General features: G+C 67.3%; 109 protein-coding genes and 1 pseudogene (1 of these 110 cut by a window edge). 46 read left to right on the top strand and 64 right to left on the bottom strand.

The window, feature by feature from the left end; all coding sequences use genetic code 11:
• Nucleotides 1–401 precede the first annotated feature (401 nt).
• The 10 genes from OB2597_RS11610 (at nt 402) to OB2597_RS11565 (ending at nt 8,529) form a co-directional block, all read left to right on the top strand.
• Complete coding sequence (locus tag OB2597_RS11610) at nt 402–1,331, top strand: ABC transporter ATP-binding protein (protein WP_009805760.1); 930 nt, start codon at nt 402–404, stop codon at nt 1,329–1,331.
• Nucleotides 1,328–2,089: an ABC transporter permease gene (locus OB2597_RS11605; RefSeq protein ID WP_009805759.1), complete on the top strand. Its 762-nt coding sequence runs from the start codon at nt 1,328–1,330 to the stop codon at nt 2,087–2,089. The genes OB2597_RS11610 and OB2597_RS11605 overlap by 4 nt, the downstream gene beginning before the upstream one ends.
• Nucleotides 2,090–2,159: 70 nt before the next feature.
• A complete protein-coding gene (locus OB2597_RS11600) occupies nt 2,160–2,957 on the top strand; it encodes a S49 family peptidase (protein WP_040609724.1) in 798 nt (265 codons plus the stop codon).
• A 1-nt stretch (nt 2,958) separates the two neighbouring features.
• Entirely contained in the window at nt 2,959–3,123 is a 165-nt protein-coding gene (locus OB2597_RS11595) for a hypothetical protein (protein ID WP_009805757.1), read from the top strand.
• Nucleotides 3,120–4,070: a calcium/sodium antiporter gene (locus tag OB2597_RS11590; protein WP_009805756.1), complete on the top strand. Its 951-nt coding sequence runs from the start codon at nt 3,120–3,122 to the stop codon at nt 4,068–4,070. Before OB2597_RS11595 ends, OB2597_RS11590 begins: the two co-directional genes overlap by 4 nt.
• A 9-nt stretch (nt 4,071–4,079) precedes the next feature.
• The gene (locus tag OB2597_RS11585; RefSeq protein ID WP_009805755.1) at nt 4,080–4,859 is read left to right on the top strand and encodes an SDR family oxidoreductase; all 780 of its coding nucleotides are present in this window, start codon (nt 4,080–4,082) and stop codon (nt 4,857–4,859) included.
• Between the two features lie 298 nt (nt 4,860–5,157).
• Nucleotides 5,158–7,023 carry an excinuclease ABC subunit UvrC gene (gene uvrC / locus OB2597_RS11580; protein ID WP_040609284.1) on the top strand — a complete coding sequence of 622 codons (1,866 nt, stop codon included), beginning with the start codon at nt 5,158–5,160 and terminating at the stop codon, nt 7,021–7,023.
• Nucleotides 7,024–7,180: 157 nt separating this feature from the next.
• The gene (pgsA, locus tag OB2597_RS11575) at nt 7,181–7,843 is read left to right on the top strand and encodes a CDP-diacylglycerol--glycerol-3-phosphate 3-phosphatidyltransferase (RefSeq protein WP_009805753.1); all 663 of its coding nucleotides are present in this window, start codon (nt 7,181–7,183) and stop codon (nt 7,841–7,843) included.
• Nucleotides 7,843–8,088 (top strand): molybdopterin converting factor subunit 1, encoded by a 246-nt coding sequence (moaD, locus tag OB2597_RS11570; RefSeq protein ID WP_009805752.1) that lies wholly within the window; start codon nt 7,843–7,845, stop codon nt 8,086–8,088. Before pgsA ends, moaD begins: the two co-directional genes overlap by 1 nt.
• Nucleotides 8,089–8,091: 3 nt before the next feature.
• Nucleotides 8,092–8,529, top strand: coding sequence for a molybdenum cofactor biosynthesis protein MoaE (locus tag OB2597_RS11565; protein WP_009805751.1), 438 nt, complete (start codon nt 8,092–8,094; stop codon nt 8,527–8,529).
• Here OB2597_RS11565 and OB2597_RS11560 read toward each other — a convergent pair whose 3' ends face one another.
• Genes OB2597_RS11560 through ubiA form a run of 3 tightly spaced genes read right to left on the bottom strand, consistent with a single transcriptional unit; the run spans nt 8,530 to nt 11,793 of the window.
• On the bottom strand, nt 8,530–8,859 hold the full coding sequence (locus OB2597_RS11560) for a hypothetical protein (RefSeq protein ID WP_009805750.1): 330 nt from the start codon (nt 8,857–8,859) through the stop codon (nt 8,530–8,532). It abuts the gene before it with no gap.
• Complete coding sequence (locus OB2597_RS11555) at nt 8,846–10,771, bottom strand: OmpA family protein (RefSeq protein WP_009805749.1); 1,926 nt, start codon at nt 10,769–10,771, stop codon at nt 8,846–8,848. Before OB2597_RS11555 ends, OB2597_RS11560 begins: the two co-directional genes overlap by 14 nt.
• Nucleotides 10,772–10,830: 59 nt before the next feature.
• Nucleotides 10,831–11,793, bottom strand: coding sequence for a 4-hydroxybenzoate octaprenyltransferase (ubiA, locus tag OB2597_RS11550; RefSeq protein WP_009805748.1), 963 nt, complete (start codon nt 11,791–11,793; stop codon nt 10,831–10,833).
• 11 nt (nt 11,794–11,804) lie between these two features.
• On the opposite strand from ubiA, the gene OB2597_RS11545 reads away from it, so the two are divergent.
• The 3 genes from OB2597_RS11545 to OB2597_RS11535 are packed head-to-tail and all read left to right on the top strand — an operon-like array spanning nt 11,805 to nt 14,487.
• On the top strand, nt 11,805–12,530 hold the full coding sequence (locus tag OB2597_RS11545; protein ID WP_009805747.1) for a 16S rRNA (uracil(1498)-N(3))-methyltransferase: 726 nt from the start codon (nt 11,805–11,807) through the stop codon (nt 12,528–12,530).
• Nucleotides 12,527–13,057 carry a hypothetical protein gene (locus OB2597_RS11540; protein WP_009805746.1) on the top strand — a complete coding sequence of 177 codons (531 nt, stop codon included), beginning with the start codon at nt 12,527–12,529 and terminating at the stop codon, nt 13,055–13,057. The genes OB2597_RS11545 and OB2597_RS11540 overlap by 4 nt, the downstream gene beginning before the upstream one ends.
• Nucleotides 13,058–13,116: 59 nt before the next feature.
• Nucleotides 13,117–14,487, top strand: coding sequence for a glutamate--cysteine ligase (locus OB2597_RS11535; protein WP_009805745.1), 1,371 nt, complete (start codon nt 13,117–13,119; stop codon nt 14,485–14,487).
• Between the two features lie 13 nt (nt 14,488–14,500).
• Here the strand turns inward: OB2597_RS11535 and OB2597_RS11530 are convergent, their stop codons facing one another.
• The 7 genes from OB2597_RS11530 to OB2597_RS11500 all read right to left on the bottom strand — a co-directional run bounded on the left by OB2597_RS11530 (nt 14,501) and on the right by OB2597_RS11500 (nt 20,134).
• On the bottom strand, nt 14,501–15,058 hold the full coding sequence (locus tag OB2597_RS11530) for a GbsR/MarR family transcriptional regulator (protein WP_040609283.1): 558 nt from the start codon (nt 15,056–15,058) through the stop codon (nt 14,501–14,503).
• Between the two features lie 84 nt (nt 15,059–15,142).
• Nucleotides 15,143–15,751 (bottom strand): glycerol-3-phosphate 1-O-acyltransferase PlsY, encoded by a 609-nt coding sequence (gene plsY / locus OB2597_RS11525; protein ID WP_009805743.1) that lies wholly within the window; start codon nt 15,749–15,751, stop codon nt 15,143–15,145.
• Complete coding sequence (gene pyrC, locus OB2597_RS11520; RefSeq protein ID WP_009805742.1) at nt 15,748–17,016, bottom strand: dihydroorotase; 1,269 nt, start codon at nt 17,014–17,016, stop codon at nt 15,748–15,750. The genes plsY and pyrC overlap by 4 nt, the downstream gene beginning before the upstream one ends.
• Nucleotides 17,013–17,564, bottom strand: coding sequence for a hypothetical protein (locus OB2597_RS20965; RefSeq protein WP_009805741.1), 552 nt, complete (start codon nt 17,562–17,564; stop codon nt 17,013–17,015). The genes pyrC and OB2597_RS20965 overlap by 4 nt, the downstream gene beginning before the upstream one ends.
• A gap of 58 nt (nt 17,565–17,622) precedes the next feature.
• Nucleotides 17,623–18,066, bottom strand: a complete 444-nt coding sequence (locus tag OB2597_RS11510) for a hypothetical protein (protein WP_009805740.1) — start codon at nt 18,064–18,066, stop codon at nt 17,623–17,625.
• Nucleotides 18,063–19,007, bottom strand: a complete 945-nt coding sequence (locus tag OB2597_RS11505; protein ID WP_009805739.1) for an aspartate carbamoyltransferase catalytic subunit — start codon at nt 19,005–19,007, stop codon at nt 18,063–18,065. Before OB2597_RS11505 ends, OB2597_RS11510 begins: the two co-directional genes overlap by 4 nt.
• A 110-nt stretch (nt 19,008–19,117) precedes the next feature.
• Nucleotides 19,118–20,134: a ribose-phosphate pyrophosphokinase gene (locus OB2597_RS11500; RefSeq protein ID WP_009805738.1), complete on the bottom strand. Its 1,017-nt coding sequence runs from the start codon at nt 20,132–20,134 to the stop codon at nt 19,118–19,120.
• Nucleotides 20,135–20,238: 104 nt separating this feature from the next.
• Between OB2597_RS11500 and OB2597_RS11495 the strand changes: the two genes are divergently transcribed.
• A complete protein-coding gene (locus tag OB2597_RS11495) occupies nt 20,239–20,841 on the top strand; it encodes a 2-hydroxychromene-2-carboxylate isomerase (RefSeq protein WP_040609721.1) in 603 nt (200 codons plus the stop codon).
• Nucleotides 20,838–21,647, top strand: coding sequence for an alpha/beta fold hydrolase (locus tag OB2597_RS11490; RefSeq protein WP_009805736.1), 810 nt, complete (start codon nt 20,838–20,840; stop codon nt 21,645–21,647). Before OB2597_RS11495 ends, OB2597_RS11490 begins: the two co-directional genes overlap by 4 nt.
• Nucleotides 21,648–21,778: 131 nt before the next feature.
• On the opposite strand, the gene OB2597_RS11485 is transcribed toward OB2597_RS11490, so the two are convergent.
• The 6 genes from OB2597_RS11485 to OB2597_RS11460 all read right to left on the bottom strand — a co-directional run bounded on the left by OB2597_RS11485 (nt 21,779) and on the right by OB2597_RS11460 (nt 26,809).
• Nucleotides 21,779–22,825: a threonine aldolase family protein gene (locus OB2597_RS11485; RefSeq protein WP_009805735.1), complete on the bottom strand. Its 1,047-nt coding sequence runs from the start codon at nt 22,823–22,825 to the stop codon at nt 21,779–21,781.
• Entirely contained in the window at nt 22,825–23,298 is a 474-nt protein-coding gene (locus tag OB2597_RS11480) for a YcgN family cysteine cluster protein (protein ID WP_009805734.1), read from the bottom strand. Before OB2597_RS11480 ends, OB2597_RS11485 begins: the two co-directional genes overlap by 1 nt.
• Complete coding sequence (locus OB2597_RS11475) at nt 23,295–24,233, bottom strand: bifunctional riboflavin kinase/FAD synthetase (protein ID WP_009805733.1); 939 nt, start codon at nt 24,231–24,233, stop codon at nt 23,295–23,297. Before OB2597_RS11475 ends, OB2597_RS11480 begins: the two co-directional genes overlap by 4 nt.
• 63 nt (nt 24,234–24,296) lie before the next feature.
• A complete protein-coding gene (locus tag OB2597_RS11470; RefSeq protein ID WP_009805732.1) occupies nt 24,297–24,740 on the bottom strand; it encodes a MaoC family dehydratase in 444 nt (147 codons plus the stop codon).
• A gap of 101 nt (nt 24,741–24,841) precedes the next feature.
• A complete protein-coding gene (locus tag OB2597_RS11465) occupies nt 24,842–25,717 on the bottom strand; it encodes a TIGR01459 family HAD-type hydrolase (RefSeq protein WP_009805731.1) in 876 nt (291 codons plus the stop codon).
• Nucleotides 25,718–25,888: 171 nt separating this feature from the next.
• A complete protein-coding gene (locus tag OB2597_RS11460; RefSeq protein WP_009805730.1) occupies nt 25,889–26,809 on the bottom strand; it encodes a manganese-dependent inorganic pyrophosphatase in 921 nt (306 codons plus the stop codon).
• A 300-nt stretch (nt 26,810–27,109) separates the two neighbouring features.
• Between OB2597_RS11460 and OB2597_RS11455 the strand changes: the two genes are divergently transcribed.
• Nucleotides 27,110–27,538: a winged helix-turn-helix transcriptional regulator gene (locus OB2597_RS11455; RefSeq protein ID WP_009805729.1), complete on the top strand. Its 429-nt coding sequence runs from the start codon at nt 27,110–27,112 to the stop codon at nt 27,536–27,538.
• A 40-nt stretch (nt 27,539–27,578) separates the two neighbouring features.
• On the top strand, nt 27,579–28,268 hold the full coding sequence (locus tag OB2597_RS11450; protein ID WP_009805728.1) for a DUF2161 domain-containing phosphodiesterase: 690 nt from the start codon (nt 27,579–27,581) through the stop codon (nt 28,266–28,268).
• A 25-nt stretch (nt 28,269–28,293) separates the two neighbouring features.
• Here OB2597_RS11450 and OB2597_RS11445 read toward each other — a convergent pair whose 3' ends face one another.
• Nucleotides 28,294–28,638, bottom strand: a complete 345-nt coding sequence (locus OB2597_RS11445) for a nuclear transport factor 2 family protein (RefSeq protein ID WP_009805727.1) — start codon at nt 28,636–28,638, stop codon at nt 28,294–28,296.
• 229 nt (nt 28,639–28,867) lie between these two features.
• Between OB2597_RS11445 and groES the strand changes: the two genes are divergently transcribed.
• The 5 genes from groES (at nt 28,868) to aspS (ending at nt 34,751) form a co-directional block, all read left to right on the top strand.
• Complete coding sequence (gene groES / locus OB2597_RS11440) at nt 28,868–29,179, top strand: co-chaperone GroES (protein WP_009805726.1); 312 nt, start codon at nt 28,868–28,870, stop codon at nt 29,177–29,179.
• Between the two features lie 45 nt (nt 29,180–29,224).
• Complete coding sequence (gene groL, locus OB2597_RS11435; RefSeq protein WP_009805725.1) at nt 29,225–30,871, top strand: chaperonin GroEL; 1,647 nt, start codon at nt 29,225–29,227, stop codon at nt 30,869–30,871.
• Nucleotides 30,872–30,990: 119 nt separating this feature from the next.
• Nucleotides 30,991–31,473, top strand: coding sequence for a GNAT family N-acetyltransferase (locus OB2597_RS11430; protein ID WP_009805724.1), 483 nt, complete (start codon nt 30,991–30,993; stop codon nt 31,471–31,473).
• A 110-nt stretch (nt 31,474–31,583) separates the two neighbouring features.
• Nucleotides 31,584–32,723 (top strand): alpha-D-ribose 1-methylphosphonate 5-triphosphate diphosphatase, encoded by a 1,140-nt coding sequence (locus tag OB2597_RS11425; protein ID WP_009805723.1) that lies wholly within the window; start codon nt 31,584–31,586, stop codon nt 32,721–32,723.
• A gap of 117 nt (nt 32,724–32,840) precedes the next feature.
• Complete coding sequence (aspS, locus tag OB2597_RS11420; RefSeq protein WP_009805722.1) at nt 32,841–34,751, top strand: aspartate--tRNA ligase; 1,911 nt, start codon at nt 32,841–32,843, stop codon at nt 34,749–34,751.
• Between the two features lie 48 nt (nt 34,752–34,799).
• Here aspS and OB2597_RS11415 read toward each other — a convergent pair whose 3' ends face one another.
• Complete coding sequence (locus OB2597_RS11415) at nt 34,800–35,351, bottom strand: CHAP domain-containing protein (protein ID WP_040609282.1); 552 nt, start codon at nt 35,349–35,351, stop codon at nt 34,800–34,802.
• A 172-nt stretch (nt 35,352–35,523) separates the two neighbouring features.
• Here OB2597_RS11415 and OB2597_RS11410 point away from each other — a divergent pair, with 172 nt between their 5' ends.
• Nucleotides 35,524–36,297, top strand: a complete 774-nt coding sequence (locus OB2597_RS11410) for a BglII/BstYI family type II restriction endonuclease (protein ID WP_009805720.1) — start codon at nt 35,524–35,526, stop codon at nt 36,295–36,297.
• 52 nt (nt 36,298–36,349) lie between these two features.
• On the opposite strand, the gene OB2597_RS11405 is transcribed toward OB2597_RS11410, so the two are convergent.
• Nucleotides 36,350–36,982, bottom strand: a complete 633-nt coding sequence (locus tag OB2597_RS11405) for an MT-A70 family methyltransferase (protein WP_050759275.1) — start codon at nt 36,980–36,982, stop codon at nt 36,350–36,352.
• 115 nt (nt 36,983–37,097) lie between these two features.
• Between OB2597_RS11405 and OB2597_RS11400 the strand changes: the two genes are divergently transcribed.
• Nucleotides 37,098–37,673 (top strand): hypothetical protein, encoded by a 576-nt coding sequence (locus OB2597_RS11400; protein WP_009805718.1) that lies wholly within the window; start codon nt 37,098–37,100, stop codon nt 37,671–37,673.
• Between the two features lie 18 nt (nt 37,674–37,691).
• On the opposite strand, the gene OB2597_RS11395 is transcribed toward OB2597_RS11400, so the two are convergent.
• On the bottom strand, nt 37,692–38,168 hold the full coding sequence (locus OB2597_RS11395; protein WP_009805717.1) for a hemerythrin domain-containing protein: 477 nt from the start codon (nt 38,166–38,168) through the stop codon (nt 37,692–37,694).
• Between the two features lie 202 nt (nt 38,169–38,370).
• Here OB2597_RS11395 and OB2597_RS11390 point away from each other — a divergent pair, with 202 nt between their 5' ends.
• The gene (locus tag OB2597_RS11390; RefSeq protein ID WP_009805716.1) at nt 38,371–39,087 is read left to right on the top strand and encodes a GNAT family N-acetyltransferase; all 717 of its coding nucleotides are present in this window, start codon (nt 38,371–38,373) and stop codon (nt 39,085–39,087) included.
• On the opposite strand, the pseudogene OB2597_RS11385 reads toward OB2597_RS11390, so the two are convergent.
• The 4 genes and pseudogenes from OB2597_RS11385 to trpS all read right to left on the bottom strand — a co-directional run bounded on the left by OB2597_RS11385 (nt 39,084) and on the right by trpS (nt 42,766).
• A pseudogene (locus tag OB2597_RS11385) lies at nt 39,084–39,957 on the bottom strand (branched-chain amino acid aminotransferase). The gene OB2597_RS11390 and the pseudogene OB2597_RS11385 sit on opposite strands and share 4 nt — an antisense overlap.
• 234 nt (nt 39,958–40,191) lie before the next feature.
• The gene (locus tag OB2597_RS11380) at nt 40,192–40,677 is read right to left on the bottom strand and encodes a VOC family protein (RefSeq protein WP_009805712.1); all 486 of its coding nucleotides are present in this window, start codon (nt 40,675–40,677) and stop codon (nt 40,192–40,194) included.
• Between the two features lie 214 nt (nt 40,678–40,891).
• Entirely contained in the window at nt 40,892–41,428 is a 537-nt protein-coding gene (locus OB2597_RS11375; RefSeq protein ID WP_009805711.1) for a VPLPA-CTERM sorting domain-containing protein, read from the bottom strand.
• A gap of 288 nt (nt 41,429–41,716) precedes the next feature.
• Nucleotides 41,717–42,766, bottom strand: coding sequence for a tryptophan--tRNA ligase (gene trpS / locus OB2597_RS11370; RefSeq protein ID WP_009805710.1), 1,050 nt, complete (start codon nt 42,764–42,766; stop codon nt 41,717–41,719).
• Between the two features lie 93 nt (nt 42,767–42,859).
• On the opposite strand from trpS, the gene OB2597_RS11365 reads away from it, so the two are divergent.
• Nucleotides 42,860–43,549, top strand: a complete 690-nt coding sequence (locus OB2597_RS11365) for a rhomboid family intramembrane serine protease (protein WP_009805709.1) — start codon at nt 42,860–42,862, stop codon at nt 43,547–43,549.
• Nucleotides 43,550–43,559: 10 nt separating this feature from the next.
• Here OB2597_RS11365 and OB2597_RS11360 read toward each other — a convergent pair whose 3' ends face one another.
• The 4 genes from OB2597_RS11360 to OB2597_RS11345 all read right to left on the bottom strand — a co-directional run bounded on the left by OB2597_RS11360 (nt 43,560) and on the right by OB2597_RS11345 (nt 50,752).
• On the bottom strand, nt 43,560–45,104 hold the full coding sequence (locus OB2597_RS11360) for a phospholipase D-like domain-containing protein (protein ID WP_238529717.1): 1,545 nt from the start codon (nt 45,102–45,104) through the stop codon (nt 43,560–43,562).
• 73 nt (nt 45,105–45,177) lie between these two features.
• Nucleotides 45,178–46,713 carry a murein biosynthesis integral membrane protein MurJ gene (gene murJ / locus OB2597_RS11355; RefSeq protein WP_009805707.1) on the bottom strand — a complete coding sequence of 512 codons (1,536 nt, stop codon included), beginning with the start codon at nt 46,711–46,713 and terminating at the stop codon, nt 45,178–45,180.
• A complete protein-coding gene (locus OB2597_RS11350) occupies nt 46,710–49,469 on the bottom strand; it encodes a [protein-PII] uridylyltransferase (RefSeq protein WP_009805706.1) in 2,760 nt (919 codons plus the stop codon). Before OB2597_RS11350 ends, murJ begins: the two co-directional genes overlap by 4 nt.
• Nucleotides 49,470–49,576: 107 nt before the next feature.
• Nucleotides 49,577–50,752 carry a penicillin-binding protein activator gene (locus tag OB2597_RS11345; RefSeq protein ID WP_009805705.1) on the bottom strand — a complete coding sequence of 392 codons (1,176 nt, stop codon included), beginning with the start codon at nt 50,750–50,752 and terminating at the stop codon, nt 49,577–49,579.
• A 95-nt stretch (nt 50,753–50,847) separates the two neighbouring features.
• On the opposite strand from OB2597_RS11345, the gene rsmI reads away from it, so the two are divergent.
• The 3 genes from rsmI (at nt 50,848) to gshB (ending at nt 53,227) form a co-directional block, all read left to right on the top strand.
• Complete coding sequence (gene rsmI / locus OB2597_RS11340; protein WP_009805704.1) at nt 50,848–51,714, top strand: 16S rRNA (cytidine(1402)-2'-O)-methyltransferase; 867 nt, start codon at nt 50,848–50,850, stop codon at nt 51,712–51,714.
• Between the two features lie 47 nt (nt 51,715–51,761).
• On the top strand, nt 51,762–52,184 hold the full coding sequence (locus tag OB2597_RS11335; RefSeq protein WP_009805703.1) for a YraN family protein: 423 nt from the start codon (nt 51,762–51,764) through the stop codon (nt 52,182–52,184).
• Nucleotides 52,185–52,249: 65 nt separating this feature from the next.
• Nucleotides 52,250–53,227, top strand: coding sequence for a glutathione synthase (gshB, locus tag OB2597_RS11330; RefSeq protein ID WP_009805702.1), 978 nt, complete (start codon nt 52,250–52,252; stop codon nt 53,225–53,227).
• On the opposite strand, the gene OB2597_RS11325 is transcribed toward gshB, so the two are convergent.
• From OB2597_RS11325 to cobU, 4 genes are all read right to left on the bottom strand, one after another.
• Nucleotides 53,185–54,711 (bottom strand): YifB family Mg chelatase-like AAA ATPase, encoded by a 1,527-nt coding sequence (locus tag OB2597_RS11325; RefSeq protein WP_009805701.1) that lies wholly within the window; start codon nt 54,709–54,711, stop codon nt 53,185–53,187. The genes gshB and OB2597_RS11325 overlap by 43 nt on opposite strands.
• A 48-nt stretch (nt 54,712–54,759) precedes the next feature.
• Nucleotides 54,760–55,656, bottom strand: coding sequence for a glutathione S-transferase (locus OB2597_RS11320; RefSeq protein ID WP_009805700.1), 897 nt, complete (start codon nt 55,654–55,656; stop codon nt 54,760–54,762).
• 79 nt (nt 55,657–55,735) lie between these two features.
• Nucleotides 55,736–56,314: a histidine phosphatase family protein gene (locus OB2597_RS11315; protein WP_009805699.1), complete on the bottom strand. Its 579-nt coding sequence runs from the start codon at nt 56,312–56,314 to the stop codon at nt 55,736–55,738.
• Nucleotides 56,311–56,832, bottom strand: coding sequence for a bifunctional adenosylcobinamide kinase/adenosylcobinamide-phosphate guanylyltransferase (cobU, locus tag OB2597_RS11310; RefSeq protein ID WP_009805698.1), 522 nt, complete (start codon nt 56,830–56,832; stop codon nt 56,311–56,313). Before cobU ends, OB2597_RS11315 begins: the two co-directional genes overlap by 4 nt.
• A gap of 125 nt (nt 56,833–56,957) precedes the next feature.
• Between cobU and OB2597_RS11305 the strand changes: the two genes are divergently transcribed.
• From OB2597_RS11305 to OB2597_RS11285, 5 genes are all read left to right on the top strand, one after another.
• On the top strand, nt 56,958–57,836 hold the full coding sequence (locus tag OB2597_RS11305; RefSeq protein ID WP_009805697.1) for an RNA polymerase factor sigma-32: 879 nt from the start codon (nt 56,958–56,960) through the stop codon (nt 57,834–57,836).
• Between the two features lie 74 nt (nt 57,837–57,910).
• A complete protein-coding gene (gene coaBC, locus OB2597_RS11300) occupies nt 57,911–59,110 on the top strand; it encodes a bifunctional phosphopantothenoylcysteine decarboxylase/phosphopantothenate--cysteine ligase CoaBC (protein WP_009805696.1) in 1,200 nt (399 codons plus the stop codon).
• A 26-nt stretch (nt 59,111–59,136) separates the two neighbouring features.
• Nucleotides 59,137–59,598, top strand: a complete 462-nt coding sequence (gene dut, locus OB2597_RS11295) for a dUTP diphosphatase (RefSeq protein ID WP_009805695.1) — start codon at nt 59,137–59,139, stop codon at nt 59,596–59,598.
• Complete coding sequence (locus OB2597_RS11290; protein ID WP_009805694.1) at nt 59,598–60,665, top strand: HesA/MoeB/ThiF family protein; 1,068 nt, start codon at nt 59,598–59,600, stop codon at nt 60,663–60,665. The genes dut and OB2597_RS11290 overlap by 1 nt, the downstream gene beginning before the upstream one ends.
• A gap of 26 nt (nt 60,666–60,691) precedes the next feature.
• Nucleotides 60,692–62,713 carry a M3 family metallopeptidase gene (locus OB2597_RS11285; RefSeq protein ID WP_009805693.1) on the top strand — a complete coding sequence of 674 codons (2,022 nt, stop codon included), beginning with the start codon at nt 60,692–60,694 and terminating at the stop codon, nt 62,711–62,713.
• Nucleotides 62,714–62,764: 51 nt separating this feature from the next.
• On the opposite strand, the gene OB2597_RS11280 is transcribed toward OB2597_RS11285, so the two are convergent.
• The 5 genes from OB2597_RS11280 to OB2597_RS11260 are packed head-to-tail and all read right to left on the bottom strand — an operon-like array spanning nt 62,765 to nt 66,805.
• Nucleotides 62,765–63,457 (bottom strand): N-acetylmuramoyl-L-alanine amidase, encoded by a 693-nt coding sequence (locus tag OB2597_RS11280; protein WP_009805692.1) that lies wholly within the window; start codon nt 63,455–63,457, stop codon nt 62,765–62,767.
• A gap of 55 nt (nt 63,458–63,512) precedes the next feature.
• Nucleotides 63,513–64,271, bottom strand: coding sequence for a hypothetical protein (locus tag OB2597_RS11275; RefSeq protein WP_238529715.1), 759 nt, complete (start codon nt 64,269–64,271; stop codon nt 63,513–63,515).
• A gap of 53 nt (nt 64,272–64,324) precedes the next feature.
• Nucleotides 64,325–65,794: an Asp-tRNA(Asn)/Glu-tRNA(Gln) amidotransferase subunit GatA gene (gatA, locus tag OB2597_RS11270; RefSeq protein WP_040609714.1), complete on the bottom strand. Its 1,470-nt coding sequence runs from the start codon at nt 65,792–65,794 to the stop codon at nt 64,325–64,327.
• 31 nt (nt 65,795–65,825) lie between these two features.
• Complete coding sequence (gatC, locus tag OB2597_RS11265; RefSeq protein ID WP_009805689.1) at nt 65,826–66,113, bottom strand: Asp-tRNA(Asn)/Glu-tRNA(Gln) amidotransferase subunit GatC; 288 nt, start codon at nt 66,111–66,113, stop codon at nt 65,826–65,828.
• 38 nt (nt 66,114–66,151) lie between these two features.
• Nucleotides 66,152–66,805: a ceramidase domain-containing protein gene (locus OB2597_RS11260; protein WP_009805688.1), complete on the bottom strand. Its 654-nt coding sequence runs from the start codon at nt 66,803–66,805 to the stop codon at nt 66,152–66,154.
• 61 nt (nt 66,806–66,866) lie between these two features.
• On the opposite strand from OB2597_RS11260, the gene OB2597_RS11255 reads away from it, so the two are divergent.
• Nucleotides 66,867–67,550: a metal-dependent hydrolase gene (locus OB2597_RS11255; RefSeq protein ID WP_009805687.1), complete on the top strand. Its 684-nt coding sequence runs from the start codon at nt 66,867–66,869 to the stop codon at nt 67,548–67,550.
• Between the two features lie 18 nt (nt 67,551–67,568).
• Here the strand turns inward: OB2597_RS11255 and OB2597_RS11250 are convergent, their stop codons facing one another.
• From OB2597_RS11250 to OB2597_RS11225, 6 genes are read right to left on the bottom strand one after another with little or no spacing between them, the layout of a single operon-like run.
• Nucleotides 67,569–68,501, bottom strand: a complete 933-nt coding sequence (locus tag OB2597_RS11250) for a 2-hydroxyacid dehydrogenase (protein ID WP_009805686.1) — start codon at nt 68,499–68,501, stop codon at nt 67,569–67,571.
• Nucleotides 68,501–69,640, bottom strand: a complete 1,140-nt coding sequence (gene rodA, locus OB2597_RS11245; RefSeq protein WP_009805685.1) for a rod shape-determining protein RodA — start codon at nt 69,638–69,640, stop codon at nt 68,501–68,503. Before rodA ends, OB2597_RS11250 begins: the two co-directional genes overlap by 1 nt.
• Nucleotides 69,637–71,580, bottom strand: coding sequence for a penicillin-binding protein 2 (gene mrdA / locus OB2597_RS11240; protein ID WP_009805684.1), 1,944 nt, complete (start codon nt 71,578–71,580; stop codon nt 69,637–69,639). The genes rodA and mrdA overlap by 4 nt, the downstream gene beginning before the upstream one ends.
• Nucleotides 71,577–72,125 carry a hypothetical protein gene (locus tag OB2597_RS11235; protein ID WP_009805683.1) on the bottom strand — a complete coding sequence of 183 codons (549 nt, stop codon included), beginning with the start codon at nt 72,123–72,125 and terminating at the stop codon, nt 71,577–71,579. The genes mrdA and OB2597_RS11235 overlap by 4 nt, the downstream gene beginning before the upstream one ends.
• Nucleotides 72,118–73,035: a rod shape-determining protein MreC gene (mreC, locus tag OB2597_RS11230; RefSeq protein WP_009805682.1), complete on the bottom strand. Its 918-nt coding sequence runs from the start codon at nt 73,033–73,035 to the stop codon at nt 72,118–72,120. The genes OB2597_RS11235 and mreC overlap by 8 nt, the downstream gene beginning before the upstream one ends.
• Before the next feature lie 32 nt (nt 73,036–73,067).
• Entirely contained in the window at nt 73,068–74,114 is a 1,047-nt protein-coding gene (locus OB2597_RS11225; protein ID WP_040609277.1) for a rod shape-determining protein, read from the bottom strand.
• A 176-nt stretch (nt 74,115–74,290) separates the two neighbouring features.
• Here OB2597_RS11225 and OB2597_RS11220 point away from each other — a divergent pair, with 176 nt between their 5' ends.
• Nucleotides 74,291–75,064, top strand: a complete 774-nt coding sequence (locus OB2597_RS11220) for a 23S rRNA (adenine(2030)-N(6))-methyltransferase RlmJ (protein WP_009805680.1) — start codon at nt 74,291–74,293, stop codon at nt 75,062–75,064.
• 58 nt (nt 75,065–75,122) lie between these two features.
• Here OB2597_RS11220 and OB2597_RS11215 read toward each other — a convergent pair whose 3' ends face one another.
• The 6 genes from OB2597_RS11215 to OB2597_RS11190 form a co-directional block, all read right to left on the bottom strand.
• On the bottom strand, nt 75,123–76,694 hold the full coding sequence (locus OB2597_RS11215) for a 2-isopropylmalate synthase (RefSeq protein WP_009805679.1): 1,572 nt from the start codon (nt 76,692–76,694) through the stop codon (nt 75,123–75,125).
• Nucleotides 76,695–77,025: 331 nt separating this feature from the next.
• Nucleotides 77,026–77,727 carry a CDP-alcohol phosphatidyltransferase family protein gene (locus OB2597_RS11210; RefSeq protein ID WP_009805678.1) on the bottom strand — a complete coding sequence of 234 codons (702 nt, stop codon included), beginning with the start codon at nt 77,725–77,727 and terminating at the stop codon, nt 77,026–77,028.
• Between the two features lie 580 nt (nt 77,728–78,307).
• A complete protein-coding gene (locus OB2597_RS11205; protein ID WP_009805677.1) occupies nt 78,308–78,514 on the bottom strand; it encodes a cold-shock protein in 207 nt (68 codons plus the stop codon).
• Nucleotides 78,515–78,677: 163 nt separating this feature from the next.
• Nucleotides 78,678–79,745, bottom strand: coding sequence for a 5-(carboxyamino)imidazole ribonucleotide synthase (locus tag OB2597_RS11200; RefSeq protein WP_009805676.1), 1,068 nt, complete (start codon nt 79,743–79,745; stop codon nt 78,678–78,680).
• On the bottom strand, nt 79,738–80,226 hold the full coding sequence (purE, locus tag OB2597_RS11195) for a 5-(carboxyamino)imidazole ribonucleotide mutase (RefSeq protein WP_009805675.1): 489 nt from the start codon (nt 80,224–80,226) through the stop codon (nt 79,738–79,740). Before purE ends, OB2597_RS11200 begins: the two co-directional genes overlap by 8 nt.
• A 128-nt stretch (nt 80,227–80,354) precedes the next feature.
• Nucleotides 80,355–80,579 carry a YdcH family protein gene (locus OB2597_RS11190; RefSeq protein ID WP_009805674.1) on the bottom strand — a complete coding sequence of 75 codons (225 nt, stop codon included), beginning with the start codon at nt 80,577–80,579 and terminating at the stop codon, nt 80,355–80,357.
• Between the two features lie 155 nt (nt 80,580–80,734).
• Between OB2597_RS11190 and OB2597_RS11185 the strand changes: the two genes are divergently transcribed.
• From OB2597_RS11185 to OB2597_RS11170, 4 genes are all read left to right on the top strand, one after another.
• Entirely contained in the window at nt 80,735–81,154 is a 420-nt protein-coding gene (locus OB2597_RS11185) for an Hsp20 family protein (RefSeq protein ID WP_009805673.1), read from the top strand.
• On the top strand, nt 81,151–81,375 hold the full coding sequence (locus OB2597_RS11180; RefSeq protein WP_009805672.1) for a DUF1150 family protein: 225 nt from the start codon (nt 81,151–81,153) through the stop codon (nt 81,373–81,375). Before OB2597_RS11185 ends, OB2597_RS11180 begins: the two co-directional genes overlap by 4 nt.
• A 105-nt stretch (nt 81,376–81,480) precedes the next feature.
• A complete protein-coding gene (locus OB2597_RS11175; protein WP_040609713.1) occupies nt 81,481–82,521 on the top strand; it encodes a succinylglutamate desuccinylase/aspartoacylase family protein in 1,041 nt (346 codons plus the stop codon).
• Nucleotides 82,522–82,620: 99 nt separating this feature from the next.
• Nucleotides 82,621–83,865 (top strand): cation:proton antiporter, encoded by a 1,245-nt coding sequence (locus OB2597_RS11170; RefSeq protein ID WP_009805670.1) that lies wholly within the window; start codon nt 82,621–82,623, stop codon nt 83,863–83,865.
• Nucleotides 83,866–83,919: 54 nt separating this feature from the next.
• Here OB2597_RS11170 and OB2597_RS11165 read toward each other — a convergent pair whose 3' ends face one another.
• The 3 genes from OB2597_RS11165 to trxB all read right to left on the bottom strand — a co-directional run bounded on the left by OB2597_RS11165 (nt 83,920) and on the right by trxB (nt 88,684).
• On the bottom strand, nt 83,920–85,635 hold the full coding sequence (locus tag OB2597_RS11165) for a bifunctional sulfate adenylyltransferase/adenylylsulfate kinase (protein WP_009805669.1): 1,716 nt from the start codon (nt 85,633–85,635) through the stop codon (nt 83,920–83,922).
• Between the two features lie 243 nt (nt 85,636–85,878).
• The gene (locus OB2597_RS11160; RefSeq protein ID WP_148234720.1) at nt 85,879–87,630 is read right to left on the bottom strand and encodes a hypothetical protein; all 1,752 of its coding nucleotides are present in this window, start codon (nt 87,628–87,630) and stop codon (nt 85,879–85,881) included.
• 49 nt (nt 87,631–87,679) lie between these two features.
• A complete protein-coding gene (gene trxB / locus OB2597_RS11155) occupies nt 87,680–88,684 on the bottom strand; it encodes a thioredoxin-disulfide reductase (RefSeq protein ID WP_009805667.1) in 1,005 nt (334 codons plus the stop codon).
• Between the two features lie 169 nt (nt 88,685–88,853).
• On the opposite strand from trxB, the gene OB2597_RS11150 reads away from it, so the two are divergent.
• Nucleotides 88,854–89,354: an Lrp/AsnC family transcriptional regulator gene (locus tag OB2597_RS11150; protein ID WP_009805666.1), complete on the top strand. Its 501-nt coding sequence runs from the start codon at nt 88,854–88,856 to the stop codon at nt 89,352–89,354.
• A 2-nt stretch (nt 89,355–89,356) separates the two neighbouring features.
• Here the strand turns inward: OB2597_RS11150 and OB2597_RS11145 are convergent, their stop codons facing one another.
• The 5 genes from OB2597_RS11145 to lgt all read right to left on the bottom strand — a co-directional run bounded on the left by OB2597_RS11145 (nt 89,357) and on the right by lgt (nt 93,484).
• Nucleotides 89,357–90,094, bottom strand: a complete 738-nt coding sequence (locus OB2597_RS11145; RefSeq protein WP_040609711.1) for a Hint domain-containing protein — start codon at nt 90,092–90,094, stop codon at nt 89,357–89,359.
• A 343-nt stretch (nt 90,095–90,437) separates the two neighbouring features.
• Nucleotides 90,438–90,575: a hypothetical protein gene (locus OB2597_RS11140; protein ID WP_161601043.1), complete on the bottom strand. Its 138-nt coding sequence runs from the start codon at nt 90,573–90,575 to the stop codon at nt 90,438–90,440.
• A 196-nt stretch (nt 90,576–90,771) separates the two neighbouring features.
• Nucleotides 90,772–91,527 carry a peptidoglycan editing factor PgeF gene (gene pgeF / locus OB2597_RS11135; RefSeq protein WP_040609709.1) on the bottom strand — a complete coding sequence of 252 codons (756 nt, stop codon included), beginning with the start codon at nt 91,525–91,527 and terminating at the stop codon, nt 90,772–90,774.
• The gene (locus OB2597_RS11130) at nt 91,524–92,612 is read right to left on the bottom strand and encodes a class I SAM-dependent methyltransferase (protein ID WP_009805662.1); all 1,089 of its coding nucleotides are present in this window, start codon (nt 92,610–92,612) and stop codon (nt 91,524–91,526) included. The genes pgeF and OB2597_RS11130 overlap by 4 nt, the downstream gene beginning before the upstream one ends.
• Nucleotides 92,603–93,484 carry a prolipoprotein diacylglyceryl transferase gene (lgt, locus tag OB2597_RS11125; protein WP_009805661.1) on the bottom strand — a complete coding sequence of 294 codons (882 nt, stop codon included), beginning with the start codon at nt 93,482–93,484 and terminating at the stop codon, nt 92,603–92,605. The genes OB2597_RS11130 and lgt overlap by 10 nt, the downstream gene beginning before the upstream one ends.
• A gap of 94 nt (nt 93,485–93,578) precedes the next feature.
• Here lgt and OB2597_RS11120 point away from each other — a divergent pair, with 94 nt between their 5' ends.
• From OB2597_RS11120 to OB2597_RS11100, 5 genes are all read left to right on the top strand, one after another.
• On the top strand, nt 93,579–93,824 hold the full coding sequence (locus tag OB2597_RS11120; protein ID WP_009805660.1) for an accessory factor UbiK family protein: 246 nt from the start codon (nt 93,579–93,581) through the stop codon (nt 93,822–93,824).
• 456 nt (nt 93,825–94,280) lie between these two features.
• Entirely contained in the window at nt 94,281–94,781 is a 501-nt protein-coding gene (locus tag OB2597_RS11115) for a type III secretion system chaperone family protein (RefSeq protein ID WP_009805659.1), read from the top strand.
• Nucleotides 94,782–94,835: 54 nt separating this feature from the next.
• Complete coding sequence (gene proC, locus OB2597_RS11110) at nt 94,836–95,651, top strand: pyrroline-5-carboxylate reductase (protein WP_009805658.1); 816 nt, start codon at nt 94,836–94,838, stop codon at nt 95,649–95,651.
• Nucleotides 95,641–95,982: a tRNA-binding protein gene (locus OB2597_RS11105; RefSeq protein ID WP_009805657.1), complete on the top strand. Its 342-nt coding sequence runs from the start codon at nt 95,641–95,643 to the stop codon at nt 95,980–95,982. Before proC ends, OB2597_RS11105 begins: the two co-directional genes overlap by 11 nt.
• Nucleotides 95,979–96,932 carry a 2-hydroxyacid dehydrogenase gene (locus OB2597_RS11100; RefSeq protein ID WP_040609274.1) on the top strand — a complete coding sequence of 318 codons (954 nt, stop codon included), beginning with the start codon at nt 95,979–95,981 and terminating at the stop codon, nt 96,930–96,932. Before OB2597_RS11105 ends, OB2597_RS11100 begins: the two co-directional genes overlap by 4 nt.
• A 9-nt stretch (nt 96,933–96,941) precedes the next feature.
• On the opposite strand, the gene OB2597_RS11095 is transcribed toward OB2597_RS11100, so the two are convergent.
• From OB2597_RS11095 to carB, 7 genes are all read right to left on the bottom strand, one after another.
• A complete protein-coding gene (locus OB2597_RS11095; RefSeq protein ID WP_040609708.1) occupies nt 96,942–97,823 on the bottom strand; it encodes a transglutaminase family protein in 882 nt (293 codons plus the stop codon).
• 5 nt (nt 97,824–97,828) lie between these two features.
• Entirely contained in the window at nt 97,829–100,240 is a 2,412-nt protein-coding gene (locus OB2597_RS11090) for a circularly permuted type 2 ATP-grasp protein (protein WP_009805654.1), read from the bottom strand.
• A gap of 19 nt (nt 100,241–100,259) precedes the next feature.
• Nucleotides 100,260–103,697, bottom strand: coding sequence for a transglutaminase family protein (locus tag OB2597_RS11085; RefSeq protein ID WP_009805653.1), 3,438 nt, complete (start codon nt 103,695–103,697; stop codon nt 100,260–100,262).
• Between the two features lie 153 nt (nt 103,698–103,850).
• The gene (locus OB2597_RS11080) at nt 103,851–104,813 is read right to left on the bottom strand and encodes a zinc-binding metallopeptidase family protein (protein ID WP_009805652.1); all 963 of its coding nucleotides are present in this window, start codon (nt 104,811–104,813) and stop codon (nt 103,851–103,853) included.
• A 75-nt stretch (nt 104,814–104,888) separates the two neighbouring features.
• Entirely contained in the window at nt 104,889–105,488 is a 600-nt protein-coding gene (locus tag OB2597_RS11075; RefSeq protein ID WP_009805651.1) for a thymidine kinase, read from the bottom strand.
• 164 nt (nt 105,489–105,652) lie between these two features.
• Complete coding sequence (locus tag OB2597_RS11070) at nt 105,653–106,432, bottom strand: VPLPA-CTERM sorting domain-containing protein (protein WP_009805650.1); 780 nt, start codon at nt 106,430–106,432, stop codon at nt 105,653–105,655.
• Between the two features lie 156 nt (nt 106,433–106,588).
• On the bottom strand, nt 106,589–108,561 hold the 3' portion of the coding sequence (carB, locus tag OB2597_RS11065; protein ID WP_009805649.1) for a carbamoyl-phosphate synthase large subunit. It continues 1,306 nt past the right edge of the window; 1,973 of the gene's 3,279 nt are visible here — the last part of the coding sequence; its start codon lies off the right edge, out of view; its stop codon occupies nt 106,589–106,591.

Here is a 108,561-nt window from a genome sequence, read left to right as displayed (position 1 = left end):
TATTTGCTAGCCGGAAGGCGAGATGTTCTTTCGTGGGAATGAGGCCTCCTCCGTGCCGACGTGCCATACCGGAAGCGGGTTGTGCATTGCCGAGAGAAAAAGCGGTCTGATCGGCACGTGTTCGTCACTCGGCCGAGCACTCGGAACGCTTATCCCAAAGAGAAACCGGGGCAGGAAACCGAGGCTCGCTGAAGCGCTCGGCGCTACCCCATTCCGTCACCGCGTCGCGCAACCGGCCCAGAAGACTGCGCCAGCGCGTTCCGATGCTGCGGTCCCAAGGATTTCAAGCCGCAGCCCCGAGCCGCCCCTTGTGCGTTTTTGCAAAGTGAACCGTCCGGTTTAACTCTATGCAGCCGGAGGAGACGGGGGTAGGGTCCGGCCCCGAACAGGAGGAGCGGGCGATGGCACCGATCTTGCGGATCAGCAATCTGAAAAAGACATACAAGGGCGGGTTCGAAGCGCTGAAGGGCGTCGATCTCGACATCCGCGAAGGAGAGATCCTCGCCCTGCTGGGACCGAACGGGGCGGGCAAGACGACCCTGATCTCCACGATCTGCGGGATCACCGTCCCGACGAGCGGGAGTGTGACGGTGAACGGGTTCGACACGCTGACGCAGTATCGGCAGGCGCGGGCGATGATCGGGCTGGTGCCGCAGGAAATAAACCTTGAACCGTTCGAGAAGGTGATCAACACGGTGGCCCTGACACGGGGCCTGTTCGGCAAGCGCCGGGACGACGCGCTGCTCGAGCGGATCCTGCGGCGGCTGTCGCTCTGGGACAAGAAGGACAGCCGGATCCGGGAATTGTCGGGCGGCATGAAGCGCCGGGTCCTGATCGCCAAGGCGCTCAGCCACGAGCCCAGGGTTCTCTTTCTCGACGAACCGACCGCCGGGGTCGACGTCGATCTGCGCAAGGACATGTGGAACATCGTCTCCGAACTGAAGGCCGAAGGCGTCACCGTGATCCTGACGACGCATTACATCGAAGAGGCCGAGGCGATTTCGGACCGGGTCGGCGTCATCAGCGAGGGGCGCCTTCTGCTGGTCGAGGAAAAGAACGCGCTGATGGCCCGGATGGGGCGCAAGCAACTGACCATCGAGCTGCGCGAGAAGATCGCGGCGGTGCCGCCCGGGCTGACCGACCTCGACCTGGAGCTGGCCGGAGACGGGATGTCTCTGGTCTATACATACGACACCCAGAAAGAGCGCACGGGGATCACGGCCCTTCTGGCCGCCCTGTCGCGCGAGGGGATCACCCTGCGCGACCTGTCGACGCGGCAATCCTCGCTGGAAGAAATATTCGTGGGCTTGGTGAAGGAGGGCGCGGCATGACGCTCCGGGCAATCTGGGCGATCTACCGGTACGAGATGACGCGGTTCTTCCGCACGCTGCTGCAAAGCTTCGTGTCGCCGGTGATCTCGACCTCGCTTTACTTCGTGGTCTTCGGCACGGCGATCGGCAGCCGGATCCAGCAGGTCGAGGGGGTGAGCTACGGCGCCTTCATCGTTCCGGGGCTGATCATGCTGTCTGTGATCATGCAGTCGATCTCCAACGCGTCCTTCGGGATCTACTTTCCCAAGTTCATCGGAACGGTCTACGAACTTCTGTCCGCCCCGGTCAGCTTTCTCGAGATCGTGGCGGGGTATGTCGGGGCGGCGGCGACCAAGGCGCTGTTCATCGGGGTGGTGATCCTGGGGACGGCTTCGCTCTTCGTCGATCTCACCATCGCGCATCCCTTCGCCATGGTGGCGTTCCTCGTGCTGACCTGCATCTCGTTTTCGCTGTTGGGGTTCATCATCGGGCTCTGGGCGGGCAATTTCGAACAGTTGCAGCTTGTGCCGCTGCTGATCGTGACGCCGCTCGTCTTCCTGGGCGGGTCGTTCTATTCGATCTCGATGCTTCCGGAAATCTGGCAGAAGATCACGTTGTTCAATCCGGTGGTCTACCTCATTTCGGGCTTCAGATGGGCGTTCTTCGACATGGCGGATGTTCCCGTCGGGATCAGCCTGGTGGCGATCGCCGGGTTCACCGCGCTGTGCCTTGCGATCGTGTGGTGGATCTTCAGGACCGGCTGGCGTCTGCGGGACTGAGGGCCGGTTTATGGCGGTGACGGAACGTTACCGCCTTGTCGGCGCGGCCCGCCGCCTCTACATCGGCGGCATGCAGATCCTTGACCGTGTCATGAAACGCCCGCCCCTCGTCGCCGTCATCCGGCTGCAGGGGATGATTTCCTCCGGCCCGAGGGGGCCGCTCAGCGACGAGGCGATGGCGCCGGTGATCGAACGCGCCTTCCGGCGGGGCAAGCCGGCGGCGGTCGCACTGGCGATCAACTCTCCGGGCGGGTCGCCTGTGCAGTCCTCGCTGATCGCCGCGCGGATCCGGCGCCTGTCGGAAGAGAAATCGGTGCCGGTCTATGCCTTCGTCGAAGATGCCGCGGCCTCGGGCGGTTACTGGCTGGCCTGCGCCGCCGAGGAGATCCATGCCGACCGGAGCTCGGTCGTGGGGTCCATCGGCGTGATCGCGGCAAGTTTCGGGGCGCATGTGCTGCTGGCGCGGCAGGGCGTGGAGCGGCGCGTGCATACGTCGGGAAAGTCCAAGTCGATGCTCGATCCCTTTCAGCCGGAGAAAGAGGAAGATGTCGCAAGACTCAAGAGCTTGCTGACCGACATTCACGCGGCCTTCATCGATCATGTCAAAACGCATCGTGGCGGAAAATTGAAAGAGTCCGAGGATCTCTTTACCGGTGAATTCTGGCTGGCCGAAAAGGCGAAGGAGCTGGGCCTGATCGATCATGTCGGTCATCTGGTCCCGGTGATGAAGGAAAAGTTCGGCGACAAGGTCCGGTTCCGCAAATACGGCCCGCGCCGCGGCTGGCTCTCCCGGTTCGGGGCGACGCTGGCGACCGACGCCCTCGCGGCGATCGAAGAGCGGGCGGCCTATTCACGGTTCGGTCTCTGACGTGATCCTCAAGATCGTCATTCTGTTTCTCGTGGCCATGGGCGTCATGGCGATGTTCGGCAAGCTGAAGCTGCCGGGGCGGGACAAGCTCGGCCGCAAATGTCCGTCCTGTGGCCGCTACAGGATCGGGAAGGGCCCGTGCCCCTGCGGACGGGGGCGCGGATGAGCGCCTGGTTGCTGTCGGGAGCGGGCCTGGCCGTGCTGCTTGTTGCGGGGGACCTGCTGGTGCGGGGGGCCGTGAACCTGAGCCTGAGGGTCGGCATTCCCGCCCTGATCGTCAGCCTGACCATCGTTGCCTTCGGCACCTCGGCGCCGGAACTGCTGATCGGGATCAGTGCGGTTCAGGAGGGCAAACCGGGCCTGGCGCTGGGAAACGTGGTGGGGTCGAACACGGCGAACGTGCTGCTTGTCCTCGGGCTGCCGGCGCTGGTCTCGCGCATGCACACGAGCCGTCTGGATACCCGCCGCAGCTATCTGGTGATGATCGTGGCCTCGGTCGCCTTCGTGGCCCTGTGTTTCCTGGGGCCGCTGACCTGGAGCTCGGGCCTGGTTCTTCTGGCCGCGCTGGCGGCGGTGTTGTGGGACCAGGTGCGGGTCGCGCGGCGGCACATGGCGGCGGATCGGACGGAAGACGAGATCGCCGATCTCGAGGGGGCCGATCCGGACATGCCGTGGTGGCGGATCGCGCTGTTTCTCGCGCTCGGGCTGGCGGGGCTGCCGATCGGGGCGGATCTGCTGGTCGACAATGCCTCGATCATCGCCAGCGACTTCGGGGTGTCTGACGCGGTGATCGGCCTGACGCTCGTCGCCCTCGGCACCTCGCTTCCGGAACTGGCCACGACCGTGATGGCGGGGCTGCGGGGGCAGGCCGATGTGGCGATGGGCAACGCGATCGGATCGAACCTCTTCAACCTGCTGGGGATCATCGGGGCGACGACGCTGTTCGGGGCCATCCCGGTCGAGCAGGAGTTCCTGCAATTCGATCTTTGGGTGATGCTGGCGGCGTCGCTGCTGCTGGCGCCCTTCGCGCTGCTGCGCGTCGACCTGGGTCGGCGCTGGGGCGGTCTGTTGACTATGCTCTATCTGCTCTATGTGACCGTCGTACTCAGCTGAGAGGTTCCCATGCCACGCGCTCTCGTCACCGGCGCGGCCAAGCGGATCGGCCGTGCCATCGCCATCGAACTGGCCGAACAGGGCTATGACGTCGCGGTGCACTACGGCGGCTCCGAGGCCGAAGCGCAGGAGGTGGTGGCCCGCATCCGCGACATGGGACGAGAGGCCCATGCGGTCCAGGCAGACCTGGCGCGCGAGGCGGAGGTGCAGGAACTGGTCCCCGCGGCAAGCGCGGCGCTGGGCGGACCGCTGACCTGCCTGGTCAACAACGCATCGGTCTTCGAACACGACACGGTCGAAACCGCCACCCGTGACAGCTGGGACCGTCATGTGGAATGCAATCTCAGGGCGCCATTCGTGCTGACCCAGTCCTTTGCCGCCCAATGTCCGCGGGCCCGGGCCGATACCTCGGGAGAGGCCGTGGCGCAGGGCTGCGTCGTCAATCTGGTGGATCAGAGGGTGCGTAAGCTCACGCCCGAGTTCATGACCTACACGCTGACCCGCGCGGCGCTCTGGACGCTGACGCAGACCACAGCGCAGGCTCTGGCACCGCATGTCCGCGTGAACGCCATCGGCCCGGGACCGACGCTGCAGGCCGAGTCGCAGGATGACGACCAGTTCGCGCGGCAAAGGGCGGCGACCGTGCTCGAACGCGGCTCCAGCCCCGAGGATATCTGCCAGGCGCTTCGCTACATCCTGAACGCGCGGGCCCTGACGGGGCAGCTTCTCTGCATCGACGGAGGCCAGCACCTCGGCTGGCAGACGCCGGATGTCATGGGTGTCGAGTGAGGAACAGGATGCCGCCGGGGAAGTTTTGCACCGCTGCGTGGCAGCGTCACGGAAACGTTACCAAAACTTTAATGTTTTCAGATGTTTGACACGGACAAGAAAAAATAACCAGCAATTACAGATGTTTATCTGAGCGCCTAAATTTTGGGCAGTTCATTTAATGTGCCGACAAACAAGAGTATTTTCTTAAGGGAAAAGATTAGTACCCAGACTTATCCACAGAAACCGTGGAAAGCTTGGGCCTTTACCAGTTGGTCGAAAATTTGCAGCCATGGCCGGGAATCGGAAGCCGGGACAGATGAACCAGGACGAGACACAGAAAGCGACGGGACACGCGCTGATCCAGTCCCTCCTGCCGACGCTCGATTCGTCGCCGGGGGTCTATCGCATGCTCGATGCCGACAGCCGGGTCCTCTATGTCGGCAAGGCGCGCAACCTCAGGGCGCGGGTGTCGAACTATGCCCGGCCCTCGGGGCACTCGGGCCGCATCACCCGGATGATCCGCGAGACCGCTTCGATGATGTTCCTGACCACGCGCACGGAAACCGAGGCGCTGCTGCTGGAGCAGAACCTGATCAAGCAGCTCAAGCCGCGCTACAACGTGCTCCTGCGCGACGACAAGAGCTTTCCGAACATCCTCGTCACCAAGGATCACGATTTTGCCCAGATCGTGAAGCATCGCGGGGCGAAGAAGAGGAAGGGGTCGTACTACGGGCCCTTCGCCGGGGCGGGGGCGGTCAACCGGACCCTGAACCAGCTGCAGAAGGTTTTTCTGCTGCGCAACTGTTCGGATTCGATGTTCGCCGGCCGCACGCGGCCCTGCCTGCTCTACCAGATCAAGCGATGCTCGGCGCCCTGCACGGGCGAGATCAGCAAGGCCGATTACGCGGCCTCGGTCGCCGATGCGGAGCGATTCCTGCAGGGCCGGTCGACCCAGGTGCAGGAGACACTGGGCGCCGAGATGGCGGCGGCCTCGGAGGCGATGGAATTCGAACGCGCGGCGGCGCTGCGCGACCGGATCCGGGCGCTGACGCAGGTGCAGTCGGCGCAGGGCGTGAACCCCCGAACGACGCCCGAGGCCGATGTGATCGCGCTGCACATGGAAGGGGGGCAGGCCTGCGTGCAGGTCTTCTTCATCCGTGCGAACCAGAACTGGGGCAACCGCGACTTCTATCCGCGGGCGGGGGCCGAGGTCAGCGAGGCCGAGGTGCTCGAGGCCTTTCTCGGGCAGTTCTACGACACCAAGGACCCGGCGCGGCTGATCCTGCTGTCGCATCCGATCGAGAATGCCGACCTGATGGAGCAGGCGCTGGGCGACAAGCTGGGGCGCAAGGTCGAGGTGGCGGTGCCGCAGCGGGGCGAAAAGGCCGAACTGGTCGAGAACGCCGCGCGCAACGCCCGCGAAAGCCTGGGCCGGAAGATGTCGGAAAGCGCGACCCAGGCGCGGTTGCTGGCGGGCGTGCAGGAGGCCTTCGGCCTCGAGCGCGTGCCGCAGCGGATCGAGGTCTACGACAATTCGCACATCATGGGGACGAACGCGGTCGGCGCCATGATCGTGGCGGGGCCGGACGGTTTCATGAAGTCGCAGTACCGCAAATTCAACATCAAGGGCGACGATCTGACCCCCGGCGACGATTTCGGCATGATGAAGGAGGTCCTGACCCGGCGCCTGACCCGGCTGCTCAAGGAGGACCCGGACGGGACGAACGGGCTCTGGCCCGATCTGCTGCTGATCGACGGGGGGGCCGGGCAGGTCTCGGCGGTGCAGTCCATCCTCGAGGAGATGGGGGTCGGGGATCTGCCAATGGCGGGGGTGGCCAAGGGTGTCGACCGCGATCACGGCAAGGAGGAGTTCCACCGGCCGGGCCGGTCGCCCTTCGCGCTGCGGATGAACGATCCGGTGCTGTATTTCATCCAGCGTCTGCGCGACGAGGCGCACCGGTTCGCCATCGGCACGCATCGCGCGAAACGTGCCAAGGCGGTCTCGGCCACGCCGCTGGACGAGATCCCCGGCGTCGGGGCGACGCGAAAGCGGGCGCTTCTCGCGCATTTCGGCTCGGCCAAGGCGGTGAGCCGGGCGGGGCTGTCCGACCTGAAGGCCGTCGACGGCATCTCGGACGCGATGGCCGAGACGATCTATGCCCATTTTCACGAGACCGGGTGAGCTGCGATCCGGATGCGCGCCTGCGGCGCACGCGATCCGAGGCTTTCATCCGATGGATGAAAGCGGGGCCTCCGGCGGGGATATTTTCCCGACCAAAGAAGAGGGGGGCTGGCGGCGACGGCTTTCCTCGGGTCGAGGGGCGGGCTAGATAGCGGGTATGAAGATGACCCTGCCGAACCTGCTCACCCTTTTCCGCCTGCTGGCCGCCCCCGGCGTCGTGCTGGTGTTCCTGCTGGTGCCGCGTCCCGTCGCGGACTGGCTGGCCTGCGCGCTCTTCGTGGGGGCGGCGGCGACGGATTATGTCGACGGCTACCTGGCGCGGCGCATGGGGCAGGTCAGCCGCATCGGCACGATGCTCGATCCGATCGCGGACAAGGCCATGGTGGCGCTGGCGCTGCTGGCGCTGGCCGTCTGGTCGCCGCTGTCGCATGCGATCGTCCTGCCGGGCGCGGTGATCCTGTTCCGCGAGGTCTTCGTTTCGGGACTGCGCGAGTTTCTGGGTGACGTGGCCGGGCGGCTGCAGGTCACGAAGCTGGCCAAGTGGAAGACGGCGGTGCAGATGGTGGCGATCGCGCTGCTGCTGGCACAGGGCGGGGTGAACGCGCGTCTGGGCATGGCGGTCTTCGGGATGGACGGGACGATGGTGTCGGCCATCCTGGCGGGCGAGGAGGCGGACCCGCTGGGGATACGCGGGATGCTGATCCGTGCGGAATGGGGCGGATATATCGGGATCGCGCTGATCTGGCTGGCGGCGCTGCTGACGGCCATCACCGGCTGGGACTATTTCCGCAAGGCGCGGGCGCATCTGGGAGAGGACTGATGGAGGTACTCTATTTCGCCTGGGTCCGGGAACGGATCGGCCTGCCGAGGGAACGGGTCGAGACCCGGGCCGCGACGGTCTCGGACCTCGTGGCGGAGCTGACGGCGCGGGAAGAGCGCTATGCGGCGGCGTTTGCCGATCTCTCGGCGCTGCGGGTCGCGCTGGACCAGGAGCTGGCGGAGTTCGACGCGCCCCTGGACGGGGTGCGCGAGGTCGCCTTCTTCCCGCCGATGACCGGGGGCTGAGCCATGAAGGTCGCGGTGCAGGAGGCGGCGTTCGATCTGGGCGCGGAGGCCAATGCCTTTGCCGCGGGGCATCGCGAGATGGGGGCGGTGGTGACCTTTTCCGGCCTCGTGCGCGCCGATGGCGGGCTGGCCGCGCTCGAGATCGAGCATTACCCGGGGATGACCGAGAAGGCGATCCGCACCATCGCGGAGGAGGCGCGGGATCGTTGGTCGCTGGGCGATGTGCTGGTGATCCACCGCCACGGGCGGCTGGAACCGGGCGAGGCGATCATGATGGTGGCGACGGCCGCGCCGCACCGCCGGGACGCCTTCGAGGCGGCCGAGTTCCTGATGGATTACCTCAAGAGCCGCGCGCCCTTCTGGAAGAAGGAGATCGGCGCCGAGGGGACGGCCTGGGTCGCGGCGAAAGACGAGGACGAGGCCGCGCTGGGGCGCTGGTGATCAGGGCCGGGCGTCGGCCCGGTCGAGATAGGCGCGCAGTTCCTCGGCTTCGTGCCGGGCCTCGCGCAGGCCTTCCATCGCGGCGGAGAGCTCGGCCTCGGTCTGGGACAGCTGGTTGGTCAGTTCGGCCTCGCGCTGCTGCAGGTAGGTGATCGCCTGGTCGCGCATCTCCTCGGCCTCGTGCAGTTCCTGGGCCATGCGCTCCAGTTCGCCCATGTCGGATTTCGAGACGCGGGTGAAGCGGTGGATCAGCCAGTAGGTGAACCACCCCAGGCCGAACGCGATAAACAGGATGATCGCCGTGGCGATCACGAATTCAGTTCTGTTCATCCTCCGAAGGCTCCTCCGCAGCATCGTCCCCGGCCTCGCCGGTGGCTTCTTCTGTGCCGGAATCCGCGGTGGATTCAAGGACTGAATCGGTTTCCGCCGGCGCGGCGGCCGCGATCAGGCTGAACTCGATCCGGCGGTTCTCCTCGCGGCCTTCCTCGGTGTCGTTGTCGGCGATGGGCTGGGTCTCGCCATAGCCGGTCGCGACGAAGCCGGCGGTCTTGACGCGCCGCTGCCGCAGTTCGGCGAGCACGGTGTCGGCGCGATCCTGCGAGAGCTGTTCGTTCATGATCTCGCGGCCCTGGCTGTCGGTGTGTCCGCCGATCTCGAGGTCGACCGGGCCGCAGAATTTCAGCACCTCGGCGATGTCGTCGAGGATCGCGCGGCTGTCGCCGGTCACCGTGGCCGAGCCGGGTTCGAAGTTGATCTTGCGGCTTTCCTGGATCGACTTGACGTCGGCGATGCATTCCTCGGGCGTGGGGAGGGCGGCCTCGGGGTCGAGCTTTTCGTCGTAGGTGACCTCGATCGTGAAATCCTCGCCGTCTCCCAGCCGATCCGAGAGGATGCGCGCAATGTCGGCATTGGCATCGGCATTGCCGGTGACGCCGCGCACCGTCACCGCCGTCTCGGTCACGGTCACCGCGCCGTTGGCCAGTTCCGACAGGGCCTGCAGACCGGCGAGGACACGCAGGGACCAGCCTTCGGGCACGCTGTCGTCGAGGCGTGCGGCGAAATAGACATCGTCGCTGCCGAAGCGCGACCTGGCGTAGCTGTCGGCGGATTGGCGCGACAACTCGTCATGGACGCGGCCGCGCAGCTGGACCTGGCCCTCGGGCGAGAGGGTGGCGGAGAATTCGGCCGGGCCGCGGGGGGCGCCCTCGTCGGTCTCGGGAAAGACGGCGTGCAGGGCGAAGACGTCGGGCAGCGTGTTCTCGAGCTCGCCGACGACGCGGTCGAAGGTGGCGCGGTCGGCGCTTTCGGCGGCGATCAGCGTGACATCGGCATCCGAGAAGGTGACCGAGCCCCGGCCGATCCGGCCGAGGGCGAGAATGGCCGAACTCGTCGCCTCGGCCCATTCCGGGGACGGCACGCCGAGGCCGAGCACGCAGCGGGCCTCGCCCTCGAGCCCGGTGCCCCGGGCGGCGGTGAGGATGCGCCTGCGGGTTTCCTCGGTGTCGGCGGAACAGGCGTCGAAGCGCGCGCCCTGTTCGTCGATCAGGTAGCGCAGCGTGAACGGCGTGATCACCGGGCGCGGCGCGGAAATGTCGAGCGTGAGGTCGATGGGCCCGGGCGCACGACGTTGCAGGTCGGTCTCGAGCTTGCGCTGCTTCTCGACGCTCGAGGTCATCGCCGTCACCGTCACCTCTCCGGCCGAGAGCGAGATCTTGGACCGCGGCAACTCGCGCAGCGCGGCGACGGCATAGTCGAGGGTCAGGGGCCAGGATTCGGGCACCCGGTGATCGGCGGTCTCGAGCAGGTCGACAACGTTCTCGACCCCGGGAAGGCCGGACAGCCGCTCGACCAGGGCGTCGCGATCGGTGGCGGCGGGGATCAGCCCGATCAGGTTGAGCTGGCCGTCGTTGCGCAGCAGCTCGATGGAAAAGCGGGGCGGGGCGATCCCCTTGCTGGCGGTGACGTCCATGTCGTCGATCACACGGCTGGCATCGACGACCTGACCAGCCACGGTGATGGCGCGGAACCTTTCGGCCTCGCTCGGGGCGGTACCGGACAGCATGATCTGCAGGCCGTTGGCCGCGACATCGGTCCAGTTCATCGCCTCGGTGTCGAGCGCGAGGCGGACCCCGTCGGCAGAACTGCGTTCCACCGCGAGGGCGGCGAAGAAGGCGGTTGTGGCTGATAGCGCGGCGGCGGCAACGAAGGTGCCCCCGAGGATCGAGACGGTGGACAGGCGCATGGACCGATCGGAGTTATTGGCGTTGGACCGGGTTTATTGGTCTTTCACGGTCTCCGCAATCACACCGCGAGGGCGACGGCGAAAAACGGCAGAGCGAGAAGCCCGGCATCCCGGTTTGAGCGGAAGAGCATCAGCAGGCGGTCGTGGTCTTCGGTGTCCAGCCGTCGCAACTGCCAGGCGAGGTGCCAGCCGAAGGCCCAGGGACCGGCGAGGGCGAGCACGAGGGAAAGGGGATTGGCCCCGGGCAGCATCGCGCCCAGCACCGCGACGCCCATCAGCGAGACGGACAGGATCAGGAACCGGCGCAGCCAGACCGGCGTGCGGTCCTCGAAGAGGCGCGCGGTGGATTTCACCCCGATGAGCGCGTCGTCCTCCTTGTCCTGGTGGGCATAGATCGTGTCGTAGAACAGCGTCCAGGCGATGCCCGCCAGATACAGGACCACCGGAGGCCAGCCGAGGCTGCCGGTATGGGCGGTCCAGGCCAGCAGCGCCCCCCAGTTGAAGGCCAGGCCCAGGAAGACCTGCGGCCACCAGGTGAACCTCTTGGCGAAGGGGTAGATCGCCACCGGTCCGAGCGAAAGGATGCCCAGCAGGATGGCGTTCGGGTGGAAGGTCAGCAGGATGGCGAAGGCGACAAGCGACTGGATCGCCATCCAGACCGCCGCCTGCCGCGCCGTCACCTGGCCCGAGGGGATGGGGCGCGACCGGGTGCGCGCGACGCCGGCGTCGATCCGGCGGTCGGTGATGTCGTTCCAGGTGCATCCCGCCCCCCGCATCAGCCAGGCGCCGAGGCCGCAGCCGATGCCGATCCAGAGGTCCGACAGGCCGGCGCGGCCGTCATGCAGCATCGCCAGCGCAAGGCCCCACCAGCAGGGCAGCAGAAGCAGCCAGGTGCCGATCGGCCGGTCCGCCCGGCTGAGCCGCAGGTAGGGGCGCGACCAGGCCGGGGCGTGACGGTCCACCCAGTTGCCCCTGACGGCGTCCGAGACCTGCCCCTCTGGCGTCGGCTTTGCGGTGGTCATATGTAGGCCTCATGGAACGTGCGAAAGTCAGGCTCTATGTAGATCATGCCCTGGGGGAGGGGCAAACCGTTCCGCTTGCGCGGGATCAGGCGCATTACCTCTTCGGCGTGATGCGGATGGGCGTGGGCGATGCCGTGGCGCTCTTCAACGGGCGCGCGGGCGAGTGGCGGGCCGAGGTGGTCGAGGCGGGCAAGCGGGCCGGCACGCTCGAATGCGTCGGACAGAGCGCACCGCAGATGGACCCGCCCGACCTCTGGCTCGCCTTCGCGCCGATCAAGAAGGCGCGGACCGATTTCATCGTCGAGAAGGCGACCGAGATGGGGGCGCGTCGGATCCTGCCCGTGCAGACGGATTTCACCAATTCCGAACGTGTCCGCATCGACCGGTTGCAGGCGCACTGCGTCGAGGCGGCCGAGCAGTGCGGCGGCACATTCGTGCCCGAGGTGGCCGAGCCGGTGAAACTCGGCACGCTCCTGTCCGGCTGGCCGGAGGGACGGCAGCTGATGTTCTGCGACGAGGCACTGGCCGGCGGTCCGGCCGCCCTCCCAACCCGCTCCGATGCCCCGTGGGCGATCCTCATCGGGCCCGAGGGCGGGTTCTCCGAGGCCGAGCGGGCCCGTCTGCGCGGCATGGACCAGGCGCATCCCGTGGCGCTCGGTCCCCGTGTTCTGCGGGCGGATACGGCGGCGGTGGCCGCGCTGACGCTCTGGCAGGACCGCCTGGGCGACTGGTCGTGAGCGCGGCCGCGATCCGCCCCGAGGTGATCGCCTGGGCCCGCCGCTGGCGCGAGGCGCTGATCGGCGGGGCCGTCGGGCTGCTCGGGCTCTACTGGGCGCTGACCAGTTTCGGCATCCTGTCGTGGATCGGCTGGGGGCTGCTGGTGATCGCGGCGCCCGCGCTGATCGTTTCGGGTCTGCAGAGGGGCCGGTTCCGCGCCGGCGGCGGCGGGCCGGGGGTGGTTTCGGTCGACGAGGGGCAGGTCGCCTATTTCGGGCCGCTGACCGGCGGGGCCGTGGCGCTGAGCGAGGTGCATCGCCTGTCGCTGGATTCGCGGTCCGATCCGCCGGTCTGGATCCTGGAGCAGTCCGGGCAGCCGGAACTGGCGGTCCCCCTGACGGCCGAAGGCGCAGACGCCCTCTTCGACATATTCGCGGCCTTGCCGGGGATCCGCACCGACCGGATGCTGGAAGAAATGCGCGCGGCGCGTCGCCCGCACCGCGTCCTGATCTGGGAGAGACCCGCGACACATCTGCGGTTGCATTGACACCATTTGCATTTCCGCCCATCCCTGACGAAAGAGAAGAAGATCGGAGGCTCGGCCCCATGTCCATTCCCCAGTCCGGAGGCGGCCCGATCGAGCGGCCCGAGCAGTTGGCCGAGTATCTCGAGAGCGGATGCAAGCCGAAGGAAGACTGGCGGATCGGCACCGAGCACGAGAAGTTCGGCTATTGCCGCGACACGCTGCAACCGATTCCCTACGACGGCGAGCGATCGGTCCTGACGGTTCTGGAGGGGCTGCGCGACGGCCATGGCTGGGCGCCGCTGGAAGAGGGCGGCAAGCTGATCGGCCTGACCAAGGACGGCGCGAACATCTCGCTCGAACCGGGCGGGCAGCTTGAACTCTCGGGCGCGCCGCTGGAGACGATCCACCAGACCTGCGACGAGGTGAACGAGCATCTGGCCGACGTGAAGGACATCGCCGACAAGGTCGGTGTCGGGTTCATCGGGCTCGGCGCCGCGCCGACCTGGAGCCACGAGGACATGCCCCTGATGCCCAAGGGGCGCTACAAGCTGATGGACGCCTACATGGAACGTGTCGGCACGGCCGGGCGTGTCATGATGCGACGCACCTGCACCGTGCAGGTCAATCTCGATTTCGCGTCCGAGGCGGACATGGTGCGAAAGATGCGCGTGGCCATTGCCCTGCAACCCGTGGCCAACGCGCTCTTTGCCAATTCGCCGTTCTTCGAGGGCCGGCCGAACGGGGTGAAGAGCTATCGGAACTATGTCTGGCGCAATCTCGATCCGGCGCGGACCGGCATGGTCCCCTTCGTCTTCGACGAGGGGTTCGGTTTCGAAAGATGGGTGCAGTACGCGCTCGATGTGCCGATGTACTTCGTCTATCGCGACGGCGAATACATCGATGCGCTCGGCCAGTCGTTTCGGGATTTCCTGAAGGGCGAACTGCCGGCCCTGCCGGGCGAGGTACCGACGCTGTCGGACTGGGCGGATCACCTGACGACGCTGTTCCCCGAGGCGCGGGTGAAGAAGTTCATCGAGATGCGCGGGGCGGATGGCGGCCCCTGGCGGCGGCTCTGCGCCCTGCCGGCGCTCTGGGTCGGGCTGACCTACGACCAGGGGGCGCTCGATGCCGCCTGGGATCTGGTCAAGGACTGGACGGACGCGCAGCGGGCGGCGCTGCATGTCGCGGCCGGGGAACATGGGCTGCAGGCGCAGGTCGAGGGGATCGACATGCACGATCTGGCCCGCGAGGTCCTCGCCATCGCCGAAGCGGGTCTGAGGGCCCGGGCGCGCCCCGGCGCCGGCGGGCTTGTTCCGGACGAGACGCATTTTCTGAATGCTCTGAAAGAAAGCGTCGAGACGGGGCAGGTGCCCGCGGACGAACTGCTGGCGGCTTATCACGGGGACTGGCAGGGCGACCTGACGCGGGTCTTCCCCGAGTATTCCTACTGACCGGCGCCCCCGGTCAGGATTTCTTCTTTTTCTTCTTCGGCTTCGAGGCGCTGCCGGACAGCAGCGCGCCGAGCTTCGAGCCGACCTTGAGAAGGCTCATCTGCGACGACCGCGGCAGTTGCGCGATATCGCTGTACCAGTCGTCGAGCATCTGCATCGTCTCGTAGGTCTCGGCGATGCGCGCCCGCACCTCGGGCGGCGTGTCATCCTGTTCGGCGCGCCCCTGGATCTCGCGCAGCGCGTTGAGCGTCGGCTCGTACTCGCGCTCTCGCCGGACCTCGATCACCGTCTGGATCAGGTCGAACATGTCGCCGATCGCGGTGAAATAGTCGCGCCGGTCCCCCAGTTGCCGGGTCGTCCGGACAAGGCGCCAGGCCTGCAACTCCTTGAGCCCCGTCGAGATGTTCGACCGGGCGAGGTTGAGCGTCGCGGCCAGTTCCTCGGCCGTGAGCGGATCGGGAGAGATGTGCAGCAGCGCGTGGATCTGGGCGACCGACCGGTTCAGCCCCCATTTCGAGCCCATTTCGCCCCAATGAAGGATGAAGTCCTGCATGGAAGGGGAGAGTTGCATCACGCGCTCCTCCTTTCTGACAATTCAGAAGTACCGAGTTACCGCGTAATAAGCAACGAATTGTGGTGAACGTATGTCAAAGGTTCACTTTTTTCCGATTTTCGGCTCTTCGCCTTTCAGCAGCCGTTCGATATTGCCGCGGTGGCGGATGAATATCAGCGTGGCGAGTGCCAGAAGCATCAGGACCGCGTGACCGAGGCCGAAGAGCGCGGCGAAGACGGGCGCCAGGCAGGCCGCGATCAGCGCCGAGAGCGACGAGAACCTCAGCGTCGCCGCGACGACGAGCCAGGTGGCGCAGGCGGCGAGGCCGAGGGGCCAGGCATAGGCCAGCAGCAGGCCGAGAAAGGTCGCCACGCCCTTGCCGCCCCGAAAGCCCAGCCAGACGGGAAAGCAGTGCCCCAGAAAGGCGGCGAGGCCGGCGATCTGCACGGCATCCTCGGCGGCCAGGGTCCGGGCGATCAGCACCGCCGCAGCCCCTTTGCCCCCGTCCAGGATCAGGGTCAGGGCGGCCGCCGTCCTGTTTCCCGTCCGCAGCACGTTGGTCGCGCCGATATTGCCCGACCCGATGCTGCGCAGGTCGCCCAGCCCGAAGACGCGCGACAGGATGACCCCGAAGGGCACCGAGCCGAGCAGGTAGCCTGCAAGGGCCCAGAGGGCGAGCATGCCGGGCGGTGTCGCGAGATCGGGGATCATGTCAGCTCTCCAAAGACCTGCCGTCCGCCGACCCAGGTGGCCCGGACGACACCCTGCATCCGGGCCTCGTCGAAGGGCGTGTTGCGGGACTTGGACAGCAGCTTGAACCGGTCGAGGGTGAAGGGCGCGTCCGGGTCGAACAGGACGAGGTCGCCCGGCGCGCCGACCGCCAGACGCCCCGAGGGCAGACCGAGCCGGTCCGACGGGTTGAGAGACAGGGCGCGCCAGAGCTGAGCGAGCGTCAGGTCGCCGGCATGAACCAGACGCATCGCGGCGGGAAGAAGGGTCTGCAACCCCACGGCGCCGCTGGCGGCGGCTTCGAAGGGCAGGCGCTTGCTCTCCTCGTCCTGCGGCGTGTGCATCGAGCAGATGACATCGATCAGGCCCGATGCGATGGCCGCGACGACCGCCTGGCGGTCGTCCTCGCTGCGCAGGGGCGGCTTGACCTTGAAGAAGGTGCGATAGTTCGAGACGTCGAATTCGTTCAGCGTCAAGTGATGGATCGACACGCCCGCGGTAATGTCCAGCCCGTTGGCCTTGGCCCGTTCCAGCGCGGGCAGGGCCCGGGCGGTGGTGATCTGGTCGACGTGATAGGCGACGCCGGTCATTTCCAGCAGCGCGATGTCGCGGTCCAGCCCCATGCGTTCGGCCATGGCCGATACCGAGGGCAGCCCCCGGAGCGAGGCGAATTTTCCCGAGGTGGCAGCGGCCCCGGCCGACAGCCCGGGCTCCTGCACGTGGCCGATGACCAGCGCCCCCCTCGACCGGGCATAGGTCAGCGCGCGGGTCAGCACCTTGGTGTCCGCGATGACCCTGTCGCCGTCGCTGAAGGCCACGGCGCCGGCATCCATCAGGAATCCGATCTCGGTCATCTCGTGGCCTGCGCGTCCCTTTGTCAGCGCGGCCATCGGCAGCACGCGGACCGGCGCGGCCTCTCGCGCGCGGCGGGCGACGAATTCCAGCGTCTCGGGGCTGTCGATGGCCGGCGTCGTGTCGGGGCGGGTCACGATGGTGGTCACCCCGCCGGCCGCCGCCGCGAGACCTGCGGAGCGGAAGCTTTCCTTGTGCCGTTCGCCCGGCTCGCAGACCTTCACGCCGATATCGACAATGCCCGGAGCCAGGCAGAGCCCGCCGCAGTCGATCCCCGGGCCCGATCCGTCGTGCAGGGCGGTGATGACGCCGTCCTCGACCGTGAGGCCGCCGGGACGTTCCTCGCCGGTCTCGGGGTCGATCAGTCGGGCATTCGTCAGGGCGAGGGTGGTCATGCCAGCAGTCCGAAGACCAGTCCGGCCAGGATCACCAGCCCCATGCCGATCAGCAGCCACAGCGACCACCGGTTCCGCTTGCCCCGGACCTCGGGCGTCGCGGCCGGCGCCGGTTCAGTCCGGCCCTCGGCGGTCGGGCTGCTCAGCTGCTCCATGGTCGAGGGGGCGGCGGTGAGGCGCCACGTGCCCACATGTGCCAGGGGAGGCTGCGGCTCAAGCGGCACATGCGCCCCGTCGAAGGCCGATCCCTTGACGATGACGACCGAACCGCTCACCGCGTCGATCCGAGCGCGATCCCGGGCGATGGCGGCCTCGTCGACGCCGATCCCCTCGATCAGGAAACCCGAGAGGCCGATGCCTTCGAGATCCTCGGCCACGGCGCCCTCGATCTGCGTCTCGTCCAGCGTCTCGACGCCGAGCGCCTCGCGCAGGGGCAGTCTGCCGGTGTCCGGGTCGGAGGTGACGAAGGTCCAGAGCTGGTCCTCGGGCAGGGCGACCGAGAACAGGTGCACGGTGTCGCGATCTCCGGACAAAAGCGTTTCGGTCATCGTCTCTCCTGACTGGCGGGGCCGTATCCTTGAATGGCCGGGGGTGTCGGGGCTGGGATCACGTCGCGCATATGCCGGTCTCCGGGACGCCGCCGGCCCGGCACCGGTTGATCCGCGTGGCAAGCCACGCGGGCCGGAGCAGCCCGGCGATCCGGTATTGCCGCGCCTCGCGATCCTCGACCGTCAGCGAATGCGCGCCGATCCGGCAGCGCGCCACCGCGTCCAGCGGCAGTTGCCGGCCCGTGCCGAGGATCAGACGCCGCGTGGTCAGGCAATAGCTCAGCTTGCGCCGCACCGTCGCCTGCGCCGCGAGCGCGGCGACGAGGGCGAGCGCCGAGGCGGGAACGAGGCTTTGCCGGATGTTCCAGCCGATGACCTGGGCGGTCAGCCATTCCGCGGCAAAGGCCACCGTCCCGGTCAGCAGCGCGACGGCCAGGAACAGGCCCAGCCCGGTCGGCCGCCGGGCCACGATGCGTTCGCCGGGGAAGAGCGACGGGCTCATGCCGCGGCCCTCCTGTCCCGCAGGTTGCGCGCCAGCAGGTCCATCGCGGCCATGCGCACGGCCACGCCCATCTCGACCTGCTCCTGGATGACCGAGCGGTTGATGTCGTCGGCCAGCGTGCCGTCGATCTCGACGCCGCGGTTCATCGGCCCGGGATGCATCACGATGGCGTCGGGGCTGGCATGGGACAGCTTGTCCGCATCGAGCCCGTAGAGGTGATGGTACTCGCGCTCCGAGGGGATGAAGCCACCGTCCATCCGTTCCTTCTGGAGGCGCAGCATCATGACGACATCCACGTCGCGCAGCCCCTCGGCCATGTCCTCGTAGACCTCGCAGCCCAGTTCGTTGATCCCGGCGGGCATCAGCGTGGGCGGGCCGACCAGCCGCAAGCGGTTCTCCATCTTGCCCAGAAGGATCAGGTTCGAACGCGCCACGCGGCTGTGCGCGATGTCGCCGCAGATGGCGATCGACAGGCGGTGCAGCCGGCCCTTCTTGCGCCGGATGGTCAACGCGTCGAGCAGCGCCTGGGTCGGGTGTTCATGCCGCCCGTCGCCGGCGTTCAGGACGGCACAGTTGACCTTCTGCGCCAGCAGGTCGACCGCGCCGGAATGCGGATGACGCACCACCAGCAGGTCGGGCTGCATGGCGTTCAGGGTCATCGCCGTGTCGATCAGCGTCTCGCCCTTTTTGATCGATGAGGCTGCGAGCCCCATGTTCATTACATCCGCGCCGAGCCGCTTGCCGGCCAGTTCGAAACTGGCCTGGGTGCGGGTCGAGTTCTCGAAGAACATGTTGATCTGCGTCAGCCCCCGCAGCGTTTCGACATGTTTGTCGGGGCTGCGCGACAGGGCGACGTAATCGTCCGCCAGGTCGAGGATGGAGGTGATTTCGTCCGGCGCGAGGGGTTCGATCCCCAAGAGGTGGTCCTGACGAAAGGTCATCTGGAGACTCCGCTTGTCGTGAGGCGGTTATAGGAACGTGTCCCGATGGCGGCAAGGGCGGCAGGGCAGTGCCGCCGTCCTGCGGGGAGGTGTCACCGGGCGGGGCGGGCTCAGCTCCGGAACACGCCCTCGTAGATCGGCTCCATAGTGCGGGTCTCGAAGAGCGACGAGACAGAGGTGCCGTTCCAGATGTTCAGGATCGCCTGTGCGAACAGGGGCGCCGTCGGCAGGACGCGGATCTGCGCGCAGTCCGTCACCATCTGCGGAGCGGCGATGGTGTCGGTGATCACCAGGTTCTTGAGAACCGAGGCGCCGATGCGTTCGATCGCCGGGCCGGACAGCACCCCGTGGGTCACATAGGCGTGGACCTCCTTCGCGCCGTATTCGATCAGCAGTTCCGCGGCCTTGCACAGGGTGCCGGCGGTGTCGCACATGTCGTCGATCATGATCGCGACCTTGTCCTTCACATCGCCGATCACGGTCATCTCGGCCACTTCGCCGGGCGTTTCGCGCCGCTTGTCGACGATCGAGAGCGGGGCGTTGATCCGCTTGGCCAGTTCGCGGGCACGGGCCACGCCGCCGACGTCCGGAGAGACCACCATGATCTCGTCCATCCGGTCCCTGAACTTCTCCTTGATGTCGAGGGCGAAGATCGGGCTGGCATAGAGGTTGTCCACGGGAATGTCGAAGAAGCCCTGGATCTGGGCCGCGTGCAGGTCCATCGTCAGCACCCGCGCGATGCCTGCCTCGACCAGCATGTTCGAGACGAGCTTGGCGGTGATGGGGGTGCGCGGCTTGGTGCGGCGGTCCTGCCGGGCATAGCCGAAATAGGGAATGACGGCGGTGACCCGCTGCGCCGACGACCGGCGGAGCGCGTCGGCCATGATCAGCAGCTCCATCAGGTTGTCGTTGGCCGGATTCGAGGTCGACTGGATGATGAACATGTCCTCGCCGCGGACGTTCTCGAACACCTCGACGAAGATTTCGCCGTCGTTGAACCGTTCGACGCGGGCATCCACGAGATCGAGGTGGACGCCGCGATGGATCGACATGCGCCGGGTGATCGCCGATGCGAGCGGCAGGTTGGCATTTCCGGCGATGAGCTTGGGTTCGACAACGTTTGGCATGGCAGATCCGGGGCGGTTGACAGGAGGGGAGAGTGACAGATTCGTGACGTTGAACCCCGCTTACCACCCCGCTAGGGTCTTGCCAAACCAGCGGGGAGGTGAAGGTGCCGCATATCGATTATTATTTCGTGACGATCTCGCCGTGGACCTATCTGGCGGGTCTGCGTCTCGAGGAGATCGCCGGGAAACACGGCGCGACGATCACCTACAAGCCTTGCGATATCAATCGCGTGTTCGCCTCGACCGGCGGGCTTCCACTGGCCGAGCGGCCAAAGGCACGGCGCGACTACCGGGTTCAGGAACTGCGGCGCTGGCGCGCGGCGCTCGGGATGGAACTCGTGCTCGAGCCGGCCTTCTTCCCGACCAATCCCGCGCCCTCGGGCTATGCGATCATCGCCGCCCAGGGGGCCGGCGGCGGCGACCTGGGCAAGCTCACGCATTCCATCCTGCGGGCCTGCTGGGCCGAGGAACGCGATGTCGCCGACGAGGCGGTCATCCGGTCGTGTCTGGAAGGGGCGGGCTTCGACCCGGGCCTGGCCAACAGCGGACTGCTGACCGGTGCCATGACCTACGAGGCCAATGCCGACGAGGCGATCAACGCGGGCGTCTTCGGCGCGCCGTTCTACATCGTCGACGGCAAGGAAATGTTCTGGGGGCAGGATCGCCTGGAGATGCTCGACCGGTATCTGTCGGGGGAACTTGCGTGACGACACGGACCTACGCGGGCCATGCCACGGCGCTGCGTCACTGGCCCGGCGGACCGGGGCGGGCGCTTCTGGTGCATTGTTCGCTGGCCCATTCCGGAGCCTGGAAGGGCGTGGCCGCCCATCTGGCCGAAACCCACGACTGCCGCGCCTTCGATCTGCCCGGCCACGGCCGCAGCGGCCCCTGGGACAGGCGCGGCGTCTATCAGGACACGGTCTGCGCCCAGATGCGCGAGATGATCGCGGAGTGGGAGGCGCCGGTCGATCTCATCGGGCATTCCTTCGGCGCGACGGCCGCGCTCCGGGTCGCCGCCACCGCGCCCGAACTGGTGCGGCGGCTCGTCCTGATCGAACCTGTCTTCTTCACCGTCGCCTACCAGGCCGACCCCGCCTTCCGGGAGGCGCAGATGCAGGAGACGTCCGAGGTCGAGGAGGGATTCCGGACCGGGGACTACCGCCGGGCGGCGATCGCCTTTCTGAGCGACTGGGGTGGCGGCCAGCCGTGGGAGAGCCTGACCGCCGAGCAGCAGGAGGGGTTCACCGAACAGATGAAGCTGGTCGAGGCGGTCTTCGTGACGAACAACGGCGATCCGGACGGGATGCTCGCCGGGGGGCTGGTCGCGCGGCTGCAGGCGCCGACACTGCTGATTGACGGCGGCGCCAGCCCGGAGGCGAGCCACCGGATCGTGGCGGCGCTCGATGCGCTGATCCCCGATACGCACCTCGTGACCGTGCCGGGGGCGGGCCACATGGTGCCCATCACCCATGCCGATACGGTCGGCCCGCTGGTGACGGATTTCCTGACATAGTCGCCGGCGGCGGGGTCATCCTCGGGCGCGACCCCGGGGTCTCCCGCCATCAGCGGTGCGGCGGCTGGCCGGAGATCCTCGGCGCGCGCCCGGGAAATGACGCGGCCTTGGTGGGGGGGCGGCCGGTCCGCTCAGTCGCGGACGAGGTCCAGGAACCGGTCGATCTCGGTTTCGGGGAGAGACCAGTCGCTGACCAGACGGATGGTGAGCGGTGTGTCGGGATCCTCGCCCTCAACATCGCCGTCCCAGACGTTGAAGGCCGCGCCGGCCTCAAGAAGCCTGCGGACCGTTGCGCGGGGCAGGTCGGCGAAGGCGATGTTTGCCACCGGCTCGTAGCGCAGGCGCACCGTGTTCCGCTCCCTCAGCCCCGCCACGAGCCGGGCCATGTTGGCATTGGCGCGGCGGGCGCTCTGGCGCCAGAGGTCGTCGCGCAGGTAGGCGGCCATCTGCGCCGACAGGTAGCGGTGCTTTGAGAACAGATGCGCGCCGCGCTTGCGCCGGAGCTCGAATTCCCAGGCTTTCGCCGGATCGAAGAGAATGACCGCCTCGACCCCCATGCAGCCGTTCTTGGTGCCGCCGAACGAGAGGACGTCGATCCCGGCGCGCCAGGTCATCTCGGCCGGCGTGCAGTCCAGCGCGACCAGCGCATTGGCGAAGCGGGCCCCGTCCATCTGGACGGGCAGGTCATGGTCGCGCGCCACGGCGGACAAGGCGGCGAGTTCGTCGAGATCGTAGATCTGGCCCTTTTCCGTCGCCTGCGTGAGCGAGACGGGGCCACGCTGCGGGCCATGCACCCCGCGCGACCCTTCGGCGGCGATGGTCGCGTGCAGGACCTCGGGCGTGATCTTGTCCTCGGTTCCCACAAGGGTGAGCTTGGCGCCGCCGGTGTAGAACTCGGGCGCATTGCACTCGTCCTCGTGGATATGCGCATTGGGCGAGCAGAAGACGGTGTGCGTGGGCGGCGCGATACAGGCGAGCCCGAGGCAGTTCGCCGCGGTGCCCGTCGCGACGAGGTAGACGGCCGCCTCGGGCGCCTCGAAGATCTCGCGCAGACGGGTGCGGACCTCATCCATCAGGGGATCGTTGCCGTAGGGCGTGGCATACCCGTCGTTGGCCCGGGCCAGCGCGTCCATGATCTGCGGATGCACGGGGCCGGTGTTGTCGGAGGCGAAAAACATCAGAGCGGCTCCTCGATGATATGGTCTTCCCAGTCGTCGTCGGCGACGTCGTACTCGGAACGGGTCATCCCGCGCACCGACACCCCCGCCCGGTGCACGGTCTCGGCCGTGCCCGAAATCAGCGGGTGCCAGTTATAGAGCGGACGGCCCTCGTGGATCAGGCGATAGGCGCAGGTCTGCGGCAGCCAGTACATGTGCTGGTGGATGGTCGCAGGATCGAGGGTGATGCATTCCGGGACGTACCGGTGCCGTGTCGGGTATTTGGCACAGCGACAGGTCGCGTCGTCCAGCAGCCGGCAGGCGACGCGGGTCAGGGCGACCTCGCCGGTGTCCTCGTCCTCCAGCTTGTTCAGGCAGCACTTGCCGCAGCCGTCGCAGAGCGCCTCCCATTCGCGGTCGGTCATCTTCCCGGGCGGCGTCGTCTCCCAGTAGCGGGGGGGCAGGCCGGTTCTGTCGATCGGATCGTCGGTCATTGCGCCGCCAGGATCGCGCGGGCCCGGTCGCAATCCGCCTCCATTTGCCGGATCAGGCCGTCCAGCGAATCGAATTTCGCCTCGGGCCGCAGGTATTCGACAAGCCCGACCGAGACGGTCTCGCCATAAAGATCGCCCTGGAAATCGAACAGGTAGGTTTCGAGGTTCGGCGTCTCGCCCCCGAATTGCGGCCGCATGCCGAGAGAGGCGGCGCCGCGATAGGTGCCCCGGTGCGGTCCGGTCAGCACATCGACCAGCACCGCATAGACGCCGAACCGGGGACGATGCAGGCCGGCGATCGACATGTTGGCGGTCGGATAGCCCAGGTCGCGGCCGCGCTGATCGCCCCGGATGACGGGACCCTCGATCCGGTGCCAGTGGCCCAGCATCGCGGCGGCGTCGCGGGGGCGGCCCTCGGCCAGCGCGTCGCGAATGGCGGTCGATGACACCTCTTCGGTGCCTTCCGCGACCAGATCCGCCACGGTGACGCCGAAGCCGAGTTCCTGGCCGAAGGCGCGCAGTGTCTCGGTGGTGCCTGCGCGTTTCGCGCCGAAGTGAAAATCGGCGCCGACCACGACATGGCGCACGCCGAGCCCTTCCACCAGGACGCGCCGGACGAAGGCTTCGGGCGTCAGGCCGGCGAGGGCCGGGTTGAAGTTCAGCTCGTAGAGAATTTCGACCCCGATCTTCTCGAGCCGGTGCGCCCGGGCGGCCGGCCCGGTGAGGCGGAACGGCGGGGCGTCAGGCGCGAAGAGCTGGCGCGGGTGCGGTTCGAACGTCATCACGCCAAGCGGCGCGTGCAGCCGCCGGGCCTCGGCCCGGGCGAGGTCGATGACCGCACGGTGGCCGATGTGGACACCGTCGAAATTGCCGATGGCGACGGCGGCGCCCCGGTCGCCGGGCGTGGTGAACTGATAGTCGCGCACGATCTTCATGGCGCAGGGGTATCCCCGGCCAAACCGGGGCGCAAGGGCGGTTGCGCGCGGCGCGGCGGCGCGTCAGTCGAACTTGCGCGAGGGGGCGAGCACGGTCGCCTCGCCGACCAGGACCCGCTTGCCGTCGACCTTGCAGCGACAGTCGAGCTGCACCCGGCGCTTGGCATGGTCGATGCCGATCACCTCGACCTCGGCCAGTACCGTGTCGCCGGGCCGGACGGGGGCGAGAAACTTGAGCGTCTGGCCCATGTACACCGTGCCGTGGCCGGGAAGCTGTTCGCCGATCACCGCCGAGATCAGCCCGGCGGTCAGCATCCCGTGCGCGATCCGGCCCTCGAAGATGGTGTCCTGCGCGTAGGCCTCGTCGAGATGCACGGGGTTCCGATCGGTCGAGACCTGGGCGAACATCTCGATATCCTCGTCGGTCACCGTTTTGCGAAGATGGCGCACCATGCCCATCTCGATGTCCTCGATGCAGATCGTTCCGCGGGGGAAATTGTCCAACATGCTCTCCACCTTCCGGTCGGAGGGTAACAAAAGATTGCCGTCACCCCTTTCACGGTAACTTTATTACTTTGCTCGCGCAGAAAATCAAGGGGTGAATCGGCTCAGCGCAGGAAGCCGATCGCATAGGCCGGGGCCGATTTTTCCGATGCGAGATAGGCGGTTAGCGCCGCCTGCTCCGGTTGCTCAACAGTCTTTGTCTCGGCTGCGGCCAATCCACCGGTGATGAAAAGACAGTCGATGTCCTCGCCCATGGCCCCCAGCACGTCGGTGGCGATTCCATCGCCGATGGCCAGGATGCCCGCCGGATCGACCGTCTTGCCGAGCGAAGCGAGCCGCCTGCGGGCGAGGTCGTAGATCGGCGGATGGGGCTTGCCGAAATAAAGGCTCTCGCCGCCCATTTCGGTATACAGCTGCGCGACCGCCCCGGCGCACCATTCGCGCCGGTCGCCGCGGTCGACGACGATGTCCGGATTGGCGCAGAGCAGCTTGAGGCCCCGCGTCTTGGCGACCAGCAGCTGCGGCCGCAACTCGGCCGGGTCGGCCAAAGGATCGAAGGGGCTGGTGCAGACGATGCCCTCGGCCTCTTCCGCCGGGACGGTCTCGATGTGGATCGGGTGGTCCTGGATCCGGAGGGGGTGCAGGAAGACATCCTTTTCCTCGGGCAGGCCGATGAAGTACACCCTGTGGCCGACCGCCCCGTCGAAGGCCGCGGCCCGGGCGGCGTCGCCCGAGGTCGCGATCGTGTCCCAGGCCTCGTCGGGCACGCCGAACCCCTTCAGCTGGACCTCGAGCGCGGCGCGCGTGCGCGGCGAATTCGTCACCAGCACCACCGTGCCGCCCCCTTTGCGATAACGGATCAGCGCGTCGCAGGCGGCGGGAAAGGCGGTGACGCCGTTGTGGACGCAGCCCCAGAGGTCGACGAAAAGCGCGTCGTAACGGTCCGAGATCTCGGCGAGGGAAGAGACGATTTGGGTCATGGGGGCTCCGGGGCTTGGGGTCACGGAGACTTCTTGCCTCAAAGCCGGGCCGGGATGAAGGGCGGATCCGCCGCAGAGGGGCAGGGGGGCGCCGGTGCGCCGGCGCGGGGCGCCCCGTCGGGGCGGCGCCAACCGACGCCGCGCCCCTGTGCTCCCGGGGGAGAGGCGGTTTCAGACCGCCAGGTTCGGGATGATCTGCTTCTTGCGCGACATGATGCCGGGCAGGACGACCGTGTCGCCCGGAACCGAGGCGCCAAAGCTCTTTTCCGCCACGCCCTTGATCAGGTCGTTCGGGACCAGCAGTGTGGCTTCCTCGTTCAGGATGTCCACGACGAAAAGCAGGACCTCGTCCACGCCGTCCTCGCTGGCGACGTCGGACATCGAGGCCATCAAACTGTCCTTGCGGTCCAGCACCATCTGCGGCGCGGTGGTTTCCAGAACCGATACGCGGAACTTGGTGCCGCCGACCTCGTATTCCTTGCTGTCCATCCGGATCAGCTCGGCGTCGGAAAAGGCCGACACGTCCGACTTGGCCTCGAACATTTCCGAGGCATAGGCGGACAAGTCGATGCCGAGCTCCTTGGCCAGCGTCTCGGCCAGCTCACGATCCTGGTCGGTCGTGGTGGGCGAGCGGAACTCCAGCGTGTCCGACAGGATGCAGGACAGCATCGCCCCCTTGATCCTGTCAGGCATCTTGTCCGCGTTCGGCCCCATCAGGTTGTGCATGATGGTAGCCGTACAGGCGAGCGGCTTGATCGTGATGTCGATCGGCGCCTTGGTCTCGAGGCCGCCGGTCAGCTTGTGGTGGTCGATGATCTGGACGATGTCGGCATCGTTGATGTTCTCCGGCAATTCGGCCGGGTTGTTGGTATCGACGATGACGACCTTTTCGCCCGCTGCCAAGCCCGAGATGATCTCGGGTTTCTCGAAGCCCCATTTCTCGATGACGAAGGCGGCTTCGGTATTGGGCTCGCCGAGGAGGGCGGGCGTCGCGGGGGTGCCGCGAACCTCGGACAGATACCAGGCCCAGATGATGGGCGAGCCGGTGGAATCGGTGTCGGGTGATTTGTGGCCGAAAACCTTGATCGTCATGTGTGTCGTCCTGTCAGGGCTGAATTTCGGCGCCCTTATAGGCGGGGTTCCGCGCCTTGTCACCCGTGGCCTGCCGCCCGCGGCACAAGGCACGGCAGCAGGTGGCGACGCTGATGAATGCGGGGGGCGAAAGGTTCTGTGTCTCGCCTGCTTCGGTTCCTGACTATTCGTTCTGCATTTCGATCCGCGCCTCTCAACTGGCTGAGTTCGCAGATATTTTCACTTAAGTTGCAATTTGCAAGTTAGAGAAAGACATGATACTTGCAGAATGAAAGTCATACTTATGTGGGGAGGGATGGCGTGCCGAAGCATGGGTCGGAGACATGGTGCGGATGCCCGATCCGCTACGGGGCGACCGTGCTTGGCGATGCCTGGGCGCTGCTGATCCTGCGCGATCTTGTCTTCAAGGGAGCACGGCACTTTGGCGATTTTGTGGCGGCGGACGAGGGCATCTCGACCAACATCCTGTCCGACCGGCTTAGGATGCTGGACCGCGAGGGGATCGTCACCCGCGAGGCCGACCCGGACCGGGCGGTGCGCGTGATCTACCGCCTCACGCCGAAGGGACGGGCGCTCGTGCCGGTGTTGCTGGCCATCGTGAACTGGTCGGAGACATGGGATGTCAGGACCGAGGTGCCGGGCCCGTTCATCGAGGCCTATCGCGCCGACCCCGAGGGCTTTTCCGAGTCGCTGATCGCCGAACTCGAGGCCGGCGATGCCGCCGACTGACCGCTTGCCCGGTGCGGGGAATGGCGCCAGACTCCGGCGTATGAGCAAGCTGCGCGAGACCGACCTCTATCCGCCCGTGCGGGATTTCCTGATCGGCCAGGGCTACGACGTGAAATCCGAGGTGTCCGGGGCCGACGTCGTGGCCATGCGCGATGACGATCCCGACCCGGTGATCGTCGAGCTCAAGACCGGCATGAACCTGACGCTGGTCCAGCAGGGCGTCGCGCGGCAGGCGCTGACCGACTGGGTCTATCTTGCGGTCCCGGCCATGCGCGGCCGCAAGACGATGACCGCCCATGTCTCGCTGTGCCGCAGGCTCGGGCTGGGGCTGATGACGGTCCGGCCGCGCGACGGCTATGTCGAGGTGCATGTCGATCCCGGACCCTACACGCCTCGGCAATCCAAACCGCGACGCGGTCGGCTGCTGCGCGAGTTCCAGCGCCGTGTCGGCGATCCGAATTCGGGCGGTTCGGTCGGGGTCAAGCTGGTCACGGCCTACCGCCAGGATGCCCTGCGCTGTGCGGCCTACCTCGCGCAGCACGGCCCCGCGCGGGGGGCGGTGATCGCCAAGGCGCAGGAGGTGCCGCGCGCCACGGTGATCATGCGCGACGATCATTACGGCTGGTTCGAGCGGGTCGAGCGCGGGGTCTACGGGCTCACTCCGACAGGCCGCGCGGCGCTGGACGAATTCGGGGGCGTGCCGCCGGCCACCGCCCGCGCGGCCGAGTGAGCGCCGGACGGGCGTGGAAGCCGGCTCAGGCGTGCAGGGGGCTCTGTTGATGCTGGACGATGCGCCATCCCTCCGCCGTGTGCTGCCAGGTCGAGCTGCACAGGGCATCGTAGGGGGCATCGCCATCGCGCAGCGCATGGGCCCGATAGGCGAGGACGGTCAGGCCGTTCGTCTCGATCACCCGCTTGCCGACGAAATCCACCTCGCTCCAGCGCGGCGCATCGGCGATGGCGTCGAGGATCTCCTCGCCCTGGAGGATGCCCATGCCGGGGAAGGCCATCAGGCACGACGCCCCCAGTCTGCGGCGGTAGGCATCGGTGCCGCCGGTCCATAGCAATTTCTCGGTTTCCCAGATATCAGGCTCGGGCATGACGAACTCCTTGCGGGCGGCAGATCGGTCCTGACGAAGGAAGCGCTGGCACCCGGGAAATGTTCCGGCTAGGGGGCCAAGATTCTGCGCGCGGGCTTCTTGACAGGCACGGGCCGCCTCCTTAACTACCCCGCGTTAGCACTCGCGTGGTGTGAGTGATAACGGCCGCGAATCCGTCGAGACCGAGGGTTCCGGCCAGGGAGAAACTTTGAGCCAAGGAGACTCAGAGATGGCATTCAAACCGCTTCATGACCGGGTTCTGGTCAAGCGCGTCGAGAGCGAAGAGAAAACCGCGGGCGGGCTGATCATTCCCGACAGCGCCAAGGAAAAGCCGGCGGAAGGTGAAGTCGTGGCCGTGGGCGAGGGCGCCCGCAAGGACAACGGCGAACTGATCGAGATGGCCGTGAAAGCCGGCGACAAGGTTCTGTTCGGCAAGTGGTCCGGCACCGAAGTCACGATCGACGGTCAGGAACTCCTGATCATGAAAGAGAGCGACATCCTCGGGATCATCACCGACGGCGCGGCGGCGAAAGCTGCCTGAACGCCGGTCGTGATCGCCAACGAAGACTTTCAAGGAGAGTAAGCGATGTCTGCAAAAGACGTTAAGTTCAACACCGACGCCCGCAACAAGATGCTGAAGGGCGTCAACGTCCTCGCCGATGCGGTCAAGGTGACCCTCGGCCCGAAAGGCCGCAACGTGGTTCTGGAGAAATCCTTCGGTTCCCCGCGCATCACCAAGGACGGTGTTTCGGTCGCCAAGGAAATCGAACTGGAAGACAAGTTCGAGAACATGGGCGCCCAGATGGTGAAGGAAGTCGCTTCCCGCACCAACGACGAAGCCGGCGACGGCACCACCACCGCGACGGTTCTGGCCCAGGCCATCGTCAAGGAAGGCATGAAGGCGGTTGCCGCCGGCATGAACCCGATGGACCTCAAGCGCGGCATCGATCTCGCGACCTCGAAGGTCGTCGAGGCCATCAAGTCGGCCGCCCGTGACGTCACCGACAGCGACGAAGTCGCCCAGGTCGGCACGATCTCGGCCAACGGCGAAGCCTCGATCGGCCGCATGATCGCGGACGCGATGCAGAAGGTCGGCAACGAGGGTGTCATCACTGTCGAAGAGAACAAGGGCATGGAGACCGAAGTGGATGTCGTCGAAGGCATGCAGTTCGACCGTGGCTACCTGTCGCCCTACTTCGTGACCAACCCGGACAAGATGCTGACCGAGCTCGAGGATTGCATGATCCTCCTGCACGAGAAGAAGCTGTCCTCGCTCCAGCCGCTGGTTCCGCTGCTCGAGTCGGTCATCCAGTCGCAGAAACCGCTGCTGATCATCGCCGAAGACGTCGAGGGCGAAGCCTTGGCGACCCTCGTGGTGAACAAGCTGCGCGGCGGCCTCAAGATCGCAGCCGTCAAGGCACCGGGCTTCGGCGACCGCCGCAAGGCCATGCTGCAGGACATCGCGATCCTGACCGGCGGTCAGGTGATCTCGGAAGATCTGGGCATGAAGCTCGAGAACGTCACCATGGACATGCTCGGCACGGCCAAGAAGGTCTCCATCACCAAGGACGAGACCACCATCGTCGACGGCAATGGCGACAAGGCCGAGATCGAGGCCCGCGTTTCCCAGATCAACACCCAGATCCAGGAAACCACCTCGGACTACGACCGTGAGAAGCTTCAGGAACGTGTTGCCAAGCTGGCCGGCGGCGTTGCCGTCATCCGCGTCGGCGGCATGACCGAAACCGAGGTGAAAGAGCGCAAGGACCGCGTCGACGACGCTCTGAACGCCACCCGCGCAGCCGTGCAGGAAGGCGTGATCGTCGGCGGCGGTGTCGCCCTTGTCCAGGGTGGCAAGGCCCTCGAGGGTCTGACGGGTGCGAACCCCGATCAGGAAGCGGGTATCGCCATCGTGCGCCGCGCCCTGGAAGCGCCGCTGCGTCAGATCGCCGAGAACGCGGGCGTCGACGGTGCGGTCGTGGCCGGCAAGGTCCGCGAGAGCGACGACGTCAAGTACGGCTTCAACGCCCAGACCGAAGAATATGGCGACATGTTCAAGTTCGGCGTCATCGACCCGGCCAAGGTCGTCCGGACCGCTCTGGAAGACGCGGCCTCGATCTCCGGCCTGCTGATCACCACCGAAGCGATGGTGGCCGACAAGCCGCAGAAGGAAGGCGCAGGCGCCGCTGCCGGCGGCATGCCCGACATGGGCGGCATGGGCGGCATGATGTAATCTGCCGTTCCCGCCAAGGGACAGGGAAAGGGCGCCTCCGGGCGCCCTTTTTCTTTTGCGTGGCCTTGGGGCGGGACCGCGCTAGTCTATCCGGTATTGCTCCACCTGGATTGCTCGTGATGAACATCCGCCCGTTTGAACCGACCGATAAGACATCCGTCTCGATCCTGCTGGACACCGCGTTCGAGAGCCCGGCGGAGCTGAGGCTGGTCGAGACACTGCGGGCCGGGGGCGATCTTGCCATCGAACTCGTCGCGTTGCTCGAGGGCAGGGTGGTGGGTTACGTCGCCCTTGCGCATCTCGTCTCGCCCCGCGGCTGGCTGTCGCTGTCGCCGGTCGCCGTCTCACCCTCGCGCCAGGAAAGGGGCATCGGGAGCGGGCTGATCCGGCAGGGTCTGGACCTTGCCCGGCGCTCGGGCGCGGCAGCGGTCACGGTGCTGGGCAATCCCGAGTACTACAGCCGCTTCGGCTTTACCCTGAAAGCCGCCGAAAACCTCGTGGTGGAATACCCCAAGGAATTCTTCATGCTCTACCCGATCGCGCCGCACACCGCCGGGATCGCCGAGGACATCATCTATCCCAAAGCGTTCCGCTCGGTCTGACGGCCCGCCCGCCCCGCTCGGGGCAGAACGGGTCTTTTGCAGAAGCGGCCGAGGCACTATTCCGGCGATATGCACAGGCTCTTTCCCATCCTCTCCGCCGGTGAGGCCCGATGATCCCCTTTCACATCACCGGCGGGCTCGTCCTCGGGCCCGAGGGCCTCTCCGGGGCGCCCCTCTCGGTCGCGGAGGGGCGGATCGCCGAGGGGCGGGCAGGCAAGGCCGTCCACCTGCCGGGGTGGGAGATCCGCGCCGGCATCGTGGATGTGCATGGCGACGGGTTCGAACGGCATCTCGCCCCGCGGCGCGGCGCGCTGCGCGATCTGCCGGCGGGGCTCATGGCGCTGGACGCCGAGCTGGCGGCGAACGGGATCACCACGGCGGTGCTGGCGCAGTTCTTCAGTTGGGAAGGCGGGATGCGCAGCCCCGACTTCGCCCGCGACATGCTCGAGGCGCTCGATACCGTGCGGCCCCACCTCGTGACGGACATGCGGGCGCAGCTGCGGGTCGAGACGCACCTGATCGACCGGTTCGACGAGGTCGAGGCGCTGATCGTCCGGCACGACATCCGGTATGTCGTCTTCAACGACCATCTGCCGCATGACGCGCTGGACAAGGGGCGCCGGCCGCCGCGCCTCACCGGACAGGCGCTCAAGTCCGGCCGCAGCCCCGAGGCGCACCTCGCGCTGCTGCAGAAGCTGTACGACCGCGGGGCCGAGGTTCCGGGGGCGGTTTCGGCCCTTGCCGCGCGGCTCGCGGCCCGGGGCGTGCTGGTGGGGAGCCATGACGACGCCGATGCCACCGCCCGGCGCGCGGCGCGGGACCTGGGGCTGACGGTATCGGAATTTCCCGAAACGCAGGAGGCCGCTCTCGAGGCCGTCACGCATGGCGATCCGGTCGTTCTGGGGGCGCCGAACGTCGTGCGCGGCCGTTCGCATGCGGGCAAGGTCGCCGCGGCGGACCTGATCCGCGAGGGGCTCTGCACCGCCATCGCCTCGGATTACCACTATCCCGCCCCGGTCCAGGCGGCGGACATCCTTTCGGCCGATCTGGGACAGGACCGGGCCTGGGCCCTGGTCTCCTCGGGCCCGGCCGGGCTGCTGGGGCTGGCCGATCGCGGCGTGCTTGCGCCGGGCCGGCGGGCCGACATCGTGGCGGTGAACCCGGCGACCGGACGGCCGGGGCTGACCATCGCGGGCGGGCGCATCGCCCATGCCGATGCGCAGGCCGCGGCGGCGCTTCTTTCGGCCTGACCCCGCGAAACCCGGGGCAGGGGCAACCAGCCCCGCCCGCGCCGCTTGACTTCCGCGGCCCGAGCATGTGTATCGACCCCTGCCGGACAAGCGGCCAGAGACCAGAGGGAACGCACCATGCACGCCTATCGCAGCCACACCTGCGCAGAGTTGACAGCTGTCAACGTCGGACAGACGGTCCGCCTTTCGGGATGGGTGCACCGGATCCGGGATCACGGCGGCGTGCTCTTCATCGACCTGCGCGACCACTATGGCGTGACGCAGGTGCTCTGCGACCCCGACAGCCCGGTGTTCTCCGAGGTCGAGAAGGTGCGCTCGGAATGGTGCATCCGGATCGACGGCGAGGTGAAGGCGCGGGACGAGAGCCTCGTGAACCCCAAGATCACGACCGGCGAGATCGAGGTCTTCATCCGCGACATGGAAGTGCTGGGCGCGGCGAAGGAACTGCCGCTGATCGTCTTCGGCGACCAGGAATATCCCGAGGAAACCCGCCTGCGCTATCGCTATCTCGACCTGCGTCGCGAGGTGATGCAGCAGAACATGACCCTGCGCTCGGATGTCGTTGCGTCGATGCGCAAACGCATGTGGGACAAGGGGTTCCGGGAATACCAGACGCCGATCATCACGGCCTCTTCGCCCGAGGGCGCGCGCGATTTCCTGGTGCCGTCGCGGCTGCATCCCGGCAAGTTCTATGCGCTGCCGCAGGCGCCGCAGCAGTTCAAGCAGCTGCTGATGGTCTCGGGCTTCGACAAGTATTTCCAGATCGCGCCCTGTTTCCGCGACGAGGACCCGCGCGCCGACCGCTCGCCCACGGATTTCTACCAGCTCGACATGGAAATGTCCTTTGTCACGCAGCAGGACGTCTTCGACACGATCGCGCCGGTCATCGGTGGCGTGTTCGAGGAGTTCGGCGGCGGCCGCAAGGTCGACGCGCCTGCCGAGTGGCCGCAGATCACCTATGCCGATGCCGCGCTGAAATACGGCACCGACAAGCCCGACCTGCGCAATCCGATCGAGATGCAGGTCGTCTCCGAGCATTTCCGCGGCTCGGGCTTCGCGATCTTCGCCAAACTGCTCGAGCAGGAGGGAACCGAGATCCGCGCCATCCCCGCGCCCAAGGGCGGCTCGCGCAAGTTCTGCGACCGGATGAACGCCTTTGCCCAGAAGGAAGGGCTGCCGGGGATGGGATATATTTTCTGGCGCCGGACTGAGCTTCCGTCCGAGGCAAAGAATAACCCCGAGCACCCTTTGTTCCAAGCTCGCGAGCAAGAGTTGGTGGCGGAGTATGGCAGCGGTTACAAGCGTTATTCCGTTGAGGGCATGCCGTCGCAGGAAGATGGATCGCACATGGAAGCCGCCGGCCCCCTCGCCAAGAACATCGGCCCCGAGCGGACCGAGGCGATCCGCCAGCAGCTTGGCCTGGGCGTGGGCGACGCGGCCTTCTTCCTCGGCGGCAAGCCCAAGAGCTTCGAGGCGGTGGCGGGCCGGGCGCGCACCGTCATCGGCGATGAACTGGGCCTGACGGATACCGAGCGCTTCGCCTTTGCCTGGATCGTCGATTTCCCGATGTACGAGGCCGACGAGGAAACCGGGGCGGTGGATTTCAGCCACAATCCCTTTTCGATGCCGCAGGGCGGGCTCGACGCGCTGTCGGGCGATCCGCTCGAGGTGCTGGGCTATCAGTACGACCTGGCCTGCAACGGCTACGAGATCATCTCGGGCGCGATCCGGAACCACAAGCCCGAGATCATGTTCAAGGCGTTCGACCTGGCCGGCTATGGCGAGGACGAGGTGCGCAAGCGGTTCGGCGGGATGGTCAACGCGTTCCAGTACGGCGCGCCCCCGCATGGCGGCTGCGCGGCCGGGGTGGACCGGATCGTCATGCTTCTGGCGGACGAGGACAACCTGCGCGACGTCATGCTCTTCCCGATGAACCAGCGGGCCGAGGACCTGATGATGGGCGCGCCCTCTGAACCCGGCTCGGACCAGCTGATGGAACTGTCGCTGCGGGTCATCCCCCAGGAATGAGAAAGGCGGGGTCCTGCCCCGCCTTCGATCCCTTACCGGGGGTCCGGATCACGCGTCCGGGGCCTCCGGCAGGATGAACCCGTTGATCGGATAGACCTTGCCGTAGGCGCCGGGATAGGTCTCGACCCGCACGCGGCTCCAGTCGTTGTTGTCCGACACGTCGATGACGCCCATTCCCAGCGACACCTGGTTGCGGTGCCAGTTGGCGTGGTCGATGCGGATGGTGCGGTCGTCCACGATCTCGGACACCACCGCGACATGGCCCATCGGCATGCCGCCCGTCGCGGCGAAGGCCATGACCGAACCGACTTGGGGCGCCCGGGATCGCTCGAAGACCCCCGCCGCCTTGCCCCACCAGGTGTTGGCATTGCCGCGGATCTCGACGCCGCTGGCCATGCGGGCGAAGGGCACGCACCAGACCCGGACGCCGCGGGCGCGCTTGGCCTGGGCCTCGTGAATGGCCATCTGCCGCAACTCGAGATCCAGGACGGCCTTGTCGGCGGCCTGCTGGGGCGAATGCGCACAGGCGGCGCCCAGAAGAAGAAGTGAAATTGCGGCCAGACGGCCGCGCATGCCCGGAATGGCGTCTTTTGCGCGCATTGTTCCCTCGGATGTCCCGTTCCCCGACCTCGCTTTTCAGCGAGCCCGCCTTGCACTTTTCGCATCCCGCCGCGAAAAACAACCCACAAGCCCCTGATTGCGCGGGTTTTCGCCGGTCACGCCCCCTTGCGTTCCGGTGAGGTCCCGGCAATCTGGAGGGGAAAGGACGCAGATGTTCAGCACGCTCACCGATCAGGGGTTCGACCTCGCCACCACCAACCACGCGGCGGCGATCCTGAGGCATGATTTTGCCGGCGAGGCCGCCGCCCTGGCCGCGGCGCTGGCCGACTTCCGCGTCTCGATGGCCGAGCTGATCGGCGGGGGCGGCGGCGAGAGCGGGCAGACCCAGCGGCTGCGGCACGCGCTGCACGATGCGGGCTGGCGCAAGCATCGGTTCCACGTCCAGACGATCGTCGACGGCACGGAACGCGAGGGGATCAGCCACGAGGTCGACCACGTGCGGTTCGCCGCGCCCGGGGCGCTCGCCCTCGAGGTCGAGTGGAACAACAAGGATCCGTTCTTCGACCGGGATCTGGAAAACTTTCAGCGATTACATGCGCTTTCGGCGATTTCGGTCGGTATCATCGTCACGCGCGGCGCCTCGTTCCAGGACCAGGTGCGCGACAGGATCACCGATTGGCTGTTCCAGAACGCGCTGTCCTCCGAGGCCGATCTCGACCGTCTGGGGATCGGCGACCGGACCGCGCGGCAGAAGTCACGGGTCGCGGCGCAGGTCGCGCGCGGCACGCCCTTTCACGAGGCCTTCGCCAATGCCTTCACCGCCGACAAGTTCGGCCCCTCGACCACGCATTGGGCCAAGCTCGAGGACCGCATCCGCCGCGGCGTCGGCAATCCCTGTCCCCTGGTGCTGATCGGCCTGCCGATGGGAATCCTGACGGATTCCACCCCGGTCGCACCCCGCGACCGCGGCCTGTTCGACGCGTAACCCGCTGCTTCATCTTGCGTGAAATACTCCGGGGTCCGGGGCAGCGCCCCGATCACTCGGCCGCGACCGAGGAGTTGTAGGCGTAGGTTTTCCAGCCGGGCTTGTAATCCGCGTCGGCCTGATTGCCCCAGACGGTCCAGCCATCTCGGATGCCACGGCCGAAGAGTTCCAGGTAGGGGCCCCACGAGCAATCCTCGATCAGTTGGTACTGTTCGTCCGGCTTGCGGGAATGTTCGCGCTTGCGGGTCTGGAGCATGTTGACCTGGCGCCGGCCGGCATCCAGCGTCCGAGCATTCTTGCCGCGGGTGCCGAAGAGCAGGATCTCGGTCACGTTGCGGAAGTAGAAGCCGACACCGCGCCCGTCCGACCCGCCGTCCTTGCGGATCTTGTGCCAGATGATGTTCGACTTGTACTCGAATCCCCAGGACTGCAGCACCTGGAGCCCTTCGGGCAGCAGCGCATTCGGCACCCAGAGGTAGCAATGGGCCCGATCCTCGAGGTAATCGGCCACGGGCAGGGCGCAGATATCGTCCAGCGTCATCGTAGGATAGCGCGACAGGCGCTTGTGCTCGGGCGCGACCTTGCCGGTGCGGTTGGTGAATCGCCAGGGGGGATCCGCCATCACGGTGGCAAAGCGGTCGCCGTTCAGGAACTGCGCCAAATCTAGAGAGGGAGAGCTGCTCATGTCCAACATATTGCATGTTTCCCGAACGAGGGTCACCTAGAACATTAGTAGAACATGAGGTCTTGCTCAAGGGTTAAGGTTGACCCCGCCGACGGGGCGGGCAAAGTCTTGCCGCATGGATCACCGCGCTCCCGACAGGCCGGGGCTGACCCGGCGCCATTTCCTGTTGCTGCTGCCCTTCGCCGCGGCTGGCTGCGGCGCCGCGCCGGCACCCAGAACAGCCGCGACCTCGACCCGGTCCGAGATCGGCGCGCTGTCGTCGGCAATCGCGGCCCTCGGTCCGGGTGTGGACCCGGAAGAGGCGGCGCGGGCGGCGGATATCGCCATTACCTATCCGCTCGCGCTGCGCGCGGCCTATGGCGTGACCGACCCGCCGCTCATCCACAACACCAAGGTGAACATGGGGCTGCGGCCGCGCGGCCTGTGCTGGCACTGGGCCGAAGACATGGAGACGCGCCTCGCGACCGAGGGATTCCGCACGCTCGACCTGCACAGGGCGATCGCCAATGCCGGCCGGATCCGGATCGATCACAGTACGGTCGTCATCTCGGCGCGCGGCGGCCCGATGGAGTCGGGGATCGTTCTCGACCCCTGGCGCAACGGGGGAGAGCTTTTCTGGTCGCGCGTCCCCGAGGACCGGCGCTACGCGTGGGAACGGCGGGCCGCGGTGATGGCCCGCCGGCGGGGCTGAACCGCACAGCGGCGCCGGTCAGTCCTCCAGCGCGTCCGCGCGCTTCTTTTCGATCAGGTCGCGCTCCTGCGATTTCCGGTCGAGGAATTTCTTGCCGTAGCTGTCGTTCTCCTCGGCGCCGATCACCTGTTTCGCACGCTCGAAGACCTCGTCCTCTTCCTCGTCCATGTGGTGTTCGTAATCGTGCTTCAGGGTCTTGAAGCGAGTGAGCCAGCCCGAGGACGACATGTCCATGTCGCGCAGTTCCTCGAGGATCTCGTCCATTTCGGCATGCTCCTGGACCGAGTGGCGCGCCGCGTCCTGACCCCATGTCTTGGTCATGATCTTGGCATAGAAGGTCTCTTCCTCCGCCGCCGAGTGGCTCTTGACCTCTTCGTAGAACTCGTCCCATGCCTTGCGACGCTCGGTCGTGTCGCCTTCGGTTTCGGCAATGGTGTTCAGCAGTTCGCGGTGGCGGTCGTGATCCTTGCGGATCGCGTCGTAGATGGATGGCATGTGGCTCTCCTGTCCGAGTTGGGTTGCTGACGGAACGTCGCTGCGGGTACGGCGGTTCCGCGCCGGGGTGTCGCAGCGACAGCGGCGGGCTCGGCCGACCGTCGGTTCTTTCATCGTCGGGTGTCCGGCGGGGCGGGGGCGGCTTGGCAATCGGGTACGCTCTGCCTAATCTCGCCCGGGATACCGACCCGCAGGATGTCCGATGACCGAAGACCGCCCCGTCGGCCCGCTGATTCCCGGATGGAGAGCCCCACCGGCCCCGCCGGCCGATCTGCTCCTCGAGGGGCGGCATGTGCGCCTCGAGCCGTTGCGGGCGGACCGCCACGCCGCTCTGCTCTTTCGCGAGATCGAAGGCGAGGACTGGCTCTGGGACTACATGTCCGTCGGCCCCTTCAACAGCGCGGCGCAGTTCCATCGTTTCGTCCAGGGGACCGAGGCAGGGACTGATCCGCTCTTCCTGGCGATCCGGCCAAGGGCCGAGGACCGGGTCGTGGGGTTCGCGGCGTTCCTGAGGGTCACGCCGGCGGCGGGCTCCATCGAGGTCGGGTTCATCCTGATGTCGCCCGCCTTGCAGCGAACCCCGGCGGCAACCGAGGCGATGTTCCTCATGATGGAATGGGCCTTCGAGGCCGGTTATCGCCGCTACGAATGGAAATGCGACGCGCTCAACCGCCCGTCGCGACGCGCGGCACAGCGGCTTGGATTCTCCTACGAGGGCGTCTTCCGGCAGGCGGCGGTGGTGAAGGGACGCAACCGGGACACGGCATGGTTCGCCGTGATCGACAAGGACTGGGCCGCCCTGCGCGAGGCATTCGAATTCTGGCTATCGCCCGCGAATTTCTCGGACGACGGTCGCCAGAGGGAACGCCTCGGCGACCTGACGCGGCTGGTACGGGTGAGTTCCGACCCCGAGGCCTAGAGACGTTCCGACGTCGCGGCCCAGTCCCAGTAGAGGTCGCGGGCCTGGCGGGTGACGGGGCCGATCTGGTAATTGCGGTCCTCGAAGAAGGCGGTCACGGGCGTGACTTCTGCATGTTTCCGGTGAGGAAGACCTCGTCCGCGCCGATGAAGTCGTCGAAGCTCAGCACGGTCTCGCGGTGACGGTGTAACCCTCGGCCCTCAGGTTCGCGATGTGCCGCGCGCGGGTGATCCCGGCAAGGAACGTGCCGTTGGGGACGGGGGTCAGGATCTCGCCGTCGCGGACCATGAAGACATTGGCCGTCGCCGCCTCGGCCACGTTGCCGAGCGCGTCGGCCACGAGCGCATTCCCGAAGCCGTTCCGGCGCGCTTCGAAAATCATGCGGGCGTTGTTCGGATAGAGGCACCCCGCCTTGGCATTGACCACCGCGTCCGACATGACGGGGCGATGGAACCGCGTGCGTCCCAGCGTGGTCGAGGCGTCGCTGGGCGCCATGGGGATCTCTTCCAAGCTGATGCAGAAGCCCGTCGCGTCGGGCAGGGGATCGACGCCGAGGGGGCCGCCGTCGGTCGCCCAGTACATCGGCCGGATATAGACCGGCGTCCCCGGCGCGTAGGCGGAGAGCCCCTCGCGCACGATGTCGATCATGTCGTCGGTGGCGACGGTCGGCGTGATGCTCAGCGCCTCGGCCGAGCGGTTGACGCGGGCGCAATGCGCGCGAAGGTCGGGCACGAGACCGTTGGCCAGCCGGGCGCCGTCGAACACGGTCGAGCCGAGCCAGGAGCCGTGGTCGGCCGCCTTCATGACCGGCACGTCGCCGTCATGCCATCGTCCTTCGAAATAGGTACGGATATTGGTTCCTGTCGCCATGCCGTCACGGTCTCCCTTTCGCCGGCTCTGTATGACAGGCGGCACAGGAAAGGGGAAGGCGTGGACGGAAAAGCCCCCGGCCTTGCGAGCCGGGGGTGCGTCATGGAAAAGCTTGCTGAACTATCGCGGCCTGGGGCGCGGCGGGATGGTCCGCGGGTCCAGTCTGGGAGACGTGTGTTTCACGGATGCGACAACCTCCTGACCATTTCGCAAAGGTTTTGCAACGGCGGCGGATCAGGCGGCCTCGGCCAGCAGCGCCTCGAGGTCGAGCGGGTCGTTGATCATGGCGAGGTTGCCCTCGGTGTCCCGGGGCCATTCCGCCTCGGGACGGTCGCGATAGAGTTCGACGCCGTTCCCGTCCGGGTCCCTCAGGTAGATCGCCTCGCTCACGCCATGATCGGCGGCGCCGTCGAGCGGGATGCCCGCCTCGATCACGCGGCGCAGGGCATCGCCCAGGCTGGCCCGGTCGGGGTAGAGAAAGGCGGTGTGATAGAGCCCGGTGTGCCCCGGCGGCGGCGGGGTTCCGTTCCGGCTCTCCCAGGTGTTGAGGCCGATGTGATGGTGATAGCCGCCAGCCGACAGGAAGGCCGCCTGCGCGCCATATCTCTGCGTCAACGCGAAGCCGAGCACGCCGGCGTAGAAGGCGATGGCCCGTTCGAGATCGGCCACCTTGAGGTGGACGTGACCGATGCGGGCTTCGGGATGAACGGGGTTGGTCATGATCGGAGTTCCCTTGGTGAGCGCCCAAGGTAGGTGATCCGGCATGGCCTGACCATCGGCGCTGCTGCACGGGAGTTGTGCACCCCTGCGGGCAAGGGTCGGGCTGCAGGCGGCGATCGTCCGAAGTTTCGCGTCGGGACCGGACAAACAGAAAAGAGCCCCTGGATCAGGGGCTCTTTCGTATCTCTTGCGAGGTAACCCGGTGTTGAACGGATTACGACTTGCGGCGACGTGCGAACGCGATGCCACCCAGGCCCGACAGAAGCAGGAGACCCGCTGCGGGGACCGGAACGGCTGCGGTCGTCGACGAGAACGAAACCGTCGTGCCACCGGGCTGCGTGGAGAAGAAGAGTTCGCCGGTCACTGTGGCGGAACCGGTGTCCACGTAACCAGTGGCGGAGAAGTCCGTATCGGAGTCCAGCGTGTTGAAGTACTCTTCTGCGAAGAACGAGTAGCCCCCGACAGACCACACCATGAACGGCGTCGCCGCGTCGAAGTCGATGTCGTACAGCGTGACGGCCATGCCTTCGGAAAGGCTCGAGAAGACACCGGACGGCGCGGGGCTGTCGATGTCACCGGCGCCGATGAAGTCCACGTCGATGGAGCCAAGGTCTCCCGACTGGAAATCAGTCGTGTTGCTGACCACGCCGGTGATCGCGAGATACGAATTATAGGTGACGGCCGAAGCAGCCACGGGCGCACCAACGGCGAGAACCGCTGCCAGCGCCAGGGTTTTAAATTTCTCTAGCATATTCCCATTTCCCATGTTTCCCAGGTCGATCTGCAAAATGAGTTCACGCAGACCTTAACCTTATGTAAACAGAACCACCCCCGCAGCACAACCTGTATATCGGTTCTTGCCAGCTTTTCGCCTTGGAAATGTCGCTTTTGTGGACGTGGTGGGGACCGTTACACGCCAAGATTGTCCCCGCAGTCAAGCCAAAACCTGCCAGTGCCCCTGTTTTTGTTCCTCAACCGTCAACAAACGCCTCGGGGCGCCGTTCAACCACCATCCTCGGCCGGGGCCGATTCGCCGGTATCAGGCGCCGATCATGCCCACGATCTCGTAGGTCTTCTTCAGGACCGGCGCGGCGATGGTGCGCGCACGGTCGGCGCCGTTGCGCAGGATGGCGTCGATCTCGTCGGGGGTCTCCATCAGCCGGGCCATCTCGCTCGAGATGGGGGCGAGTTTCGCGACTGCGAGCTCCGAAAGCATCGGCTTGAATTCCGAGAACTGCTTGCCGCCGACCTCGGTCAGAACCTCGGCGATGCTCCGGTCGCTCAGGGCGGCATAGATGTTGACGAGGTTGCGCGCCTCGGGCCGCTCGGCCAGGCCCTCGGCTTCCGAGGGCAGGGCGTCGGGATCGGTTCGCGCCTTGCGGATCTTCGAGGCGATGGCGTCCGCGTCGTCGGTCATGTTGATGCGCGCCATGTCCGAGGGATCGGATTTCGACATCTTGCGGGCTCCGTCCCGCAGCGACATGACGCGGGTGGCCGCGCCCTCGATCACCGGCTCGGGGACGGGGAAGAAATCCACCCCGAAATCGTGGTTGAACTTGATCGCGATGTCGCGGGTCAACTCCACATGCTGTTTCTGATCCTCGCCCACGGGCACGTGGGTGGCGTGATAGATCAGGATGTCGGCGGCCATGAGCGCGGGATAGGCAAATAGCCCGAGAGAGGCGTTCTGCTGGTTCTTGCCGGCCTTGTCCTTCCACTGGGTCATCCGCTGCATCCAGCCCATGCGGGCGACACAGTTGAAGATCCACGCCAGCTGGGCGTGTGCGGCCACCTGTGACTGATTGAAAAGAATGGATTTATTCGGATCCAGCCCGGCGGCGATATACCCGGCGGCCAGTTCGCGGGTGTTCCGCGTCAGCGCGGCCGGATCCTGCCAGACCGTGATCGCGTGCTGATCGACCATGCAGTAGAGCGTTTCGATCCCTCTGTCCGCGTTCTCCTCCTGCATGTCGACGAAGCGGCGGATCGCGCCGAGATAGTTGCCCAGGGTCAGGCCGCCGGAGGGCTGGATGCCCGAGAAAATGCGGGGCTGGAACGTGGCGCCTTGCGCGGGGGCGGCGTCGGTCATCGGGGGCGAACCTCTGGCTGGATTTCCGTGCCGCGCTGGCTTACCCATGCCCCCGGTTCCCGTCAAGGCGGCGGGACAGGTCCCGGAGGTCCCATGTCGTTCAATTCCGAGGAACGTGCGCTCAACCCGATCCCGCCGCTGATCCTGGCGCTCTTCGTCGTCAGCATGGGCGTCGAACTCGTGTTCCAGCTGGGCGCGCGGGGGCTGGTCGGCGGGCCGCAGGCCGTGGGCTGGCGGCAGGCGGCGCTGATGGATTTCGGCTTTCAGGGGCAGTTCGCGACCTACCTTGCCGAGACGGGACAACTCCGCCCCGACTTCCTGATCCGGTTCCTGTCCTATCCCTTCGTGCATGTCTCGTTCACCCAGGCGCTGATCGCCGGGGTAATGCTGCTGGCCCTGGGCAAGTTCGTGGGCGAGATCATGGCGCCCTTTGCCGTCTTTCTGCTCTACGTGGCCAGCACCATCGGCGGCGCGCTGGCGATGTGGGCCGTGGGCGGCGAGACCGATTGGCTGTTCGGCGGTTTTCCCCCGGTCTACGGGCTGATCGGCGGGTTCACCTACCTGCTCTGGGTGCGGCTCGGAGCGATGGGGGCTTCGCAGGTGCAGGCCTTCCGCCTGATCGCGATGCTGGCGGCTTTGCAGCTGATCTTCGGCGTGCTGTTCGGCTTCACGCGCGACTGGCCGGCGGATCTCGGCGGGTTCGCGACCGGCTTCGCGGTGTCGCCGGCGCTGGCGCCCGGCGGGTTCACGGCCCTGGTCGAGCGGCTGAAGCGGCGCGGATAGCCGGGCGGGTTCAGAACATTGCGGCCGGCAGGATCGGCACGTAGCGGGCGAAGCGCCGGTTTCGCTTGACGGGGTAGGGCAGGATCATCGACCGGCGTTCTTCGGGCGGGGCGGCGGCGGCGACGCGGGCCGCCGATGTCCAAGTGGCCGCCATCTCGGGGTCCCCTGGGGCCGAGCCGAGCCACTTGCGCGCCAGGCGCTGGCGGAGGTGGCGGATGGCATCGGCCTCGCGGAAGCGCACCGAGGCCTCGGTATCCCAGAGCAGCGAGCGGCCGTTCAGATTGGCCGAGCCGACGATGCCGACGCTCTCGTCGATCAGCGTGACCTTCGAGTGCAGGTAGATCACGGCCGATCCGGCCAGGGGCATCGGCGTGCCGTCGGGGGCGGGGCGGGGCTGGACGGGCGAGACAACGGCGATCCGGTCGCCGAAGGCCTTGCGCAGATGGGCGAGACAGCGCAGCTGGAGGGCCTGCGCATGGCGCGCGTCCATGCCGTTGTCGCGGCCGAAGATCACCCGTTCCGGTTCCGTCGGCGTCACGAGGATGAGCTGGAGGTCCGGCACCTCGGCGGCGCGGCGCGCCAGGGCACGGGCCAGCGGCATGTGGCGGAAGAACTGGGTCTCGATATAGATCGAGTGTTCTGCCTGCGCGAAGGCTTCGAAATGCGCGGTCTCGTGTTCCTTCACGTCTGTGACCGGGCCGAAGCGGAAGAACTGGTCGAGATGGCTCGAGACGGTGCGCAACAGGTCGGGCGCGTCAGGATCGGTCTCTCCGGCCTCCGGGATATCAGGAAGGTCCGTTACGGTTTCGGAAAACACGGTGCCGCATTCGGCACGGGAACGGTCCCAGCAATCCGCGAAATGCCGGACGATCTGGGCGATGACGGGACCCGTGACCGCCATGCTGACGTCGTGCCAGGTATCCTCGGGGCGCTGGTCGTGATCATGGTCGTCGAACCGGCGTTCGTCGATGTCGATGCCGCCGATCACCGCGCGCTCCCGGTCGATGACGGCGAATTTCTGGTGCAGCGTGACGGGCCGGAGCCTGTAATGGCCGTCCAGCGCGCGCAGCTGCGACCGCGTCAGGTACTCGTGCGGGGCGCTGCGCAACTCGGCCAGCCGATCGTTGATCTGCGGGCTGAAGACCCGCTCCCAGATGGGGGCCGGTGCGCAGTCGTGCAGGGCGCAGATAAGTTCGGCCGAGGGATGAGCGTTGAGCCGCGCGGCAAATCGCCCGGCCGATCCCCAGGCCTCGCGGTGCAGGTCGGGCGTGAAGACCGGATCGAAGTCGGACAGGAGCAGCCGCACCCTCACGCCCCGCTCGGCGGCGTCTTCCAGCAGATCGGCCCAGGACGTCAGCCCGGCCTCCTGCGCCGCCTTGCTGCGCAGCGCGGTGCGGGCATCGAGGATACGGAAGGCCAGAAGCACCTCGGTCCTGGCCTGCAGGATCATCTCTTCGAGCGCCGGATACATCTCGGCGGCCGTTATCAGCGGCTTCAATGTCGTCGAGGCCTGCGAGGCCGGAGGTTCTGCAGGCTTCGTGGCCATGGGGGTCATGATCGGGATCCGGATATCTGCGCTCGGGGGGGCAACACCGGCCGCGGGGCGCCGGTTCCGGCTGATCTTGCGTTCATCCGCGGCGCATGGCCCCGCGCAGGTCCGAGAACCGGAAGGCGTCGAGGAGATGGCTGATGATGAAATACACCGCGCTGCCGCCGAGAACCAGGATCGCCAGGGCTAGCGGTCGACTGAGGGCGAAGACCGGCTGCAGGGCCCGGTCGCCCAGCCAGAGCGCCACGCCCAGACCCGCCGAAGCCAGCACGATCCGCCAGATGCGCCGCCGCAGGCGGTCGTCGAGGGCCACCGCCGCGCCCATGCGGCGGGACCCGGCCCAGAGCAGCACCATCATCGCCCAGCCGGCGGTGGTGGTCGCGACGGCGGCGGCGATGTAGCCGACGAAGGGCGCGAGGCCGATGGCGAGCACGGCATTCACCCCCATCGCGACGAGGGCGTAGCGGAAGGGCGCGCGGGTGTCCTCGCGGGCGTAGAACAGCGGTTGCAGCACCTTCTGTAGGACGAAGGCGGGCAGGCCCAGCCCGTAGACGGCGACGGCGAGGGCGGTGGCCCGCGCGTCCTCGGGCGTGAAGGCACCGCGCTGGAACAGGGTCGAGATCAGCGGTTCGGGGATCACGACGAGCGCGACGGCGCAGGGCAGGGTGAGGAACAGCGCGAATTCGGCGGCGCGATTGAAGCCATGGCGGCCGCCCGCCTCGTCCCCGGCACGCAGGCGGCGCGAGAGGTCGGGCAGCAGCACCACGCCGATGGCGATGGCCACGACGCCGAGGGGCAGCTGATAGAGCCGGTCGGCGAGATTGAGGTACTGGATCGACCCCTCGAAGAAGCTGGCGACCTGGCGGCCGACCAGCAGGTTCACCTGCACGACCCCTCCGGCAAGGGCGGCGGGGGCGGCGAGTATGGCCAGGCGTTTCATCTCGGGTGTCAGGCGGGGGCGGCGGATGCGCAGGGCGAACCCCGCCTGCGCCGCCGCGTACCAGACCAGCGCGAGCTGGGCGATCCCGGCCAGTGGCACGCCCCAGACCAGCGCGCGGCCGATCTCGATCCCGCTGCGGGCACCGATGACCATCGCCGCGACGAGAATGATGTTCAGCAGCACCGGCGCGGCGGCGGCCGCCGCGAACCGGCCGGTGGCGTTGAGCACACCGGAAAAGAGCGCGGCGAGCGAGATGAAGAAGATATAGGGAAATGCGATGCGGCCGTAATCGACGGCCAGATCGAACCGTTCGTCGCCGGCAAATCCCGAGGCCATGGCCATCACCAGCGCCGGCATGAAGATCGTGGCCAGCACCGACAGCAGGACCAGTGCCGTCGCCAACAGCGACATGGCCTGTTCGGCAAAGCTGCGCGCGTCCTCTCCGGCCTCGACCCGTTTCGAGAACTGCGGCACGAAGGCCATGTTGAAGGCGCCTTCGGCAAAGAAGCGGCGGAACATGTTGGGCAGGGAGAAGGCCACGACAAAGGCCTCGGCCATGGGCCCGGCGCCCAGGTAGGCGGCGAAGACGATGTCGCGGACGAAGCCCAGGATGCGGCTGGCGAGGGTCCAGACGCCGACGGTCAGAAAGCCCCGGATCAGCCGGATGGGCTTCAAGACCGGGCCCTTTCCTGACCTTCCGAAATCGCCTCGCGCAGCTTGGCCTCCAACGCCTTCTGCTTGGTTTCGCTGTAGAGTTTCAGGCCGAACATGTCCTTGACGTAGAAGGTGTCGACCACCTGTTCCCCGTAGGTGGCGATCACCGCGCTCGAGATCTGCACATTGGCGGCGGCCAGCGTGCGGGTCAGGTCGAAGAGCAGGGCGGGCCTGTCGCGGGTGTCGACCTCGATGATGGTGAAGATCTCGGACCCCTCGTTGTCGAAGCTGATCGCGGTGCTCACCCGGAAGGCGCGTTCGCGCTTCTTGATCTTGTCGCGGGACTTCATCGCCTCGCGCGGGACGACCTCGCCCTTGAGGGTCTTCAGGATCATCTGGCGCAGGCGCGGGATGCGGGCGGATTCATAGGGGTGGCCGTCGGCGTCCTGGATCCAGAAGGCGGCGGTGGCATAGCCGTCCTTGGAGGTGAATGTCCGGGCGTCGACCACGTTGGCCCCGACCAGCGCCAGCGCCCCGGCGAGGCGCGAGAAGATGCCGGGATGGTCCTCCATCGCAAAGAGCGCACGGGTCGCGTCGCGGTCCTCGTCGGGGTGCAGGTCCATGCGGATCTCGGCCTCGGGCAGGTCGCGCAGCATCTCGGCCAGGACCTTGTGCGCCGTGACGTGCAGGCCCTGCCAGTAGGTGGGGTAATGCCGCCGGATCTCGCGGTCGAGGTCGGTCTTGGACCAGTCGGGCAGGGCGGCGCGCAGCGCGCGCTTGGCCTCCTGTCCGCGGTACTGGCGGTTGAGGTCCTCGAGCCCGGTTTCCAGCGCCTTCCGGGTCTGGCGGTAGAGCGCGCGGAGCAGCGCGGCCTTCCAGTTGTTCCAGACGCCGGGGCCGACGCCCCGGATATCGCAGACCGTCAGCACGCACAGCAGGTCGAGCCGTTCGCGCGTGCGCACCGCCTTGGCAAAATCGCGGACCGTACGGGGATCGGCGATGTCGCGTTTCTGGGCCATGTCGGACATGAGCAGGTGATAGCGCACCAGCCATTCAACGGTCTCGCTCTCCGCCGGTTTCAACCCGAGGCGCGGGGCGACGGTGCGGGCGATGCGGGCGCCGACGATGGAGTGATCCTCGTCCCGCCCCTTGCCGATATCGTGCAGCATCAGCGCGACGTAGAGCACCTTGCGGTTCACCCCTTCCTTGAGGATCGTCGAGGCGACGGGCAGTTCCTCTTTCAGGTCGCCATGTTCGATCAGCGCGAGGTGGCGCAGGCACTGGATCGTGTGTTCGTCCACCGTGTAGTGATGATACATGTTGAACTGCATCATCGCGACGATCGGCTCGAATTCGGGGATGAAGGCCGCCAGCACGCCCAGCTCGTTCATCCGGCGCAGGGCGCGCTCGGGGTTGCCGTGGTTCAGCAGCGTGCCCATGAAGATCTTGGCCGCCTCGGGATCGTTGCGCATCCCCTCGTCGATCCGGTCGAGATTGGCGGTGACCATCCGCATCGCGTCGGGGTGGATCAGCATCCCGGTGCGCAGCCCCTCGTCGAAGAGCCGCAGGATGTTCAGCTTGTCGGCGAGAAACGCCTCCTCGTCCGCCACCGCCAGCCGGTTGTTGACGACCGCGTAGCCCCTGGAAACCGTCGGCCTGCGGCGGAAGACGCGGTCGAGCAGCGGTTCGCTCTTGACGTGGGCGGCCTCCATCTTGGTCAGGAAGATGCGCGTGACCTCGCCCACGATGGTGGCGTGGCGGAAATACTCCTGCATGAAGACCTCGACGGCGCGCCGCCCGGCGCGGTCGCGGTATCCCATGGCCTCGGCGACGGCGACCTGCATGTCGAAGGTCAGCTGATCCATCGGGCGGTCGGCGATCAGGTGCAGATGGCAGCGCACGGCCCAGAGGAAATCCTCGGCCTTGCGGAAACTCTGGTATTCCTCGGGCTCGAAGACGCCCAGTTCGACCAGCTGCGAGGTGTTCGAGACGCCGTGGACGTATTTCGCGATCCAGTAGAGCGACTGCAGGTCGCGCAGCCCCCCCTTGCCCTCCTTGACGTTCGGTTCGACCATGTAGCGCTGGCCGCCCTGCTTGGTGTGCCGGTCCTGGCGTTCCTGCAGCTTGGCCGCGACGAAATCGCGTTCCGTGCCGCGGAACAGGTCGTCCCAGAGCCGGTGGCTCAGTTCGTCGTGCAGCGCCCTGTCGCCTGTGAGGTGGCGGCTCTCCAGCAAGGCGGTGCGGATGGTGTAATCCTCGCCGCCCAGTTTCAGGCAATCGCGGATCGTGCGGCTGGAATGACCGACCTTGAGGCGGAGATCCCACAGGATGTAGAGCACGTTTTCGATCAGGGTCTCGAGATCGGCCGAGATCTTGGACTTGGCGAGGAACAGCAGATCGACGTCGGAATGCGGCGCCATCTCGCCCCGGCCGTAGCCCCCGACGGCGCAGAGCGCGAAACGCCCCGGGCTGGCCCCCGGCGGGATCAGATGCGTGCGCGCAAGGTGCAGCGAGGCGGTCACCAGACAGTCGGTCATCCAGCAATAGGCCCGCGTGGTGGCGGCGGCATCGCGCGGCTTGTCGGCGAAGGCGCGGGCGATCCGGTCGCGGGCGCGGTCCTGCGCCTCGAGCAGCAGGGCGATCGCGGCCTGGCGAAAGGCCTTGTCGTCCGGGTGACTGTCGCGGGCCCCGTCGATCGCCGTCTGCAGGGCCCGGGGATCGAGGATTTCGGTGGCCGGTGCGATGAGGTCGTCGGGCAGGGGAAGATCGTCGAGCATGGCGTTCTATGGATCCGGTCCGGGGACCTTGCCAAGGGGAAACGTGAAACGGGGGCGATCGCGCCCCCGTTCCTCTCTGGTTTGCCAAGGGATGATGCGCCCCGGCCTCAGAAGCCGAAGCCGCCGAAGCTGCGCGGCGCGGGGTCGATCACCACGACCTGGTTGTTCTGGATCGTCGCCACGGCGAGGCCGCGCTCGACCACGCCGCCGGGGCGGAAACGGAAGACCCCGTTCACCCCCTGGAAGCCCGCGCCCTGGGTCAGTGCGGCAGAGGACAACGCGTTCCTGTTGCCCTGTTTGACCAGCGCTCCGATCGCGGCGATGCCGTCATAGGCAAGCCCGGCCAGCGGATGCGGCGAGGTGCCGTAGGCGGCGGAATAGCGGCTGTTGAACTGCGCCGTGAGATTGGGGTCGGGCAGGGCGAACCAGCCCCCCTCGAGCCCCGGCAGGTCGAGCGTCTGGGGCGGGACGTCCCAGCGTGTCAGCCCGATGTACTGGGTCACCGCCGGGTCGACGCCGCGCTCGGGCAGGAGCTGCGCGAAGAAGGGCAGGGCCGCGTCGGTGTTCGACGTCAGGAAGACGGCATCGGCGGCGTTGGTCTCGATCGCGGATTTCACTTCGTTGACGGCGGCGATGACGCCCTGCTGGGAATAGCTGTAGGTGACGTTGCCCACCACCGAGGCACCCGAGCCGGCCGCCGCCTGGGCGATGGCCGCCCGTCCCAGTTCGCCGGCGGCGGTCTGGGCCGAGACGGTCACGATCCGGCGCTTGCCCTGGCCCGCGGCAAAGCCGGTCAGGCGGCGCGCGGTGTTGCCGAAGGTGTGGCCGAGGATGAAGACGTTGCCGCCCGCGAGCGAGCTGTTGTTGCTGAAGGCCATGACGTTGACGCCCGAGCGGGCCGCCGCGACGCCTGCCGCGTTGGCGTTGCCGCCGTAGAGCGGGCCGAGGATGATCTTGGCGCCCTCGTCTATCGCCTGGGCGGTGACGGCGGCGGTCTGGGCCTCGGTGCCGGCGGTGTCGTAGACGCGCAGGTCGATCCGGGCGCTGTTGAGGTCCGAAATGGCCAGGCGCGCGGCGTTTTCGAGCGCGGCCGAGACCACGGCGTCGCCGCTGCCGCCGCTCTTGGGGACGAGCAGGGCGACCTGGACCGGCTGGCCGGTGTCGATGGCGGGACCGCCGGCGCCGCCGAGGTTCATCGGCTCGCAGGCGGCGAGCGCGAGGGCGGCGACGGCGACCGCGATGCGGGAACCGGCCTTGCGGGTCGCGCGCAAAAGGGCAAACATGGGCTACTCCTCGATATCGGGCGCCGGGCCGGACCCTGCGCCGGTGTCATGTGTATCGGCGATAATCATAGTCGCCTCGGGATGAGGATCCAGTTATGAATCCCCAGACAGGCAAACCGGCGCCCGGCCTGACGCTGGTCTCGGTCCCGATCGGGACGGCGCGGGACATCACGTTGCGGGCGCTGGACGTGCTGCGCGAAGCCGATGTGCTGGCGGCCGAGGACACGCGCTCGCTCCGGAAACTGCTCGATATCCATGGCATCGCGCTTGGGGATCGTCCGCTCGTCGCCTATCACGATCACAACGGCGACAGGGTCCGGCCCCGGCTGTTGGCGGCGCTGGAGCAGGGGCTTTCGGTCGCCTATGCCTCGGAGGCCGGAACGCCGATGATCGCGGACCCGGGCTTCGACCTGGCGCGCGCCGCGCGCGAGGCGGGCCATGCGGTGACGGCCGCGCCGGGCGTCTCGGCGGTGGTCACGGCGCTGAGCCTCGGGGGGTTGCCGACCGACCGTTTCCTCTTTGCCGGCTTCCTGCCCAGCCAGGCCAAGGCGCGGCGCGACGGCCTGCGGGCGCTCGAGGCGGTTCCGGCAACGCTGGTCTTCTACGAATCCCCCAGGCGGCTGGGCCGGATGCTGGCGGATGCGGCCGAGGCCCTGGGCGGGGCGCGCGAGGCTGCGGTCTGCCGCGAACTGACCAAGAGGTTCGAGGAAATCCGGCGCGGTTCGCTCGAGGAGCTCGCGGCGGCCTACGCGGACCTCGCCCCCAAGGGCGAGATCGTGGTGCTGATCGGACGGAAAAAGGCGGGGGACGTTAGCGAAAAATTCGTGATTGGGAGAATAGAAGAGGAACTGTCCGCGGGTCGCACGGTCCGCGATTCGGCCACATCCGTGGCCGGCGAAACCGGCTGGCCACGGCGCAGGGTGTATCAGCTCGCGCTGGAACTGGCCAAGGGCGGGGATTGACGGGCGGGGCCCGTGCGGTCCCGGGGCTTGAACGACAGGGGGAACGAATGCGGCATTGGGATCATCGTTCGGAGCCGGTGGCGGCCATACCGGTCCCGGCGGCGCGTCGGCGTCGGGGCGAGATCGCCCATCTTTCGGGGCTGGCGGCCGAATCGGCCGTGGAACGGACCTACGAGGCGCGGGGGGCGCGGGTGCTGCACCGGCGGTGGCGCGGTCCGGGCGGCGAGATCGATCTGATCCTCGCGGAACCGGACCGGGTGGTGTTTGTCGAGGTCAAGAAGGCCGCGACACACGGCGCCGCCGCCGAGCGGGTCCGCCCGGCGCAGGTGCAGCGCATCGCGCGGTCGGCCATGGCTTTCGTCGACACTCTGCCCGGCGGGGCGCTGACGGACATCCGGCTCGACGTGGCTCTCGTCGATGGCGGCGGGGCGGTCGAGCTGCTGGAGAACGCCTTTGCGGGCTGCTGCTAGGCGGCGATTGCGCCCGGCGCCGCTTTGGGTCATCTAAGTCCCGACCATGCAGCAGGAGGCGCGGGATGAAGGTTGCAATCCAGATGGATCCGGTCGGGGCGGTCGATATCGACGCCGACAGCACGTTCCGTATCGCCGAAGAGGCGCAGGTCCGGGGCCATTCGCTGTTCTACTACACCCCGGATCACCTGTCTTACCAGGAGGGCCGGGTGATCGCCCGGGGCCAGTCGATGACGGTGCGGCGCGAGCAGGGGAACCATGCGACGCTCGGCGAGATGGAGACCGTCGATCTGGGGACGTTCGACGTGGTCTGGCTGCGGCAGGACCCGCCCTTCGACATGTTCTACATCACCACGACGCACCTGCTGCAACGGCTCGGGCCCGGGACGCTGGTGGTAAACGATCCCTTCTGGGTCCGGAACTTCCCGGAAAAGCTCCTAGTCCTCGACTTCCCCGATCTCACGCCGCCCACGGCCATCGCGCGCGACCTGGCGACGCTGAAGGAATTTCGCAGCAAGCACGGCGACGTGATCGTCAAGCCGCTCTACGGCAACGGCGGGGCGGGCGTGTTCCGGGTGACGCCGGAGGATCGCAACCTCTCGTCCCTGCACGAGATGTTCACCGGCTTCACCCGCGAGCCGCTGATCGTTCAGAAATACCTGCCCGCCGTGACCAAAGGCGACAAGCGCGTGATCCTGGTCGACGGTGAATGCGTCGGCGCGATCAACCGCGTCCCGGCCGAGGGCGAGACGCGATCCAACATGCATGTCGGCGGCCGGCCCGAGAAGGTGGGGCTGACGGATCGCGACCGCGAGATCTGCGAGCGGATCGGGCCGCTGCTGCGGGACCGCGGGCAGATCTTCGTCGGCATCGACGTGATCGGCGACTGGCTGACCGAGATCAACGTGACCTCTCCGACCGGCCTGCAGGAACTGGAGCGGTTCGACGGGGTCACCGTCACCGCGAAGATCTGGCAAGCCATCGAGGCGCGGCACGCGGATCAGGCCGCGCGGTCCGCCGGCCGCTCGACCGTCAGCCGGTAGCTCAGCGCCTCGGCGACGTGGGGGCCGGCGACCGCGTCGCTTGCGTCCAGATCGGCGATGGTGCGCGCCACGCGCAGGATGCGGTGATAGCCGCGGGCCGTCAGGCCGAAGCGCTCGGCCGCCTTGTGCAGCAGCGCGCGGCCTTCGGGGTCGGGCGTGGCGATTTCCTCGAGCAGGCGCCCCTCGGCATCGGCGTTCTGCACGGTCCCGGGATTATCGGCGAAACGGTGCGTCTGGCGGGCGCGGGCCGCGGCGACACGGCGGGCCACCTCGGCCGAACTTTCGCCCTCGGCGGGCAGGTCGAGGTCGGTGAAATCGACCGGAGGCACCTCGATCCGCAGGTCGAAGCGATCCATCATCGGGCCCGAGATGCGGCCCATGTAGTCCAGTCCGCACTGCGGCACGCGGGCGCAGGCCCGGGCGGGGTCGGGCAGGTAGCCGCAGCGGCAGGGATTGGCGGCGGCGATCAGCAGGAACCGGCAGGGATAGCGCATATGGGCGTTGGCGCGGGAGACGACGACCTCTCCGGTTTCGATGGGCTGACGCAGCGTGTCGAGCACGGTGCGGGGGAATTCGGGCAGTTCGTCGAGGAACAGGACGCCGTTGTGGGCGAGGCTGATCTCGCCGGGTTTGGAGCCGCGCCCGCCGCCCACGATGGCCGCCATCGAGGCCGTGTGATGCGGATCGCGGAACGGCCGCCTGCGCGAGATGCCGCCATCGGTCAGCAGGCCGGCGATCGAATGGATCATCGAGGTTTCGAGGGCCTCGGCGGGGGTCAGATCGGGCAGGATCGACGGCAGGCGGGCAGCCAGCATCGACTTGCCCGAGCCGGGCGTGCCGGTCATCAGCAGGTGATGGCGGCCGGCCGCGGCGATCTCGAGGCCGCGTTTGGCGCGTTCCTGCCCCTTGACGTCGCTCAGATCCTTCGGGCCGGGGTCATGGGCCACTTCGCCCGGCCGGGCGGGGGCGATCGGCGCCTGCCCGGTGAGGTGCCGGACGAGTTCGGCCAGAGAGGCCGCGGCGATGACCTGCGTCGTGTCGATCCAGGCGGCCTCGGCCCCGCAGGCGGCGGGGCAGAAGAGGGCCCGGTCCTCTTTGGCCGCCGTGACGGCGGCAGGCAGGCAACCCAGCACCGGCACCAGCGCGCCGTCGAGCGAGAGCTCTCCCAGGGCGACGGCCTCTTCCACGGTGTCGCGGGGCAGGATGTCGATGGCGGCGAGGAGAGACAGCGCGATGGCGAGGTCGAAATGGCTGCCCTCCTTCGGCAGGTCGGCCGGCGAGAGGTTCACGGTGATGCGCTTCGACGGCAGGGCGATATGCATCGAGGTGAGCGCGGTGCGGACCCGGTCGCGCGCCTCGCTCACCGCCTTGTCGGGAAGGCCCACGATGGAGAAGGCGGGCAGCCCCGGCGTCACGGCGCATTGCACCTCGACGGGGCGGGCCTCCACGCCCTCGAAGGCGACGGTATAGGCTTTGGCGATCATCCGGCATCTCCCATCCGCGAAACTTGACGGGAGATGGTTTCCGAATGGTTAACCCGGCGGTCGATCCCCGGTTCGGTCGAGCAGGGCCATGAAGGCGGGGAAGGCGGCGGGGTCGTTGACCGTCTTGTCGCGACAGCCGGGATTGCAGAAGCCGAAGACGCGGCCGTCGATTTCCAGCCGGTCCTCGACGCGCGGCCTGCCGGAATAGGGGCACTGCGTGTTCTCGGGCACGCCCTCGGTCACCGCGCGGGCGGGCAGGGGGGCGGGGCCGGGCCAGGGGTCGGTGGGAAGATCGAGGGCATAGGGCACCGGGTCGTACCCGACGGTCAGCCCCTGGGCCCGCCAGCGGCGGAAGGGGGGATCGGCCAGATGCGCCTCTACATAGGTTTGTGCCGGCGGGGCGACGGGCAGGCCGTAGCCGGCGATCCGGGCGGCGACCGGCGCAAAGAACACATCCGCGAGCGAATAGGCGCCGAAGAGCCAGGGGCCGCCACTGCCATGGCGACTGCGGGCAAGCGACCAGAGCTCCTCGATCCGTGCCAGGTCGGCCTGGGTGGCCGCAGAGGGGACGAATCCCCGGTAGCGGTGCAGCAGCTGCATCGGGCAGTCGCTCCGGAGCGCCCCGAAGCCGGCGTGCATTTCGGCCGAGAGCCAGCGGGCGAGGGCGCGGGCAGCGGGATCGACGGGCCAGAGGCCGGCCCCGGGGTGCCGCTCGGCCAGGGTTTCGGCCATGGCGAGGGTTTCGCCGACGGCGATCCCCTCGGGGGTGCGCATCACCGGAACCAGCCGCGCGGGGGCCAGATCGGTGAGGTCTTGTGCCAGGGTGCCGGAATACAACCCGGTCGTGTGGGTCCGGACCGGAATGCCGAAGCGTTCGAACATCAGCCAGCCCCGCAGGGACCAGGAGGAAAAGCTGCGATCGCCGATGAAAAGGTCGTAGGTCATGGAATTTTCCGACTGCCGTGTTCCGCGACGATAGCGCGGCGGGCAGCATTCGGAAAGCGAATGGTGTGGATGTTATTTATCAATATATGTGATTAATCAGGTCCACATCCCATCCGTTTGCGAGGCGGCGAATGCTCGTGACGGAAAGATTGTCGATCTTCTGTCCCAGCGTCAAGACGGGCTCCTGCTGTCGCGCGATGCCCAGCTGGGTGAGTATCATGCCGAAGTGGCCGACCACGACGATGTCGGCGCCGGGATGCGCCCGGTGCAGCCGGTCGAAGACCGCGGCGACCCGGCGCGCGACGGCGTTCCAGCTTTCGCCATTGGGCGCGGCGAGGTCTCCGGGCCGTTCCCAGAAGGCGCGGCTGAGATCTGGATGCGACTGCGAGGCTTCGGAATGGTGGCGGCCATCCCAGTCGCCGAAGTCGAATTCGCGCAGGTCGCGGTCGTGCGGCAGGCGACGACGGGACCCCGCGATGGCATCGGCCGTCCGGACGGCGCGGCCTAGGTCGGAAGAGATGACCAGCGCATCGGCGGGCAGCCCGGCGTCGAGCCGCGCGAGGGCGGCGAGATCCGAGAGATCGGCGGGAACGTCGCGCCAGCCGACGAAGGTCTTTTCGTGGGTCGGGCCGTGCCGGACCATGTGGAACCGCGTCATGGCAGCTGTCCCTTGAGCGGGTTCGGCAGCCCCGCGACGACCTGGACGACGCAATCCGCCCGTTGCGCCATACGGATGTTGAGACGCCCCTGCGCCTCGCGGAACCGGCGCGAGAGGCTGTTGTCGGGCACGATGCCCTGGCCGACCTCGTTCGAGACCAGGGTGACGGGACCGGGCGCCGCGTCGAGCGCCGCGAGCAGATCGTCGGTGGCGGCTTCGGGATCGGTTTCCGTCAGCAGCAGGTTGGTCAGCCAGAGGGTCAGGCAGTCGACCAGAACCGCCCGGCCCGGCGCGACGCCGGCCAGCGCCCCCGGCAGGTCCACCGGCGCCTCGATCGTGTCCCAGCGCGAGCCGCGGGCGGCGACGTGGCGCGCGATCTTGTCGCGCATCTCGTCGTCGAAGGCCTGGGCGGTCGCGATGTAGACCGGCGGAAAACCGCTTTGCAGGACGAGCCTTTCGGCAAAGGCCGACTTGCCGCTGGCCGCGCCTCCCAGGACGAAAAAACATGGGCTTGCCATTAATTTGCCCCTTTCCGTGAACCAAAACCGGGTCTCGTGCGTATAGTTTACAGATGAAAGAAATCAACGGGATTGGCCGGGTTTCGCAAGATCCCGGCCCGGACCACCAAAGGACCGGGGGGGTCATGGCACTGGATCATTCGACCGACACGTCACTTTCGCGCCGCGCGATGAAAGCAGAGCTTCTGGACGCGGAAACCGAACTTTCGCTTGCCTATTCCTGGCGGGACGACCGCGATGAGCGGGCGCTCCATCGGCTTGTCACCGCCTACATGCGTCTCGCCATCTCGATGGCATCCAAATATCGGCGCTACGGCGCCCCGATGAACGACCTTATCCAGGAGGCCGGGCTGGGCCTGATGAAGGCCGCGGACAAGTTCGACCCGGATCGCGGCGTGCGCTTCTCGACCTATGCGGTGTGGTGGATCAAGGCATCCATCCAGGATTACGTGATGCGCAACTGGTCGATGGTGCGGACGGGGTCGACCTCGTCGCAGAAATCCCTCTTTTTCAACATGCGCCGCGTCCAGGCCAAGCTCGAGCGCGAGGCGCTCGGCCGGGGCGAGACGCTGGACAAGCACCAGCTCCACCAGCTTGTCGCGATGGAGGTGGGCGTCCCGCTGCGGGATGTGCAGATGATGGACGGGCGGCTTTCGGGATCCGACTTTTCGCTCAACGCGACGCAGTCGGTGGACGAGGAAGGCCGCGAGTGGATCGACACGATCGAGGATGACGGGGTGCAGGCGGCCGAGGCAGTCGAAGCCGACCACGACCGCGAGACGCTGCGCCTCTGGCTGGCCGAGGCGATGTCGGATCTGAACGATCGCGAGACGCTGATCGTCACCGAACGCAAGCTGCGGGACGCGCCGCGGACGCTGGAAAGCCTGGGGCAGGAGCTGGGCCTGTCCAAGGAACGCGTGCGGCAGCTCGAGGCGGCGGCCTTCAAGAAGATGCGCCGGCACCTGGAGAGCCAGGGCGTCGAGGCGGTGGCCCTGTTGCACTGACGCCGCCGCTGATCGCTTGTGTTGAGGCGGGCCGCGTCCTACTGTCGCCTGCGTTTGCGGCGAGCGGAGCGGCCATGCTGTCGGGCAAGACCATTCTTCTGATCATCGGCGGCGGTATCGCCGCCTACAAATCGCTGGACCTGATCCGGCGCCTGCGGGAACGCGGCGCCTCGGTCGTGCCCGTGATGACGCGCGCGGCCGGCGAATTCGTCACGCCGCTTTCGGTCTCGGCATTGGCGGGCCAAAAGGTCTTTGCCGATCTCTTCGACCTCACGGACGAGGCGGACATGGGCCATGTCCAGCTTTCGCGCGCGGCCGACCTGATCGTCGTGGCCCCGGCGACCGCCGATCTGATCGGCAAGGTGGCGGGGGGGCTGGCGGACGATCTGGCGTCGACGCTTCTGATGGCGACGGATACCGAGGTTCTGATGGCGCCGGCGATGAACGTGCGGATGTGGCTGCATCCCTCGGTCCAGCGGAACGTGAGCGCGTTGCGCGACCAGGGGATCGGCTTCGTCGGGCCGGATGAAGGCGACATGGCCTGCGGTGAATACGGGCCGGGGCGCATGTCGGAACCGCTCGAGATCGTGCGCGCGATCGAGGGGCGGCTGACGGCGGGGCCGCTTGCGGGCAAGCGCGTGATCGTGACCTCGGGCCCGACCCACGAGCCGATCGACCCGGTGCGCTACATCGCGAACCGCTCATCTGGGGCGCAGGGCACCGCCATCGCGCGGGCGCTGGCCGCACGGGGCGCCGAGGTGGTCTTTGTCACCGGACCCGCCGATGTCGCGCCGCCCGAGGGCGTCGAGGTGGTGAAGGTCGAGACCGCCAGCGAGATGCTGAGGGGCGTGCAGGCGGCCCTGCCGGCCGATGCGGCGGTCATGGCGGCGGCGGTGGCGGACTGGCGGGTCAAGGGGCCGACCGCCACTTCGAAGATCAAGAAGGTGGCCGGGGCCATGCCGGTGCTCGAATTCGAGGAGAACCCCGACATCCTGGCGACCGTTTCGCAGTCGGGGGGGGCGGACCGGCCGGGGCTGGTGGTCGGTTTCGCCGCCGAGACGGATGACGTCGTGTCGCATGCGACGGCCAAGCGGGCGCGCAAGGGCTGCGACTGGATCGTCGCCAACGATGTCAGCCCCGAGACGGGAATCATGGGCGGGACGGAGAACGCCGTCGTCCTGATCACGGGCGATGGGGCCGAGGAATGGCCCCGGATGGGCAAGCAGGCCGTCGCCGACCGGCTGGCGGACCGGATCGCCGCCGAACTCGGCTGAGGCGGCCAAGCGATGTCTGGAGCGAGATGAACACTGTCGCAATCGAACTGGCCTGGGTCGAGGGCGCGGACCGCGACATCGCGTTGCCCGCCTATGCGACCGAGGGCGCGGCGGGCGCGGACCTGCGCGCGAACTTTCCCGACCGCGGGGCCGTGACGCTTGAGCCCGGGGCGCGGGCGCTGGTGCCGACCGGTCTGCGCATGGCGATCCCCGAGGGCTACGAGGTGCAGGTGCGGCCGCGCTCGGGGCTTGCGCTGAAACACGGGCTCACATTGCCGAACAGCCCCGGCACGATCGACAGCGACTATCGCGGCGAGGTCGGGGTGATCCTGGCGAACCTCGGCGATGCCCCCTTTGTCGTCGCGCATGGCGACCGGATCGCGCAGATGGTGGTGGCGCCGGTGACGCAGGCGGCCTTCGCGGTGGTCGAAGACCTCGTCGATACCCTGCGCGGCGCGGGCGGGTTCGGCTCGACCGGGCGGGGCTGATGCTGACGGTTCTGCTGTGCGCCGCCGCGATCTGGCTCGGCGGGATGCTGACGGGTCTGCCCCGGCGCCTGCGATGGACGGGGATCGGCCTGCTGTGGCTCGCGGTGGTGCTGGCCCAGCTGGTGCTGCCCGAGGGCAACGGGCTGCGCGCTGCCACGGGCGGCTCGGCCGCGCCATGGCTGTTGCTGGCGGGCGTGGTCGGGCTGGTCATGGCCTATCGCGCGGGGCTGGGTGCGCTGAAGAAGCGGGCCGCCACCGCCGGTCCCGAACCCGATGCGCCTGCGGGGCCGTTCCGTGACGCCGAACTTCGCCGCTATGCGCGCCATGTCATCCTGCGGGAAGTCGGCGGGCCGGGGCAGGTCCGGCTGAAGAACGCCAGGGTGCTGGTCATCGGGGCCGGCGGGCTGGGGTCGCCCGCGCTGATGTATCTTGCGGCGGCGGGTGTCGGGACGATCGGGATCGTCGATGACGACACGGTCGACAGTTCGAACCTGCAACGACAGATCATCCATGCGGATGACGATATCGGACGGGCCAAGGTGCAGTCGGCGGCGGACCGCATGTCGGCGCTCAATCCGTTTGTCACCCTGCGCACTTACAACCGGCGGCTGGAGGACGACGCGGCGGCCGCGCTGTTCGGCGACTATGACCTGATCCTGGACGGGACCGACAATTCCGAGACGCGCTATCTGGTGAACCGTGCGGCGGTCGGGGCGGGCAAGCCCCTGATTTCCGGGGCGATCACGCAATGGGAGGGGCAGGTCAGCGTCTTCGATCCGGCCTCGGGCGCGCCCTGCTATCAGTGCATCTTTCCGCAGGCGCCGGCGCCGGGCCTGGCGCCCTCCTGCGCCGAGGCGGGGGTGATCGGGCCGTTGCCGGGGGTGATCGGGTCGATCATGGCACTTGAGGCGGTCAAGCTGCTCACGGGGGCGGGCGCGGTCTTGCGGGGCGAGATGCTGATCTACGACGCGCTCTGGGGCGAGACGCGCAAGATCCGCCTGGCACCGCGCGCGGACTGTCCGGTTTGTCACGGACAGGGTCTGGCGGAGGCGGCGGGCAAGGCATAGGTTTCCCCGCAAAGGAGACCCGATACATGACCAATCCGCTGCTCGCCCCCTGGGACACGCCCTTCGACATGCCGCCCTTCGCGGCGATCTCGGACGAGGATTACGGACCCGCTCTGGAGGAGGCTCTGCGGCAGCACGACGCCGAGATCGCCGCCATCGTCGCGGATCCGCGAGAGCCGGATTTCGAGAACACGATCGCGGCGCTCGAGGCTTCGGGTGAAACGCTCGGCCGCGTTCTGTCGGCCTTCTTCGCGGTGGCGGGGGCGGATGCGACGCCGCGCCGGCAGGAGCTGCAGCGCGAATTCTCGCCGCGGATCGCCAAGCATTTCGCCGCAATCTCGGCCAATGTGCAGCTGTACGAACGGGTCAGGGCGGTCTGGGACAGGCGGGATGCGCTCAACCTCGATGCCGAGGATGCGCGGCAGCTGTTCCTGGTGCATCGCGGCTATGTCCGCGCGGGCGCGGCGCTGAGGGGGGCCGAGGCGGACCGCATGAAGGAGATCAAGGAACGGCTGGCCGTGCTGGGCACGGAATTCACCCAGAATCTGCTCAGCGACGAAAGCGACTGGTTCATGGAACTCTCCGAGGCGGACCTCGAGGGGCTGCCGGAGTTCCTGGTCGACGCGTCGCGGGCCGCAGGTTCGGAAAAGGGAATCGACGGCTTTGTGGTGACGCTTTCGCGATCTCTCATCGTTCCTTTTCTGCAATTTTCGCCGCGCCGGGAACTGCGCGAGAAGGCCTGGAAGGCATGGACGGCGCGCGGGGCTTTCGGGGGCGAGACGGACAATCGCGGGATCGCCGCCGAAGTGCTGGCCCTGCGCGAGGAGAGGGCCAAGCTGCTCGGCTACGAAAGCTTCGCGGCCTACAAGCTCGAACCGGAAATGGCGGGCGCACCGCAGGCGGTACGGGATCTTCTGATGGCCGTCTGGACGCCCGCCAGGACGCAGGCGCTCGAGGATCAGCTGGTGCTGTCCGAGATGGCCGCCGAAGACGGGATCAACGGCCCCATTGAGGGCTGGGACTGGCGCTACTATTCCGAGAAGCGGCGGAAGGCCGAGCATGATCTCGACGAGTCCGCGCTGAAGCCGTACTTCCAGCTGGAGAACATGATCGCGGCGGCCTTCGACTGCGCCAATCGGCTGTTCGGTCTCGAGTTCCGGCCTCTCGATGTCGAGAGCTATCATCCGGACGTGCGCCTGTGGGAGGCGACCCGCAACGGCGACCACGTGGCGGTGTTCATCGGGGACTATTTCGCTCGTGGCACGAAACGCTCGGGCGCCTGGTGTTCCGCGATCCGCAGCCAGGCGGTGCGCCCGCGCGAACAGACGCCGGTGGTGGTGAACGTCTGCAACTTTGCCAAACCGCCGGCGGGGCGGCCGGCGCTGCTGTCCTATGACGACGCCCGGACGCTCTTTCACGAGTTCGGACATGCCCTGCACCAGATGCTCTCGGATGTGAGGTGGGAGGGCGTCTCGGGGACGTCGGTGGCGCGGGACTTCGTGGAACTGCCGAGCCAGCTATACGAACATTGGCTGGAGGTGCCCGAGGTGCTTGAGAAATTCGCCATCCATCACGAGACGGGCGAACCGATGCCGAAAGAGATGCTGGACAAGGTGCTGGGGGCGGCAAACCACGACATGGGGTTCCAGACGGTGGAATATGTCGCCTCGGCGCTGGTGGATCTGGAGTTCCACGACGGGCCGGCGCCAGCGGACCCAATGGCGAAACAGGCGGAGGTGCTCGCCTCCCTCGGCATGCCCTCGGCCATTCCGATGCGGCATGCGACACCGCAGTTCGCGCATGTCTTCTCGGGCGACGGCTATTCCTCGGGGTATTACTCCTACATGTGGTCCGAGGTGATGGACGCGGACGCCTTCCAGGCCTTCGAAGAGGCGGGCGGCCCGTTCGATCCGGCGGTCGCCAAGTCGCTGGAGGAGAACATCCTTTCCAAGGGCGGCTCGGTCGAGGCGGCGGAGCTTTACGAACGCTTCCGTGGCCGACTGCCGGGGGTCGAGGCGCTGCTGAAGGGGCGCGGGCTGGCGGCCTGAGCGCAGGCGGCCCGGGGCGGAGTGGCTGCCGGGCGGCAAGCGACCGGAGGTTCAGTCCGCCGAGGCCCGGACGGGATAGCGGCGGGCGATGTCGCGGGCGATCCGGCAATCCTCGGCGTCGAGCGGGTCCCCTGTCGCCGCCTTCCAGGGGCGGAAACGCAGGCGAAAGGCCCGGAGCATGAGGGCCTGGGGCTGGTCGCTGTCGTCGGGCGTGCGGTAGCCGATCACCCGGAGGTCGTCGGCGAACGCCGTCGCCTGGCCGTCCGTGCCGGCGGGTCCGGGGCGGGGCCAGACCGCCAGGCCGCGCAGGGCCAGGCGGTGCCAGTCGAAGGCGGCGCCGGGGTCCGACTTGCGGTGCGGGGCGGTGTCGGAATGGCCAACCACCCGTTCCGGCGGAATCGACCACCGTGCGATGATTTCCGACAGCAGGGTTTCCAGGACGGTCATCTGCGGCTCGGGGAAGGGGTGGAGGGCCGTGTTGGCGAGCTCGATGCCGATGGAGTGGGAATTCACGTCCGTGACATCGCCCCATGCGCCCTGGCCGGCATGCCACGCCCTGTCCCTTTCGTCGACCATCTGCCACAGGCGCCCGGTTTCCGAGATCAGGTAGTGGCACGACACGGGCGCGAGGTCGCCGGGGGGATCGGTGTCGCACAACCGGTGCAGCGCCGCCTCGGCGGTGGCCATCGCGGTGTGGTGGATGATGACAAGATCGGGCGCACCGCCGTGGCGGCGGGCGTTCACATTGGGAGATGGGTGCCAGCGGGCCCCCGGATGCCGGACGTCCTCCGGCACGGGATCAGCCGCCCGCCGCCTTGCGGAAGGGGCGCGGATCCCAGGAACAGGCATAGCCGTCGCCATCGGGGTCGAGGCCCCGGCGGTCGCGCTCCGGCCCGCCGGTCTTGAGGAACTCGGTCTGCGCCAGGTCGGGCGAGGGGAAGGAGGCGCAGGCGCGCTGGTACCGGCCCTCGGCGCCGGGCAGGTTGGTCCGGCGGTGGACCTGCTGGCCGATCGGGTGGCTGGTCTGCAGCGCATAGGCCACGATGTTCGGGCCCGAGCCGGCCCGGGCCGGCAGGTCCTCGGGCTGGACCTGCGTGTAATTGGCGCGGTTCCGTTCGATCAGCGCCTTGTCCGCGGCGATGCCGCGCTGTTCGTCCACCGCCTCGAAGTCGTTCTCCCGCGAGATGCCGACGGTGTTGACGGCGACCGGCGCGGGGTTCGACGGGCTGGCCTCGAGCGGGGCGGTGCCGTCGTTCGCGCCAAGCGCGGCGCGGGTGTCGGCGGCCAGCGATTCCGCGCTGTCCGCCTCTTCGATGGAGACGCCGGGAAGGACCCGGCCCTGGCCGCTGCCGGGCAGGCTTTCCTGCGACACGGCGCCGGCCGCCGGCAGGGGCGCGCGCTGCCCGGTAAGCTGCGCTTCGCGCTGCTGCTGATACTCGGTATAGTTGCCGAAACCGACGCCGGCCCCGCTGTCCGGGACCGCGGGCTGGCAGGCGGCCACGCCGGTCAGCGCCAGGGCGATGAGCCCGCGCCGCATATGATCCTTGCCGATGGTCATCGTGTTCACCCGCTGCCCAGTTCGCCGGTCCGCCCGGTGTGATTTCCGCGTGTCTACCACCATTTCGCCGGCTTCGCCACAAAACCCGCCGCCTGCTCGAGGGCGTAGGCGGTATTGAGCAGATCCGCCTCTTCCCACGGGCGTCCGATCAGCTGCAATCCCAGCGGCAGGCCCTGCTTGTCGAGACCGGCGGGCACGGCGATGCCGGGAAGACCGGCGAGGTTCACGGTGACCGTGAAGACGTCGTTGAGGTACATCCGCACGGGGTCCGCATCCTTCATCTCGCCGAGGCCGAAGGCCGCCGAGGGGGTCGCGGGCGTCAGGATGGCGTCCACGCCCTGGGCGAAGACATCCTCGAAGTCCTTCTTGATAAGAGCGCGCACCTTGCGGGCCCGGTTGTAATAGGCGTCGTAGAACCCGGCAGAGAGCACGTAGGTGCCGATCATCACCCGGCGCTTGACCTCGTCGCCGAAGCCTTCCGCGCGGGTCTTCTCGTACATCTCGGTGATGCCGTCCCCCTGGGCGAGCTTCGCCCGGTGGCCATAGCGCACTCCGTCGTAGCGGGCGAGGTTCGACGAGGCCTCGGCCGGGGCGATCACGTAATAGGCGGGCAGGGCATATTTCGTGTGGGGCAGGGTGATGTCGACGATCTTCGCCCCCGCGTCGGCCAGCATCTCCTTGCCGCGGGTCCAGAGGTCCTCGATCTCCTGCGGCATGCCGTCCATGTGGTATTCCCGCGGGATGCCGATGGTCTTGCCCTTGATGTCGCCGGTCAGGGCCGCCTCGAAATCCGGGACGGGCAGGTCGGCCGAGGTGGAGTCCTTGGGGTCGTGCGAACACATCGCCCCGAGCATGATCGCGGCGTCGCGCACGTCCTTGGTCATGGGCCCGGCCTGGTCGAGCGACGAGGCGAAGGCGACGATCCCCCAGCGGGAGCAGCGCCCGTAGGTCGGCTTGATCCCGGTGATGCCGGTAAAGGCGGCGGGCTGGCGGATCGAGCCGCCGGTATCGGTGCCGGTCGCCGCGAGGCAGAGGTCGGCCGCCACGGCCGAGGCCGATCCGCCGGAAGAGCCGCCGGGCGTCAGGTTGGTGTCGTCATCGCCGCGCCGCCAGGGGTTCACGGCATTGCCGTAGACCGATGTCTCGTTCGACGAGCCCATGGCGAATTCGTCCATGTTCAGCTTGCCGAGCATCACCGCGCCGGCGTCGGCGAGGTTCTGCGACACGGTGGATTCGTACTCGGGGCGGAAGCCGTCGAGGATGCCCGAGGCGGCCTGCGAGGGGACGCCGCTGGTGCAGAAGAGATCCTTGATGCCCACGGGGATGCCGCACATGGCGGGCGCCTCGCCGGCCTTGATCCGGTCGTCGGCCGCGCGGGCGCGCTCGAGCGCGATGTCGGGCGTCTTGTGCACGAAGGCGTTCAGCGCGTCGGCGCCGTCGATGGCGGTCAGGCAGGCCTCGGTCAGCTCGACCGAGGTGACCTCGCCGGCGCGCAGGGCGTCGCGGGCGGTGGCTATGGTCATTTTCGTCAGCTCGTTGGTCACGTCTCGGTCCTCACTCCACCACCTTGGGCACGGCGAAGAACCCTTCGCGCGCATCGGGGGCATTCGACAGGACCTTGTCCTGCTGGCTGCCGTCGGTCACGACATCCTCGCGCCGTTTCAGACGCATCGGAGTGACCGAGGTCATCGGCTCGACCCCCTCGACATCGACCTCGTTCAGCTGCTCGATGAACCCGAGGATCGTGTTGAATTCCTTGGCGAGCGCCGGAAGCTCGGCGTCTTCGACCTTGATCCGGGCCAGCTTGGCCACGCGGGCGGCGGTGCCTTCATCGATGGACATGGGTCCCCCTTCGTCGGGTGTCTTGAATCCGGGCCGGTTTACCGCCCCCCGCCGCCCCCCGCAAGGTGGCGCCGCAGCACCTCGGCCATCCAGCCGAGCATGAGGGCGTTCAGCAGGTGCCAGAGGTAATGCGTGCCCCGTGGCCACTGCCCGCAGAGCGGGTCGTCGAGGCTGCGGAACAGGATCGAGAGGCAGAGGATCGCGGCGCCGGCGGCGAGGCCCCGCGCCACTGCGGGAAGGCGATGGCGAAGAGCGACGGCGTAGCCGAAGATGAGCAGGGGGATCGGCGCGTATGCGGCGGAACTCCCCAGTCCGGGGAGCCGCGAGAACAGGGGCACGGTCGCGGCGGCGTATGGAAGGAACAGCAGCGTGGCGCCGGTGGCCCATGCGGGGGACAGCCGCCAGTAGTGACGGTTGGCAAAGTAGATGTAGGTCAGCACGAAGAGCAGGATCGGCAGCACATCCGCCGCCCCGGTCCACGGAATCGCCAGCGTGTGCCAGAGCCCCGAACCGATGCCGATGGCGAAGAGCAGCACGGCAAGCACCCTGGGCGGCACGAGGCCGTCCGCCCGGCGCCAGACGATCAGTGCCGCCAGGAGGAAGGCGAGGTTGGTCACCGCGTTCCATGGCTCGGCCCAGATCTCCGGGCCCAGGCGCTCGCAATAGGCGTCGATGGTCTGGCTGCGGTCCATCAGCCCTTCCCTTGTCACGATCCTGCGCTAGGCTTGCCGCAAACGGACAAGGAGGAACACCATGAAAATCACCTGGCTCGGACATTCCGGTTTCAAGATCGAGATCGCGGGAGAAACGCTGCTGATCGACCCGTTCCTGAACGGCAACCCGATCTTCCCCGAAGAGCGCAAGGCCGAAGCGGTCGAAGGCGTGACGGCGATCCTCGTCTCGCACGGACATGGGGATCACGTGGGCGACGCGATCGACGTGGCCAAGGCCGGTGGCCTGCCGGTCTACACGATGGTCGAGCTGTCGGGCTGGCTGGCCAATCAGGGCGTCGAGAACGTGACCGGATTCAACAAGGGCGGAACGGTCGCGATCGGCGACGTGAAGGTGACGATGGTCCACGCGACGCATTCCTCGTCGGCGCCGGACGGGTCCTATGCCGGGGGCGAGGCCGGGTTCATGATCTCGGGCGAGGGACATACGATCTATTTCTCGGGCGATACGGATGTCATGGCCGACATGAAGGTGTTCCACGACCTGCACGAGCCGGATATCGGGCTGCTGTGTTCGGGCGGGTTCTACACGATGGACATGCGCCGCGCCTCCTATGCGGCGAAGACGTTCTTCGACTTCAAGACGGTCATCCCCTGTCACTACAAGACCTTCCCCGCGCTCGAACAGTCGGCGCAGGAGATGATCGACGCGCTGCCGGGGGTGAAGGTGATCGAGCCCGAAGTGCTGAAGGCGATCGAGATCTGAGCGGCCGCCCGCCGGGGGTCAGTAACCGCGGTCGCGGTCCACCAGGTGCAGCAGCGGTTCGCCCTCTTCGCCACGGCGGATGTTCTCGGCGATCACGCGCGAGGCCGAGGCGGGCCGCGTTTCCGACGCGATATGCGGCGTGACGGTCACCCGCTCGTGGCTCCAGAACGGGTGGTCCGCCGGTAGCGGTTCCTCGCGGAAGACGTCGAGCGTGGCATGGCCGACCGTGCCGGCGTCGAGCGCGGCCAGCAGTGCCTCGTCATCGATGAGATGACCGCGCCCGGGATTGATGACCGCCGCGCCCCGGGGCAGGCGGGCGAGGGCGTCGGCGTCCAGCACGTTCTCGGTCTCCGGCGTCTTCGGCAGCAGCAGGACGAGGATCTGCGCCTGTGCCAGCGCCGCGTCCAGCCCGTCGTCGCCATGGACCGTTGCGATGCCCTCGATCCGCTTCGGGCTCCGACTCCAGCCGGTGACCGGGAAGCCGAGGTCCGCCAGGGTCTGCCCGCAGGCCGTGCCGAGTTCGCCCAGTCCGAGGATCGTCACCGAACGCTCGCTGGCGAGCGGCGGGACCCTGGGGCACCACTCGCCCTGCTGGCGGGCAAGGAAATAGTCGATCTCCAGGTGATGCCGCAGAACGTGGCCCGCAACCCATTCGACCATGCCCCGGGTCAGGGCCGGGTCGACCATCCGGGCCAGCGGCATGGTCAGGGTCTCGTTGCCGACGATGCCCTCGACCCCGGCCCAGAGGTTCAGCACGGCCTTGCAGCGGGTGAAGGGGGTGAAATCCTGAACCGCGCTGTTGGGGGCGTAGACGATATAGTCGACCTCCTCGGGGGGCAGGTCGGTCTTCAGAGAGACGTCCAGGTCATGCTCGCGGAACGCCTCGGTCAGCGGGGCGCGATAGTCCTGCCAGCGCGCCTCGGTGGCGGCGAAGAGTACATTGATCGTCATCAGCGGGGCCTGTGGATATGGGCGCTTTGAACCAGTCCGAAGGCGGCCATGAGCACCAGCATGGCCGAGCCGCCGTAGGAGACGAGCGGCAGGGGGACGCCGACCACCGGCGCCAGCCCCATGACCATCGACATGTTGACGGCGAAGAACAGGAAGAATGTCGTGGCGATGCCCAGCGTCAGGATCGAGGCGAAGCGGTCCCGGTTGGCCAGCGCGGAGGAAATGCAGAACAGGATGATCAGCGCATAGAGGCCGAGCAGCGAGAACGCCCCGACGAACCCGAATTCCTCGGCCAGGGTGGTGAAGATGAAATCGGTGTGCTTCTCGGGCAGGAAGTTCAGCCGGGACTGCGTGCCCTGCATGAAGCCGCGCCCGGTCCAGCCGCCGGAACCCAGGGCGATCTTGGCCTGCGTGATGTGGTAGCCCGCGCCGAGCGGGTCGTTCGCGGGATCGAGAAAGGTGTCGATCCGACGGAACTGATAGTCCTTGAGCAGTTGCCAATCGGTGCCGCGGGACTTGAAGACGGCGGTCACCACCGCGATGCCCGAGGTCAGGACGGCGACGAAATAGGCCCAGTGTACACCGGCGAGGAACATGACCGCGCCGCCGCCGATCATCAGGAGCAGCGCAGTCCCGAGATCGGGCTGGCGCAGCACGAGATAGGTCGGGATCAGGATCAGGACGACCGGAATGATCACCCAGAGCGGGCGGGACGTCCGGTTCAGGGGCAGGGCATCGTAATAGGCGGCGAGGATCATGACGAGGGTGATCTTGGTCAGCTCCGACGGTTGAAGCCGCATGAACCCGAGGTCGATCCAGCGCTGCGCCCCCATGCCGACGGCGCCGAAGAACTCGACTGCCAGTAGCAGAACGAGCGAGCCGAGATAGGCCACGACCGAGAGGTTGCGCCAGAGCCAGATGGGGATCATGGCGATGGCGAACATCACCACCAGTCCGAGGACGAACCGCTTCATCTGCGCTTCGGCCCAGGGCGTGCCGGACCCTCCGGCCACCGAGTAGAGCATCAGGAAGCCGAACCCCGCCACCGCCGTTAAAAGCAGGATCAGCGGCCAGTTGAGGTAGAGCACCTTGCGGATGCCGCTGGGCATCGTCTTGACGTTGTATTCGAGAAAGCTCATGCGCGGCTCTTCGACTGGGTCTGCGCCGCGGGCCGGTATTCGCGCAGCTTCTTCTGCTGTTCCCGGATACGGTTGCGGTCCTTGGTCGGATAGGCGTCGAGCGGCGGCTCGCCTCCGTAGAGGGCCTGCAGGGTGATGTCGCGTGCCACGGGGGCCGCGGCGGACGAGCCCCCGCCGCCGTGTTCGATCACCACGGCCACCGCGATCTGCGGATCGTCATAGGGCGCGAAGTCGACGAAAAGCGCGTGGTCGCGGCGTTCCCAGGGCAGATCGGCATTCGACCGGACCCCGGCCGCGCGTTCCTTGGCGGTGATGTTGCGCACCTGGCTGGTGCCGGTCTTGCCGGCCATGCGCAGGTCCTCGGCGATGATCCGGCTGCTGTAGGCCGTGCCCTTGCGGTTGTTCGACACCGAATACATCGCCTTGCGGACCTGGCGCAGGTGGTTCTCGTTCAGGCCGATGCTCTCGCCCTGGTTCACGGGCTGTTCGATGCCGTCGATCTTCTTGATCAGCCGGGGCGTGACGGCGTTGCCGGTCGCGATCCGCGCGGTCATCACCGCAAGCTGCAGGGGCGAGGCGAGGACGAAACCCTGGCCGATGGCCGAGTTGACGGTGTCGCCGATCACCCATTCCTCGCCGCGCGCTTCGCGTTTCCACGCCTTGGTGGGGGTCAGGCCCGAGGCCACGGCCGACATCGGCAGGTCGATCCGGTCTCCCAGCCCGAGCCGCCGGGCCATGTCGGTGATCTTGGCGATGCCGAGTTCGAGGGCGAGCTCGTAATAGTAGACATCGCAGCTTTCGCGGAGCGAGCCCTCGAGGTTCATGTGCCCGTGGCCGACGCGCTTCCAGCAGTGGAACCGCCGCCCGGCCACGGTCAGATGACCGGGGCAGTAATAGGTATCCTCGGGGCCGATGACCCCCGCCTCGAGACCGGCGAGGGCGACGACCATCTTGAAGGTCGAGCCCGGCGGATAGATGCCCTGCACCGCCTTGGCCGCGAGGGGGCGGTACTTGTTCTCGGTCAGGGCCCTGTAGTCGCTGACCGAAATTCCGCGCACGAAGAGGTTGGGATCGAAGGACGGGGCCGAGCTTATGGCGAGAAGGTCACCGTTGCGCACGTCCATGACGATGGCGGCCGCGCTCTCGCCCTCGAGCCGGGCCTGGACATAGTTCTGCAGCGTGTGGTCGATGGTCAGCTGGAGATCCCGGCCCTGCTGCCCCTCGCGGCGGTCCAGTTCGCGCATCTCGCGGCCGACGTGGTTCACCTCGACCCGGCGGGCGCCGGCCTGGCCGCGCAGGTCGTCCTCCAGCTTGGCTTCGATGCCGACCTTGCCCAACTGGAAGCGGGGAATGAACAGCAGCTGGTCGGGCGCCTCGATCTTCTCCAGGTCGTAGTCCGAGACGGGGCCGACGTAGCCCACCACATGAGCGAGGTCCGAGCCCTGCGGATAGCTGCGCGTGAGCCCGACCTCGGGCGTCACGCCGGGCAGGGCGGGGGCGTTGACGGCGATTTTGGTGACCTCGGACCAGGGCACCTGGTCGGCGACGGTGACCGGCAGGAAGGGCTGGGTGCGTTTCAGCTCGGTCCGGACCCGCTCTAGTTCCTCGTCGTCGAGGTTGATCAGCGATTGCAGCCGCGACAGGATGGTATCCACGTCGCCTGCATCCTCGCGCGTCAGGGTGATGCGGTAGGCCGGGTCGTTGACCGCGATCGGCTTGCCGTTGCGGTCGAATATCTCGCCCCGGGCCGGGGGAATGAGCCGGATGTTGACGCGGTTCTCCTCGGCCAGGAGGCGGAACTTGTCGGCTTCCTCGACCTGCATATAGCGCATCCGCATGGCGAGCAGGCCCATGAAACCCACCTGCGCGCCGCCGAGGATCAGGGCGCGGCGCGACATCGTGCGCTGTCCGGCGGCGGTATTCTTGGTCGGACGCTTCATATCTTGTGCCCCAGCGTATCGGTCTCGCCGGGCGCGACCCGCCGCACGCCGAAGAGCGCGGCGCTGCCGAGCACCATGACCGGATAGGCGAGGGCCGTGGACACCATCTGCGACAGCGCCAGCAGCAGGGGCGCCTGGGGGATCATGAAGATGGCGAGCACGATGCGGAAGCCGATCATGACCCCGAATATGGCAAGGCCGGCCGTCAGCCATTCGACCGAGAAGGGCAGGGTCCGCAGACCCTCGGCCCGGGCGCGCAGCGCCTCGCTGGCCAGCACGGTGAGACCGGCCATCAGCCCCGGCGGACGGTGCAGCAGCAGATCGCCCAGCAGCATCACGAGGCCGACGATCCAGGCGGGCACGAATTCGGGACGGCGCAGCGCGAAGGTGAAGGTCAGCAGGATGATGATGTCGGGGCCGGCGAAATTGCGCGGCTGGGTCTGCAGCGGGAGCAGTTCCAGCAGCAGCACGCCGAGCGAGATGCCGGCGTAGAGGGCGCGCATCGTCCAGACCCGCGTCGGAGAGAGGGCGGCACGTTCAGCCATCGGTGCCCTCGCGAATCGACAGGTCGACGCCGTTCTGCGCCTCGGGGTCGAGTTCCGGCTGGATCAGGTTGCCGGGGTCGGTGATCTCCTCGGCGCCGAGGTGTCGCAGGACGCGGAGGTATTCGAGACGTTCGAAATCCGCCGCCAGACGCACCCGCAGACGGCCCCCCGGATCCTCGGCGACGCGCCCCACGAGAAGGCCGGCGGGAAAGACGCCGCCATCGCCGGAGGAGATCACGCGGTCCCCGGGACGCACCTGTTCGGGGGCCTCGAGGAATTCGATCGGGGGGGCACCGGAATTGTCGCCCTCGATCAGGGCGCGCTGGCCGGAGGGCTGGATCGTGACCGGCAGGCGCGAGGAGGTGTCGGTGAGCAGCAGGACGCGCGACGTCTTGTCGCCGACACCGGAGATGCGGCCTACGAGGCCGATGCCGTCCATCGTCGCCCATCCGTCGACGATGCCGTCGCGGGCGCCCACGTTGAGCAGGACGGACTGGCGGAAGGGCGAGCCGCTGTCGGCCATCACCACGCCGGTGACCTTGGTCAGGCGCGGATCGAGCCGCACCTTGTTGAGGTCGAGCAGGCGGGCATTTTCCTGTTCGAGCTGGAGCGCGGCCTCTTTCCATTCCTTCATCTTCTGCAATTCGCGGCGCAGCTCCTGGTTCTGCTGGTGCAGGCGCGTATAGCTCTGGAAATCGCGGAGGATGTTGAGCATGCCGTCTACCGGGGCCATCGCCCAGTCGAAGGAGGGCACGACCTGATCGACGACCTGCGCGCGGAACCTTTCGACCCGCGGGCTGTCGATGCGCCAGACGAGAAAGAGGCCGAAGAGCGCAAGAACGACCACGCTCGCCAGCAGTCGGCGGAGCGGTCTGTAATAGTCCTCGTCCTGTCTGCGATCCTTTGCCAATTCGGCCCCTTTACGTCCAAAGGGTGAGAAGATCAGCTGTCGTAGTCAATCGCGTGGCGCAGGAGCTTTTCGAATTCCAGCGCCTTTCCGGTGCCGAGCGCCACGCAGTTGAGGCTCTCGTCGGCGATCGACACGGCCAGTCCGGTCTGTTCGCGCAATGCGAGGTCGAGATCGCCGAGAAGCGCGCCTCCGCCGGTGAGCATCACGCCGCGATCCACGATGTCCGCCGCCAGGTCCGGCGGGGTGGCTTCGAGCGCGGTCATCACCGCCTCGCAGATCTGCTGGACGGGTTCGGACAGCGCCTCGGCCACCTGGGCCTGTGTTATCTCGGTTTCCTTGGGCACGCCATTCAACAGGTCGCGACCACGGATATGCAGAGAGGTGCCGCGCCCGTCGTCGGGCATGCGGGCGGTGCCGATGGTGGTCTTGATCCGTTCGGCGGTGGATTCGCCCACCAGCAGGTTCTGCTGGCGGCGGAGGTAGGATATGATCGCCTCGTCCATGCGGTCGCCGCCGACGCGGACCGAGCGGGCATAGACGATGTCGCCGAGCGACAGCACCGCCACCTCGGTCGTGCCGCCGCCGATGTCGACGACCATGTTGCCGGTCGGATCGGTGATCGGCATCCCGGCGCCGATGGCCGCGGCGATCGGTTCGGCGATCAGCCCGGCGCGGCGGGCGCCGGCCGAGAGAACCGACTGACGGATCGCGCGTTTCTCGACCGGGGTGGCGCCGTGCGGGACGCAGACGATGATCTTGGGCTTGGAGAAGGTCGAGCGCTTGTGCACCTTGCGGATGAAGTGCTTGATCATCTCTTCGGCCACGTCGAAATCGGCGATGACACCTTCGCGCATCGGGCGGATGGCCTCGATCGTGCCGGGGGTCCGGCCGAGCATGAGCTTGGCATCCTCACCGACGGCCAGCACCCGCTTGACCCCGTCCTTGACGTGGTAGGCCACGACAGAAGGCTCCGACAGGATGACGCCCTTGCCCTTCACATAGACCAGCGTGTTCGCCGTCCCGAGGTCGATCGCCATGTCCGAGGAAATCAATCCCGGTATCTTGTCCCAAAACGCCATTGTATCCGGTAGTCCTGCCAAATGCCCCCAAAAGCCCGCGACTCGCCGAGTTGCGGGCTGTTCGCCCTTTTAACGGGGTGTCGCGAAGGGCGAAAGTGTCCGGCGGGTGCAAATCAGCGTCAAACCGCCGGGCGGTCGGCGATTGCCGGTCGTCAAATGTCGGGATAGGGAAAGTCATGCTCTCGTATCAGCACCTCTACCACGCCGGGAACCCGGCCGATGTTCACAAACATGCAATTCTGGCATGGATGCTGGGCCGCCTGACAGAAAAGCCGAAACCGCTGACATACGTGGAAACGCATGCCGGCCGGGGGCTTTACGACCTGTCGTCGGCCGAGGCCGTCAAGACCGGCGAAGCAAAGGCCGGCGTCGGGCGCCTGCTGTCCAAGTTCGATCCGGCGCATCCCTATTCCGCGGTGATCGAGGCCGTCCGGACAGCTCACGGGGCGGCGAGTTATCCCGGCTCGCCCGCAATCGCCGGTCAGCTGCTGCGCGACGCGGACCGGATCCACCTGGCGGAACTGCATCCGCAGGAACATGCGGCGCTGCGGAAGGCGATGGAGGGGCGTGGCAGGGTCCACCGGGCGGACGGGTTCGAACTCGCCATGTCGCTCTGTCCGCCGGACCCGCGGCGGGGGCTTGTGCTGATCGACCCGAGCTACGAGATCAAAGCCGATTACGAGCGTCTTCCCAGGTTCATCCGCCAGGTCAACAGGGTATGGAACGTGGGAGTGATCGTCCTGTGGTATCCGGTGCTCAGGGAGGCCGTGCATCTCGAGATGCTCACGGCGCTGCAACTGGCCGGGCTGCCCGGGACCTTTCGGCACGAAGTGCGGTTCCCGCCGGTGCGGCCGGGGCACCGGATGATCGGCTCGGGCCTGTTCGTCGTCAACGCGCCCTACGGGCTGAAAGAGGCGGCGGACGAGGTCGCGGCGCTCTTCGCGGGCTGACCATCCCGGGCGCGCGCGAGAGAGAGCCCCGGCCGGTACCGGAGCTCTCGTTCCGTCCTCAGCTGACGTCCTTGTAGCTGATCTCGCGGGTGTCGGCGCCTTCGCCGACCTTGCCGCGGCGGACCAGCAGGCGATTGAGCGCGTGAAGATAGGCCTTGACGCTGGCCACGACCGTGTCGGTATCGGCGCTCTGGCCGGTCACGATGCGGCCGTCCTCGTTCAGGCGGACGCTGACCGTGGCCTGGGCGTCGGTGCCCTGGGTCACGGCGTGCACCTGGTAGAGTTCCAGCTTGGCCTGGTGCGGGAAGATCTCCTTGACCGCGTTGAAACACGCGTCGACAGGGCCGTCGCCGGAGGTCTCGGCGCGCGTCTCCTTGCCGTCGACGAGCATCACCATCTCGGCCGACTGGCCGCCGGTGCCGCAGATCACCTTGAGATCCTTCAGCTCCAGCCGGTCCGGTGTCTCGTCCTCGGCATCGCGGACGAGCGTCCAGAGGTCGTCCTCGTAGACCTCCTTCTTGCGATCGGCCAGGTCCTTGAACCGCACGAAGACGTCGTTGAGCTGGTTCTGGCCCAGGTCGATCCCGAGGGCGGCGAGCTTGGATTTGAGCGCCGCACGACCCGAATGCTTGCCGAGGACGATGTTGTCCTCGTTCAGGCCGATGTCGGCGGGCTTCATGATTTCGAAGGTTTCGACGTTCTTGAGCACGCCGTCCTGGTGGATACCCGATTCATGGAGAAAGGCGTTCTTGCCGACGATGGCCTTGTTGTACTGCACCGGAAAGCCCGAGACGGTGGCGACCCGCCGCGAGAGCTTCATGATCCTGGTGGTGTCGACGTTCGTGGCGAAGGGCATGATGTCGTTGCGGACGCGCAGCGCCATCACCACCTCTTCGAGCGCGGTGTTGCCCGCGCGTTCGCCCAGCCCGTTGATCGTGCATTCGATCTGGCGCGCGCCCGCCTCGACCGCGGCGAGCGAGTTTGCCGTCGCCATCCCCAGGTCGTTGTGACAATGGGTCGAGAACACCACCTCGTCCGCGCCGGGCACCTTCTCGATCAGCATGCGGATCAGGTCGGCGCTTTCGCGGGGGGCGGTGTAGCCGACGGTGTCGGGGATGTTGATCGTGGTGGCGCCGGCCCTGATGGCGATCTCGACAACACGGCAGAGATAGTCGTGCTCGGTCCGTGTCGCATCCATCGGCGACCACTGCACGTCGTCGCAGAGGTTGCGGGCATGGGTCACGGTCTCGTGGATACGGTCGGCCATCTCGTCCTGGGTCAGGTTGGGGATGGCGCGGTGCAGCGGCGAGGTGCCGATGAAGGTGTGGATGCGGGGCCGGGCGGCATGGCGGATCGCCTCCCAGTTGCGGTCGATATCCTTGAAGTTCGCGCGGCTGAGGCCGCAGATCACCGAGTTTCGCGAATTCTTCGCGATCTCGGAGACCGCATTAAAGTCGCCCTCCGACGCAATCGGGAAGCCGGCTTCGATGATGTCGACGCCCATCTCGTCGAGCGCGGCCGCGATCTCGAGCTTTTCCTCATGGGTCATCGTCGCTCCGGGGCTCTGTTCGCCGTCGCGGAGGGTCGTGTCGAAAATCAGGACGCGGTCCTGGTCCGTGGTCGGTGTCATCAAGTTCTCTCTTTCTCCTAAAGCCATGGCGCGAGACGGCATACCTCTGAGCGGTCGCGCCGGAACGGCACGCTCAGAGGCGGATTAGGAGTAGGCGCAGGGCGGCGGCGCGCGTGACGCGCGCGGCGGTGGTGATATGCCCTTTGGCTTCCATATCCGCGATATAGCGCGGTCGGAAAGCCTTGAAAACCCGTCAATCATGCTGCGTGGCAGCATGATGCCTCCGGCGGGGATATTTGCCGGACCAAAGAAGCCGCGAATGACAGGGGGGACGTCGCAGGCCCTGGAGGAGACGGAGGTCTTCGACGCCCTGCCACGAGCCATCGGCGGGCTAGCGGCCGCGGATGCGGTCGAGGATCTGCTGGGCGATGCCCGCGCCGAGGAGGTAGAGGCTGGCCGTCATGAGGCCCACCTGAACGACCATGCCGGGATCGAACCGCGTCAGGGCGGCGGCAAGGGCCAGCAGTGTCCAGAGGGCCGCGACGGTCAGCGAAACCGGCCGCCAGCGCTTTGTCCGGACGGGGTGGATGAACCGCAGCGGCAGGAACATGGCGATGGCGAGGGCGGCGATCACCGGGATCACCACCCCCGGCGGCGGAGTCGTGGCAAAGAGCACGAGCACCAGCATGTTCCAGCAGCCCGGAAAGCCGTGAAAGCTCTTGTCGGCGGTCTTCATCCAGCTGCCCGCGAAGTAGAGCCCGCTGGCGAAGGTGATGCCGATCAGCGCGACCCAGGCCCAGACACCGGGCAGGATGCCGGACTGGAAGAGCGCGTAGGTGGGGATGAAGACATATGTCAGGTAGTCGATGATCAGGTCCAGCAGCGCGCCGTCGATATGCGGGGCGTTGTTGGTGACGTCGTATTTCCGGGCAAGGGGACCGTCTATCCCGTCGACGGCGAAGGCCACGACCAGCCAGAGGAACATGGTCCCCCATTTCTCGTCCACGGCGGCGAGGAGCGCGAGCATCGCGAAGACAGCGCCGGTGGCGGTCAGGAGGTGGACGGAAAACGCCCGGAGCACGGAACTGGTCATCCGGTGATTGTAGGGGTTTTTCGATGTGGGGGAAGGGGGGATGGTCGGTGGCGCCCGGTCGCGCGGATTGTCGAGTTCAGGACGGTTCCCGCCAAGAACTGTCCGGCACAAGCGATCGGGTCGAACTTGATTCCCGCTGAGCGCATCAGGAACCGGAACGCTCCCGGCCGGCTCGGCCAGAAGAAAAGGCCGTCGTTTCCGGACCCGCGGGCCGGTCTTGTCCGTGGTGTGGAGAAGCCCGGGGGTCGGTGGTCCGCCGGGCTTTCCCGATTGTCGGCAGGTCACCGGACACGACCGGCCAGAGCAGACCGTCACGCCGTTTCGTCGCCATTCCGGCCCGTCTCTCTCGCAAGACGGGCTGCCTTCAATCTTTCGCGTTGCTCGCGCCGAGCCTCGGCTTCGGCTTCCAGGATGCTCCGGGCCGTGGCGGTCGTCCTGTCCAGTGCAGTTGGAGGTCCCGGATCGTAGGCCTTGTCGTTCTTCACTGGTGGGACCAGAGCGTTCCCCCAAAGGAGCGCCTCGCTGATCTGCGAATCCTTCGAGCCAGGGGCGGCTGGACCACCCCTGGATTTTTTCTGCTTCATGCCAGCGCGAGGTTAGCCGCAGAGGACCGGCCGTCGCGGCCGTCTTCAATATCGAAGGTCACGGCCTGACCGTCCTTCAACTCTGAGAGTCCGGCTCTTTCAAGCGCGGAGATATGGACGAAGATGTCCTTCTTGCCGTCAGCGGGCTCGATGAAGCCGAAGCCTTTGGTGGAATTGAACCATTTCACGGTACCGGAAGCCATTATCATATTCCTTTCGGGATGCCGCCCACGACATGCGGCGGCCTGGCAGCTTAATGTCGAAAGCCGAGCCACAGGGGAGCAGATAACGATTTTCAGGATGCCCGCGCATTTTACGCCGCCGCCATCGAAAAGGCAAGCGGTCCTCGACATCGACCGGCGCCGGTCAGCTTGCGACCCGGCAGATGTGCCCCATCTTCCGCCCGGCCTTGATCTCGGCCTTGCCGTAGAGATGCACCGCCACCCCCGTCTCGCTCGCCAGATCGGCGACCCGCTCGACATCCGCGCCGATCAGGTTCTCCATCACCACGTCCGCATGACGCGAGCCGTCCCCCAAGGGCCAGCCCGCCACGGCGCGGATATGCTGTTCGAACTGGTCCACGACACAGCCGTTCTGGGTCCAGTGGCCGGAATTGTGGACGCGGGGGGCGATCTCGTTGACCACGAGGCCGGCGGGGGTGACGAAAAGCTCCACCCCCATCACACCGACATAATCCAGCGCGTTCAGGATCTTCGCCGCCAGCAGCACGGCGTCGGTGCGGGCCGGGGCCGGCAACGTCGCGGGAACGGTCGTGGTGCGCAAAATGCCCTCGCGGTGGACGTTCTCTCCGGGATCGTAGCAGGCGACGGACCCGTCGAGGCCGCGGGCGGCGATGATCGAGATTTCCGAGGTGAACTCGACAAAACCCTCGAGGATCGCCGGGGCGCCCTCGAGCGTGGCCAGCGCGGCCGAGGCTTCGTCGGGCGACATGATCCGCGCCTGACCCTTGCCGTCATAGCCGAAGCGGCGGGTCTTGAGGATGGCGGGTGTGCCGATCTCCTCGATCGCCTGCGTCAGGGACTCTGCCGTGAGTATATCGGCATAGGGGGCTGTTTGCAGGCCGAGCCCGGTGAGAAAATCCTTTTCCGTCAGACGGTCCTGCGAGACGCGAAGCGCCTCGCGGCCGGGACGGATGGGTTTCAGCGGCTCCAGCAGGTCGAGGGCCGAGGTGGGGATGTTCTCGAACTCATAGGTGATGACGTCGACACTGTCGGCAAAGCGGCGCAGGGCGGCTTCGTCGGTGTAGTCGGCGCGCAGGTGATAGTTGGCCACATGCGCGGCGGGGCAGTCGCCGCCCGGTTCGAAGACGCAGGTCTTCATCCCGAGGCGCGCCGCCGCGACCGAGAGCATGCGGCCCAGCTGACCGCCGCCGAGGATGCCGATGGTGGAACCGGGGGAAAGGGGATCAGTCATCTGCGGGCTCGTCGGGAATGGAGGCGGAGAGGGCCTCGCGCCAGGCGTCGAGGCGGACGGCGAGGTCGGGGTCGTTCAGCGCGAGGATGCCGGCGGCCATGAGGCCCGCATTGGCGGCTCCTGCCGCGCCGATGGCCATGGTGGCGACCGGGAAGCCCTTGGGCATCTGGACGATGGAATAGAGCGAGTCCACGCCCGACAGCGCCCGGGTCTGGACGGGCACGCCGATGACCGGGACCCGTGTCTTCGAGGCCATCATGCCGGGCAGGTGGGCGGCGCCGCCGGCGCCCGCGATGATCACCTGAAGGCCGCGGCCGGCCGCCGCCTTGCCGTAGGACCAGAGCCGGTCGGGCGTGCGGTGCGCCGAGACGATCCTGGCCTCGTAGGCCACGCCCAGTTCGTCGAGGATGGTCGCCGCCTCCTTCATCGTGGGCCAGTCGGACTGGCTGCCCATGATGATGCCTACCTTCGTGTCGCTCATTTCGGCCTCCGCAGGGTCAGGCTTCGGGTTATACGGGCTGTGCGGGGATGTGCAATTGCCTCGGGTCCCGCGCGGGCGGGCCTGCCCGGGCGTGCGGGGAGAGGCGCGCGGACATGCCGGGGCGTCGGTCAGGCGATGATGTCGGGGGTCAGCCTGTCCTCGATCTGGGCGATCTTGTCCTTGAGGAGGAGTTTCTGCTTCTTGAGGCGCTGCAGGGTCAGCTGATCGGCGGCGCTGCGTTCCTGGAGGGCCGAGATCGCCGCGTCCAGATCGGCATGCTCGCGGCGGAAGACCTCGAGTTCGACCCGGAGCACCTCGTCGGTCTTCATCGAGATGTCGCTGCGCGCGTTCATGGCGCGATTCCCCTCTGGTTGCAGGCTTTCGACTATAGCCGGTGTTCCCGCCCGTCGCAAAGGGCTTGCGCGGGGAAGACGGGCTGCCCATATTCCGAGGACCGGGTCGCCGAAACGGGGCCCGCAGACTGTCGCTTTGCGTAGAAGGACGTGTCATGACGAAGATGACCCTGGGGGCGCACCCCTACATGCTGGGTTTCGAGCAGCTCGAACGGCTTCTCGAACGGTCGGCCAAGACCGGAAACGACGGCTACCCCCCGTTCAATATCGAACAGACCTCGGATCGCTCGTACCGGATCACGCTGGCCGTGGCCGGTTTCTCGGAGGCGGACCTGAGCATCACCCTGGAAGACAGCCAGCTGGTGATCCGCGGCCGCCAGACCGAAGAGGGCGAAGGGCGGCAATATCTGCACCGGGGTATTGCCGCGCGGCAATTTCAACGCAGTTTTGTACTGGCCGAGGGTGTCGAAGTCGGGGACGCGATCATGGAAAACGGATTGCTGCATATCGACCTGACACGGGTCGAGCCCGAGAAAATCGTCCAGACCATCAGCATCAAGAAGGGGGCGTCATGAACACGAGTTACGAGATAGCAGAAGACGCGCGGCCCATCGTCTACGTGCGCGCCGTGAAGGTGGCCGATCTGCCCGAGGACGTGCAGGCGCAGGTCGAGGGTCTGGACGAGCTCTATGCCGTTCACGATTCCAGCGGCGAGCGCCTCGCGCTCGTGAAGGACCGCGATCTGGCCTTCGTGCTGGCGCGGCAGAACGAAATGGAGCCGGTGACGGTTCACTGATGCGGGCGAGGGGCGGCCTGGGGCCGGGAAACCCGGATTGATGGCCGCCGTGTCGAGGCATGTGGGGCGTCTTCCCGCCCTGCGCACACGTCCCACGGTATGGGCATGACTGCACGGGAGAGTTTCCGGATCGGCGATCAGCACGTCGCGCCCGGCCGCGTGGCCTCGGTCGATCTGCCGGTCTCGGTCCTGCCCGATCACACGCCGGTCTCGCTGCGGGTCACGGTCATTCACGGCCGGCGCGACGGGCCCTGCGCCTTCGTCAGCGCCGCCGTCCACGGAGACGAGGTGAACGGGGTCGAGGTCGCGCGCCGCCTGCTGGGGCAAAAGGCGCTCCGGTCTCTGCGTGGCACGCTGCTTGTCGTGCCGATCGTCAACACCTTCGGCTTTCTCAACCGGTCGCGCTATCTGCCCGACCGGCGGGACCTGAACCGGTCGTTCCCCGGCAGCGAGGGCGGGTCGCTGGCGGCCCGCCTCGCCCATCTCTTCCTGAACGAGGTCGTGCTCCGGTGCGATTTCGGGATCGACCTGCATTCCGCCGCGACCAACCGCACCAACCTTCCGCAGGTCCGGGTCTCTCCGGACGACACCCGATTGATGGAGCTGGCCCGGGTCTTCGGCGCGCCGGTCATCATGCCCTCGACCGAGCGGGCCGGGTCGCTTCGCGCCGAGGCGCGCGAGCGGGGGGTCGAAACCCTGCTCTACGAGGCCGGCGAGGGGCTGCGGGTCGACGAGCACTCGGTCCGGATCGGGGTCGCGGGCATTCTCAAGGTGCTGCGTCATCGCGGCATGCTGTCGGGACGGGGGCCGGTACCGGGCCGCCCGCCGTTGCTGGCGCGGCGCAGTCTCTGGGTGCGGGCGCCGGGGGGCGGGTTGTTGTCCAGCTACCGCGAGGACGGGCAGAGGGTGGCCGAGGGCGACCTTCTGGCGCGGGTGGCGAACCCTTTCGGCGGCGAAGAGGTCGAGGTGCGCGCCCCGGTCGAGGGCATCGTGATCGGACGGGCCGTCATGCCGGTGGTCAACGAGGGCGACGCCGTCTTTCACCTGGCCGAGATCGAGCGCCCCGTGAACGAGGGCGTCGTTCTGGAAGAGATCACGAAGCATCTGTCGCGCGATCCGCTCTTCGACGAAGACGAGATCATCTGAGGCTGCGTCGCACCCGCGATTTGCCAACACCGGCAATGCGCTAAATCATGAAGGCCGCCGGCCCGGGACCGGGCCGCGGAATTCGGAAGGTTGGCGCAGATGACGGACGACGCATTCTTCGGGTTCGACACCTATCACATCATTCTCGTCATGCTGGGCGGGGTGATCATCCTTGCCCGGTGGCTGCCGCGGCTCGTGTCGCAACGCGAACCGGCCGCGGCGCCGTTGCTGATCCTGTTCGGCGCGGCCTTCGTCCTGATCCTGCCCGAGGCGCGGCCCCTGCCGGACCCGCGCGAGCATCCGCGCGCATGGGAGTTGATCAGCGAACTGACGGTCATCGTGTCGCTCTTCGGGTCGGGGATGCGGATCGACCGGCTGGGAACCTGGTCCGACTGGAGGCCGACGTTCCGGATGCTTGCGGTGGCCATGCCGCTGACGATCCTGACCCTGGCGCTGCTGGGGACGGGGATCGCCGGGATGACACTTGCGGGGGCCATTCTGCTCGGCGCCGTGCTGGCGCCCACGGATCCGGTTTTGGCGGCGGATGTGCAGGTCGGGCCGCCGCTGGAAGGCAAGGAACACCCCGTCCGCTTTACCCTGACGACCGAGGCGGCACTGAATGACGGGCTGGCCTTTCCGTTCGTGTACCTCGGGCTGATCGTGGCGGCGCAGGGCTTCGCGCCGCAGGCCTGGCTGGCGGAATGGGTGCTGCTCGACGTGATCTATCGCATTGCCGTCGGGTGCCTTACGGGTTGGCTGGGCGGCAAGGCGCTTGGATACGTGCTGTTCCGCATCCCGGGCAACGCGACACTGGCCGAGACCGGATCGGGCGTGGTGGCGATCGCGGGCGTGCTGCTGTGCTACGGATCGACCGAACTGGTCGAGGGCTATGGCTTTGTCGCGGTGACGGTCATGGGGCTGTCGCTGCGGCGCATCGAACAGGAGGACCGATTCCACCGGAAGCTGCACGATTTCTGCGAGGCGATCGAACACGCGCTGACGGCCGGGCTGCTCGTGGCGCTCGGGACGATGCTGCCCCTGCTTCTGGCCGATCTCGAACTGTCGCACGTGGCGATGGCCCTGATCCTCCTGTTCGTCATCCGGCCGTTGTCGGGTTGGGTCGCGCTTGCGGGGCTGCGGATGCCCTCGGCCGACCGCGCGATCGTCTCGGTCTACGGGGTCCGGGGCATCGGGTCGATCTATTACCTGTGCTACGCGGGATCCCACATCGAATTCGTCGACGAGCATTCGCTGTGGTCGCTCGTCGCGCTGGTGATCCTGGCCTCGACCCTGCTTCACGGCTTCAGCGTGGGCTGGGCGATGGCCCGCGCGACCGACCGCTGAACGCAGACAGGCTGCCCCGATGGGGCAGCCTGCGTCACGCTCGGAACGCGGCGTTCAGTGCGCCGCGATCAGGCCGAGGCTTTCCAGCTTGAGGATCACCTGATGCGCGCAGTTGTCGACATCGACATTCTCGGTCTCGACGCGCAGCTCGGGGTTTTCCGGCACGTCGTAGGGATCGGAGATCCCGGTAAATTCCTTGATCTTGCCCTCGCGCGCCAGCTTGTAGAGGCCCTTGCGGTCGCGGCGTTCGCATTCCTCGAGCGACGTGGCGACATGGACCTCGAGGAAGGCGCCGTATTGCTCGATATCCTCGCGCACGGCGCGGCGGGTCGCCGAGTAGGGCGCGATCGGCGCGCAGATCGCAATGCCGCCGTTCTTGGTGATTTCCGAGGCGACATAGCCGATACGCCGGATGTTGAGGTCGCGGTGTTCCTTGGAGAACCCGAGTTCGGACGACAGGTTCTTGCGGACGATGTCGCCGTCTAGAAGCGTCACGGGGCGGCCGCCCATCTCCATCAGCTTGACCATGAGCGCATTGGCGATCGTCGACTTGCCCGAGCCGGAGAAGCCGGTGAAGAACACGGTGAAGCCCTGTTTCGAGCGCGGCGGCCGGGTCTTGCGAAGCTCCCGGACCACTTCGGGGAACGAGAACCAGTCGGGGATCTCCAGCCCCTCGGCCAGGCGGCGGCGCAATTCCGTGCCCGAGATGTTGAGGATGGTGACGTCATCCTTGTCCGCGATCTCGTCGTTGGGTTCGTATTGCGCCCGTTCCTGCACATAGACCATGTGTTTGAACGGCACCATCGTGATGCCCATTTCCTCTTCGTGCTGCTTGAAGAGCTCCTGCGCGTCGTAGGGGCCGTAGAAATCCTCGCCCTGAGAGTTCGAACCGGGACCGGCGTGATCGCGGCCCACGATGAAGTGGGTCACGCCGAAGTTCTTGCGGATCAGGCCGTGCCAGACGGCTTCGCGCGGGCCGGCCATCCGCATGGCGAGGGGCAGAAGCGACATCGTGGTGGTCGAGCTGGGATATTTGTCCAGCACGGCTTCGTAGCAGCGGACGCGGGTGAAGTGATCGACGTCGCCCGGCTTGGTCATGCCGACGACCGGGTGGATCAGCAGGTTGGCCTGGGCTTCCTTGGCCGCGCGAAAGGTCAGTTCCTGGTGCGCACGGTGCAGCGGGTTGCGGGTCTGGAAGGCCACGACCTTGCGCCAGCCGAGCTTGCGGAAATAGGCGCGCAGCTCGTTCGGCGTGTCGCGTCGGGCGCGGAAATCGTAGTGAACCGGCTGCTGGATGCCGGTGATCGGGCCGCCGAGATACACCTTGCCGGCGGTGTTGTGCAGATAGTTCACGGCCGGGTGGGCATCGTCATCGGCGCCGAAGACCATCTCGGCCTCTTTCGCCTTGTCCGGCGTCCAGCGGTCGGTGACGGTCATGGTGCCGAGGATCACGCCCTCCTGGTCGCGCAGGGCGATGTCCTGTCCGATCTCGATGCTGTCGGCGAAGGCCTCGGAGACGTCCAGCGTGATCGGCATCGGCCAGAGCGAGCCGTCCGCCAGGCGCATGTTCTCGACCACGCTGGTATAGTCCGCTTCCGTCAGGAACCCCTTGAGCGGGTTGAAGCCGCCGTTCATGAGCAGTTCGAGATCGCAGATCTGGCGCGGGGAGAGATCCCAGCTGGTGAGGTCCGCGGCTTCGATTTTAAGTTTCTGAGCGGACTCGTATGAGACGAAAAGCTCGGGGATGGGGGCGAGATTGGGCGTGGACATCGGGTACTCTCGAAAAATTGCGGTTCGGCACGACGGGGCGCTATATGGGCTGCTCCTTAGTCCCGGCACGAAACGGATGGCAAGCGGCTAGTCGGAAATGGGGCGAATTTGCGGCACTTCTGCCGCGGCGCAGCGCCCTATTGGTGCGCGATGGTGTAGGAATCCGTCGTGGGCGAGATACTGTTTCGTCGGGTGCGCTCGGTCTCGCGCTGCCGACTGTCGGACCCCGGAATCCCGGTTCGGTCACGAATCGCAGCAGGTGGCGAAGATCCCCTGCGAAAGGGCGTGGAATGATCCGGCATGCACGGTGTTCAGCACGTGTCGCCGGACCATGTAGCGGGTCGTTGCATTCTCCGGCGCAGCAACGGAATACCTCGTTTCCCCCGGCGCGGTGGCGCCGATCTTCTCGAAGACGCCGTCCGGTGTTTCACGATAGACCCAATAGGTTCCGTCCTCGCGGTCGCCGGTCGACCATGTGAGGGTGACGCGGTCGTCCGATCGCTTCGCCATAAGTTCGCCCGGCGGTTTCACGGGAAAGGCGTGCAGCGTCGGATCGCCCAGAAGATTGCCCCAGATCGGGTGGATGAAGGGGTATTGTCCGGTCGGCAGGTATTCGGTCTCGAAAAAACCCTCTCCCGCGGGCGGGCCGTTGTTCACCGTCCGGAGCTGCGCGTCGCCAATCGTGCGGCCGAGCGCCATCGCGTGGATTTGCCAGGCCGGCCGGCCGCCCCATGCCACCGCCAGGGCCTCGCTCGGATCGGTCAGCATCGCGGTCATGGCGTTGCCCGGCCGCTCGATGCTCAGCTTGTTGCTGCCGAAGTTGATCGCAAAGACCGGCCGGGCCCTGTGGCCCTCCGCGATATAGTCCCAGCCCTTGTAGTTGCCGAAGTCCACCCCCCAGAGCCAGCGGCGCTCCTGTCCGGTGGTCTGGTGGCCGCCTTCGACCATCGCCTCGGGACCGACGATATTGGCGAGTCCGTTCTTCTCGACCCCGAGATGTCCGACGCTTCCATAATAGGCGTTCCGCAACGCGGGCCCTTCACCGTGCCGCCAGGCATGGTTGCGATCGAAATACGCCCGGAGATAGCCGATCTCTTTCTCCGGTGCCTCCCGCGTGAAGTTCGTGAAGTCGATACGCCCCACCGAGGCTTCGATCCGACCGTCGGGAATGCGGCTCGGGACGAGCGTACCGTCCGGCTTCGCCGGCCAGGTTCCGTCGATGTCGGCATAGAAGAGGTCGGACCCGAACGCCCGGATCTTGTGCCCGTCCGGCGCCGTGCTTCCGCTCATCACGAGGGGCACATGGCCGACGAGGATGATCGAGACATCGCCCCGGCCGCCCGCCTCGTGCAGGGCCCGGATGCGGTCCTTGAGCTTGCGTGCCCTGGCGAGTTCCTCGGTCTTTTCGATGCCGCGCCCGCTCGGGGTCTGCAATCGCCTGACGTGCCAGCCATCGCCGGTCAGGTCGTCGTGGAATCGGTCGAGTTCCGGGCGCAGGTCGTCCGCGATGCTCTCGTCGATCACAAGGATCGCGGTGCCGCGCGTTTCGGTGGCGGGAATTTTCGTGCCGGCGACGTAATGCCCCTGATCGTGCAACTGCTTGGCGAAACGGCGGACGCGATATTCCCAGGCGACGCCGGGGGCCGCCTCGTCGTCGCGAAAGGCGACGACCGGACCGATCTGGGGGGCGATGACCCGCCACGGGTCCTTGAGGTAATCGTTGAGGATCCGCCGGCTGACCTCGACGTTTCCGACACGCTTCGGACTGGCGTCGGGCCAGATCAGGCGCACCGTTCCGGACGAGACCTGCGCATCGAGCGGCAGGCTTCCCGGCATTGTCATCCGGTCGGCCTGCGCCTGGGCGCCCGCGATCGAAGCGATGGCGGCGAGGGCGAAGGTCAGGGCGCGGCCGCCCCCGGCGTGGGCAGGGCGTCGGCGGGGCGTCACGTCCTTCGTTCGCCCCGCATGTCCGGTCGTGTCGCTGGTGCTGGCCATGCGCGCGATGCTAGCGGGTCCGACGGGCGGCATTCAAGCCGCGCGCGGCTCAGACGCCTTCCGTTTCCGGAGCGCCGTACCCGAGGGGCAGGGTGGTGTCCCGGCTTTCGACGTCGCCCTGTTCGGCGAGGAACTTCTCGGCGTCCAGCGCCGCCATGCAGCCCATGCCGGCGCTTGTCACCGCCTGCCGGTAGACATGATCGGTCAGGTCGCCCGCCGCGAAAACCCCGGGAATCGATGTCCTGGACGTACCCGGCTCGACCTTCACGTAACCGCCGTGGTGCAGCTCCAGCTGGTCCTTGACCAGTTCCGAGGCCGGCGCGTGGCCGATCGCGACGAAAACGCCCTTGGTCGGGATCTCCGAGACCTCGCCGGTGTCGACGTGCCTGACCCGGACCGCCGTGACGCCCTTGGGGTTGTCCTCGCCCACGACCTCTTCGAGGACGTGATGCCAGAGCGGTTCGATCTTGGGGTTCTTCATCAGCCGGTCGACCAGGATCTTTTCGGCCCGAAGCTCGTCGCGCCGGTGGATCAACGTGACCTTGCTTGCGAAATTGGTGAGGAAGAGGGCCTCTTCCACGGCCGTGTTGCCGCCGCCGATCACCACGATCTCCTGCCCGCGATAGAAAAAGCCGTCGCAGGTCGCGCAGGCCGAGACGCCGAAACCCTTGTAGGCCTCTTCGCTGTCGAGCCCCAGCCACTTGGCCCGGGCGCCGGTGGCCAGGATGACGGCGTCCGCCGTATAGGTCACGCCGCTGTCCCCCCTGGCGGTGAAGGGGCGGTTCGACAGGTCGAGGTCGGTGATGATGTCGCCGATGATCTCGCAGCCCATGGCCTTGGCATGGGCCTCCATCCGCACCATGAGGTCGGGGCCCTGGACCTCGGTGTCGCCGGGCCAGTTCTCGACCTCGGTCGTGGTGGTCAGCTGCCCGCCCGGCTCGATCCCCTGCACGAGGATCGGGTCGAGCATGGCCCGGCTGGCATAGACGCCGGCGGTATACCCGGCCGGACCCGAGCCGATGATGAGAACTTTGGTGTGGCGAGTGTCGGACATGCTGCGACTCCGGGGATGGCGCGGAAGGGATTCCGGATTATGTAGGGGGTCCGTGCAGGCGCTGCAACCAGACCGCGCGCGGGCAGGATGGCACATGTTGCGCGAGTGTGAAACATTATTGCGCACGGTCCCGCCGCTGCTATAACAAACGCAAATTCAGGAGGCACGAATGGCGGGCACCCGTCTGGACGCGATTGACCGGAAGATACTGGCCGAGTTGCAGGCCGACGGACGCATGACCAATGTCGAGCTCGCCAAGAGGGTCGGCATTTCCGCGCCCCCATGCCTGCGCCGGGTCCGCACGCTTGAAGAGGCGGGCTTCATCAAGGGATACCATGCGCAGGTCGATAGCCGCGAACTGGGATTCGAGGTGCAGGTCTTCGCGATGGTCGGCCTTGTCAGCCAGGCCGAGACCGACCTGTCGGCCTTCGAGGCGCGGTGCCGGGACTGGCCGCTGGTCCGGGAATGTCACATGCTGAACGGAGAGGTGGATTTCATCCTGAAATGCGTCGCGCCCGACCTGTCGACCTTCCAGTCGTTCCTGACCGGGCAGTTGACCGCGGCCGAGAACGTGGCGAGCGTCAAGACCTCGCTGGTCATTCGCGGCGCCAAGGACGAGCCCGGCGTGCCGTTCGACATACTCGAGGAACGGCTGAGCCGGACCGCCTGACCTCAGGCCGCCTCGTCGCCGAGGGATCGCAGCGTCAGCCGCGGATGGGCGAGCTGGCCGAAATCGGTCGCGCGCCGGATGTGCGGGAACATCGATACGAAGAGGTCGCGGGTGTGGGCGCCCATCTGGCCCAGGATCGTCATGCCGGGATGGAAGGTCTCCATGTCGAGGCCGCAGACGCGGATCGTGCCGTGATGGCGCAGGCAGATGTGGTAGGTGTCGGTCGCCATGCGCGGGGCGATCCCGATCACGCTGTCGCCGTCGATGTAGTCGCGCAGGGGGGTGTAGGCGAACTTGTCTCCGCAGGCGAACCGGTCGCCTGTCGGGCGGTGCAGCATCCGGGCGCCCGGGCCGGCCAGGAGATCGAGTTCGGGCTGGGCGGTGCCGAACCGGCCGGCGGTCACCCGGGTGAGAAGCTTGCCGCTATGGGGCGAGGGGATGTGGGTCATGATGCCGATCCACTGGACAGGTTGCGGTCCCCTCTCTCGCGTCAGGACCTGCATGCCCGGCCGAAGGTCCTCCACCGCGACGTCTCCCGTCTCGGTCGCGATCAGCGAGCCATGCGCGAAGGCGTTGAATGCGCTCTGAAATTCCGGCGAAGAGGGCGCCCGGACCTCCTGTTCGCCAAACCCGTTCTCGGTCGCGTACATCGTGTAGTAGGGCCGCATCGCGGGCAGCGGACGACTGCTGCGGGATTGCGGGAAATAGGCCGCCTGGGCGGATGGTAGAGGACCAGTCATCAGCAACACCTTTGCTCGGCGTCACATCCGTGTCGGCCCCCACCGACAACACAGAAGGACTCTGTGGATCAGATGGGGAAAATGTGCTGATGGATCGGGGATCTGTCAAAATCCGGCACCGATTGGTCCGCGGGGAGCGGGCAATCCGGGCGATATCGGGATCATTGTCGCGCGTTCCGGGCGCAATCCCGCCGCAATTGACGGCGGCGGCTCCGAATCGGAGGGAAGGATGGGAGAGGCGGCAGCAAAGTGCCGTCTCTCCCGGTGCGGCGGTGCCGGGGATGAAGACCGCCGCGACGCGCCCCGGGACAGCGGGGCCGTATTCCGTGTCTCGAGGCCCGGATCAGGCGGCGCGGCGGGCGGCGGCGCGGATGCGGCGGGCCACGGCGTCGCGGTTGCCGCGCTGAGAAGGGAGCTTGACCTCGGTCGTCTTTGCCGTAGCGACGACCGACTGGATCCATCTTTTCTGCTTGGCCTTCATGCGCTTGATCCTTTCATTCTGCTCGTGCCGGTTGGTCCGGTTCATGCACTCAGCCTGCCCTTGCTTTGCGGCCTGAGTGGGACGAATGAGGGCAATTTGGAGAATTCTGCGCCCGGGATCCCGAGACGCGTTAACCTTTGTTAACAGGCGACTTTTGTCCTGACGCAGGGTCAATTCCGGCGGCAATGGGGCGCCGTCAGATGCGGATCACCGAGATCAGGCGCCCGTAATCCGCTTCGCCCGCATGGGTAGTCCGCCGATAGGAATAGAAGCGCCGGGGATCGGCATAGGTGCAGTGACCGGTCCATTCGGCCTCGGCCACGCCGGCCTGACGCAGTCGGCTGAGCCCGTAGGACGGCAGGTCGAAATGCACCCGGTCGGCTTCGCCCCCCGCGAAGAAACGGGCGTTGTCGGGATCCTCGGCCAGGAAGCGGTCCAGGAACTCCGGCCCGACCTCATAGGCCTGCTGGCTGATCGTGGGCCCGATGACGGCGCGGATGCGGTCGCGCCGCGCGCCCAGGCCTTCCATCGCCTCGATCGTCGCTTCCAGCACCCCGTCCAGCGCCCCTTTCCAGCCGGCATGGGCGGCCCCGACCACCGAGGCTTCGGCATCCGCGAAGAGGACCGGCTGGCAATCGGCGGTCAGGATGGACAGCGCGACGCCGGGCCGGTCCGTTACCAGGGCGTCTGCCCGGGGGCGGGTGCGGACGGGGTCGCGCACGGTCACGGCCTCGGCGGAATGAACCTGGTCGACGGTGGCGAGGTCGTCATCGGCCACGCCCATGGCCATCGCGACCCGGTGCCGGTTGATCTCGACGATCTCGCTCTGATCCGACGAGCCGAGGCCGCAGTTCAGCCCCTCGAATATCCCCGAGGAGGCGCCGCCACGTCTTGTGAAAAAGCCGTGGCGGAACGGGGCGAGGGGGCGGGATGTGATGATCTCCAGCGTCATTCGGTCGGCCATTCGGGGTCAGTCGTTCCGGGCACAGGCGGCGCGTCGGGCGGGCTCAGCGCCAGCACCTTGAAGAGCGTCCCCATTTCCTCGGGATGGGTCAAGCGGCGATGTGCGGCCACATGCGCATCGAGGTCGGGTCCCTGCAGCCGGGTCGCCAGCGCCTGCGCGCGGGCGGTGATGCCGAGGCGCTCGAGAAAGACGCCCTGGGGGATCATCCCGCTTGCCCAGGCAGGCGTCGCGGCCTTCGCCAGCCGCTCAAAATCGACGTGCGCGGTCAGGTCGGCGGTTCCGGGCGCGGCGAGCGGATCGACCGGCGCGTGCCCTTTCAGCGCCTGGAAGGTGTCGCCCAGCGACCTCCAGTCACCGTAATCCACGATGACCGCCGCGCCTCCTTGATCCGCGATTCGCGCGCCGATATGTGCGGCCGCGCGGGCGGCGGCCGGGCAGAGCTCGACGACGTCGTCCTCACGCGTGTCGCCCAGCCTGTGGGCGAGTTCGGGTAGGGGCACGGGCGCCGCGAGGGCGGTGGCGAGGCCGCTCCCGGAGACCGTCACCATCACTTCGGCCCAACCGTCCCCGCGCCGCCGGAACTGGCGGATCGGCAGCGCATCGAAAAACTCGTTCGCCACGAGGAAGAGCGGAGCCTCGGGAAGTGCCCCGAGATCGTCGATCCACTCTGCCCGATAGCCGGAGAGTGTCCGCGCCTGGATGTCGCGCAGCACCGGCGATGCCTCGATCAGGACGAGGCTCAGCCCGTCGTGAAATCCGGGGACGGACCGGGTCGCACGCAGGATGTCGGCCATCAGCGTGCCGCGTCCGGGGCCGGGTTCGGCCAGGATGAAAGGCGCGGGGCGGCCCTGGTCGATCCAGCTCTGCGCGAGGGCGAGCCCGACCAGCTCTCCGAACATCTGGCTGGTCTCCGGCGCGGTTATGAAGTCGCCCGCCGTCCCGAACGGATCGCGCGTCGCGTAATAGCCGTGGTCGGGGTCGAGAAGGGCGATCTGCATGTATTCGGCGAGGGTCATCGGTCCCTGCGCCCCGATCCGGTGCCGGATCCGGTCGAGCAGCGGGGTCACCGCCATTGCCGGCGCCCCATCGCGATCAGCGCGAGGCCGATCAGGATCATCGGGAGTGACAGGACCTGTCCCATGGTGATGCCGATGGTCTCGGTCAGGCGCAGCACGTGACCGTAGGGATTTTCGGGCGTGATGAATTGCGCATCCGCCAGCCGGAAGAATTCGACGATGAACCGGGCCAGGCCATAGCCCGCGAAGAAGAGCCCGGCGATCAGTCCGGGCCTGCGCAGCGCGCCGCGCGCAAAGGCCAGGTAGACGAGGATCAGCCCGAGCAGAAGCCCCTCGAGCCCCGCCTCGTAGAGTTGAGATGGATGGCGGGCGCAGGGTCCATCCGCGCACAGGGCCGAGGGGCCGGGAAAGATCACCGCCCAGGGCGCTTCGGACGGGCGCCCCCAAAGCTCGCCGTTGATGAAATTGGCGATGCGGCCCAGCAGGATGCCGGCCGGCGTGGCCAGGCACAGCAGATCCGCGGCCTGCAGCACGGATATGCCGTGGCGGGCACAGTAGACCCAGGTCGCGAGCACGACCCCCAGCAGGCCGCCATGGAACGCCATGCCGCCCTGCCAGATCATCGGGATCTCGGCTGGATTGGCGAGGTAATAGCCCGGCTGGTAGAACAGCACGAAGCCGAGCCGCCCACCCAGAACGATGCCGAGGATGATCCAGGTCAGCAGGTCCTCGAGTTGCGCCTTCGTCATCGGCGCCGTGTCTGCGGGCCACAGACCGGGCCGGGCAAGGGCGGCGCGGGCCAGCAGCCATCCCAGAAGGATGCCGACGATATAAGCCAGCGCGTACCAGCGCAGCGCGAATTCCATCCCGAAGAGGGAGACGGAGAAAAGCTCGGGCGAGATGTCCGGGAACGGAATGACGGCGACCATTGACGAGTGATGCCTCTGGAAATTCGGGGAAGTCAACCTTGAGGGTTGCGCGCACGCGGCCCATATAGGGAACGAATGTGACCAGGAGATCGCGATGCAGACCCGCTCCAAGTTTTTCGACGACATGTCCCAGCTCATGACCAATGCCATGGGGGTGGCGCAGGGTGCGAAGGACGAGGCCGAGACGGCCTTCAACTCGATGATCGACCGCTGGCTCGCGGACCGCGACCTCGTCACGCGCGAGGAATTCGACGCGGTGCGCGCGATGGCCCAGAAGGCGCGCGAGGAGAACGAGGCGCTGAAGGCGCGGATCGAGGCGCTCGAGTCGAAGTCGGGCTGAGCCGGTAGACCCCGGTCGGTCGGGGCGCGGACCGGACCCGCCGTCGAGAATGGCAGAGACGGGTGCCTCTCGGGCGCCCGCTCTTTTTTTCGTGACCCGCTTCTTTCCGTGATCCGCTTCGGTCGAGCGCGGGCCTGTCCCGGCACAGAGCGCCCATGGAGCTGCCCTGCCGGGGGTGCCGACGATTCGGTGGCAGGGGTGCCGAGGCCGCCCGTTCGGGTGGTCGGCCGTCATCGCAGTGTCACAATACCCCGTCCGGCTGCCAATTCTTGGGGTATTCCCGAACCGATCCACAACTTCGTGACTATATCCACAAGATTTGACTTGCCACAAAGGGGCTCCCCCATCACCATATCTCGTAGGGGACGTGGGAAACCGCCCAGCCCCTAGAGCAGGCACCTAGCGCTAGGGGCGCTTTTGCGGCCCCCCGCGCTACAACCAAAAAGAGGTGGCGCAATGGCATTGTCCGAGCAGTTTCTGACCGAGGAACTTCATCCCATCGACATCGTCGAACATCTGGCCGAGCACCATGAATGGGACTTCGACCGGATCGGTGACGACCAGATCGCGATGGCTGTCGAGGGGCAGTGGCGCACCTATTCCGTCACGCTCGCCTGGTCGCATTTCGACCAGACGCTGCGCCTGGTCTGCACCTTCGAGATGGAGCCCCCGAAAGAGGCGCTTCCCGAGCTTTACGAACTGCTCAACCTGATCAACGATCAGTGCTGGGCCGGGTCCTTCACCTACTGGCCCGAACACAAGCTTTGCGTCTTCCGCTACGGTCTGGTGCTGGCCGGCGACCAGATGGCCTGCCCGGAACAGATCGACACGATGATCTCGTCCGCCGTCGTCTCGTCCGAGCGGTTCTACCCGGCGATGCAGCTGAATGTCTGGGGCGGGCAAAGCCCTGCCGACTCTCTTCAGGTCGCCATTGCAGAGGCCTACGGCCGCGCCTAGTCTCTCCCTCGAACGGGGGCGCGCCGAAAGCGCCTCCGACAGGCGGAGCATGATATGATGGACAGGTTGGCCCGGCAGGGCATGATCCTCGTGGGCTGTGGCAAGATGGGCGGCGCGATGCTGTCCGGCTGGCTGAAGAGTGGACTGCCGCCCGCGAGCGTCTGGGTGAAGGATCCGAATCCGGCCGGTTGGCTCGCCGAGGCGGGCATACATCTCAACGAGGATCTTCCCGATGCGCCGGCCGTGGCGCTGATCGCGGTCAAGCCGCAGATGATGGGGGCAGCTCTTCCCGAGGTCGCGCGGCTGGGCGGCGGCGGCACACTGATCGTGTCGGTGGCCGCGGGCACCCCGATCGCGGCCTTCGAGCGCGCTTTCGGCCCCGGCACGCCGGTCATCCGGGCGATGCCCAACACGCCGGCCGCCGTGGGGCGCGGCATCACCGCCATTATCGGCAACGAAAAGGTGACCGAGAGCCATCTTTCGCTGGCGGAGGAATTGCTGGCCGCCGTCGGACAGGTCGTCCGGCTGGAAGACGAAGCGCAGATGGACGCGGTGACGGCGGTTTCCGGGTCGGGGCCGGCCTACGTGTTCCACCTGATCGAGACGATGGCGGCGGCGGGCGAGGCCGAGGGGCTGAGCCCCGACCTCGCCCTCAGGCTCGCCCGTGCCACGGTGGCCGGGGCCGGCGCGCTGGCAGAGGATGCGACCGAGGATCCGGGTCAGCTCCGGATCAACGTGACCAGCCCGAACGGTACGACGCAGGCCGCGCTGGAGGTGCTGATGGACGAGACGGACGGCTTTCCGGCCCTCCTGCGGCGCGCGGTCGGGGCCGCGGCCCGTCGGTCGAAGGAGTTGAGCCGTGACGAGTGAAATCAGTTTCGACGATTTTCTCAAGGTCGATATCCGCGCCGGACGCGTGGTCCGGGCAGAGGATTTTCCCGAAGCCAGAAAGCCGGCGATCAAGCTCTGGATCGATTTCGGGCCGGAGATCGGGGAAAAAAAGACATCTGCCCAGATCACCGCGCATTACGACCCGCAGGCCCTTGTGGGCAAGACGGTGATGGCGGTGGTGAATTTCCCGCCGCGGCAGATCGGCCCCTTCATGTCCGAGGTTCTCACGCTCGGCGTGACGGATGACACGGGCGGCGTGGTGCTGATCGCGCCGGACCAGGATGTGGCGCCGGGGGCGCGGATGCATTGAAACGGGTGTTGATCAGCCGACCCATGCCGCCGCGCACGCAGGCCGCGGCCGAGGACCTGTTCGAGGTCGAGACCCGGCCTTCGAACAAGCCGATGAGCCCGGGCGAACTGCGGGCGGCCTTTGCGGTCTACGACGGGATGATGGTCACGCTGGGCGATCAGATCACGGCCGGGCTGCTTGCAGATTTCGGACGTCCGCGCTGCAAGATGGTGGCGAATTTCGGCGTCGGCTATAACCATATCGACGTCGCCGCCTGCACGAGCCACGGCGTCACCGTCTCGAACACGCCCGGGGCGGTGACCGATGCGACCGCCGATATCGCCATGACGCTGATGCTGATGACGGCGCGGCGCGCCGGCGAGGGCGAGCGGCTGGTCCGCGCCCGGCGTTGGGAGGGCTGGCACCCGACCCAGCTGCTCGGGATGCACCTGACCGGCAAGACCGTCGGGATCGTCGGGATGGGCCGGATCGGGCAGGCCATCGCGCGGCGGTGTCATTTCGGCTTCGGCATGGACGTGGTCTTTGCCAACCGGTCCGAGAAGACGGTGGATTTCCCGGCGCGCCAGATGACCCTGGCCGAGGTCGCCGCCAAGGCCGACGTCGTCGTTGTCGCCACGCCCGGCGGCCCCGAGACCGAACATCTGATCGGCGCCGAGGTGCTGGAGGCGATGCAGGCGCATGCGATCCTCGTGAACATCGCGCGCGGCAACATCGTGAACGAGGCGGCCCTAGTCGCGGCGCTTTCTACCGGTTCTATCGCCGGGGCGGGGCTGGACGTCTATGAACACGAGCCCCAGGTCACGCCGGCGCTTCTCGAGATGGAGCAGGTCACGCTTCTGCCGCACCTCGGGACCGCGTCGCAGGATGTGCGCGAGGACATGGGACTGATGGCGATCGCCAACCTCAGGGCGTATTTCGAAGGGCAGGAGGTGCCCAACCGGGTGGCCTGACGGCGCCCGTCAACCGTCGAGGACCACGACGTCGACGCTCTGTTCGCTGGTCTGTTTGCCGGCGCCGCGCATCGCGCCCCGCACGGGTGCCACGTCGTCGTAGTCGCGGCCGTAGCCGATCGTGATGTAATCGGTCCCGGCGGTCTGGTTGTTCGTGGGATCGAACTCGATCCAGCCGGTTTCCGGGCCCACCCAGGCCCGGACCCAGGCGTGCATGGCATCGACCCCGACCAGCTTTTCCTTGCCGGGCGGCGGCAGCGTGCGCAGGAAGCCCGAGACGTAGGCCGCCGGGATCCCGACTCCGCGCAGGCAGGCGATCATGATGTGCGAGAAGTCCTGGCAGACGCCGGCGCGCTTGGCAAAGGCCTCTGCGGCCTCGGTGTCCACATGCGTCGCGTCCGAGGAATAGGTCATTTCCTCGTATATGGCCGTGCCGATGGCCCGCACCGCGTCCAGCACCGACATTCCGGGTGCGAGGCGGTCCCTCGCAAAGGCCGTCATCGTCCGGTCAAGCGGCGCGCGTCGCGAGGCGGCGGTGAAGTGCAGCGGCGAGTCGGCCGAGATGTCGCGCACCACCGCCAGTTCCTGCGACAGGCGCGACAGCGGCGTCGCTAGCGCCAGGAGCGGTGTGACGGACAGCCGCTCGGCCTGGACGTTCAGCGTGATCCGGACCTCGTCGATCCGCCCGTGCCAGACGGCGGAGGTGACGACGTTGCCGAAGAAGTCGGTGAAGTGGCGCTGCTCCGAGGGATGTGGGCCGAGCGTCAGGCTCCAGTCGCCGATGACCTGAACGCCGGGAATGTCGCGCGGCAGGACGCGCAGCAGGTTGCGCGCCCTGTCCGTGGGGCTGGTATAGTCGTATCCAATCCGGAGCGTGACGTCGTAGCGCATGGTGGTCATCGCAAATGGGCGTCTGCCAGCCGGTCGGACATGCGGGCGATCGCCCGTCGGATTTCCCGCATAATGTCGGTCCCGACGTCTTCCGGCTGATCCACCTCGAGCCGGGTGCGGACGGGCAGAAGTTCACGGACGAGGGCCGAGGGCCGGGCCGACAGGGTGGCGCCGGGCAGGTCCTCGGCCAGCCGCTGCATTTCGCGCAACTGGTAGAGCACCGACCGGGGGTTGCCGGTGTCGTGGGCCAGCAGATCGACCACCGTGTCCCGCGTCGTTCCTAGGGCATAGCGCCGGCGATGCGCCATCGTCGCATCCGCCACCTCGAGCGCGACATCCAGCGCGCCGTCCGGGGCCGCGGGATCGGCGAAGGTTTCCAGGACGGCGGCCAGTGCGTCGATGCGTTCCAGCGCGCGACCGATCGAGAGGAAACGCCAGCCGTAATAGCGGTACATGTTCTCGGTCACCACGCCCGAGAAACCGGCGGTCTTGCGTAGCAGAACGGACATTGCGCGGGCCGCATCATCGCCGGGTGTGGCGCTGCCGGTCATCTGTCCCACGGTCTTCACGAGGTCGTTCAGCGCGATCCAGCCGTCCTGGGAAAAGCGGTCGCGGACCTTCGAGGCGCAGTTGTGGGCAGAGAAGAGCCGGTTGCGCAGCCCGACCGGGATCGCCTGTGTCGCCTCGATGCCGACCGGCTTGAGAAACTCCGAGATCATGCGCAGCAACCGGTCCTCGGGCGCGTCGGTGATCGCCAGGCGAAGGTGGTAGGCCCGCAGCAGGCGGGCGGCCTCTTCGAACCGCACGACGTAGCGGCCCAGCCAGAACAGGTTGTCGGCCGCGCGGGCGGGCAGGGCGGCCGATTCCGTCCGCACCCGCCTCTGGCCGGAGGGATCGGGGCCGGGGCGCCGCCCCGCGACGTCCGGCACCGGCAGATCCGAGATGATCTGCACGTCCGCCACGCTGCCGCCCCGCTGCATCGCCAGGGCCGAGGCGTCTCCGTCCGGTCCGATCCGGGCATAACCGCCCTGCATGAACTCCCAGCCCTCGGCCGTGCGCGCGGCGAAGACCCGGACCGTCATCGGGCAGGGGGTCAGGCGCGATCCTTCGGGCGTGTCGTGCCAGGCGGGCGTGGTCGACAGCGCGACGGTCTCCTGCCCGACGAGATCGGGGGCCGGGTGGTCGAGAAGGTCGACGATCTCCGGCTCGGCGCCGCGCACGGTTTCGGAATTGCTGTCGAACGGCAGATCGAGCGCGAGGGCCGGTGCGATCATCATCCGATCGACGTTCTCACGCACATAGGCGCGGGCGGCATCGTCGCCGCACCACCAGGTCGCGATGTTCGGCATGGCAAGCGCCTCGCCGGTCAGCACGCGGCTGATGCGCGGCAGGAAGGCCATGAGGGCGCGGGTTTCCAGAACGCCCGATCCGAGCGCGTTCACCATCGCCAGGTTGCCGGACCGGACCGCGTCGACCAGGCCGGGGACACCGATCTGGGAGTCGGGGCTCAGCTCGAGCGGGTCGGCGAAATTCGAGTCGATCCGCCGCCACAGCAGCCCGAGCGGAACCGGTCCCTCGATCGTGCGCACCATCGCCTGACCGTTCTGAACCACGATGTCCTCGCCCTCGAGCAGCAGCATCCCGAGATAGCGCGAGATGTAGAGGTGTTCGAAGAAGGCGTCGTTCGCGCGGCCGGGGGTCAGCAGGCCGAACTGGTGCGCCTCGGAGCGGTTGGCGGTGGCGAGATCCTCGAGGGTGGAGCGGAAGCTTTCGAAGAACCCGACAAGGCGATGCGTGTAGGCGCGGGGGTAATCCTCGGGAAACACGCGGCGCATCGCCATGCGGTTCTCCAGCGCGAACCCCGCGCCCGAGGGCGCCTGCGTCCGGTCGCCCAGGACGAACCAGCTCCCGTCGGGGGAGCGGCCGATCTCGAAGGCGAGAAAGTGGAGATAGTGGCCGCCGCGGGGCTGGACCCCCACCATTGGCCGCTTCCAATGGCTGTTCTCGGTGATCAGCCGCGGCGGCAGATGTCCGCCGGTCAGGAGCCGCCCGGGGCCGTAGAGATCCGCCATCACGGATTCCAGCAGGTTGGCCCGCTGCGCGAGGCCGCGGCAGATCTCGTTCCACTCGGTCTCGTGCAGCAGGACCGGAATATTGGAAAGCGGCCACTCCCGTTCGTTCAGAGGATCGCCGGAATACTGTCGGAAATAGACGCCGGCGTCGCGCAGGTACTGGCGGCCGCGTTCGAATTTCGCGCGCAGCTCTTCCTCCGAGAGGTTCGAGAGGGCGCGGATGAAGGGGGTCCAGACCGGACGCATCTCGCCCGCGCGGTCGAAGAGTTCGTCCGCGACACCAGGGGAAGGCCTGTAACCCGTCAGCAGGGGGCTGCTGGCGGCGCTTTTTGTCCGTTTGTCCATCCTGTCCTCGCGACGGAGCCTAACCCAATCCGGGCGGGCGGCGAAGGTCAAGTGTCATCGGAAACTCGGGATGCGGCGTTTCGGGTTCGGGCCGGTAGGGCGCGGGGGCATGGCCATGCGGCTCGAACCTCGCCAGACGGCGGGCCTCGGCCTCGTACCCGTTGACCGGGAAAGTGTCGTAGTTGCGCCCCCCCGGATGCGCCACGTGATAGGTGCAGCCGGTCAGCGCGCGGCCGGTCCAGTCGTCATAGATGTCGATGACCAGCGGCGCGTTCACCGGCAGGGTGGGGTGCAGGGCTTCGGGCGGCTGCCAGGCCTTGAACCGGATCCCGCCGACAGAGACGCCGGAGGTCAGTGTCCGGCTCATGGGGACCGGCCGGCGGTTGCACATGATGCGGTACCGGTCCTGGTGGAGCGTCGTCATCTTGACCTGCAGCCGTTCGACCGAACTGTCGGTGTAGCGTACCGTTCCGCCGATCGCGCCCATCTCGCCCAGCACGTGCCAGGGCTCCAGCGCCTGCCGGACCTCGACATGCACGCCCTCGGCCTCGATCTGGCCGCAGAAGGGAAAGCGGAATTCGGCCTGGGCCTCGAACCATTCCGGGTCGAGGTCATAGCCGTGGTCGCGCAGGTCATTCAGAAGGCTGAGAAAGTCCTGCCAGAGGTAGTGGGGCAGCATGAAGCGGTCGTGCAGCACGGTCCCCCACCTGACGGGCCTGCCCTTGACCGGGCTTTCCCAGCAGCGCGCGATGATGGCCCGCAGCAGGACCTGCTGGGCCAGCGACATGCGCGCGTCGGGGGGCATCTCGAAGCCGCGGAACTCGATCAGGCCGAGGCGGCCGGTCGGGCCGTCGGGGGAATAGAGCTTGTCGATGCAGATTTCCGCCCGGTGCGTATTGCCGGTGACGTCGGTCAGCATGTTGCGCAGCAGCCGGTCGACCAGCCAGGGCGGCGGCGGATCGCCTTCGTCCGGGGCATGGATCTGCGACAGGGCGATTTCCAGTTCGTAAAGCGTATCGTGCCGCGCCTCGTCGATCCGGGGCGCCTGCGAGGTGGGGCCGATGAACAGGCCCGAGAAGAGATAGCTGAGGCAGGGGTGCCGCTGCCAGGTCAGGATCAGGGACCTGAGCAGATCGGGCCGGCGCAGGAAGGGGCTGTCGTTGGTCGTGGCGCCGCCAAAGACGATGTGGTTGCCGCCGCCGGTGCCGGTGTGGCGGCCGTCGATCATGAACTTGTCCGCGCCCAGGCGGGACTGGCGGGCCTCTTCGTAGATCGCCTCGGTCGTGGCGACGCAGTCCTCCCAGCTGTGCGCGGGATGGATGTTCACCTCGATCACGCCGGGGTCGGGGGCCACGCGGATCACGTTGAGCCGCGGATCGGACGGGGGCGAATAGCCTTCGATGTGGATCGGCAGATCGAGATCGGCGGCGGTTTCCTCGGCGGCGGCGATCAGTTCCAGGTAATCCTCGAGCAGGTCGCAGGGCGGCATGAAGAGACACAGGCGGCCGTCGCGCGGCTCGATGGCGATGGCGGTGCGCACCGCTCCGATGGCGGGGTCCGTGCCATCGGCCGACCCGTCCTGCGGGATGACCCTCTGTCGGATGTCTTCGGGCTGATCGACGCCGCGCGCGGGCTGGGTGTGCGCCTTGCTCTTCCGGGGCATCCGCCGCGCGCGATCCTCGGCCTCTTCGGCCTCGATCCGCGCGATCTCGTCTTCCACCAGCTTGCGGCGTGCGGCGACCTCGGCGTGGAAGTCGGGCAGGGGGCCGCGCGGTTCGGTGGTGTCGGCCGGGTAGGAATAGGGGTAATGCGCCGGTGGGATATAGGGCAGCGATCCCAGCGGCAGCCGGAACCCGACCGGGCTGTCGCCGGGCACGAGAAACAGCTTGCCGCGCCGGGGTTTCCACAGCTCGGATCGCCACTTCGACGCCTTTCCCTGCCAGCGCTGGATCGGCAGCACGTAGCCGGCGGGTTCGGTGAGGCCCCGGTCAAAGACCCGGGCATAGCGGGCGCGGTCCTCGGGGTTCTTCAGCTTCGAATTCTCGGGGGTGACGTTGCTGGGCAGGTTGGCTTCCTTGAGGATCCATTCGGCGGGGTCCTCGTAGGCGGGCTGGGCATAATCGGCCTCGAGCCCCAGGGCTTCGGCGAAACGTCCCATGAAGCGCCCGGCCTCGTCCGGGGTCGCGCGGGTGTCGTCCGTTTCCCTCGCGATCAGGTCCGGGTTCTTCCAGACCGGCTGTTGGTCGTTGCGCCAGTAGAGAGAGAAGGTCCAGCGCGGCAGGCTTTCGCCCGGATACCACTTGCCCTGCCCGTAGTGCAGGAAGCCGCCGGGCGCGAACCGGTCCTTGAGCCGCCGGATCAGCGTGTCGGCCAGGCCGCGTTTCTGGGGGCCGACCGCCTCGGTATTCCATTCGGCGGATTCGAAATCGTCGACCGAGACGAAAGTGGGCTCGCCGCCCATGGTCAGCCGCACGTCGCCCTTTTCCAGGCGGTCGTCCACATGGCGCCCGAGCGCGTTCAGCCTCTCCCATGCCTCGTCCGAGAACGGCTTGGTGATGCGGGGATGTTCGGCCACCCGCTTGATCTGCATGTCGAAGGTGAAATCGACCTGCGGCTGGCCCGCGGCGGTAAAGCCGCCGACGATCGGCGCGGCGTTCTGATAATGCGGCGTGGCGGCGAGGGGTATGTGGCTCTCGCCCGTCATCAGGCCCGAGGTGGGGTCGAAGCCGATCCAGCCGGCACCGGGCAGGTAGACCTCGCACCAGGCATGCAGGTCGGTAAAGTCGTGGTCGGTGCCCGAGGGGCCGTCGAGCGCCGCGATATCCGGCTTGAGCTGGATGAGGTAGCCCGAGACGAAGCGCGCGGCAAAGCCCAGGTTGCGTAGAAGTTGCACCAGCAGCCACGAGGAATCGCGGCACGAGCCCGAGCCGATGGTCAGCGTTTCCTCCGGCGTCTGAACACCGGGCTCCATCCGGATCGTGTAGTCGACGGCCTGCGAGACCCGGCGGTTGAGATCCACCAGAAAGTCCACCGTGCGCCTTTCCCCGGTCCGGTCGATGTTCTCTAGAAAGGCAGCGAGCGCCGGTGTCAGGGGATCGGGCCGGCGATAGATCGAGAGATCCTGCGTCAGTTCCTCGGGATAATCGAAGGGCCACGTCTCGGCGCTGTCATCGACGAAGAAATCGAACGGGTTGTACACGGTCATGTCTGCGACGAGATCGACCTCGATCTTCAACTCGCGAACCGGTTCGGGAAAGACGAACCGCGCCAGCCAGTTGCCATAGGGATCCTGCTGGTGGTTCACGAAATGGCCGCCGGGGCCGACCTTGAGCGAATGCGAGATGACGCGCGTCCGGGAATGCGGCGCGGGGCGCAGCCGGATGATCTGCGGACTCAGCGTGACGGGCCGATCGTATCTGTAATGCGTGAGGTGATAGATGCTTGCGTGGATGGCCATGATTTCGTCCCGTCTGGCCGGAACCAGCGTCCGGTCGCCCTCACTCTGCGGAAGCGTCGCCTGTGATGGTATGATGACTGTCCCACCGACGATACAAGGCGCGCGGTTCTTTGCAACCGTGCCGCATTTTTCGGCAGGGCGGTGCTGCGCCGGTCAGCGCAGGCGCAGGTGGTCGTGGGCGAAGGCGAATTTCCGGCGCACACCGTCCGGCAGCACGAAGGGGTAGACATCGGGCAGGTCCAGCGCCCGGTTCACGTGGTTGACCGCGATCGAGAGATCGACCGCGCGTGTGATCACCGCTTCGGTATCCGGATCGGCATAGGCGTCGTAGCCCGAGGTCAGCCCGTCCGGCAACGACAGTTCGGCGGCCGCGGCACTGTCGACCAGGTCCACGAGATGCAGCAGATGCGCGATGGTCTCGGCCCAGTCCTCGTGGGGGTGCGCCGTGGCATAGCTCGTGATGTGATCCTCTCCCGCCGAGCCGGGGGATTCGTAGTGCGCGGCGAGGGCGGCGGCATAATCCCTGCTCTCGTCGCCGAAAAGCTCGCGGAAACCTTCGAGAAACCCCCTGTCCTCCGACAGGCGGAGGAACAGGAAATGCGCGATCTCGTGCCGGATGTGGCCGGTCATCGTCCGGTAGAGTTCGCCCAGTTCCTCCTGCCGCTGCGCCCGCACCGCCTCGGAGGCCTCGGTGACGTTGATGGTGATGACGCCCTGGGCGTGGCCCATGACGATATGCGCCTCGCCGCCGGCCGATTTCTCGGACAGCATGCGGAATGTCGGCCGTGCCCCGGTGTCGGCCTTGGCGAACCAGCCCCAACGGCCCAGGTTGGCCAGCACCCATCTCTTGGCCAGTTCGCTCTGCTGCCAGAGCGGCAGGTTCTCGGCCTCGCGCAGGTCGGGCACCGTCTCGGTCGTCGCGCAGGACCGGCAGAGGCCCTCGGCCTCGGCCTCGGCCTGCCAGTTGCAGCCGATATCCGCGCGGTTGCTGCAGAAGTCGTCCCCGGACCGCATGTCCTGCGCCTCGGGGTCGAAGATCAGCGTGGCGCCGCAGGCACAGGTCAGGTTGTGAAAGTAGACGCGCCCCTCGCAGGCCGGGCATCGAAATATCTGCATGATCTCGGCCCCCCTTGCGACCGCCTCAAAGCGAACCGCCGGCCCCCCCCAACGGTTCCCTGCGAACCGTCCGGTTCAGGCGTTCGCATCGGCGGGAGGCTCCTCCATCTCTTCGCGCCAGTGCCGGCGGCAGAGGGATGCGTAGGTTTCGTTGCCCCCGACCTGCACCTGGGCCCCTTCGCGCAGGGCCTTGCCGTCGGGGCCCCGGCGGACGACCATCGTGGCCTTCTTGCCGCAGTGGCAGATGGTACGCACCTCGCGCATTTCATCGGCCAGGGCAAGGAGCGCGGCCGAGCCCTCGAAAAGCTCGCCCAAAAAGTCCACGCGCAGACCATAGCACATGATCGGCACCTTGAGGTCGTCCACCGCACGGGCCAGTTGCCAGACCTGGCCGCGGGTGAGGAACTGCGCCTCGTCGACGAAGACGCAGGCGCAGGGGCCCTCCTGCAACCGCTCTCGGAGCCGTGCAAAGAGGTCGTCTTCGGGGGCGAAAGTGTCGGCGGGGGTCCCGATGCCGATGCGGCTTGCGATCCGCCCTTCGCCAGCCCGCGTGTCGAGCCGCGCCGTCAGAAGATAGGTCCGCATGCCGCGTTCGACGTAGTTGTGCGAGGCTTGCAGCAGCACGGTCGACTTGCCCGCGTTCATCGTGGAGTAGTGGAAATAGAGCTTGGCCATGGGGGAATTAGGCCGGGACGGGCGGGGGTGTCCAGTCCGACCCGGCTCAGGTCGCGGGATATGTCGCGGGAGGCGGCGGGGCGGCCGTGTCGCGATCTGTGGCACACGGCATCTGGCAAAAGACAGGCCCGGCGGCGCGGCCGGGCCTTGCACCATACGGTCGATCAGGATTTGCGCTTGCGCAGCGCCAGTGCCGTCAGGCCCGAGATCAGCAGGACGCCGCCCGCCGGCAACGGAACTGCGGGCGTGATGGGGTCGGTCGTCGCCGGCACAATGGCAGCGGATGCCGCAGCCCCGGCGGTGCTGTCCCAGGTCCCGGAATTGCCGGTGTAGAACCCGTTGCACGAGCTGGAGTTGACGTTGCCCCGATGATCGCGCTCTTCGCAGGTCATCCTCAGGCTGGACACGTTGTAGCTCCCGTCCGCCTGTTTCTGAAGCGACAGGTTCATCGAGAACGGATAAAGCGTCGCGTCCGTCCGGTCATAGCTCGGCGACGGATAACTGCTGCCGAACAGCAGGTAGGGATCGCCGAACCGCGTATCGAAACCGAAGTCCTTTCTCAGATGGATCATGTTCGGCAGGACCGTGACAGCAGTGCCGTCCCCGAAGGCAAGATCCAGACTTGCCTGCACCTCGAAGTTGTTGACGCCGGCGAGGTCGATATACCCTTGCGGCAGGCCGTGGGGCAGACGTGTCTCGAGGTCGAACGCCGTGACGACGTCTGATGCTCCGCTGTTGTCGATGTCGATCGTGCCGGAGACGTGTGCAGTTACGCCGTGGTAGAGGCCTGCATAGGTGTTGGTCGGCCCTGACACGAAGGGAAAGCTGAAGATCTGCGTGCCGGAGCGCGACGCCTCGGTGTCGTAGGTGTAGCGGATGGTCGTTGCCTGAGCGGCGGCTGCGCAGGACAAAATCGCCGCGCAGCATAGTGCGAAAAGTTTCATAAATGGCTCCAAGAAAAAATCTAGCAGTTCCCGACGCTTATGAAGGCGGCGGAAGCAAGTCTAGAAAAAAGTCGCGGAAACCGTCTGCTCCTAACTGGAAACCTATAAGAGTTAATCCAGTATACCCGCTGTGCCGGGGAACAGCTGCGGCGGGGGTCAGGCCCCCGCCGCCAGTTCCTGCAGAGAGGTCACGGCCATGTTGTCCGTCTCGCGCGAGGCGATGGCCTGGGCGGCGGCCTGCGCGCCGGCGGCGGTCGTGTAATAGGGGATCTTGTCGTAGAGCGCGACCTTGCGGATTTCGCGGCTGTCCTCGATCGACTGCTGACCCTCGGTCGTGTTGAGCACCAGGGCAATCCCGCCGTCCTTGAGCTGGTCGACGATGTTGGGGCGGCCTTCGTAGACCTTGTTGACCGTTTCGCAGTCCAGTCCGGCGGCGGAGAGCCATTTCGCCGTCCCGCGGGTCGCGATCAGGTCGAACCCCCGGCCCGACAGGGTGCGGGCGGCGTCCAGCATCGCGGGGGTCTTGTCCTCGTCGCGGATCGAGATGAAGACCTTGCCGCTGCCGGGCAGGTCGTTGCCTGCGCCGAGTTGCGCCTTGAGGAAGGCGCGGGCGAAGGTGGTGTCCGAGCCCATGACTTCTCCTGTCGACCGCATCTCGGGGCCGAGCAGCGTATCGACGCCGGGGAAGCGGGCGAAGGGAAGAACCGCCTCCTTGACGGCGAAACGGTCGATCTGGGGATCGACCAGAGCGAAGCCCTCGAGGCTCTCGCCGGCCATGACGCGGGCGGCGATCGAGGCGATGGGCGAATTCACCGCCTTGGCCACGAAGGGGACGGTGCGGGAGGCGCGGGGGTTGACCTCGATCAGGTAGACCGTGCCGTCCTTGACCGCGTATTGCACGTTCATCAGCCCCACGACGTTGAGTTCCCGGGCCAGCGCCTCGGTCTGGCGCTTGACCTCGTCGATGATGTCCCCGGGCAGGGAGTGCGGCGGCAGCGAACAGGCGGAATCGCCCGAGTGGACGCCGGCCTCTTCGATGTGCTGCATGATCCCGGCTACGTGGACGTTGGTGCCGTCGCAGAGTGCATCCACGTCCAGTTCCACGGCCGAGGACAGGTAGCTGTCGAGCAAGACAGGGCTGTCGCCCGAGACCACCACGGCGTCGCGGATGTACCGCTTGAGCCCGTCCATGTCGCGGACGATCTCCATCGCGCGGCCGCCCAGCACGTAGGAGGGGCGGATAACCAGCGGGAAGCCGATGCCCTCGGCGATCTCGAGCGCCTCGGCGTCGGAATGGGCGATGCCGTTCCGGGGCTGTTTCAGCTCCAGCCGGTTCACGAGGTCCTGGAAGCGTTCGCGGTCTTCGGCCAGGTCGATGGCGTCCGGCGTGGTGCCGAGGATGGGAATTCCCTCGGCCTCGAGCGCGTTGGCCAGTTTCAGGGGCGTCTGGCCGCCGAACTGGACAATGACGCCGTGCAGCGTGCCCCTGGACTGTTCGACACGCAGGATCTCCATGACGTGCTCGAATGTCAGCGGCTCGAAATACAGCCGGTCGGACGTGTCGTAGTCGGTCGAGACGGTCTCGGGGTTGCAGTTGACCATGATGGTCTCGTAGCCCGCCTCGGTCAGCGCGAAACAGGCGTGGCAGCAGCAATAGTCGAACTCGATCCCCTGGCCGATCCGGTTGGGTCCGCCGCCGAGGATGACCACCTTCTTGCGATCGCTGGGGCGGGCCTCGTCCTCGACCTCGCCCATCATGGGTTCCTCGTAGGTCGAGTACATGTAGGGGGTCTGCGCCTCGAATTCGGCGGCGCAGGTGTCGATCCGCTTGAAGACCGCCGTGATGCCGAGGTTGTGGCGGGCGCGGCGGACCTGATCCTCGTCGCGGGCGGACAGCTTGGCGAGGCGCGCGTCGGTGAAGCCCAGCATCTTGTATTTGCGCAGGCCCGTTTCGGTCACGGGCAACCCGTTGACCTTGATCTCGGCCTCGGCGCGAACGATCTCGCGGATGCGGTCGAGGAACCACGGATCGAAGGAGGTCACGCCGTGGATCTCGTCGTTCGACAGGCCGTGGCGCATGGCCTGGGCGATGACCCGGATACGGTCGGGCGTCTGCTCCGAAAGGGCCT

Source organism: Pseudooceanicola batsensis HTCC2597, assembly GCF_000152725.1.
Taxonomy (GTDB): Bacteria; Pseudomonadota; Alphaproteobacteria; order Rhodobacterales; family Rhodobacteraceae; genus Pseudooceanicola; species Pseudooceanicola batsensis.
The sequence above is the reverse complement of the archived record's forward strand: the minus strand, read 5'-3'. Positions and strand labels throughout refer to the sequence as shown.

Bases quoted from the DNA above. Each gene is read 5' to 3' on its own strand.
- OB2597_RS11305 (WP_009805697.1), top strand. From the start codon at position 56,958: ATGGCACTGGATCATTCGACCGACACGTCACTTTCGCGCCGCGCGATG.
- OB2597_RS11250 (WP_009805686.1), bottom strand. From the start codon at position 68,501: ATGACGATCAATGTACTCTTCGCCGCCACCGAGGCGCGCTGGCAGGAC.
- OB2597_RS11530 (WP_040609283.1), bottom strand. From the start codon at position 15,058: ATGCAACTCTCCCCTTCCATGCAGGACTTCATCCTTCATTGGGGCGAA.
- OB2597_RS11255 (WP_009805687.1), top strand. From the start codon at position 66,867: ATGAAAATCACCTGGCTCGGACATTCCGGTTTCAAGATCGAGATCGCG.
- OB2597_RS11600 (WP_040609724.1), top strand. From the start codon at position 2,160: ATGCAGATCCTTGACCGTGTCATGAAACGCCCGCCCCTCGTCGCCGTC.
- OB2597_RS11235 (WP_009805683.1), bottom strand. From the start codon at position 72,125: ATGGCTGAACGTGCCGCCCTCTCTCCGACGCGGGTCTGGACGATGCGC.
- trpS (WP_009805710.1), bottom strand. From the start codon at position 42,766: ATGACCGACGCCGCCCCCGCGCAAGGCGCCACGTTCCAGCCCCGCATT.
- OB2597_RS11555 (WP_009805749.1), bottom strand. From the start codon at position 10,771: ATGCGCCTGTCCACCGTCTCGATCCTCGGGGGCACCTTCGTTGCCGCC.
- OB2597_RS11145 (WP_040609711.1), bottom strand. From the start codon at position 90,094: ATGACTGGTCCTCTACCATCCGCCCAGGCGGCCTATTTCCCGCAATCC.
- OB2597_RS11590 (WP_009805756.1), top strand. From the start codon at position 3,120: ATGAGCGCCTGGTTGCTGTCGGGAGCGGGCCTGGCCGTGCTGCTTGTT.
- OB2597_RS11380 (WP_009805712.1), bottom strand. From the start codon at position 40,677: ATGACCAACCCCGTTCATCCCGAAGCCCGCATCGGTCACGTCCACCTC.
- OB2597_RS11220 (WP_009805680.1), top strand. From the start codon at position 74,291: ATGCTCTCGTATCAGCACCTCTACCACGCCGGGAACCCGGCCGATGTT.
- OB2597_RS11180 (WP_009805672.1), top strand. From the start codon at position 81,151: ATGAACACGAGTTACGAGATAGCAGAAGACGCGCGGCCCATCGTCTAC.
- OB2597_RS20965 (WP_009805741.1), bottom strand. From the start codon at position 17,564: ATGACCGAAACGCTTTTGTCCGGAGATCGCGACACCGTGCACCTGTTC.
- coaBC (WP_009805696.1), top strand. From the start codon at position 57,911: ATGCTGTCGGGCAAGACCATTCTTCTGATCATCGGCGGCGGTATCGCC.
- OB2597_RS11285 (WP_009805693.1), top strand. From the start codon at position 60,692: ATGACCAATCCGCTGCTCGCCCCCTGGGACACGCCCTTCGACATGCCG.
- OB2597_RS11605 (WP_009805759.1), top strand. From the start codon at position 1,328: ATGACGCTCCGGGCAATCTGGGCGATCTACCGGTACGAGATGACGCGG.
- OB2597_RS11070 (WP_009805650.1), bottom strand. From the start codon at position 106,432: ATGAAACTTTTCGCACTATGCTGCGCGGCGATTTTGTCCTGCGCAGCC.
- OB2597_RS11445 (WP_009805727.1), bottom strand. From the start codon at position 28,638: ATGCCCGAGCCTGATATCTGGGAAACCGAGAAATTGCTATGGACCGGC.
- OB2597_RS11160 (WP_148234720.1), bottom strand. From the start codon at position 87,630: ATGGCCAGCACCAGCGACACGACCGGACATGCGGGGCGAACGAAGGAC.
- dut (WP_009805695.1), top strand. From the start codon at position 59,137: ATGAACACTGTCGCAATCGAACTGGCCTGGGTCGAGGGCGCGGACCGC.
- OB2597_RS11320 (WP_009805700.1), bottom strand. From the start codon at position 55,656: ATGACCTACGACCTTTTCATCGGCGATCGCAGCTTTTCCTCCTGGTCC.
- OB2597_RS11260 (WP_009805688.1), bottom strand. From the start codon at position 66,805: ATGGACCGCAGCCAGACCATCGACGCCTATTGCGAGCGCCTGGGCCCG.
- OB2597_RS11290 (WP_009805694.1), top strand. From the start codon at position 59,598: ATGCTGACGGTTCTGCTGTGCGCCGCCGCGATCTGGCTCGGCGGGATG.
- OB2597_RS11275 (WP_238529715.1), bottom strand. From the start codon at position 64,271: ATGACCATCGGCAAGGATCATATGCGGCGCGGGCTCATCGCCCTGGCG.
- OB2597_RS11405 (WP_050759275.1), bottom strand. From the start codon at position 36,982: ATGAGCAGCTCTCCCTCTCTAGATTTGGCGCAGTTCCTGAACGGCGAC.
- OB2597_RS11085 (WP_009805653.1), bottom strand. From the start codon at position 103,697: ATGGCCATCCACGCAAGCATCTATCACCTCACGCATTACAGATACGAT.
- OB2597_RS11090 (WP_009805654.1), bottom strand. From the start codon at position 100,240: ATGGACAAACGGACAAAAAGCGCCGCCAGCAGCCCCCTGCTGACGGGT.
- OB2597_RS11460 (WP_009805730.1), bottom strand. From the start codon at position 26,809: ATGACGATCAAGGTTTTCGGCCACAAATCACCCGACACCGATTCCACC.
- rodA (WP_009805685.1), bottom strand. From the start codon at position 69,640: ATGAGCTTTCTCGAATACAACGTCAAGACGATGCCCAGCGGCATCCGC.
- OB2597_RS11505 (WP_009805739.1), bottom strand. From the start codon at position 19,007: ATGACCTTTCGTCAGGACCACCTCTTGGGGATCGAACCCCTCGCGCCG.
- pgsA (WP_009805753.1), top strand. From the start codon at position 7,181: ATGAAGATGACCCTGCCGAACCTGCTCACCCTTTTCCGCCTGCTGGCC.
- OB2597_RS11080 (WP_009805652.1), bottom strand. From the start codon at position 104,813: ATGCAGATATTTCGATGCCCGGCCTGCGAGGGGCGCGTCTACTTTCAC.
- gatA (WP_040609714.1), bottom strand. From the start codon at position 65,794: ATGACCATAGCCACCGCCCGCGACGCCCTGCGCGCCGGCGAGGTCACC.
- OB2597_RS11560 (WP_009805750.1), bottom strand. From the start codon at position 8,859: ATGAACAGAACTGAATTCGTGATCGCCACGGCGATCATCCTGTTTATC.
- OB2597_RS11390 (WP_009805716.1), top strand. From the start codon at position 38,371: ATGACCGAAGACCGCCCCGTCGGCCCGCTGATTCCCGGATGGAGAGCC.
- OB2597_RS11415 (WP_040609282.1), bottom strand. From the start codon at position 35,351: ATGCGCGCAAAAGACGCCATTCCGGGCATGCGCGGCCGTCTGGCCGCA.
- OB2597_RS11365 (WP_009805709.1), top strand. From the start codon at position 42,860: ATGTCGTTCAATTCCGAGGAACGTGCGCTCAACCCGATCCCGCCGCTG.
- moaD (WP_009805752.1), top strand. From the start codon at position 7,843: ATGGAGGTACTCTATTTCGCCTGGGTCCGGGAACGGATCGGCCTGCCG.
- OB2597_RS11115 (WP_009805659.1), top strand. From the start codon at position 94,281: ATGGCATTGTCCGAGCAGTTTCTGACCGAGGAACTTCATCCCATCGAC.
- cobU (WP_009805698.1), bottom strand. From the start codon at position 56,832: ATGGCAAGCCCATGTTTTTTCGTCCTGGGAGGCGCGGCCAGCGGCAAG.
- OB2597_RS11095 (WP_040609708.1), bottom strand. From the start codon at position 97,823: ATGCGCTACGACGTCACGCTCCGGATTGGATACGACTATACCAGCCCC.
- OB2597_RS11510 (WP_009805740.1), bottom strand. From the start codon at position 18,066: ATGAGCCCGTCGCTCTTCCCCGGCGAACGCATCGTGGCCCGGCGGCCG.
- OB2597_RS11150 (WP_009805666.1), top strand. From the start codon at position 88,854: ATGGCGGGCACCCGTCTGGACGCGATTGACCGGAAGATACTGGCCGAG.
- groES (WP_009805726.1), top strand. From the start codon at position 28,868: ATGGCATTCAAACCGCTTCATGACCGGGTTCTGGTCAAGCGCGTCGAG.
- OB2597_RS11315 (WP_009805699.1), bottom strand. From the start codon at position 56,314: ATGACGCGGTTCCACATGGTCCGGCACGGCCCGACCCACGAAAAGACC.
- OB2597_RS11075 (WP_009805651.1), bottom strand. From the start codon at position 105,488: ATGGCCAAGCTCTATTTCCACTACTCCACGATGAACGCGGGCAAGTCG.
- OB2597_RS11585 (WP_009805755.1), top strand. From the start codon at position 4,080: ATGCCACGCGCTCTCGTCACCGGCGCGGCCAAGCGGATCGGCCGTGCC.
- trxB (WP_009805667.1), bottom strand. From the start codon at position 88,684: ATGTCCGACACTCGCCACACCAAAGTTCTCATCATCGGCTCGGGTCCG.
- OB2597_RS11610 (WP_009805760.1), top strand. From the start codon at position 402: ATGGCACCGATCTTGCGGATCAGCAATCTGAAAAAGACATACAAGGGC.
- OB2597_RS11345 (WP_009805705.1), bottom strand. From the start codon at position 50,752: ATGTTTGCCCTTTTGCGCGCGACCCGCAAGGCCGGTTCCCGCATCGCG.
- proC (WP_009805658.1), top strand. From the start codon at position 94,836: ATGATGGACAGGTTGGCCCGGCAGGGCATGATCCTCGTGGGCTGTGGC.
- OB2597_RS11475 (WP_009805733.1), bottom strand. From the start codon at position 24,233: ATGAAGATCGTGCGCGACTATCAGTTCACCACGCCCGGCGACCGGGGC.
- OB2597_RS11430 (WP_009805724.1), top strand. From the start codon at position 30,991: ATGAACATCCGCCCGTTTGAACCGACCGATAAGACATCCGTCTCGATC.
- OB2597_RS11425 (WP_009805723.1), top strand. From the start codon at position 31,584: ATGATCCCCTTTCACATCACCGGCGGGCTCGTCCTCGGGCCCGAGGGC.
- OB2597_RS11375 (WP_009805711.1), bottom strand. From the start codon at position 41,428: ATGCTAGAGAAATTTAAAACCCTGGCGCTGGCAGCGGTTCTCGCCGTT.
- OB2597_RS11185 (WP_009805673.1), top strand. From the start codon at position 80,735: ATGACGAAGATGACCCTGGGGGCGCACCCCTACATGCTGGGTTTCGAG.
- gshB (WP_009805702.1), top strand. From the start codon at position 52,250: ATGAAGGTTGCAATCCAGATGGATCCGGTCGGGGCGGTCGATATCGAC.
- OB2597_RS11500 (WP_009805738.1), bottom strand. From the start codon at position 20,134: ATGCCAAACGTTGTCGAACCCAAGCTCATCGCCGGAAATGCCAACCTG.
- OB2597_RS11400 (WP_009805718.1), top strand. From the start codon at position 37,098: ATGGATCACCGCGCTCCCGACAGGCCGGGGCTGACCCGGCGCCATTTC.
- OB2597_RS11165 (WP_009805669.1), bottom strand. From the start codon at position 85,635: ATGTCCACGCCCAATCTCGCCCCCATCCCCGAGCTTTTCGTCTCATAC.
- OB2597_RS11170 (WP_009805670.1), top strand. From the start codon at position 82,621: ATGACGGACGACGCATTCTTCGGGTTCGACACCTATCACATCATTCTC.
- OB2597_RS11140 (WP_161601043.1), bottom strand. From the start codon at position 90,575: ATGAAGGCCAAGCAGAAAAGATGGATCCAGTCGGTCGTCGCTACGGCA.
- pgeF (WP_040609709.1), bottom strand. From the start codon at position 91,527: ATGACGCTGGAGATCATCACATCCCGCCCCCTCGCCCCGTTCCGCCAC.
- gatC (WP_009805689.1), bottom strand. From the start codon at position 66,113: ATGTCCATCGATGAAGGCACCGCCGCCCGCGTGGCCAAGCTGGCCCGG.
- OB2597_RS11335 (WP_009805703.1), top strand. From the start codon at position 51,762: ATGCGGCATTGGGATCATCGTTCGGAGCCGGTGGCGGCCATACCGGTC.
- OB2597_RS11450 (WP_009805728.1), top strand. From the start codon at position 27,579: ATGAGCAAGCTGCGCGAGACCGACCTCTATCCGCCCGTGCGGGATTTC.
- pyrC (WP_009805742.1), bottom strand. From the start codon at position 17,016: ATGACCACCCTCGCCCTGACGAATGCCCGACTGATCGACCCCGAGACC.
- lgt (WP_009805661.1), bottom strand. From the start codon at position 93,484: ATGGTCGCCGTCATTCCGTTCCCGGACATCTCGCCCGAGCTTTTCTCC.
- OB2597_RS11225 (WP_040609277.1), bottom strand. From the start codon at position 74,114: ATGGCGTTTTGGGACAAGATACCGGGATTGATTTCCTCGGACATGGCG.
- OB2597_RS11210 (WP_009805678.1), bottom strand. From the start codon at position 77,727: ATGACCAGTTCCGTGCTCCGGGCGTTTTCCGTCCACCTCCTGACCGCC.
- OB2597_RS11485 (WP_009805735.1), bottom strand. From the start codon at position 22,825: ATGTTTTTCGCCTCCGACAACACCGGCCCCGTGCATCCGCAGATCATG.
- aspS (WP_009805722.1), top strand. From the start codon at position 32,841: ATGCACGCCTATCGCAGCCACACCTGCGCAGAGTTGACAGCTGTCAAC.
- groL (WP_009805725.1), top strand. From the start codon at position 29,225: ATGTCTGCAAAAGACGTTAAGTTCAACACCGACGCCCGCAACAAGATG.
- OB2597_RS11535 (WP_009805745.1), top strand. From the start codon at position 13,117: ATGTCCATTCCCCAGTCCGGAGGCGGCCCGATCGAGCGGCCCGAGCAG.
- mrdA (WP_009805684.1), bottom strand. From the start codon at position 71,580: ATGAAGCGTCCGACCAAGAATACCGCCGCCGGACAGCGCACGATGTCG.
- plsY (WP_009805743.1), bottom strand. From the start codon at position 15,751: ATGATCCCCGATCTCGCGACACCGCCCGGCATGCTCGCCCTCTGGGCC.
- OB2597_RS11325 (WP_009805701.1), bottom strand. From the start codon at position 54,711: ATGATCGCCAAAGCCTATACCGTCGCCTTCGAGGGCGTGGAGGCCCGC.
- OB2597_RS11465 (WP_009805731.1), bottom strand. From the start codon at position 25,717: ATGACCCAAATCGTCTCTTCCCTCGCCGAGATCTCGGACCGTTACGAC.
- OB2597_RS11215 (WP_009805679.1), bottom strand. From the start codon at position 76,694: ATGACACCGACCACGGACCAGGACCGCGTCCTGATTTTCGACACGACC.
- uvrC (WP_040609284.1), top strand. From the start codon at position 5,158: ATGAACCAGGACGAGACACAGAAAGCGACGGGACACGCGCTGATCCAG.
- OB2597_RS11480 (WP_009805734.1), bottom strand. From the start codon at position 23,298: ATGACCGACGATCCGATCGACAGAACCGGCCTGCCCCCCCGCTACTGG.
- OB2597_RS11360 (WP_238529717.1), bottom strand. From the start codon at position 45,104: ATGACCCCCATGGCCACGAAGCCTGCAGAACCTCCGGCCTCGCAGGCC.
- OB2597_RS11130 (WP_009805662.1), bottom strand. From the start codon at position 92,612: ATGGCGGTGACCCCGCTGCTCGACCGGATCCGGCACCGGATCGGGGCG.
- OB2597_RS11205 (WP_009805677.1), bottom strand. From the start codon at position 78,514: ATGGCTTCCGGTACCGTGAAATGGTTCAATTCCACCAAAGGCTTCGGC.
- OB2597_RS11565 (WP_009805751.1), top strand. From the start codon at position 8,092: ATGAAGGTCGCGGTGCAGGAGGCGGCGTTCGATCTGGGCGCGGAGGCC.
- OB2597_RS11410 (WP_009805720.1), top strand. From the start codon at position 35,524: ATGTTCAGCACGCTCACCGATCAGGGGTTCGACCTCGCCACCACCAAC.
- OB2597_RS11350 (WP_009805706.1), bottom strand. From the start codon at position 49,469: ATGCTCGACGATCTTCCCCTGCCCGACGACCTCATCGCACCGGCCACC.
- OB2597_RS11200 (WP_009805676.1), bottom strand. From the start codon at position 79,745: ATGACTGATCCCCTTTCCCCCGGTTCCACCATCGGCATCCTCGGCGGC.
- rsmI (WP_009805704.1), top strand. From the start codon at position 50,848: ATGAATCCCCAGACAGGCAAACCGGCGCCCGGCCTGACGCTGGTCTCG.
- OB2597_RS11470 (WP_009805732.1), bottom strand. From the start codon at position 24,740: ATGTTGGACAATTTCCCCCGCGGAACGATCTGCATCGAGGACATCGAG.
- OB2597_RS11545 (WP_009805747.1), top strand. From the start codon at position 11,805: ATGGAACGTGCGAAAGTCAGGCTCTATGTAGATCATGCCCTGGGGGAG.
- purE (WP_009805675.1), bottom strand. From the start codon at position 80,226: ATGAGCGACACGAAGGTAGGCATCATCATGGGCAGCCAGTCCGACTGG.
- ubiA (WP_009805748.1), bottom strand. From the start codon at position 11,793: ATGACCACCGCAAAGCCGACGCCAGAGGGGCAGGTCTCGGACGCCGTC.
- OB2597_RS11190 (WP_009805674.1), bottom strand. From the start codon at position 80,579: ATGAACGCGCGCAGCGACATCTCGATGAAGACCGACGAGGTGCTCCGG.
- OB2597_RS11395 (WP_009805717.1), bottom strand. From the start codon at position 38,168: ATGCCATCCATCTACGACGCGATCCGCAAGGATCACGACCGCCACCGC.
- OB2597_RS11120 (WP_009805660.1), top strand. From the start codon at position 93,579: ATGCAGACCCGCTCCAAGTTTTTCGACGACATGTCCCAGCTCATGACC.
- OB2597_RS11175 (WP_040609713.1), top strand. From the start codon at position 81,481: ATGACTGCACGGGAGAGTTTCCGGATCGGCGATCAGCACGTCGCGCCC.